This window comes from Enterococcus sp. AZ163 (genome assembly GCF_050498925.1).
Classification (GTDB): Bacteria; Bacillota; Bacilli; order Lactobacillales; family Enterococcaceae; genus Enterococcus_A; species Enterococcus_A ferrettii.
Genome location: NZ_JBIPAO010000002.1, coordinates 1 through 115,343 on the forward strand (window position 1 = coordinate 1; position 115,343 = coordinate 115,343).

120 protein-coding genes and 2 pseudogenes (1 of these 122 running past the window's edge) are annotated in these 115,343 nt (G+C 38.9%); 83 read left to right on the plus strand and 39 right to left on the minus strand.

Translation table 11 applies throughout. The features are described 5' to 3' along the window. Positions 1-2,130: pseudogene (locus tag IGI46_RS18380) on the plus strand (hypothetical protein); the annotation flags it as partial. 135 nt (positions 2,131-2,265) lie between these two features. Beyond that, positions 2,266-2,874 (plus strand): hypothetical protein, encoded by a 609-nt coding sequence (locus IGI46_RS18385; protein ID WP_429965282.1) that lies wholly within the window; start codon positions 2,266-2,268, stop codon positions 2,872-2,874. A gap of 227 nt (positions 2,875-3,101) precedes the next feature. Here IGI46_RS18385 and IGI46_RS18390 read toward each other — a convergent pair whose 3' ends face one another. Further along, positions 3,102-4,112: a hypothetical protein gene (locus IGI46_RS18390; RefSeq protein WP_429965281.1), complete on the minus strand. Its 1,011-nt coding sequence runs from the start codon at positions 4,110-4,112 to the stop codon at positions 3,102-3,104. Between the two features lie 1,238 nt (positions 4,113-5,350). Between IGI46_RS18390 and IGI46_RS18395 the strand changes: the two genes are divergently transcribed. The 14 genes from IGI46_RS18395 (at position 5,351) to IGI46_RS18460 (ending at position 20,441) form a co-directional block, all read left to right on the plus strand. Beyond that, complete coding sequence (locus IGI46_RS18395; protein WP_429965280.1) at positions 5,351-6,457, plus strand: tyrosine-type recombinase/integrase; 1,107 nt, start codon at positions 5,351-5,353, stop codon at positions 6,455-6,457. A 367-nt stretch (positions 6,458-6,824) separates the two neighbouring features. Continuing rightward, a complete protein-coding gene (locus tag IGI46_RS18400; RefSeq protein ID WP_429973982.1) occupies positions 6,825-7,718 on the plus strand; it encodes a hypothetical protein in 894 nt (297 codons plus the stop codon). An 18-nt stretch (positions 7,719-7,736) separates the two neighbouring features. After that, positions 7,737-8,891: a hypothetical protein gene (locus IGI46_RS18405; RefSeq protein ID WP_429965278.1), complete on the plus strand. Its 1,155-nt coding sequence runs from the start codon at positions 7,737-7,739 to the stop codon at positions 8,889-8,891. 45 nt (positions 8,892-8,936) lie between these two features. Beyond that, complete coding sequence (gene lepB / locus IGI46_RS18410; protein ID WP_429965277.1) at positions 8,937-9,407, plus strand: signal peptidase I; 471 nt, start codon at positions 8,937-8,939, stop codon at positions 9,405-9,407. Next, on the plus strand, positions 9,404-9,721 hold the full coding sequence (locus IGI46_RS18415; RefSeq protein ID WP_429965276.1) for a hypothetical protein: 318 nt from the start codon (positions 9,404-9,406) through the stop codon (positions 9,719-9,721). Before lepB ends, IGI46_RS18415 begins: the two co-directional genes overlap by 4 nt. Continuing rightward, positions 9,711-10,760 (plus strand): glucosaminidase domain-containing protein, encoded by a 1,050-nt coding sequence (locus IGI46_RS18420; protein WP_429973983.1) that lies wholly within the window; start codon positions 9,711-9,713, stop codon positions 10,758-10,760. The genes IGI46_RS18415 and IGI46_RS18420 overlap by 11 nt, the downstream gene beginning before the upstream one ends. Before the next feature lie 13 nt (positions 10,761-10,773). Further along, complete coding sequence (locus IGI46_RS18425; protein ID WP_429965274.1) at positions 10,774-11,733, plus strand: signal peptidase I; 960 nt, start codon at positions 10,774-10,776, stop codon at positions 11,731-11,733. A 53-nt stretch (positions 11,734-11,786) separates the two neighbouring features. Beyond that, positions 11,787-13,103 carry a hypothetical protein gene (locus IGI46_RS18430; RefSeq protein WP_429965273.1) on the plus strand — a complete coding sequence of 439 codons (1,317 nt, stop codon included), beginning with the start codon at positions 11,787-11,789 and terminating at the stop codon, positions 13,101-13,103. 30 nt (positions 13,104-13,133) lie between these two features. After that, entirely contained in the window at positions 13,134-13,844 is a 711-nt protein-coding gene (locus IGI46_RS18435) for an LPXTG cell wall anchor domain-containing protein (RefSeq protein ID WP_429965272.1), read from the plus strand. Then, positions 13,841-14,695 carry a BsaA family SipW-dependent biofilm matrix protein gene (locus IGI46_RS18440; protein ID WP_429973984.1) on the plus strand — a complete coding sequence of 285 codons (855 nt, stop codon included), beginning with the start codon at positions 13,841-13,843 and terminating at the stop codon, positions 14,693-14,695. The genes IGI46_RS18435 and IGI46_RS18440 overlap by 4 nt, the downstream gene beginning before the upstream one ends. A 21-nt stretch (positions 14,696-14,716) precedes the next feature. Next, positions 14,717-15,352 (plus strand): hypothetical protein, encoded by a 636-nt coding sequence (locus IGI46_RS18445; protein WP_429973985.1) that lies wholly within the window; start codon positions 14,717-14,719, stop codon positions 15,350-15,352. A 115-nt stretch (positions 15,353-15,467) separates the two neighbouring features. Further along, the gene (locus IGI46_RS18450; RefSeq protein ID WP_429973986.1) at positions 15,468-18,719 is read left to right on the plus strand and encodes a hypothetical protein; all 3,252 of its coding nucleotides are present in this window, start codon (positions 15,468-15,470) and stop codon (positions 18,717-18,719) included. Positions 18,720-18,916: 197 nt separating this feature from the next. Then, entirely contained in the window at positions 18,917-19,660 is a 744-nt protein-coding gene (locus IGI46_RS18455) for a recombinase family protein (RefSeq protein WP_429973987.1), read from the plus strand. Between the two features lie 16 nt (positions 19,661-19,676). Further along, entirely contained in the window at positions 19,677-20,441 is a 765-nt protein-coding gene (locus IGI46_RS18460; RefSeq protein WP_429965267.1) for a helix-turn-helix domain-containing protein, read from the plus strand. A 224-nt stretch (positions 20,442-20,665) separates the two neighbouring features. Here IGI46_RS18460 and IGI46_RS18465 read toward each other — a convergent pair whose 3' ends face one another. Continuing rightward, positions 20,666-21,883 carry an MFS transporter gene (locus tag IGI46_RS18465; RefSeq protein ID WP_429966071.1) on the minus strand — a complete coding sequence of 406 codons (1,218 nt, stop codon included), beginning with the start codon at positions 21,881-21,883 and terminating at the stop codon, positions 20,666-20,668. Positions 21,884-22,618: 735 nt separating this feature from the next. Here IGI46_RS18465 and IGI46_RS18470 point away from each other — a divergent pair. The 8 genes from IGI46_RS18470 (at position 22,619) to IGI46_RS18505 (ending at position 30,332) form a co-directional block, all read left to right on the plus strand. Further along, positions 22,619-23,413, plus strand: coding sequence for a DUF4931 domain-containing protein (locus tag IGI46_RS18470; protein WP_429973988.1), 795 nt, complete (start codon positions 22,619-22,621; stop codon positions 23,411-23,413). A 112-nt stretch (positions 23,414-23,525) separates the two neighbouring features. Beyond that, entirely contained in the window at positions 23,526-23,978 is a 453-nt protein-coding gene (locus IGI46_RS18475; protein WP_429965265.1) for a GNAT family N-acetyltransferase, read from the plus strand. A gap of 337 nt (positions 23,979-24,315) precedes the next feature. Beyond that, entirely contained in the window at positions 24,316-25,656 is a 1,341-nt protein-coding gene (locus IGI46_RS18480) for a dihydrolipoyl dehydrogenase family protein (RefSeq protein ID WP_429973989.1), read from the plus strand. A gap of 46 nt (positions 25,657-25,702) precedes the next feature. Next, positions 25,703-26,956 carry a cupin domain-containing protein gene (locus IGI46_RS18485; protein ID WP_429973990.1) on the plus strand — a complete coding sequence of 418 codons (1,254 nt, stop codon included), beginning with the start codon at positions 25,703-25,705 and terminating at the stop codon, positions 26,954-26,956. A gap of 85 nt (positions 26,957-27,041) precedes the next feature. Beyond that, complete coding sequence (locus IGI46_RS18490) at positions 27,042-27,713, plus strand: YoaK family protein (RefSeq protein WP_429973991.1); 672 nt, start codon at positions 27,042-27,044, stop codon at positions 27,711-27,713. Between the two features lie 359 nt (positions 27,714-28,072). Next, entirely contained in the window at positions 28,073-28,534 is a 462-nt protein-coding gene (locus tag IGI46_RS18495; protein WP_429973992.1) for a hypothetical protein, read from the plus strand. A 53-nt stretch (positions 28,535-28,587) separates the two neighbouring features. Continuing rightward, on the plus strand, positions 28,588-29,697 hold the full coding sequence (locus IGI46_RS18500; protein WP_429973993.1) for a hypothetical protein: 1,110 nt from the start codon (positions 28,588-28,590) through the stop codon (positions 29,695-29,697). A 404-nt stretch (positions 29,698-30,101) separates the two neighbouring features. Beyond that, positions 30,102-30,332, plus strand: coding sequence for a hypothetical protein (locus tag IGI46_RS18505; RefSeq protein WP_207702580.1), 231 nt, complete (start codon positions 30,102-30,104; stop codon positions 30,330-30,332). A gap of 81 nt (positions 30,333-30,413) precedes the next feature. On the opposite strand, the gene IGI46_RS18510 is transcribed toward IGI46_RS18505, so the two are convergent. Further along, positions 30,414-31,493 carry a DNA glycosylase AlkZ-like family protein gene (locus IGI46_RS18510; protein ID WP_429973994.1) on the minus strand — a complete coding sequence of 360 codons (1,080 nt, stop codon included), beginning with the start codon at positions 31,491-31,493 and terminating at the stop codon, positions 30,414-30,416. A gap of 86 nt (positions 31,494-31,579) precedes the next feature. Here IGI46_RS18510 and IGI46_RS18515 point away from each other — a divergent pair, with 86 nt between their 5' ends. From IGI46_RS18515 to IGI46_RS18535, 5 genes are all read left to right on the plus strand, one after another. After that, on the plus strand, positions 31,580-31,954 hold the full coding sequence (locus IGI46_RS18515; protein ID WP_429974224.1) for an ASCH domain-containing protein: 375 nt from the start codon (positions 31,580-31,582) through the stop codon (positions 31,952-31,954). Positions 31,955-32,229: 275 nt separating this feature from the next. Continuing rightward, positions 32,230-33,312, plus strand: coding sequence for a 3-phosphoserine/phosphohydroxythreonine transaminase (gene serC / locus IGI46_RS18520; RefSeq protein WP_429973995.1), 1,083 nt, complete (start codon positions 32,230-32,232; stop codon positions 33,310-33,312). After that, entirely contained in the window at positions 33,313-34,497 is a 1,185-nt protein-coding gene (locus IGI46_RS18525) for a phosphoglycerate dehydrogenase (protein WP_429965256.1), read from the plus strand. Further along, positions 34,497-35,723 carry a DUF1015 domain-containing protein gene (locus IGI46_RS18530; protein ID WP_429973996.1) on the plus strand — a complete coding sequence of 409 codons (1,227 nt, stop codon included), beginning with the start codon at positions 34,497-34,499 and terminating at the stop codon, positions 35,721-35,723. Before IGI46_RS18525 ends, IGI46_RS18530 begins: the two co-directional genes overlap by 1 nt. 117 nt (positions 35,724-35,840) lie before the next feature. Beyond that, complete coding sequence (locus IGI46_RS18535; protein ID WP_429973997.1) at positions 35,841-36,056, plus strand: hypothetical protein; 216 nt, start codon at positions 35,841-35,843, stop codon at positions 36,054-36,056. Positions 36,057-36,143: 87 nt separating this feature from the next. On the opposite strand, the gene IGI46_RS18540 is transcribed toward IGI46_RS18535, so the two are convergent. Beyond that, positions 36,144-36,653, minus strand: coding sequence for a DNA-3-methyladenine glycosylase I (locus tag IGI46_RS18540; protein ID WP_429973998.1), 510 nt, complete (start codon positions 36,651-36,653; stop codon positions 36,144-36,146). A 103-nt stretch (positions 36,654-36,756) separates the two neighbouring features. On the opposite strand from IGI46_RS18540, the gene IGI46_RS18545 reads away from it, so the two are divergent. The 8 genes from IGI46_RS18545 (at position 36,757) to IGI46_RS18580 (ending at position 44,854) form a co-directional block, all read left to right on the plus strand. Then, positions 36,757-37,149, plus strand: coding sequence for a PadR family transcriptional regulator (locus tag IGI46_RS18545; RefSeq protein ID WP_429973999.1), 393 nt, complete (start codon positions 36,757-36,759; stop codon positions 37,147-37,149). A 3-nt stretch (positions 37,150-37,152) separates the two neighbouring features. Next, positions 37,153-38,184, plus strand: coding sequence for an HAAS signaling domain-containing protein (locus IGI46_RS18550; protein WP_429974000.1), 1,032 nt, complete (start codon positions 37,153-37,155; stop codon positions 38,182-38,184). 167 nt (positions 38,185-38,351) lie between these two features. Next, a complete protein-coding gene (locus tag IGI46_RS18555; protein ID WP_429965250.1) occupies positions 38,352-38,741 on the plus strand; it encodes a MerR family transcriptional regulator in 390 nt (129 codons plus the stop codon). An 11-nt stretch (positions 38,742-38,752) separates the two neighbouring features. Continuing rightward, positions 38,753-39,646: a MurR/RpiR family transcriptional regulator gene (locus IGI46_RS18560; RefSeq protein ID WP_429974001.1), complete on the plus strand. Its 894-nt coding sequence runs from the start codon at positions 38,753-38,755 to the stop codon at positions 39,644-39,646. Positions 39,647-39,886: 240 nt separating this feature from the next. Next, the gene (locus IGI46_RS18565) at positions 39,887-41,731 is read left to right on the plus strand and encodes a beta-glucoside-specific PTS transporter subunit IIABC (protein WP_429974002.1); all 1,845 of its coding nucleotides are present in this window, start codon (positions 39,887-39,889) and stop codon (positions 41,729-41,731) included. 21 nt (positions 41,732-41,752) lie between these two features. Further along, positions 41,753-43,201 carry a 6-phospho-beta-glucosidase gene (locus tag IGI46_RS18570; RefSeq protein ID WP_429974003.1) on the plus strand — a complete coding sequence of 483 codons (1,449 nt, stop codon included), beginning with the start codon at positions 41,753-41,755 and terminating at the stop codon, positions 43,199-43,201. Between the two features lie 64 nt (positions 43,202-43,265). Next, on the plus strand, positions 43,266-43,868 hold the full coding sequence (locus tag IGI46_RS18575; RefSeq protein ID WP_429974004.1) for a histidine phosphatase family protein: 603 nt from the start codon (positions 43,266-43,268) through the stop codon (positions 43,866-43,868). A 5-nt stretch (positions 43,869-43,873) separates the two neighbouring features. Continuing rightward, the gene (locus IGI46_RS18580; RefSeq protein WP_207702597.1) at positions 43,874-44,854 is read left to right on the plus strand and encodes an aldo/keto reductase; all 981 of its coding nucleotides are present in this window, start codon (positions 43,874-43,876) and stop codon (positions 44,852-44,854) included. Between the two features lie 529 nt (positions 44,855-45,383). Here IGI46_RS18580 and IGI46_RS18585 read toward each other — a convergent pair. The 8 genes and pseudogenes from IGI46_RS18585 to IGI46_RS18620 all read right to left on the minus strand — a co-directional run bounded on the left by IGI46_RS18585 (position 45,384) and on the right by IGI46_RS18620 (position 51,415). Beyond that, positions 45,384-45,590, minus strand: coding sequence for a hypothetical protein (locus IGI46_RS18585; RefSeq protein WP_429974005.1), 207 nt, complete (start codon positions 45,588-45,590; stop codon positions 45,384-45,386). A 47-nt stretch (positions 45,591-45,637) separates the two neighbouring features. Continuing rightward, on the minus strand, positions 45,638-45,838 hold the full coding sequence (locus IGI46_RS18590) for a hypothetical protein (RefSeq protein ID WP_429974006.1): 201 nt from the start codon (positions 45,836-45,838) through the stop codon (positions 45,638-45,640). A 1,139-nt stretch (positions 45,839-46,977) separates the two neighbouring features. After that, on the minus strand, positions 46,978-47,217 hold the full coding sequence (locus tag IGI46_RS18595; RefSeq protein WP_429974007.1) for a hypothetical protein: 240 nt from the start codon (positions 47,215-47,217) through the stop codon (positions 46,978-46,980). A gap of 166 nt (positions 47,218-47,383) precedes the next feature. Beyond that, entirely contained in the window at positions 47,384-47,776 is a 393-nt protein-coding gene (locus tag IGI46_RS18600) for a hypothetical protein (protein WP_429974008.1), read from the minus strand. Positions 47,777-48,678: 902 nt separating this feature from the next. Beyond that, positions 48,679-49,827: pseudogene (locus tag IGI46_RS18605) on the minus strand (site-specific integrase). Between the two features lie 57 nt (positions 49,828-49,884). Further along, a complete protein-coding gene (locus IGI46_RS18610; RefSeq protein ID WP_429965230.1) occupies positions 49,885-50,256 on the minus strand; it encodes a zinc finger Ran-binding domain-containing protein in 372 nt (123 codons plus the stop codon). 89 nt (positions 50,257-50,345) lie between these two features. Next, positions 50,346-50,540 (minus strand): hypothetical protein, encoded by a 195-nt coding sequence (locus tag IGI46_RS18615; RefSeq protein ID WP_429974009.1) that lies wholly within the window; start codon positions 50,538-50,540, stop codon positions 50,346-50,348. A gap of 491 nt (positions 50,541-51,031) precedes the next feature. Then, positions 51,032-51,415 carry a helix-turn-helix domain-containing protein gene (locus IGI46_RS18620; protein WP_429965229.1) on the minus strand — a complete coding sequence of 128 codons (384 nt, stop codon included), beginning with the start codon at positions 51,413-51,415 and terminating at the stop codon, positions 51,032-51,034. A gap of 448 nt (positions 51,416-51,863) precedes the next feature. Between IGI46_RS18620 and IGI46_RS18625 the strand changes: the two genes are divergently transcribed. The 3 genes from IGI46_RS18625 to IGI46_RS18635 all read left to right on the plus strand — a co-directional run bounded on the left by IGI46_RS18625 (position 51,864) and on the right by IGI46_RS18635 (position 52,703). Next, positions 51,864-52,004 (plus strand): hypothetical protein, encoded by a 141-nt coding sequence (locus tag IGI46_RS18625; protein ID WP_429965228.1) that lies wholly within the window; start codon positions 51,864-51,866, stop codon positions 52,002-52,004. 241 nt (positions 52,005-52,245) lie between these two features. Beyond that, positions 52,246-52,506 (plus strand): hypothetical protein, encoded by a 261-nt coding sequence (locus IGI46_RS18630; protein WP_429965227.1) that lies wholly within the window; start codon positions 52,246-52,248, stop codon positions 52,504-52,506. Then, positions 52,503-52,703: a hypothetical protein gene (locus IGI46_RS18635; protein ID WP_429974010.1), complete on the plus strand. Its 201-nt coding sequence runs from the start codon at positions 52,503-52,505 to the stop codon at positions 52,701-52,703. Before IGI46_RS18630 ends, IGI46_RS18635 begins: the two co-directional genes overlap by 4 nt. Before the next feature lie 262 nt (positions 52,704-52,965). On the opposite strand, the gene IGI46_RS18640 is transcribed toward IGI46_RS18635, so the two are convergent. The 4 genes from IGI46_RS18640 to IGI46_RS18655 form a co-directional block, all read right to left on the minus strand. Beyond that, positions 52,966-53,649 (minus strand): class I SAM-dependent methyltransferase, encoded by a 684-nt coding sequence (locus IGI46_RS18640; protein ID WP_429974011.1) that lies wholly within the window; start codon positions 53,647-53,649, stop codon positions 52,966-52,968. Between the two features lie 150 nt (positions 53,650-53,799). Next, positions 53,800-54,612, minus strand: coding sequence for an ankyrin repeat domain-containing protein (locus IGI46_RS18645; protein WP_429974012.1), 813 nt, complete (start codon positions 54,610-54,612; stop codon positions 53,800-53,802). Between the two features lie 142 nt (positions 54,613-54,754). After that, entirely contained in the window at positions 54,755-55,135 is a 381-nt protein-coding gene (locus tag IGI46_RS18650) for a DUF1801 domain-containing protein (RefSeq protein ID WP_429974013.1), read from the minus strand. A 120-nt stretch (positions 55,136-55,255) separates the two neighbouring features. Continuing rightward, a complete protein-coding gene (locus IGI46_RS18655; protein ID WP_429974014.1) occupies positions 55,256-55,681 on the minus strand; it encodes a hypothetical protein in 426 nt (141 codons plus the stop codon). 263 nt (positions 55,682-55,944) lie between these two features. Between IGI46_RS18655 and IGI46_RS18660 the strand changes: the two genes are divergently transcribed. After that, positions 55,945-56,628, plus strand: a complete 684-nt coding sequence (locus IGI46_RS18660) for a hypothetical protein (protein WP_429974015.1) — start codon at positions 55,945-55,947, stop codon at positions 56,626-56,628. 509 nt (positions 56,629-57,137) lie between these two features. Here the strand turns inward: IGI46_RS18660 and IGI46_RS18665 are convergent. After that, on the minus strand, positions 57,138-57,341 hold the full coding sequence (locus IGI46_RS18665; RefSeq protein WP_207702608.1) for a DUF4177 domain-containing protein: 204 nt from the start codon (positions 57,339-57,341) through the stop codon (positions 57,138-57,140). Between the two features lie 447 nt (positions 57,342-57,788). Between IGI46_RS18665 and IGI46_RS18670 the strand changes: the two genes are divergently transcribed. Beyond that, positions 57,789-58,268, plus strand: a complete 480-nt coding sequence (locus IGI46_RS18670) for a hypothetical protein (protein ID WP_429974016.1) — start codon at positions 57,789-57,791, stop codon at positions 58,266-58,268. A gap of 35 nt (positions 58,269-58,303) precedes the next feature. Further along, positions 58,304-58,750, plus strand: coding sequence for a hypothetical protein (locus IGI46_RS18675; protein WP_207702610.1), 447 nt, complete (start codon positions 58,304-58,306; stop codon positions 58,748-58,750). Positions 58,751-58,819: 69 nt separating this feature from the next. Here the strand turns inward: IGI46_RS18675 and IGI46_RS18680 are convergent, their stop codons facing one another. From IGI46_RS18680 to IGI46_RS18690, 3 genes are read right to left on the minus strand one after another with little or no spacing between them, the layout of a single operon-like run. Further along, a complete protein-coding gene (locus IGI46_RS18680; protein ID WP_207702611.1) occupies positions 58,820-59,023 on the minus strand; it encodes a hypothetical protein in 204 nt (67 codons plus the stop codon). A 13-nt stretch (positions 59,024-59,036) separates the two neighbouring features. Continuing rightward, entirely contained in the window at positions 59,037-59,552 is a 516-nt protein-coding gene (locus IGI46_RS18685) for a cysteine hydrolase family protein (RefSeq protein WP_429974017.1), read from the minus strand. 54 nt (positions 59,553-59,606) lie between these two features. Next, on the minus strand, positions 59,607-60,095 hold the full coding sequence (locus IGI46_RS18690; protein ID WP_429974018.1) for an MGMT family protein: 489 nt from the start codon (positions 60,093-60,095) through the stop codon (positions 59,607-59,609). Positions 60,096-60,643: 548 nt separating this feature from the next. On the opposite strand from IGI46_RS18690, the gene IGI46_RS18695 reads away from it, so the two are divergent. The 12 genes from IGI46_RS18695 to IGI46_RS18750 all read left to right on the plus strand — a co-directional run bounded on the left by IGI46_RS18695 (position 60,644) and on the right by IGI46_RS18750 (position 68,817). Beyond that, positions 60,644-61,669 carry a Gfo/Idh/MocA family oxidoreductase gene (locus IGI46_RS18695; protein ID WP_429974019.1) on the plus strand — a complete coding sequence of 342 codons (1,026 nt, stop codon included), beginning with the start codon at positions 60,644-60,646 and terminating at the stop codon, positions 61,667-61,669. Further along, entirely contained in the window at positions 61,669-62,673 is a 1,005-nt protein-coding gene (locus IGI46_RS18700) for a Gfo/Idh/MocA family protein (RefSeq protein ID WP_429974020.1), read from the plus strand. The genes IGI46_RS18695 and IGI46_RS18700 overlap by 1 nt, the downstream gene beginning before the upstream one ends. A 90-nt stretch (positions 62,674-62,763) precedes the next feature. Beyond that, the gene (locus IGI46_RS18705) at positions 62,764-64,101 is read left to right on the plus strand and encodes a PTS sugar transporter subunit IIC (protein ID WP_429974021.1); all 1,338 of its coding nucleotides are present in this window, start codon (positions 62,764-62,766) and stop codon (positions 64,099-64,101) included. Positions 64,102-64,155: 54 nt separating this feature from the next. Beyond that, a complete protein-coding gene (locus IGI46_RS18710) occupies positions 64,156-65,040 on the plus strand; it encodes a MurR/RpiR family transcriptional regulator (protein WP_429974022.1) in 885 nt (294 codons plus the stop codon). Between the two features lie 49 nt (positions 65,041-65,089). Beyond that, positions 65,090-65,410: a PTS sugar transporter subunit IIB gene (locus IGI46_RS18715; protein ID WP_429974023.1), complete on the plus strand. Its 321-nt coding sequence runs from the start codon at positions 65,090-65,092 to the stop codon at positions 65,408-65,410. A 4-nt stretch (positions 65,411-65,414) separates the two neighbouring features. Further along, on the plus strand, positions 65,415-65,726 hold the full coding sequence (locus IGI46_RS18720; RefSeq protein ID WP_429974024.1) for a PTS lactose/cellobiose transporter subunit IIA: 312 nt from the start codon (positions 65,415-65,417) through the stop codon (positions 65,724-65,726). 468 nt (positions 65,727-66,194) lie between these two features. Further along, positions 66,195-66,344: a hypothetical protein gene (locus IGI46_RS18725; protein WP_429974025.1), complete on the plus strand. Its 150-nt coding sequence runs from the start codon at positions 66,195-66,197 to the stop codon at positions 66,342-66,344. Next, a complete protein-coding gene (locus IGI46_RS18730; RefSeq protein WP_429974026.1) occupies positions 66,322-66,894 on the plus strand; it encodes a TetR/AcrR family transcriptional regulator in 573 nt (190 codons plus the stop codon). The genes IGI46_RS18725 and IGI46_RS18730 overlap by 23 nt, the downstream gene beginning before the upstream one ends. 125 nt (positions 66,895-67,019) lie before the next feature. Next, entirely contained in the window at positions 67,020-67,337 is a 318-nt protein-coding gene (locus IGI46_RS18735) for a GNAT family N-acetyltransferase (protein ID WP_429974027.1), read from the plus strand. A 43-nt stretch (positions 67,338-67,380) separates the two neighbouring features. Beyond that, a complete protein-coding gene (locus tag IGI46_RS18740; protein ID WP_207702618.1) occupies positions 67,381-67,551 on the plus strand; it encodes a hypothetical protein in 171 nt (56 codons plus the stop codon). Between the two features lie 197 nt (positions 67,552-67,748). After that, positions 67,749-68,342 carry a hypothetical protein gene (locus IGI46_RS18745; protein ID WP_429974028.1) on the plus strand — a complete coding sequence of 198 codons (594 nt, stop codon included), beginning with the start codon at positions 67,749-67,751 and terminating at the stop codon, positions 68,340-68,342. 22 nt (positions 68,343-68,364) lie between these two features. Then, positions 68,365-68,817, plus strand: a complete 453-nt coding sequence (locus IGI46_RS18750) for a GNAT family N-acetyltransferase (protein WP_429974029.1) — start codon at positions 68,365-68,367, stop codon at positions 68,815-68,817. Between the two features lie 41 nt (positions 68,818-68,858). Here IGI46_RS18750 and IGI46_RS18755 read toward each other — a convergent pair whose 3' ends face one another. Beyond that, positions 68,859-69,170 carry a DUF1905 domain-containing protein gene (locus IGI46_RS18755; protein WP_429974030.1) on the minus strand — a complete coding sequence of 104 codons (312 nt, stop codon included), beginning with the start codon at positions 69,168-69,170 and terminating at the stop codon, positions 68,859-68,861. An 86-nt stretch (positions 69,171-69,256) separates the two neighbouring features. Continuing rightward, positions 69,257-69,451, minus strand: coding sequence for a hypothetical protein (locus IGI46_RS18760; RefSeq protein WP_429974031.1), 195 nt, complete (start codon positions 69,449-69,451; stop codon positions 69,257-69,259). A gap of 205 nt (positions 69,452-69,656) precedes the next feature. Between IGI46_RS18760 and IGI46_RS18765 the strand changes: the two genes are divergently transcribed. Continuing rightward, positions 69,657-70,814 carry a trans-sulfuration enzyme family protein gene (locus IGI46_RS18765; protein ID WP_429974032.1) on the plus strand — a complete coding sequence of 386 codons (1,158 nt, stop codon included), beginning with the start codon at positions 69,657-69,659 and terminating at the stop codon, positions 70,812-70,814. A gap of 75 nt (positions 70,815-70,889) precedes the next feature. Here IGI46_RS18765 and IGI46_RS18770 read toward each other — a convergent pair whose 3' ends face one another. The 5 genes from IGI46_RS18770 to IGI46_RS18790 form a co-directional block, all read right to left on the minus strand. Then, on the minus strand, positions 70,890-71,915 hold the full coding sequence (locus IGI46_RS18770; RefSeq protein WP_429974033.1) for a hypothetical protein: 1,026 nt from the start codon (positions 71,913-71,915) through the stop codon (positions 70,890-70,892). Between the two features lie 321 nt (positions 71,916-72,236). After that, a complete protein-coding gene (locus IGI46_RS18775) occupies positions 72,237-73,007 on the minus strand; it encodes an ABC transporter permease (protein ID WP_429965208.1) in 771 nt (256 codons plus the stop codon). Next, positions 73,000-73,935 (minus strand): ABC transporter ATP-binding protein, encoded by a 936-nt coding sequence (locus IGI46_RS18780; protein ID WP_429974034.1) that lies wholly within the window; start codon positions 73,933-73,935, stop codon positions 73,000-73,002. The genes IGI46_RS18775 and IGI46_RS18780 overlap by 8 nt, the downstream gene beginning before the upstream one ends. Positions 73,936-74,148: 213 nt before the next feature. Further along, on the minus strand, positions 74,149-74,490 hold the full coding sequence (locus tag IGI46_RS18785) for a hypothetical protein (protein ID WP_429974035.1): 342 nt from the start codon (positions 74,488-74,490) through the stop codon (positions 74,149-74,151). 115 nt (positions 74,491-74,605) lie between these two features. Continuing rightward, positions 74,606-75,970, minus strand: coding sequence for a sensor histidine kinase (locus IGI46_RS18790; RefSeq protein WP_429974036.1), 1,365 nt, complete (start codon positions 75,968-75,970; stop codon positions 74,606-74,608). A 172-nt stretch (positions 75,971-76,142) separates the two neighbouring features. Between IGI46_RS18790 and IGI46_RS18795 the strand changes: the two genes are divergently transcribed. The 6 genes from IGI46_RS18795 (at position 76,143) to IGI46_RS18820 (ending at position 78,202) form a co-directional block, all read left to right on the plus strand. Continuing rightward, positions 76,143-76,340 carry a hypothetical protein gene (locus IGI46_RS18795; protein ID WP_207705298.1) on the plus strand — a complete coding sequence of 66 codons (198 nt, stop codon included), beginning with the start codon at positions 76,143-76,145 and terminating at the stop codon, positions 76,338-76,340. A gap of 14 nt (positions 76,341-76,354) precedes the next feature. Continuing rightward, positions 76,355-76,507 carry a hypothetical protein gene (locus IGI46_RS18800; protein ID WP_207705297.1) on the plus strand — a complete coding sequence of 51 codons (153 nt, stop codon included), beginning with the start codon at positions 76,355-76,357 and terminating at the stop codon, positions 76,505-76,507. 24 nt (positions 76,508-76,531) lie between these two features. After that, the gene (locus IGI46_RS18805) at positions 76,532-76,681 is read left to right on the plus strand and encodes a hypothetical protein (RefSeq protein ID WP_429965204.1); all 150 of its coding nucleotides are present in this window, start codon (positions 76,532-76,534) and stop codon (positions 76,679-76,681) included. A gap of 249 nt (positions 76,682-76,930) precedes the next feature. After that, entirely contained in the window at positions 76,931-77,476 is a 546-nt protein-coding gene (locus tag IGI46_RS18810; protein ID WP_429974037.1) for a DUF3267 domain-containing protein, read from the plus strand. A 140-nt stretch (positions 77,477-77,616) separates the two neighbouring features. After that, positions 77,617-77,805 (plus strand): type II toxin-antitoxin system HicA family toxin, encoded by a 189-nt coding sequence (locus IGI46_RS18815; RefSeq protein ID WP_429974038.1) that lies wholly within the window; start codon positions 77,617-77,619, stop codon positions 77,803-77,805. 10 nt (positions 77,806-77,815) lie between these two features. Then, positions 77,816-78,202, plus strand: a complete 387-nt coding sequence (locus IGI46_RS18820) for a type II toxin-antitoxin system HicB family antitoxin (RefSeq protein WP_429965201.1) — start codon at positions 77,816-77,818, stop codon at positions 78,200-78,202. Positions 78,203-78,296: 94 nt separating this feature from the next. On the opposite strand, the gene IGI46_RS18825 is transcribed toward IGI46_RS18820, so the two are convergent. Beyond that, positions 78,297-79,148, minus strand: a complete 852-nt coding sequence (locus IGI46_RS18825) for an aldo/keto reductase (protein WP_429965200.1) — start codon at positions 79,146-79,148, stop codon at positions 78,297-78,299. A 30-nt stretch (positions 79,149-79,178) separates the two neighbouring features. Next, on the minus strand, positions 79,179-79,613 hold the full coding sequence (locus tag IGI46_RS18830; RefSeq protein WP_429974039.1) for a MerR family transcriptional regulator: 435 nt from the start codon (positions 79,611-79,613) through the stop codon (positions 79,179-79,181). Positions 79,614-79,748: 135 nt separating this feature from the next. Between IGI46_RS18830 and IGI46_RS18835 the strand changes: the two genes are divergently transcribed. Then, the gene (locus IGI46_RS18835) at positions 79,749-80,156 is read left to right on the plus strand and encodes a hypothetical protein (RefSeq protein WP_429974040.1); all 408 of its coding nucleotides are present in this window, start codon (positions 79,749-79,751) and stop codon (positions 80,154-80,156) included. A 42-nt stretch (positions 80,157-80,198) separates the two neighbouring features. On the opposite strand, the gene IGI46_RS18840 is transcribed toward IGI46_RS18835, so the two are convergent. Further along, positions 80,199-81,083 (minus strand): MurR/RpiR family transcriptional regulator, encoded by an 885-nt coding sequence (locus IGI46_RS18840; RefSeq protein WP_429974041.1) that lies wholly within the window; start codon positions 81,081-81,083, stop codon positions 80,199-80,201. A gap of 220 nt (positions 81,084-81,303) precedes the next feature. Here IGI46_RS18840 and IGI46_RS18845 point away from each other — a divergent pair, with 220 nt between their 5' ends. The 4 genes from IGI46_RS18845 (at position 81,304) to IGI46_RS18860 (ending at position 87,316) form a co-directional block, all read left to right on the plus strand. Next, positions 81,304-83,160, plus strand: coding sequence for a beta-glucoside-specific PTS transporter subunit IIABC (locus IGI46_RS18845; RefSeq protein ID WP_429974042.1), 1,857 nt, complete (start codon positions 81,304-81,306; stop codon positions 83,158-83,160). 18 nt (positions 83,161-83,178) lie between these two features. Next, a complete protein-coding gene (locus IGI46_RS18850) occupies positions 83,179-84,645 on the plus strand; it encodes a 6-phospho-beta-glucosidase (protein WP_429974043.1) in 1,467 nt (488 codons plus the stop codon). Between the two features lie 75 nt (positions 84,646-84,720). Next, positions 84,721-85,437: a dihydrofolate reductase family protein gene (locus IGI46_RS18855; RefSeq protein ID WP_429974044.1), complete on the plus strand. Its 717-nt coding sequence runs from the start codon at positions 84,721-84,723 to the stop codon at positions 85,435-85,437. 94 nt (positions 85,438-85,531) lie between these two features. Beyond that, on the plus strand, positions 85,532-87,316 hold the full coding sequence (locus tag IGI46_RS18860) for a penicillin-binding transpeptidase domain-containing protein (protein WP_429974045.1): 1,785 nt from the start codon (positions 85,532-85,534) through the stop codon (positions 87,314-87,316). A 46-nt stretch (positions 87,317-87,362) separates the two neighbouring features. Here the strand turns inward: IGI46_RS18860 and IGI46_RS18865 are convergent, their stop codons facing one another. After that, the gene (locus tag IGI46_RS18865; protein ID WP_429974046.1) at positions 87,363-87,848 is read right to left on the minus strand and encodes a GNAT family N-acetyltransferase; all 486 of its coding nucleotides are present in this window, start codon (positions 87,846-87,848) and stop codon (positions 87,363-87,365) included. A 468-nt stretch (positions 87,849-88,316) separates the two neighbouring features. Between IGI46_RS18865 and IGI46_RS18870 the strand changes: the two genes are divergently transcribed. From IGI46_RS18870 to IGI46_RS18895, 6 genes are all read left to right on the plus strand, one after another. Beyond that, positions 88,317-89,420, plus strand: a complete 1,104-nt coding sequence (locus tag IGI46_RS18870) for a tyrosine-type recombinase/integrase (RefSeq protein ID WP_429974047.1) — start codon at positions 88,317-88,319, stop codon at positions 89,418-89,420. Between the two features lie 404 nt (positions 89,421-89,824). Continuing rightward, a complete protein-coding gene (locus tag IGI46_RS18875) occupies positions 89,825-90,526 on the plus strand; it encodes a helix-turn-helix domain-containing protein (protein ID WP_429974048.1) in 702 nt (233 codons plus the stop codon). Positions 90,527-91,138: 612 nt separating this feature from the next. Further along, entirely contained in the window at positions 91,139-92,188 is a 1,050-nt protein-coding gene (locus IGI46_RS18880) for a YibE/F family protein (RefSeq protein ID WP_429974049.1), read from the plus strand. Further along, on the plus strand, positions 92,185-92,955 hold the full coding sequence (locus tag IGI46_RS18885; RefSeq protein WP_429974050.1) for a YibE/F family protein: 771 nt from the start codon (positions 92,185-92,187) through the stop codon (positions 92,953-92,955). Before IGI46_RS18880 ends, IGI46_RS18885 begins: the two co-directional genes overlap by 4 nt. A gap of 66 nt (positions 92,956-93,021) precedes the next feature. Further along, on the plus strand, positions 93,022-93,150 hold the full coding sequence (locus IGI46_RS18890; RefSeq protein WP_429974051.1) for a hypothetical protein: 129 nt from the start codon (positions 93,022-93,024) through the stop codon (positions 93,148-93,150). Between the two features lie 71 nt (positions 93,151-93,221). Next, a complete protein-coding gene (locus tag IGI46_RS18895) occupies positions 93,222-94,073 on the plus strand; it encodes an arginase family protein (protein WP_429974052.1) in 852 nt (283 codons plus the stop codon). Between the two features lie 210 nt (positions 94,074-94,283). On the opposite strand, the gene IGI46_RS18900 is transcribed toward IGI46_RS18895, so the two are convergent. Next, positions 94,284-94,952: a CPBP family intramembrane glutamic endopeptidase gene (locus IGI46_RS18900; protein WP_429965186.1), complete on the minus strand. Its 669-nt coding sequence runs from the start codon at positions 94,950-94,952 to the stop codon at positions 94,284-94,286. A gap of 169 nt (positions 94,953-95,121) precedes the next feature. Between IGI46_RS18900 and IGI46_RS18905 the strand changes: the two genes are divergently transcribed. From IGI46_RS18905 to IGI46_RS18915, 3 genes are read left to right on the plus strand one after another with little or no spacing between them, the layout of a single operon-like run. Further along, positions 95,122-96,024 (plus strand): ATP-binding cassette domain-containing protein, encoded by a 903-nt coding sequence (locus tag IGI46_RS18905; protein ID WP_429974053.1) that lies wholly within the window; start codon positions 95,122-95,124, stop codon positions 96,022-96,024. A gap of 2 nt (positions 96,025-96,026) precedes the next feature. After that, positions 96,027-97,634, plus strand: a complete 1,608-nt coding sequence (locus IGI46_RS18910; RefSeq protein WP_429974054.1) for an ABC transporter permease — start codon at positions 96,027-96,029, stop codon at positions 97,632-97,634. Beyond that, on the plus strand, positions 97,634-98,269 hold the full coding sequence (locus IGI46_RS18915; RefSeq protein WP_429974055.1) for a TetR/AcrR family transcriptional regulator: 636 nt from the start codon (positions 97,634-97,636) through the stop codon (positions 98,267-98,269). Before IGI46_RS18910 ends, IGI46_RS18915 begins: the two co-directional genes overlap by 1 nt. 239 nt (positions 98,270-98,508) lie before the next feature. Here IGI46_RS18915 and IGI46_RS18920 read toward each other — a convergent pair whose 3' ends face one another. Beyond that, positions 98,509-100,173 (minus strand): putative polysaccharide biosynthesis protein, encoded by a 1,665-nt coding sequence (locus IGI46_RS18920; protein ID WP_429974225.1) that lies wholly within the window; start codon positions 100,171-100,173, stop codon positions 98,509-98,511. A 250-nt stretch (positions 100,174-100,423) separates the two neighbouring features. Continuing rightward, the gene (locus tag IGI46_RS18925; RefSeq protein WP_429965183.1) at positions 100,424-101,119 is read right to left on the minus strand and encodes a TIGR00266 family protein; all 696 of its coding nucleotides are present in this window, start codon (positions 101,117-101,119) and stop codon (positions 100,424-100,426) included. 92 nt (positions 101,120-101,211) lie between these two features. On the opposite strand from IGI46_RS18925, the gene IGI46_RS18930 reads away from it, so the two are divergent. Continuing rightward, entirely contained in the window at positions 101,212-101,994 is a 783-nt protein-coding gene (locus IGI46_RS18930; RefSeq protein ID WP_429974056.1) for an ABC transporter ATP-binding protein, read from the plus strand. 208 nt (positions 101,995-102,202) lie between these two features. Here IGI46_RS18930 and IGI46_RS18935 read toward each other — a convergent pair whose 3' ends face one another. Beyond that, positions 102,203-103,906, minus strand: coding sequence for a M3 family oligoendopeptidase (locus IGI46_RS18935; RefSeq protein ID WP_429974057.1), 1,704 nt, complete (start codon positions 103,904-103,906; stop codon positions 102,203-102,205). Positions 103,907-104,019: 113 nt separating this feature from the next. Then, complete coding sequence (ald, locus tag IGI46_RS18940) at positions 104,020-105,153, minus strand: alanine dehydrogenase (protein ID WP_429974058.1); 1,134 nt, start codon at positions 105,151-105,153, stop codon at positions 104,020-104,022. Between the two features lie 249 nt (positions 105,154-105,402). Between ald and IGI46_RS18945 the strand changes: the two genes are divergently transcribed. Continuing rightward, the gene (locus IGI46_RS18945) at positions 105,403-105,801 is read left to right on the plus strand and encodes a hypothetical protein (RefSeq protein WP_429974059.1); all 399 of its coding nucleotides are present in this window, start codon (positions 105,403-105,405) and stop codon (positions 105,799-105,801) included. A gap of 57 nt (positions 105,802-105,858) precedes the next feature. Here the strand turns inward: IGI46_RS18945 and IGI46_RS18950 are convergent, their stop codons facing one another. Then, on the minus strand, positions 105,859-107,388 hold the full coding sequence (locus IGI46_RS18950; protein ID WP_429974060.1) for a helix-turn-helix domain-containing protein: 1,530 nt from the start codon (positions 107,386-107,388) through the stop codon (positions 105,859-105,861). After that, the gene (locus IGI46_RS18955) at positions 107,385-108,905 is read right to left on the minus strand and encodes a helix-turn-helix domain-containing protein (protein WP_429965177.1); all 1,521 of its coding nucleotides are present in this window, start codon (positions 108,903-108,905) and stop codon (positions 107,385-107,387) included. The genes IGI46_RS18950 and IGI46_RS18955 overlap by 4 nt, the downstream gene beginning before the upstream one ends. A 313-nt stretch (positions 108,906-109,218) precedes the next feature. Between IGI46_RS18955 and IGI46_RS18960 the strand changes: the two genes are divergently transcribed. The 3 genes from IGI46_RS18960 to IGI46_RS18970 all read left to right on the plus strand — a co-directional run bounded on the left by IGI46_RS18960 (position 109,219) and on the right by IGI46_RS18970 (position 111,449). Further along, entirely contained in the window at positions 109,219-109,494 is a 276-nt protein-coding gene (locus IGI46_RS18960) for an HU family DNA-binding protein (RefSeq protein ID WP_278253180.1), read from the plus strand. A 217-nt stretch (positions 109,495-109,711) separates the two neighbouring features. Beyond that, entirely contained in the window at positions 109,712-110,605 is an 894-nt protein-coding gene (locus IGI46_RS18965; RefSeq protein ID WP_429965176.1) for a permease, read from the plus strand. Positions 110,606-110,615: 10 nt separating this feature from the next. After that, the gene (locus IGI46_RS18970; RefSeq protein ID WP_429965175.1) at positions 110,616-111,449 is read left to right on the plus strand and encodes a TIGR03943 family putative permease subunit; all 834 of its coding nucleotides are present in this window, start codon (positions 110,616-110,618) and stop codon (positions 111,447-111,449) included. Between the two features lie 45 nt (positions 111,450-111,494). On the opposite strand, the gene IGI46_RS18975 is transcribed toward IGI46_RS18970, so the two are convergent. Then, positions 111,495-112,652 carry a cation diffusion facilitator family transporter gene (locus IGI46_RS18975; protein ID WP_429965174.1) on the minus strand — a complete coding sequence of 386 codons (1,158 nt, stop codon included), beginning with the start codon at positions 112,650-112,652 and terminating at the stop codon, positions 111,495-111,497. 251 nt (positions 112,653-112,903) lie between these two features. Here IGI46_RS18975 and IGI46_RS18980 point away from each other — a divergent pair, with 251 nt between their 5' ends. Then, entirely contained in the window at positions 112,904-113,251 is a 348-nt protein-coding gene (locus IGI46_RS18980) for a hypothetical protein (protein WP_207704496.1), read from the plus strand. Positions 113,252-114,066: 815 nt separating this feature from the next. Then, positions 114,067-115,343, plus strand: the 5' portion of a protein-coding gene (locus tag IGI46_RS18985) for a glucosaminidase domain-containing protein (protein ID WP_429965173.1). It continues 667 nt past the right edge of the window; only the first 1,277 of its 1,944 coding nucleotides appear in the window; it begins with the start codon at positions 114,067-114,069; its stop codon lies beyond the right edge, outside the window.

Consider the following 115,343-nt stretch of genomic DNA (forward strand, 5'->3'; position numbering starts at 1 on the left):
TCAATCAGTACAAGCATTAGTAACAGTGACAGTGCAAGTCTAAGCACATCGATCAGCGAATCAATCAGCACATCAATTTCCGACAGTGCAAGTGATTCAGCAAGTGAATCAGGCAGCTTTAGCGGAAGCACGTCGGTAAGTACAAGTGATAGCACAAGTACAAGCACATCGGTTAGCGATTCAAGATCAGAAAGCACCAGCAATAGTGATAGCGAGAGCACAAGTGTAAATACGTCGATCAGCGAATCAATCAGCACATCAATTTCCGACAGTGCGAGTGATTCAGCAAGCGAATCAGGCAGCTATAGTGGAAGCTCGTCAGTAAGTACAAGTGATAGTACAAGTACAAGCACATCGGTTAGCGATTCAAGATCAGAAAGCACCAGCAATAGTGATAGCGAGAGCACAAGTGTAAGTACGTCGATCAGCGAATCAATCAGCACATCAATTTCCGACAGTGCGAGTGATTCAGCAAGCGAATCAGGCAGCTACAGTGGAAGCTCGTCAGTAAGTACAAGTGATAGTACAAGTACAAGCACATCGGTTAGCGATTCAAGCTCAACAAGCACAAGTATCAGCAATAGTGACAGTGGAAGTTTGAGTAACTCGATTAGCGATTCAAGATCAGATAGTACAAGCAGTAGTGATAGCGAGAGCACAAGTGAAAGCACATCAGTAAGTGACTCAAGTTCAATCAGCACAAGCATTAGTAATAGCGAAAGTGCAAGTATCAGTACGTCGATCAGCACATCGACTTCAGACAGTGCGAGTGATTCAGCAAGCGAATCAGCGAGCTATAGTGGAAGTACGTCAGTAAGCACAAGTGACAGTACAAGTACCAGCACATCGGTTAACGATTCAAGATCAGAAAGCACCAGCAATAGTGATAGCGAAAGCACAAGCGAAAGCACATCGATCAGTGCAAGTGAACGTAGCGAATCAGTAAGCTATAGTGGAAGCACGTCACTAAGCATCAGTGAAAGTACCAGCACAAGTACTTCAGTGAGTGATTCAAGATCAGACAGTACAAGTGTAAGCAGTAGCGAAAGCACAAGTTTAAGCACGTCACTAAGCGATTCAAGCTCAAACAGCACGAGCGTTAGTAATAGTGACAGTGCAAGTGAATCAGCAAGCTACAGCGGAAGTACGTCAGCAAGCATCAGTGACAGTACAAGTACCAGCACATCACTAAGCGACTCAAGCTCGATCAGCACGAGTATTAGTAATAGTGACAGTGCAAGTGAATCAGCAAGCTATAGTGGAAGTACGTCAGTAAGCACTAGCGATAGTACAAGCACTAGCACATCGCTAAGTGATTCAAGCTCAAACAGCACGAGCATTAGTAATAGTGAGAGCACAAGTGAAAGCACATCGATCAGTGCAAGTGAACGCAGTGAGTCTGCAAGCTATAGCGGAAGCACGTCAGTAAGTACCAGTGACAGCACAAGTACAAGTACGTCAGTAAGTGATTCAAGATCCGACAGCACCAGCATTAGTAATAGTGATAGTGCAAGTGAGTCAGCAAGCTATAGCGGAAGCACATCGGTAAGTATCAGTGACAGTACAAGTACAAGTGCATCAGTAAGTGATTCAATCTCTGACAGCATCAGCATTAGTAGTAGTGAATCCGCAAGCTATAGTGGAAGCACGTCGGCAAGCATTAGTGATAGTACAAGCTTGAGCACATCGATCAGTGCAAGTGACCGAAGTGAATCAACTAGTTACAGTGGAAGTACTTCGATTAGTTCTAGTGAAAGTACAAGTATGAGTACGTCAGTAAGTGATTCACGATCAGACAGTGCAAGTACAAGTTCTTCAAGAAGTACGTCAGCGTCCAATAGCGCGAGCATGAGTGTATCTAGTTATGGAAGCACAGGACGTTCTGAACTTCCAAGCACCAAGGGATCTCAAACAACACCAAGCATCCAAACAGGAACAGCTAGACCAGCTGCATCTGGTGGAACGGGATCTTCTGGTACAAGTTCTTCAGCAAGCGGCAGTGGTAAAACTCTTCCACAAACTGGAGAAAATAATCTTCAAAGTAGAGGATTGACATTTGTTGGTTTGGCATCAGCCCTGGCAGCTATTGCTCTTCTGAAAAAGAAAAAGGATAGTCAACAGGAACAATAAGCTTCAATCAACGGTTCTTTTCAAACAACCAAAAACAATTGAATTGTTTATCCAAAGGAATTAATTTTCCTTTGGATTTTTTCTTATTCATTGAAATGTATTTTTTATTAGAGTAGAAAGCGGAGGAAGAAAAGATTGAGCAGAAGAGAGAAACACATGAGCAATTTTTTTATAGTAAGACTAGCAAAGGATTTCATAGATGACATAACAGAGGAGAGCTACACTCAGCTTAAGGAACGCATGGATGATAAAGAGACGGAATTTGTGCAATTGCAACAAACCTTGGAAAAACGTGAGGCAGAAATAATTGAGGCTTATAATAGAAAGGAAATAGATTTGTGCCAACAGTTAGTCGATTATCAATTAGAGATCGAAAGCTATAAAAATCAAATCAATTCACTCGAGGAGCAAAGCAAAAAGCAGCAGGTATTAAATAGTAGAACAGAACAATCCTTTAATCATAGCCTCAAACAATTTAACCAAGTCAGGGAGAAGCTTGAAACAGAACGGAAAATTCTAAAAGAGCAATACATAAGAATAACAAACAAATACAATCATGAGTTAAAGGAAAAAGAAGAGCTAATCGAAGAATTAGGAATCGGTAGTTCAAAAGACGGAAAGCTCAAAGCAAATGCAACGATGTCATTACGATATGGGTTATATGAACTGAAACAGACAAATGGAAAGTTGAAAAGTCGTGTAGAAGTTCTTAGAAATATGCTGGCAGAGGATAAACAAGTATGAGCAATTTTTACAATAAGCACTCATACTAGGTATTTGACGTGATTTTTATAAAAAACTAATACTTTTTGGATAAAACAGACATTGCAACTTTTCCCACCCTTAAGTTCTTACATCAAAGAATAGAAAATAGAATCACAATGACACATTTATTAATAAGTATTTGGAGCAACGACAATAATATGCAAAAAAACGACCAAACTGTTTTGTTTAGTCGCTTAACGAATATCTTATTTCAGGCTCTTCTTTTTTTCTAAATGATGGAAAAGAGTTGTTGCTGTTAGTACAGTTGCCATTCCTAGAAGTGACAGTTGAGAATTTAAGTGGCCCTCTTCTCCAGTTTTAGGTAATGTCTTAGCTGAACCTCCGGCCGCATTTGAACCTCCTGATCGTGTGGAACCACTGCGGGCTGCAGAGCTACCGGACCGGGTGTTGCCAGTTCCTTTCGTGGAAGTGTTATTGGAAGAACTGTTAGACACTGATAGTGCTAGCGATCTACTTTCACTTGCTGAGTTAGATGCTTTTCCGCTCATGCTAGTGCTATTTGAAGCAGAAGTGGAGTCTAAAGTGGAGGATGATGTGCTTTCACTCCAATAATCACTTAATATTTCCGAGTTCAAATTACTTGTGCTTTCGCTGCCAGATATTGAAGACATACTCGAATTGCTCTCACTGAAAGACATTGAGGTACTTTCAGAACCACTCTCACTGTTGTATTCACTCAATATTCCTGAGTTCACACTGCTTGTGCTCTCACTTGTTGAATTAGAGGTACTTAAGCTCATACTGAATGACTCAGTAGTAGATCCACTAGTGGATTCGGTTGTCGATGTACTAGTAGATCCAGTGTTTGATTGGCTTGGAGCTTCAGTAGTAGATTGACTTGCTGATTCAGTTAAGGATGCACTAGTTGAGTTTGTTGTTGACTCACTGGCCGACTCGGTGATAGAACCACTAGTAGACTGAATGGTTGAACTTGTTGATTGTGCAGTAGAACTAGCCGGAATTGTCGTTGTTTCTTTGTTGGCAAGTACTTTGGCAGTATCTACTTCCACTCCAGCCGTTGCTTGTGGAGTTGCTTCAGCTGCATGGACTCCTGAGGCAACACCAGTAACTCCCATCACTCCTCCCATAGCTGTTAAGGTAGCATACATCCAATTTTTACTATTATTTATTTGTTGCTGCTTCCTCATTTTTTTTTGCTCTGATTGCAGTTTTTTACGTAATTTTTTACGATTCATTTTTGTGAATTAGCTCCTTTCTTTTCCTGTAGAATAATGATTTGACACTCTGAAATCATTATCTCATAACCCAATTACCTAAGATTAGAATGTCTCAATATTGGGAATTTATTCGAAAAATTAAAGAATAGAAAGGAGAAATTGATTAGAAAAGGCAGTGATTTAAATAGAAGAAGAGTGTTAACATTGTGCTTTCTCTGAGAGAGTGACTTTCTAAGTATAGGACCTAAGTCCCTTTTCTATAAATTGTCGAGTAAAATTGAGAAACAATCTAGTAAGTGAAACGACATACGAAAATAAGTACGTTAAAGTGTTTGTATTTACTAATAGTCTTGAAGTTTTGTTGGTGTTTTAGTTAAGCAGTAGAATGAAGGTGAAATAGTCAAAAATGCAAAAAAGTAGTGAGCCTTTTTTAGATATACTCTTCTCTAATATATTAAACTACAAATAAAAAATAGATATATAGACTACAGGCTATCAGTATTTGAATGATGATCTGTAGTCTTTTTGATAAAAAAATATGGATCCATACACCGAATATGAAGAGGGAAAAGGTATATAGTGATTTAGCTCTTTGAAAGTATTTCACTTATTTATTTGAATGATTTTTTCTTCTGATCATTTATTTTGTGCGAGCTTTTTACTTCGTTTTTATTCGTTTCTGGATAAACAGAACAATAAAGAGTTATATAAAAAGCAAGGGAATCCAAAAGTAAAAGCACTGGAATTTGAGAAATATCTGAAGTGATGTAGTTAGAGGTGTGACTTCAGGTAGAAAAAGAAGAAACTATTTTTCAAGACATTGAAAGTATCAAAGAAATTACCTGTAGGTTTTAAAAAAAACGAGATTCCCAAAAAGGTCTATAAAATACCATGAAATCTACTGTATTTTTTTATATAAAAAAGTCGAATATTTATATTAATTTCAGGTAAAAAACATTAAAATGAAATGAGAATCAATTATCTGTGGGAGAGGAAGTTTATTTCTTGGTTTTAAGTAGACTAAGGCATACGCAGTACGTTAATTATGATTGTTTTTAATTTATAGAATCTTAACAGGCTTAATTATAGATTAGGAAGCAAGAATACGCAATATCTTTTAAAAAAATAATTAAAATAATTTCTTGGATAGATTTCTAGACCGCCTGAATTCCATATTTATCTAGGAAAAGACGAGAAAAAAGAGTGTTTTATTTGCCGTCAAAAAAACCGTCGTAGAATAGAAAGGAAAGTGTATCATGCGCAGAGGTGAAAATATTTATCGTCGCAAAGACAAACGTTGGGAAGGACGCTATCCCAAAGGTAAAAAAGCCAATGGTAAAACAAAATATGGTTCAGTTTATGGAAAAACTTTAAAGGAAGTACGTGAAAAGCTTTATCCTTTGAAGCTAAATTATCAGCTTATCCAAAACAATCAAGGTAAATCAGCAATTAGTTTCAATGAGTGGGCTTATCTGTGGTTGCAGGAGATACAATCCGAGGTTAAGCAGTCTACCTATGCTAATTATGAACATAAGTTAAATCATTATGTACTGAATGTGCTTGGGGAATATGGATTGAATGAACTGAACGAAGATGCAGCAGAAACCTTATTGAGAGACTTGGAGAAACGTTTGCTTAAACCTTCGACAATTCATGCTGTTTTTCGTATTACTAAACAGTGTATCAATCTGGCTATTCGAAAGAAAATGATAAAGGAGAACCCATTTGTTTTAGTACGATTGCCGAAACTAGTAAAAAGTAGGAATCAGGCGCTTACTAAGCAAGAACAAAAACGTCTAGAAACCGCTGCTTTATCAAGAAGAAAGGGACAAGGAATCCCAACTTTGCTAGCCCTTCATGCTGGGTTGAGGATTGGTGAAATTTCCGCACTAACCTGGGAAGATATTGATTTTGAGAATAACTTGATTCATGTTCACTCAACAGTTCAGCGAATTATTGGTCTGTTTAATGGGAAGAAGACTGAATTAATCTATACCAGTTCAAAAACCGCTTCATCAACTAGATCAATCCCTATGAGTCAGATACTGAAGCGTGTTTTATTAGAGCAAAAGCAGCAGGCGAAAGGTAGATTTGTTCTTACTAATAGCGAACAACCAGTAGAGCCGCGGCTGATAACTTATCATTTTCATCGGATCCGAGGAAAGTCTCAGTTAACAAAAATTCATTTTCATCAGCTGAGACACACATTTGCCACTCGTTGCCTCGAAAGCAAGGGAGATATTATGAGTGTCAGTGCTTTAATGGGGCATAGCTCGACTCAGATGACCTTGGATACTTATGCTGCTGCATTGATGGAACAACGCTTCATTGTTGTGAAACAAATGGAAAAAGCAATCAGATAAATCGTTTTCAAAAAAAGAGGTTTCTTTTTTGGAGTGGTTTTTTTTCATTTTTTCTAGGTAAGCGTTTCCTGTGAAAACGGCCAAAAAATTTTTGTTTTTTTATGTCTATAATCGTCGCTTGCTCAATTGATGAAAAAAGATAAGAAATCTGACTGTATGCGTATCCTCTTATTGATTTTTATGTCGTCAACTACCGTCAATGTCGCCTCTTTCTCGTTAATAAGCCAAGCTGTTCACTCACTTTTCTTGGTCTACTTAAGACTAAGAAAAGTGAGTGAATTTTTTGCATTCTTTCAGAGTATAGATGAAATTGAAAGAATTATCAAAAATTAGTATTTTGTGACCGGTGAACAGAGGAGGAAGTACCATGTTTGGTTTTGGTAAACAGAAAAAGGATAGTTTTGAGGAAACAAATCAAGATGACTATTTTTACGATGAGTATGATGAAGAGTATGAGGATAATTATAGGTATGAGCCTTATAGAGAGGAAGAATATGAGCGTCCAACACAAAACTATCGGGAGTACGATCAGGATGAGCAGCGTTCCAGACATAGAGCATTTTCTCCCAATCTAGAACAGCATGACGATAGATACAACGAAAAAGGAGCTTTTTTGGAACCGAAAGTAGAAGAAGCAACCGAGAATCAGAAAGTTCAGTTGCAGCAAGAGGTTGAGCGACTAGAGGGAACTGTCGCTCAGTTAAAACATCAGTTAGAAGTTAAACAGTCAGAAATGGCAACAATGGCAACAGCATTATCAGAGAAAGATCAAGTTTTGCAACAGCAAAAAGAAACATCCGCACAGCTGAAAGAAGAGCAGCAAGAAACAGAGAATCTGCAGACTAAAAAGGACAACCAGATTCAAGAACTATCGAGGCAAATCAAGCAACTAAAAACTGATGCAGATGATAGTAAGACTGATCAAATGGAGGCCTTAAGTCAAGCGCAGCAACAAATCGAAGAACTTAAGCAAATGAAAAAAGAAAATGAAGATATGAAAGCCGAATTGGCTACCATATTGATTGAAACCAAAAAACAAGAACGGGCGATTTTAGAACGAGCAGAATATGAGGCTAAAGGAATTCGAAGTCAGGCGGAGCAGGAAGCCCATCAAGTAATCCATGATGCATCCCTAGAATTACGAGTGATGAAACAAGAGATTAAAAACTATCGAAAACGTCTGCGTTCGGTTCAAGAAGAAACCACTCAATTTTTCGTACGTTTGTTGGCCAACAGCGATGCGTTATTGGAAGACGAATAGAAGAGAGGAGGTTTTTCAGTGAAGCAATCACAGAATCAACTCACTCTATACCCAACTCCTGCGCCAACTATGCAAGAGGAACTGATTACACAACCGTTGCTAGAAGAAATTGAACAAGCCTGTGAATATTTGTACGCTCCTCAAGGCACTTTGGCTGATAAGCAGAGACAAAAGATCTATCAGCATTTCGAGCAATTATTTCTGCTAATGAACGGCAGCTACCACATTGAATTATTATTAGTCTCTGAAACCTTGGATTGGCAACCTTTTTGGCACGCACTGCATCAGTTTTTTCCTCAGTTTGCTTGGATCAAAGCTCAAACTGAGGAATCAAAATATGGGCGACAGGTCTACCGATTTGATTTTGTTCCGTTGGTTCTCAGAGAAACTGGTTTTCCCTTCGCTATTCATTTAGAGGACAGCTTAAAACAGCAGTTTCCAGCAACTATTGAAAATGCCTTGGAACGAGCAGAAGAGCTGCTATTGGATTTAGCTGAACAGCACTTTTCAGAAAGAGTTATTCAAGAATCGCAAACCGAATATGCTGTTCCGATTGGGCAAACGGCCGAACAGCTTGACGATTCTCTGCTGTCAACTGATCGGGTACAAACTGAGGATAGACGCCAAGAAAGTCAAAGTAAAGCTCGTCTTCGAGCAGTCAATCAAAAACTGGAACTAGTGATCGAAAAATTGGAACTTTCCATGCTCTATAGTGGTATCCAATACTTTGATCAAAAGAGTACCGAAGAAAGCGATTGGGACAAACGAATCAAAATCAGTTTGCGCGAGTACACCTATCTATTGCAAAAGGCTCGCTTCCTAGAACAAATGTGGCATTTAAACGGAGAGCTGATTAACAAAACCGAAAAAATGACTGTTAGTGGAAACAAGTTAGTTTACGAACGGGATCAAGTAAAACAAATCAAAGCCAATCTTTCAGCTAGGGATATTCACTTTGTCTTATACGAGTGTCAGGTAATAGAATCTCGAGCAAAGGTTCACCCTCGACCTTGGTTTCGGAAGCCTTTTGTCAACCTGATGAAAATGGATTATGACAACTTATTAAGTAAAGCTGCTTACTTTGATCTTCTTCAAGGGGAGAGTACATTGCTGGAACGAATAGTTCGAGAGCAACAGGAAATACCAGGTAAAGCAGCACAGGAGGCTGGCTGAGGCTGGAAAATTCCAAACCTTCGTCAATGGATATTAGTGCTGAAAATGGCAGGAGCATTTGTTTTTTGTTACTTGATTTTTCTTAGTGCTTTTCGTGCCTATTACTGGCTATATCCTCAATATTTTGTCAGCGGGGAATCCATGAATCCAACTTTTTGGGAACAAGAGGTCGTCCAAGTGAAAGCTCACCATAAACCGGAGCGGTTTGACGTAGTAGTAATGCATCCGCCAGATGCACCAACTGAGCTGTATTTAAAACGAGTAATTGGTTTACCTGGAGAACGAATTGATTACCAAGATGGTGAGTTGTTAGTTAATCATGAAATAATAGCCGACATGTTCGCTTATCGGACAGAAGATTTCAACTGGAATGGTGTATCAAGCGGAACAATTCCTAAAGGCTATTATTTCGTCTTAGGAGACAATCGGGCTATCTCTAAAGACAGCCGGATTTTCGGTTTAGTTTCAGAAAAACAAATTTTAGGCATCGTTCAAGAGGGGAATAAGGGGAAATGAAAACATTGCAGGAAAAAATTGAATGGTACATCTTTTGGTACTGGGTCTATTGGCTCTTTTCATTAATAGTATTAGCGGGAGTTGCTGTTTTGGGAATCTTCTTTTACTTCACTGATTTTCAAGAGGTTGTAACCGTCAGCCAATTATTTCTTCTATTATTACTGATGATTCTGGCCCTTTATTTTCGAATGACGGCATTGTATTACCACAATGTACTTCTGAAACTGAAACAGATAGCCGCCAGACAAAAAAGGCCGCGAAGCTCTTCGCATAATTATCTTCCACAGGAAAGACGGAAGCCAAATGAAAGGTAAAGTCATACTATGCGGTGTAGGATTAAGTTTTTGTTTAGCTGCGGGTTATCAGACTCCTATAAAACAAGTTGTATCAACCGAAATAAAGGATTCCTCTGCTTCTCAAAAAAATTTAACCTCAAGTACTGGAAGTGATAATACCACTAGTAAGGTAGTAGAAGAATCTGTTGAATCTATGGTAACTGGAGAATCATCTATAGAAGAAATTCCAACTAGTGAAACGACAGAATTGATTGATTCACCAATATCTATAAATGAAGCAACGGCAGAATCGGATACTTATTTACTAGATGTTACTGAATCTAGCATTGAGAAACCAGCAATATTACCTGAAGAAGAAATAGAAGAAAACTATCAATTTTCATTCACAAGAAGTCAAACGACTGAATCATTTATCCAAGCTATTTCCAAAGATGCACAACAAATTGCCTGGAAGGAAGACCTTTATGCTTCTGTGATGATTGCACAGGCCATATTGGAGACTGGATCAGGTAACAGCCAATTAGCACGACCGCCTCATCATAATTTATTTGGAATTAAAGGAAGTTATCAAGGGAAGAACGTTACATTTAATACCCAGGAAGATCAAGGAAACGGCCAACTATATACGACCAAAGCAGCTTTTCGACAGTATCCCAGTTATAAAGAATCCTTAGAAGACTATGCGGCTTTGTTAAGAAAAGGTATCCCAGGAAATGCTGAATTTTATCAAGCAACTTGGAAAGAAAATGCGGCAACATTTCAAGAAGCAAGCAAAGCATTAACTGGCAAATATGCTACGGATACGTCTTATGATAAAAAGCTAAATGCATTGATTGAAACTTATCAATTGATGCAATTCGACCAAGAACAGAATCAAGAGGTAACAGAAGCTTCATCTGAGATAAGAGAACTACCACAAGTTGAGGAAGTACATGGACCAATTCAAGAAGAAACACGAACGCTTCAAATTAACGAAAAGAAGCAAAAAGTTTCTACAATCCCAGCAGCTGCACAACGACCAGCGAAACAATTGCCCGGATATCGAGCAGCAAAATGAATGGAGGTAAGCCATGACAAGAGCACGAGAGTACCGTCCACGAGACCGTAAGGAAAATCAACAGAGTCCAGATCATTCACCTTCTTCTATTAATCGAAGAACTTCAAGGAATGATGAATACTTGGATGATGCAAGACCGGTGCGTGATTATGATGGACCTCGTCCGCCTAATTATGATTCGTACCAGAGGAATAGATATTCTAAACAACGTTCACCAGAATATAGAAAAACTGTCTATAGGGAAGGCCCTTCAAGGCACTATCGTCCACCACATTCAGGAAGAACCGAACCAGTCTATTCCAGATCTGAAAAAGAGTGGCCAGCATCAAGACCGCGACCGAGTCCAAGACAACACGCACATGACTTGCAGAAGGCTAAGCAATCGACTCATCGGCAAATTTTCCTGTTTGTATACAATCTATTTTTCTATACCTTAACCATTGGTATTTTACTAAGCTCCTTGATGTTTGCGTTTAGTGAGAAGTCAGATGCTGCTATCTTAGGTCATCGCTTTTATCAGGTACTAACTGATTCCATGGCTCCGCAGCCAAATTCTCCTAAAGGTGGCTTCTACGCTGGAGACATCGTATTAGTAAAAATGACAGATGGCTCCCAAGTTGAGCCGGGAGATATCGTCACTTTTCAAGTAGGGGAAGGGGATCGTTACCTAACACATAGAATGGTGGAGCGTTTGGATCAATTAAATGGTCAAGCTGGAGATTATATTGTCACCAAAGGGGATGCCAATAAGAGTAATGATCCACCGATTTTAGCAGATCGTGTGCAAGGAAAAGTAGTGTTTGTCATTCCTAAAATGGGCAGTCTGTTGAATTTTATTCAGGAAAATCTATGGTTGTGTGTTGTGTGTGTATTATCCACATTCGGATTCTTTTTAGTATTAAAGGCCTATTTTTTACAGCCTGATTCTGTTAGAGAAAGTACCCAAAGAAAGAAATACCCAAGAGAGGTATAATCGCTTGTTGACTACAAGTGTTTATATAAAAAAGAACCTATAGGAGGAAAAAAATGAAGAAGAACAGCAAAAAGAAAAAGCTGATGGCTGCAGCAGCAGTTTTGGCATTAATCGCAGCCATCTCCGGGACATTTGCCTGGATTACGGCCCAAGATCAACGAATCAATCGGGCAGAGTCTGCCGCGGTTAATGATGACAGCGTGGTACTGAAAGAACAATGGGAGCCTATGCCATTAGTTGCCGGAACTGAAGCCAAGAAGGAAGTATCAGTTTCCAATACTGGGAACGCAAATGTATTTGTTCGGATTTCTTATGAAGAAGTGCTGAAGCATCTAGCAGAAAAAGGCAGCATTGAGTATGGTGCTGTAACAGAGGCCGGAGCAAAGTATGCTTATGTAGCCAATGATTCTGGCTTAGGGAAAAATATGCCTGTAAATGCCAACGCGGCGTCAATGTTCAATGATGGCTACCGGATTGTTCCAGCCAGCCAAGTGACCGGCTTAACTTCCCAAGACACGAATGTGAAATTACTGGCTAAGGGTGGAAAAGTAGTTGATCCATTGACTGGATCTGTCAGCAATAACCTTGAAACAAAGATTATCCATGAATACTACACCGATCCATCCAACACAGGAAAAAATCCTGGCGATGCTGGATACGATGCAACGAAAAATAAATATCAAGCCATGACTTATGATATTGCTGTAACCGATGAAAAAAGCAGTAATGATGGAACAGCTTGGGATTATACGCTATCAAATGTGAAATATGCTTATTACAAGAACGGGTATAAAAACACAGTAGCCAATTGGGCAAAATCAACTTTGCCAGATGAAAGTGGAACAACTACAGGCAATGCTTTGCTAGGAACAAAAGGCTTACGATACAGCGTGAACTACAACTACACAACTACTGCAGAAGGTTTGGGAGCGAGCGCTACAATCCCCGGACCAACACCAGCTACGACAGCTGATCAAAAACCAATTGCGTCCTCAACTAATTATGGGTTGGAGGCAGATACTAATGGACTAGGTAAAAGCCATATCCGTGTTGGCTATGGTACAGATATCACTGATGTTGCAACATTAGCAAGTAAAAATTGGGTTTACAATGCAGATGATGGCTGGTTCTATTACACTGTTCCGTTGAAATCTGGCGAAACAACGCCAGACTTACTGAAGAAATTGGTTTTCGAAAGTGCTTTAGGCGTAGAGTATACCAATGCTTCATTTGATCTTGTTGTAAAAATGGAAGCAGTACAAGCAACTGAAGCAGCACTAACGGATAGTGCTGGGTGGAACTTAGGGGGAGGTTCTAAACCAACTGGAGACACTCTTGCTATCGTAACAAAATTAGTCGCTGGCATTTAAATTGTACCGTGATTGGGCAAGGGGGAGCAGATGAATATACGTAAAATACTCATTGGGATATTCAGTCTTTTTGCCTTGTTCAGCAGTTGTCTGACTGTTGAGGCAGCAAAAACACTTCCTCCTGGCCTGGTAATTGGGGATTCTGATGGATTGTATGCTACTTCTGAGGGGGAATACTACATTGATCTAGTAGGTATTCTCCCAGGAGAGGCATACGAAAAGGAAATCACGATCCGCAGCTTGGATTTGGAGACCCCTTTTTCGTTAGGGCTGCTGGTAGAGGAAGTTAAATCCAGTGGTTCAGTAGATTGGAAAAACCATATTACGTTAAAACTAGTTTTAGATGGTAAAGAAATTTATCAGGGACCTTTGTTGGGGGATGGCAGTCGAGATTGGAGTAAAACACCGCTGGAATTAGGCATCTGTACCTATGGGACGGATAAAGTGTTGAAGGCCACTTTTACGATGGACCCCACTTTAACCAATGAGAATCTAAAAGCAAAAAGCACGTTAGAGTTTATGTGGACATTTGTGGGTACTAAAGATCAACCAACAAAATCCTCTACAACAACCGAGTCGTCCGTAGAAAGTTCCAGCAGCTTGCCGCAGGAAATGCCTTCCAATCGAAAGCTGCTGCCACAAACTGGTGAAGAACTGGTTTATCTGTTCTTGACTGGCTTGTTATTGATATTAATCGTCTTATTTTTATGGAAAAAACGCCGAGAGGAGGAACAGGAATGAATCAAAAGGAAAAACGTCAACACTTGCTTCGGACCTTTGTTCGAAGTAAGGGACTGTTTGCCTGTTTCTCTCTGGTGTTGAGTTTGTTGCTGATAGTGGGCAGTACTTATGCTTGGATTACTTCGGCAGATGAAAGAGTCAATCGAACGGATGCTAACCAACGAAGGCTATCCGCCATTGTGGAAGAAGACTTCGATCAAGTTTTTCACTGGTCACCTGGAACAACAAAGGAAAAAAATATTCGTGTGCGAAATACTGGAGAGATGCCAGCAATTGTTCGTATTTCTTTGAAAGAATTTTTTGTAGGTTTTGAGACGGATGTAACGGACAAGCATAGAACAACTGATAATGGTAACGGAAATTTGAAAGTATATGGAACGCCAAGTGCAACCACAATTGATGTGAAGAAAACTGAAACTTGGGCTGTGGGAAATACCTATGAAATCAGTGCCAATACTCATTATAAAGCAGCTATTGCCTTGTTGGATCAGACATATTCTTACAAAGGGACAAGAACAGGACCGTTACCTGTAATTGAGTTAAATTTTGAAGCGGGGAAGCTTTTTGATCAAGAAAACCCGCCTGCAGCAAGCGATAAGCAATATTGGTATTACGAGGAGGGCTATTTCTATTATTCAGAGGTCCTTCAACCAAAAGAAGTTACGCCCAATTTGTTAGATAGCGTTTCGTTAAGTTCAGCTTATGTCAATCAGTACAAAGGAGCTTTGTATAGATTGACATCAGAGATGGATGCACATGACTTAACCAAAGAATTGATTTCAGACTGGTCGCTTACTAATAGTGATTATGCGTATACCCTCTATCAATCGAAACTAGATCATGGGAACTGAACAGAGAGGAATGAGTAAAAGATGCAAAGAAAACAACGTCAGCATTTATTTTATTTCCTTGCTCTGACAGGCTGCGTTTTCTTGTTAATAAGCGGAAGCTATTTTGTTTATGCAGCAATTACAGCCACAGATAAAAAAGCCAATGATTTCCAGATAGGACAAGTAGAAACTAGTTTAGTAGAGATTTTCGATGACACTATCACTGAGATAGAAAAGAATCAGAGTGTAAAAAAAGAAGTGTCGGTTAAGAACACGGGAACGATTAATCAGTTTGTTCGTGTGATGATTCTGCCTGAAGTTCGAGCCCCTGTTGAGGGAGATACAAATGACCAAGTTTTGCCATTGGTAATTGGTAAGGATCTTGTATTAGAGAATATGTCAACATCAGATTGGCAGGACGGCGGTGATGGGTATTACTACTACGTCAAAGAAGCTGTAGCACCAAAGAAATCAACCAGTAATTTGTTTAAATCTATCAAATTATCAGACAGCTTAACTCAGCAATACCATCAAACTGAATTTTCTATCTATTTAAAGGTTGAAACAATAAATTGTGCAGAATTTACTTATCGAGAGGCTTGGTGGCAAGGAAATATCCCAACAAGCACATCATTAAAGGCAGTAGATGATGCATTAAAAACAAAGGTTGAAAAATAATGATAAGGACATAGGATGCTATGTCCTTTGTAACTAAAGCAACACTTATGAGGTGAATGCTTTATGTCTAAAGCATTGATTTGATGAGTTTTGTAAGGAGGAATCCAAACAGTCAATGAAAAAAAAGAGAGAGATATCCAAGCATTATAGTCATAGGAAAATAAAAAAAATTGCGGGAGTAATCTTGTTTGTTGCGTTAATCAGTATGGGTTCAGTGATTGGAATCAACAGCTTGCATAATAAAAGAGAAGAGGTTTCCGCACATCCAACGAATAAAATTAAATTAGACGAGGGAGGAGCAAATGAATTTGAGGTTCCTGTAGATGCTCTCAAACTCAAAGAGCAAGCACTGATTGATAATCCGAGCTATCAGAATTTTGTACAGGGAGAAAAAATTGCTGGAGCCTTAACTAGAGAAAACCTGGAAGGCTATTCAGAACAATCAGGATTGAGCTTTGACTCGGTCCAAAGAACAAGTGATGGGAATTGGATAATGGCAATCAATTTCAGAAATGATTGGTACAATCAAAATGGAAGACCAAGTGCTTTCCAAAAATATCTTGTTAAAACGACTGATGATGGGGAGATAATAAAGATATACAATGTTGCAAGCGGTGAAGGATTTTTTACAACAAGCAACAATACTAAGGCGGATTATCGATCAGCAGTAGATGGGGGAGCATTACTCGTAGAAAATGGTAAGGTATCCCTGTGGTTCCAAGGGTACTCTCCACAGGAAAAAAATGAAAAGCTAAGACGGGTAACACTAGATGAAAATCTTACGCCATCGTCAGCTTCATATATAGTAGGGAATTTTAGTACAAGTACGTATCCTATTCCGCCAAATTCCGTAAGACTTTTCTTTAGGAAGGACATTGTTAACAATGATACCTGGTATACAGGAAATTCGAATGTTCCATTAAGACAAGAAACTACTTATAAGCCTAAATATAGCTTATTACGTTTAAATAATCAGACAGGTGCAGTTTTAGAGAATATTAATTTAAGCTTCCCTACACTTAATCAGCTAAATAGTACTGTTACAAATATAACTAAAGGAAATGTGGGTATTCAAGGGACCAGGGTTACCAGAGCAGCTGACGGAGGTATTTTAATGCATGGCTGGATCTATCATCAGCTAACGGATGTTTCGCAAATAACGTCTTCTCAACACATTATAAAGTTTGACTCTTCAGGTGTTTTCCAATGGTCAAGAGATGTGCTAAACGGAACATATAAATTACAAGAGGATTTAAGTGACGAAAATAACCTCGTAGTTCTGAAAAAGAGTCCAACGAGCAATCAGCTAATTAGTATTGATACTGGTGATGGGACAGAAACTGTATTAAGAAATTTCCCATTAGGAACAGATATTTCCATATTAAGAAACCCAAATGCAGAGTATAATTCTGAATTTGATTTTTTTGGTAGTGTGCAAAAAATGGAAGATGATTTTTCAGGATATGTAAATGGACCAGGCGTTGTGATGGGAACTATGGACAAGAATTACATGGTAAGCAGTGCCAACTTTATCAATGCGGATGCTGAAGTGATTGTTGGAGGGTTAATTGCAATCGATGGAGCAAATCGTTATTTTATGTATGGATATACGAATAGTAAGACTTTCTCGAACATCCCTAAGGATGGCTGGAAGACACACTTGCCGCGCGTCGCAGATAAAGATCTATTTTTTGGTAGTGTAAGAAAAGATGATGATTACTCTCCAATAATTGATCCATCTGAAGCTATAACCGTTTCGATTGATGACCCAGAAATAAAGAAGACTGAAACGAATAGTTATGGCTGGAACACACTAGATAATTGGCTGATTACTGGATCTAAAACGGGCACGGTATTGGATGACTCGTCTATTCAGGTTTATGATAATTTGGATAGTCAAAATACTAATTTAGCAGCCACTCCTGAAGAAAGACAAGAGTGGCTAGAAAAAAGAATCAACCGAAATCCTAAGAATATTTCTGCAGGGATTGAATGGCAGAAACTAGGGTTTAATGTATCTACTACAGGGCCGCAATTGGTCACATATTTTGTTACTGACTCGCAAAATCAACCGAGCAGCACTTCTCGTTGGGTGAACAAAACCGGGGGAGAAACGATTATTGATAAAGAGAATAAGTATGCTTTGGATGCACAAAATTTTCACATTCCTTTAGCCGGAATCCATACAGCTATTCCTGATGAAAATAAATTTAAGGAACTGGCAAAAACAATGGCTTGGAGTTTAACCGATCATGAGAAGAGTACTGGTGATCAAGGGAATGGCTTAGATGAAGATGGAACTGACTCTAGCAAGTTTTCAACGAAAGTAACGGTGGATGCTGATCAATTGAAAGCATTGCAGGTTGCCACTGTTGCGAAACCTTATCCAGTGGATGTGATCTATAAACCAGAAAATGGCATTGAAATAAGAAATCGTGTGTGGGTTTTTGTTACTACGAAAAATACTGTGCCTAATAGTGAAAACAATCCAGCGGTTACTCCTGCAGATACTAATGGAGTAGTCTATTATGCAGAAGATTACTCCTTGCCATTTCGCCTAAGAACGATTCACACGGAAGATGATGTTTTAAATCGAAGCAATGTTCGTGTTTATGACTATTACGATAGTACGCACGAAACATCAGCTGAATTGCCTGTATTGGCAGATAAAACTACTAACTTTGACAAGCTTCAGGTAGTCAATCTGAATGAAATCACCTCGGCTGTTCACCCTGGACTGATTGATTCCAGTCCACCAGATGGACCAGCCATGATTCGTTATGAATGGGACGGACCAGTGGATGGCAAGCATCAGTCTGGAACGATAAAGCCTACTTTTGGCGGACTGGATGTTACTTTGACTGGCGATATTCTTCTGCATGTACGACAAGTTATTGTGGAAGCTTCAGATCAGTTGGTTGTTCCAGAAGAGGGCTACTTAAGAATGGCAACCAACGAGTATGACGGGGGATCAGGAACAAAAGAGAATCTTGAACAAATACGGCACGCACGTATTTCATCAGGGAAAAATACGGATAATCCAGATTTTGAAACGATTGCTGTGAACGTGGATCATATGGACAATCCTCTGGATGAATTAGAACTTAAAATAGTTATTCCTGAATACTATGAAGCGGTAGGGAGCTATTTGACATTAGGAAATGAGGATCCAAATGGTGCAAGTCATGAGGGAAAAACTGAAGCAGACAGCAATATCGCTTCACTAATCTTTCAGCGTGACACTCTCTATAATGACGAAGAATACTTTATTACTATTTATTTAAAACCTAAGTTTTCTCGTCCAGGACCACAACCGTACAGCTGGGATTACAAGAAAAACAATTTAGGGAAAATTAAAATACAATAGATGAAAGAGGCAGGACAGAACATGGTGTATCTATTATTACTGATATTAGGTCTTGTTGTATTGGTTCAAAGCTATTTACTGTTCTTGCTGATGCGAAGTCAAACAGACTTGCAGGCACAGTTCGCTAGGCTTTTGCGGAATAAAAAGCGATCGGATATTAGTAGGCAAAAAAATCCAATAGAAAGAGGAAGAACACGATGAATCTTGGCTATGCACGGGGGTATCAACTGACCCAACAATTGGATATGCTAGAAGATTATCCAGTGGATGAACTTTTTTCTGATGGAGCACAGGAAGTAGAAGCCTTTTACTCAACTACTAGTGAATTTCAGGCATTGTTGAATTTTGCTCAGTCAGGTGATCATCTAGTTATTACTTCCTGGGAGGCTATTTCCAGAGATTATCGGCAGTTATTAATCTGCTTAGATCAATTGGAATCTTTGGAAGTGACTTTGGACATATTAACGCTGCCTCAGTTATCCATTGAGGAATGGCGTCAGATTTTTCGTTGGTCCTTGCGTAATGATCGCTTGCTGCATCCAGTATTGGTTAAAGCAGGAAGAGAAAGAGCGCGCAGCAAAGAAGATTACTCCCTGTTTAGCAAAGAACCAGAAGCACGCAAACTTTATCGGGAGATCATCTGGCTGTTAATGGAAAAAAATTCAGTTCGCCAGGTCGCACAGCAAAAACGAGTTCCAATTGAAACGGCTTATCGTATCCATCAAGAACTAAAGCAGGTTCAATTAGCTATCATTTTAGTGGTCTGTTTTCTGTTGGCAATTTTCAGTATTAAAATGGTTGAATCCTATTTTGATCAGCTATGGATTCAAGTGGTTATTTGTGTGGTAGTCACGTTAGTCATTCTATGGAATGTTTTGATTGATACTGAAGAAAACGAGACAAAACCGCCTATGAAAAAGAAAAAAATACCAAAAATTTAACGAGAAGGTGAATCTCATGCAACATGTACTTATTCTAACGAAAAACCCCTTGGCGGAAGAACCGCTAATTCACAAATTGCAGCGCATGAATAATGAAATTTTCTGTTCTACGGATTTATTCAACCGCTTAAAAAAGGGTACGATTAGTCCTTTTCTTTCCTATTTTCAGTGGATCATTTTGAGTGAGAGTCTGTGTAATTCAGAAGTGGAGCAGATTTTACAGCTGTTAAGTAATCATCCGCTATTGATTTTACGTATGGTGGAAATTATTCCTGGTGAGGAAGAACAAAGCTATTGGCAAGAGAAAGGCTTAGTTGATTGGGTATCTAAAGATACTAGCTATGAAATTTTACGCGAAAAAATGAATGAAATCCAGCAGCAAGTAAACCAAGATACATGTACAGACACCCAGATTTTGACTTTCCCTGCTCAAGGGAAAGATACGGCATCAAATAACCTGAAATTATTAATTAAGAGTCTTTCAAAAACAGAAAAACGCGTTTTTGAATGCTTAATTCAGTCTTATTCAGCCAGTAAAGTTTTGTCTCGTCAAGAATTGTGTAACTATTTATGGCAGGATGGCAGTACTTCTTCAAATATGAGCCAATTGTCTTGTCTGATTAACAAGCTGAAGCACAAATTTGAACTACATGGAATTACAGGTGAAACGATCACTACTCTGTGGGGCAGAGGATACAAATTAAGTAGTGCTTTTTATGATTACTGGATGGAGGGATCCCAGCAACTAGAGGAATTGAACTATTATTCCGCGATCAACTAACCAATTGTGGTACTCACTCATGTAGACTTCACAGTTTTTATGATGCTAGTAATAAGAAATAGTTTGAATATTTTTTTGTGACAGAATATCAAAAGAAAAGAAGCACCTCCACAATAAACCAGCTTTATTGTGGAGGTGCTTCAATTTCTTATTCTCAATGAAGCGAAGCCCTCTTACATTACAATTATTGGTCAATAAGTGAAGCGAATGCTAAAATTTTAAGCTTACGGAAGTTTTTTCTCTTGTAGCTCCTTATCATAAATTCTGGCGGGGATAATCAGCCAATTGATAAGTGCGCAAAAGACAGTTCCAATCCCGGCAATTACAAATAGTTTTTCAACGCCAATATAATCAGCGAGAGGCCCCGCAAAGATTAGCCCCAATGGTCCGGGTAAACTTAGTAAGGACATCGTTACTCCCATAATTCTACCAAGCTGATCGGTTGGAAAGCTTTGCTGAATCATAGCCATTAACAAGGTGTCAAAAAAAGGAACCGCAAGTCCAGTTATTGCACTTAGTACCACAAACCAGAAAAAACCTTCTTTGTCTGGAGGCAATACGCCACTAATTGCTAACGTGACTCCAACCACCAGGTAGGAAAGCAGGAAAGGCTTCATCCGATCCTTCCATTTGCCAAATAAGCCAATAATAGTTCCGCCAGATAGCATACCAACTGAATAAACAATTTGAACCAAACCAGCATTTCCAACAGTTCCATCGAAATAACCCATAGTAATTAAAGGGTACATGCTGGCAGCTGGCATAATAAAGAGTGAAGATAGTGCGCCGATTAAGATAATAATCCATAATCCCTTTTTATTATGAAGTTCCCTAAAGCCCAGTTTTGTATCACTCAATAGCTGATGGTTTTCGTAATGGCTGCTAGTTCGAGGAATGGTAACAAATAGCAACAATAGCAAGCCCAGAAACGCACCTAAAACATCTATTAGTAATAGCAAATGCAACGGCATAGCTGCAAAAAGAAAAGCACCGATTGCAGGAGCGATGATTCGATTGGCAGATTGAACCATACCCAATTGTCCGTTTACCCTTGTTAATTCTTCAGTCGGAGCAATCGTCGGGATTATTGACTGCACAGTTGGCATCTGAAAAGTTTGTGTGACTGCTCGGATAAACAAGGAGACAAAAATAAGCCAAAAAGGAAAAATATCGGTTAATATTCCGGTAATTGAAAGAATAACTGCAAACAAAGCAGCGATCAAATCTGGAACAATCAGCAAAATCTTTTTATTGATCCGATCAACATAAGGACCAACAAAAGGGCTTAATAGAACCATTGGCAACATGCCTAATAATGTCGCAAAGCTTAAGACAGTTGCTGATTTCGTTTGTTCGGTCAAATACCAAATAATAGCGTATTGAACCGTCATACTAGTAATACCTGTTAAAAATTGACTCATTAAAAATAATTGGACATTCATGCGCCAAGGACGCTTTATTTTTTGTTTTTCCAAAGTGAGACCTCCTACGAAATAGAAACGCAGCCTTCAAACTTCGCATCAATCCCGGGATTGACGCATTATTTATCGGTGTCTAAACTAGTTCAGCAAAAAAAGCACGCAAAAAGCTAGGATTTCTCCTAGCTCCCAAATACATAATTAAACTGACCTCTGATACAAGCAAGTTCATGTGAATTAAGTTGAGAATGTAAGAATATCTATAGACACGCCAAATAAACGAATGTTTTAAGGCTATTAAATTCATCTAGATAGACATTGTTACGCTCACACATACACCTCGTTTGAAAATAAACTTTGCTTGAATTCTAAATTCTTCTTCATAAATATACTATAATTTTCTTGGTGAAGTCAATGATGTCCATAAAAGTATAGTACTTTTTATTCTGATTAAGATTGATTATAGTATCTAAATTCGATACAGAATTTTTAGTAAGTTTCGATGGATAAATAATAAAGTGTGATTCACTTGTTGTAACTAATAAATAGGAGATATTCTGAATAATTATTAGTTTTGTGCAATTCGATAATATAACAATTGTTAAAATCCTTTTGGCCTCAATAGCTCCGCTAATTCATGAATTGAGCTTAGTAGCTCCTACTTATTTATAAAAAGATACCTTCCAGCATAAACAACTTGAAGCGTTGATTAATCCAGTATATGATAATAAGAAGTAATGAGAAGGGATCTTTCATTAAATGGAAAATTTGAATCATCAACAACCATTAATTTTTTCCCATGTAGCCGCTCAAGGTAAGCCTCAGCATATGTCAGCTGAGAAAAATGGCTGTCCATTCTGCGACTATAAGGATAAGGAAAATATAGTAACTGAAACTGACGATTTTATGTGGGTGCTGAACAAATATGCAACCTTGGAGAATACACTGCAGACAATCATTATTGAAACCAGAGATCACGATGCGGATATGACCAACTATAGTCGACAATATAATCGTGAGTTGATGCGTTTCTCAATTAATTGCTGGCAACAAGTGAAGAATGATCCGAAGTATCGCTCGGTGTTGTTTTATAAAAACCATGGACCGCAATCAGGTGGCAGCCTGCAGCATGCCCATATGCAAGTGGTCGGTTTAGAAGAGCTGGATGGCGAAGAAAATTTGATTTCTGAAAATTTTGAGGGAATTGAAGTATTAACCAAGAATCAGCTGCTCATTAATTTTTCTACTGAGCCAGTGATGGGCTTTTTAGAGATTAATGTTTCTGTGCCAGCGAAGGTGGATGCGGAGTTGGATGTTTTGGCGGATGCAGTACAAGACACGGTTCAGTTTATTTTAAATGAGTATTATCGTGGACGTTGTGATAGCTTTAATCTTTTTTTCTATGAAAGAGCTGAGCGGTTAATCGCTAAAATTACTCCAAGATTTGTGACTTCACCTTATTTTGTTGGCTATAAGCTGTCACAAACCTTTACGAATAAGCATTTATACGGCATTCGGGACGAGTTTCGAGACTATTTGAGAACGAAGCATTGACATTAGAATCCATTCTGCTAAAATATGTACTATTAGTCGGAGGGCACTAACTGCTGGATAAGATAATTCTTATCCAGTTATTTTTTTGTCTAAAAATAGGAGGAAATGGAACATGACAATCAAAATGGCAGCATACCAGGTAAATAAAGATTTAACCATAAAGCAGTTGGATCAATATACTATTAAAAAAGTACCCACACTAACTCAATATGATTTTAAGGAAGTTAGCTTTATCTATGAAGAGGAGGGCAAGGTTCTAGGGCGCATCGTGGGTGAAATTCACTGGAATTATTTGCGTATTGAACTTTTTTATGTAGATGAAAATACTCGCGGCAAAGGTGTGGGCGGCAAATTGCTGAAACAAATTGAGGCTGTTGCACTAGAGAAAAATTGTACCCTAGTTTTATTGGAAACGATGAGCTTTAATGCGCCGGATTTTTACTTAAAGAACGGCTATGAAGTGAGTGGACGGATTGATAATCATCCGTTGGAAAGTGAAACGCACTATTTTATGAGTAAGCGATTAGTGAATAGAGCGATAAAAACCAATCAATCCTCTTGTTAAAAGAGGCCAGTGAGCGTGTAGCTAAATACTATACGCTTATTTTTTTATCTCCTTATGATAATCGAGCATGTTCATCGGATATTAGAATAGCTGTTCAGATCACTCTTACTTAAAAGTTTTTTCCATTAGTCGAAAACCTCCATTATTCTTTTTTTAAGAAGTTGCCAATAATTTCACAAAAATTTCAAATGGCAGCTAAAACACTGCTGAATAAGTAAAATCAGGTACTTTTTATTGCTAAGACTTGCAAAGCTAAAGTCGTTTCATTTAATAATTTTTTTAGGAGGGTTTATACTTACTTTATTCAATTAATAAAAATTCAGAAGGGAGGAAATTTATGCAAAGAGAATTTGATGTTTTGGTCGTCGGCAGTGGCATAGCTGGTCTAACGATAGCTAAACGATTGCAGGAGGAACACTTATCGATTGCGATTGTTGAATCGTTTGAATGGGGAGGTACGACACCCAATCATGGCAGTACTCCAAAGAAGTATTTATTGGCCGCTGTTGAAGCAAAGCAGGCGATCCAAAGTCATTTAGGCAAGGGGTTCGATGGGGTACCACAAATAAACTGGCAACAATTAATGAGCTACAAAAACAGTCAGATTGCCAATACCTCAAAAGTTATTCAGGAAAGTTTATCTGAAGTAAGCATCACTACTATCTATGGCAATGCACGATTTAAGAATGAAGCAACGATCACGGTTGATGGCGTTGATTATACGGGTAAAAAGATAATTTTGGCTACGGGTGCTCGACCAAGAGAGTTGGAGTTTGAGGGCAAAGAGCACGTTCATTATAGCTCGCATTTCTTGAACGCAGAGAGCCTTCCGCCGTCTATTACGATTATTGGTGCTGGAATTATCGCTTTTGCTATTACTAATATCGCCAGTGAGATTGGCGATCAGGTTCATGTTTTACAGCATAATCAACGAGCTTTAGGAGCCTTTGATCCTGAGTTGGTGGGTGATTTGATTACCTTGTTGAAACAACGAGGCGTTCAATACCATTTTGATCATAACGTGGAAAAAATCGTTCAGTTAAAAGATGACCTTTATCAGCTAACTACTAAAGAAGGATTGGTGTTTGAAACAAATGTGGTCTACTCCGTTGCTGGTCGAGTGCCCAATGTGGAAGATTTAGGTTTAGAAAAAGCGGACATTACTTTCAATGAACAGGGCGTTGCCGTAAACGAATTTTTACAAACAACGAATCCAAAGGTTTATGCAATTGGCGATTGTAATGATTCACCTGCACCAAAGTTAAGCAATTATGCAGAATTTCAAGCAAATTACTTGGCAGATGTATTATCTGGAGAAACGTTAAAACCAATTGCCTACCCAATTCCATCTATGTCGGTTTTTAGTAATCCGAAAATCGCTCAAACGGGTATTTTTGTTAACGAAGCGATTAGACAGCCAGAAACTTACGAAATTGAAGAAATTGATATGAAAAATTGGCTGAACTACCATCGCGGAAATGAACCAATCGCTCGGTCAAAAATAGTAATTCGTAAGTCTGACCAGCAAATTGTAGGAATTACCAGCATAAGTAATGAGGCCGATCTTTTAGTTAACTATTTTACACTGCTGCTTAAAATGAAAATGACGAAGCAGCAGCTAAGAGACACGATTCTAGCTTATCCATCGCTGGCAAGTGATTTTTCAAAATTTTATTAGTGGACTATTTAGGTTTAAAATTCAAATTACAAAGGAGATTTTTACGATGAATAATGAAGAGAAAGAACCACAACCAATCCGCGCATCCGATGGCAAAGGCTATTACAATCGAGGACCACATGATTCATTAAGAGATATTGAAGGACCGGATTTTTTGGTCCCACCTGCAACAGATCACGGCACCTTACCTAATATGCGTTTTAGCTACGATGATGTGCGCAATCGCTTAGAAGATGGTGGATGGGCTAGAGAAATTACTAATCGTGAAATTCCAGCTTCTGATCAGGTTGCTGGTGTTGATATGAACTTAGGGCCTGGTGTTTACCGTGAAATGCACTGGCATAAAGAAGCTGAGTGGGGATTGATGCTTTACGGAAATGCCCGCGTAACAGCAATTGATGAAAATGGTAAATCATTTATCGATGATGTGAAGGCGGGAGATATTTGGAACTTTGAAGCTGGTGTGGCTCATTCTATCCAAGGCTTAGATCAAGGTTGTGAGTTCTTATTGGTATTTAGTGAGCCTGATTTTTCAGAGAACAACACCATGTTAATTACTGATTGGTTGGCACATACTCCGAAAGAAATTGTTGCAGCAAACTTCAAGAAGAAAATTTCTGAACTGGAGAATTTACCAACGAAGGAAAAATATATTTTCAAAAAAGCTGTTCCCAAACCAATTGAAGACGTAAAACGACCAAACAACAATGGCGAAACCCCATTGCCATTAACTTTCCACATGGACTCGTTGAAACCAATTGAATCGGAAGCAGGTCGGGTTTGGATTGTTGATCAAAAGGAATTCCCAGCAGCCAAAACAATTTCGGCGGCAATTGTTGAAGTTGAACCAGGCGGAATGCGGGAATTACATTGGCATCCTAAAGGGGCTGAATGGCAGTACTACATCCAGGGGGAAGCTCGAATGACTGTCTTCAATTCCAATGGGTTAGCGAGAACCTTTGACTATCGTGCTGGTGATGTTGGTTATGTTCCAACTGTTGCGGGACATTATGTGCAAAACACTGGGAAAGAAAAACTTATTTTCGTGGAAGTATTCAAAAATCCTGATTACTCAGATATTTCCTTGAATAAATGGATGGCTACTACACCTTCCCAAATTGTTGCAGATCATTTGAATCTAACCAAAGAATTTGTTGAAAGCCTGCCACAAGAGGAAACACCGACTCCAGTTATTTGGTTTGATCAAGACAAAATTAATCAGGACATAAAGAAGCACACTAGCAGCAACCCCTTTGATCGAGAAGAAAGCAATGGCTTAAATGCAAAGGATGTCTTTTAAAATTAAATAAAAAATGCGGAGATGCAAAATTTAGGAGGTTACCTAAACTTTTGATCTCTGTTTTTTAATAGAAATGAGGATGAGAATGTTGCAGACAAAGCAAAAGATTAACTCATTAACCGTTCTGACCTTATTCGCTACTTTTCTAATGGGATTTATTGATGCCTATACCTTTATTGAAAAAGACGGCGTTTTTGTCAGTGCTCAGACAGGGAATATGGTAGCTTTCAGCAGCAAATTGTTCACTGGACATTTCGCTCAAGCCGCCGGGCATATTGCTGTGTTTGTCGGATTTGCCATTGGTGCTTTTTGTGGGGAATGGCTGGTGGAGAAAGTCAGTGGCGCTGTTCGCAGAAAGTATCAAATGAAGCTTTTGCTTCAAAGTGCCGTGCTGCTGGTTTTTGCGATCTTTCAGCAGCAGCTAAATGATTCTTTTATGGTCTTCCTATTGGGTGGATTAGCTGGATTTGAATTAACATTATTCAGAAAGGTCGGGGTTGCTACATTTAATGATGGTATCATGACGGGAAACACTAAAAATTTGATGAGCAATCTTTACAGATGGTTATTTGAGAAGGATAAAGCAGCAAGAAAAGAATTCTCTGATATTGGCTTTGCGATTTTAGTATTCATTTTTGGTGTAGGGTTTGGCAGCTTAATCGTTCTGCTTAATGCATCATTCGCATTATGGTGTGCGTTCATTTTAACCTTGCTCTTTTTTGGATGGGTCACAGTTACTAACGTCGAAATGGATTAAGCTTGGAATACAAGAAACCCTTGTGTAATGAATTAAGCAGCAAGGAAATAATTAAAGATCTCTTAGGTGAATTCTTTTCATTGAATTCGCCTATTTTTTATCTATTACTCAGAAAGCATTCCTTTCATCTGTCACTAGTGTATATATGCGGGGCATCAATCATCTAATTAAACCAAGCAAAGAGGACACGAGGAGAGGAAACATCTAATCTTAAGGTTGAGAAGAGTAATGACATTTACAATTATTAAGTTTTCGGTTAAAATCAATTGATATAAACAACAGATGGTATTAAGATATTTATGTGTTTATAATAAATAGTCATATTTGATATAGTTATAATTTATAAAAGGGATAAAACGATGTATAATAACGAAAAGTTGAAAAGTTCTTTTTTAAGAGTGCTTTATTTAGAATGTGTGACTATAATTATAATGTTAATCGCTCCGTTGGTCATAAGAAATACGAATGATGAGGTTAAGGATTCTCTGGGTGATCCATCTGGTATTGGTTTTGGATGGGGGATCATATTTGGAGGTTGGACTCTGTATCTACCCATTTTTTTAATTGGGTTAGGATTACTTGGTTTGTACATAGTGTCTATTGTTTTTAGAATTAACTATTCGAAAGCTTATTTAAACGTTCCAACAGACGAAAACAGATATATGTATTTGTTTGTATTTAGTTGGATGCTTTATGCTTTTACATCGATACTTTCGTTTGGTGGATTTTTTGATAAAACTATTTTTATAGCGAGTATCTTGCTGATAATTATAGACCTATGCATATTATATTTCTGTCAGTTGAAGTGTACTAGCAAATAGGACGTGTAAGTAAATAAAAACATATAGAATGGGGAAAATAAGATGGTGATGAAATGGTTCCAGCATTAGTGTGGGTTATTCCTATTCTTTTTATAGGTGTCTCTGTAATACAATGGGGCATTACTAGAGTGTTACACGGTATTATTATCAAAACGAATATGTACGATATGCTTTGGAGGATAAAAGAAAAGCTTTATCTCAAAAGAAGTACAAATATCATTGTTACAGTATGTACAGTTGCCATTCTTGTTCTGGGAACAGCTCAGACAGCCCAGTTTTATTTAGTGAATGGTGCATATTTTTGGTTTGCTATATTGTCATTTGGACTGTATTTGTTTCTATTTATAGTACCATGGTTAAATCTTGTATTACCTTACCGAAAAAAGTTCAAGTTGACATCTATATTACTTTTTAATATGAGTACTGGAACATTGCTATTATGGATTATTGCACTAATTAATTCCTCAAATGTCATCTACTTAGATGAGGGTGGTGTTAGTTCAAGACCAGCAAATATTCCTCTAAAGGTTGTTACTATCGGTTTATTAGTCGTATATTATGTTCTATCAGAGATTTTAATGGTTTTAGCTGACCATATATATCTTGTTAATAATGAGAAGACAATTACTAAACTAGTTATTAAACCAGTTAAATTACTTCGTTCAAACTTACATCGAATAGAAACAAACAAAAGTACGATAGCGGTGAAAAATTGGATTAAGGATAGATTGAATTCCAAGAATATGGTTGTACTTGTAGCGATGTTTCCAGCAATGTTTATACTAATCATTTTGTTAATAGAAAAAATAGCTAAGTATGACAGCATACCGTCTCTCAATACTATACTGTTGTCGGTTACAATCGTAACGATAGTTGATGGGTTAATCAGTCTCTTATTTTTAGCAAATCACCCAAAATGGACTAAACGAATTTCATTAGCTATCTATACGATGATTTCACTGATTAATTTGCTGATAACAGTTATGTTTACCAAATATGGTTTTGTTTTTTTATTTGAAATTATGGGAGAAGGTCTAAATTCTTTTGAATTGTATTTGTTATCAATAAAACAAATAGGTGTACTGTTATTAAATACGCTGGCTTGGATATTTCCGTATTTGTTACTTTATAGAAACAGAAAAAATCCGACAAGCTACCTATAATGAAAAGCTGTTTAGGTCATTTGTCTGTACTTGAAATGAATCATTTAATTGAAATAGGAGAGGCTTTAGTCGAAAAGCCTGTTCTCGCTTTTTCGTTTTGCCAATCTGATTCAATGGATCTACAGGATCATTTTTTATCGGGATAATTCCTTTTGAAGAGATAGCACGGTGTTTACACTAGTTTTCAGTAGTCTTAATCGAGCAAGTAGCAACGTAATATCTGTGGAAGATAGGCCATGGTGTAGATAAGACGAGGAGCATGAATTCATTTTTTTCAGAGAAAATACTCAATAGGCAGGTCAGTGGTTAGTCTCTTTTATATCTTTGTTGAGCTAAATCTTGCTCCAACTGCCGACATAGACTAAAATAAAAGATAGACCATATGACAAGAGGACAGATCACCTATGAGAAATTTCTTGCCTTATCAAGACAGTATTATTCTGATTACCTTAGCCGGTATCATCCTAACGCAGTTTATCTTTCTAATTTTGGCGTTAACATCCTACATCAAAGATCGAAATGCTGAAAATGGCCGTTTTTTTCTTTTGCTATTCTTGCTAATAGCCTTTATTCTTATTAGTTTATATTTAAATGCCACCTATCAGCAGTTGAATTTTCCGATTTTTGCTAACTAGGATAGGAATTGACTACTATCAACAAAAAAACAGTGCTTTGCTCCTCTCCCTTTAAGAGAAGTAAAGCACTGTTTTGTGTAGTTATTTGTATACTACATCAACTAGATCTTTTTGCCAGAAGAGAGCGATCTTGTTCATTTTTCCGTAGATACGTTTTTGTGTATCAAGAGAAATGGTGGTTAGCGGCTCTATTTGAATCATCAGCTTTTGTCCTTTTAAGACATGCCGCCAGGTTCCTAATAACTTACTGCCTTCTAAAATGACGGATTCTACATGTCCGGCACTGCGCCAGATAGCTTTTTGCTGCTCAGGTGTTGCAATCCAATCCTTGTGTCGATAGGCTACAAACAAGGGATCGAATTTTCCTAGTACCAATAGTTTGCGTGTATTTTTTTGTGTGTATTCTCCGAAGCTGTAATAGGTTCGATTTTGAATAATCTGCAGATTCAGATCGGATTTAATTAGGTTAAGTGTATCATTAAAGACCTTCATGGATAAACCCGACCAATGGCTGAAGTCCTGAGCGGTCGCGGGTCCATAGTAAGTAAAATAGCGAATCATCAATTTTTCTAAGGAAGCTTCATCGTGGTTGGTTTGCTGCTGCCACGGTTCTTTATTTAATGTGGCAAAGGTTGCAAATTGCTGCACACTTGGCTTTGCTGGAATACCAAAAAGCAATCCGTTGGCACAAAAGTAATTGAGCATCATATAAGTCAAGTGGTCATTGTCGCGCAGATTTTCAGGAGCAGATGCCTGAATAAATTGATCGATTTCCTTCCGAGTGACGATTTTTTTAGCGACACTCAGCTGATAGAGTTGATCTTCTAAAACTGAAAAAAACTCTTGATAAATAGACTTTTGTTTTTGAATATACATTTTATCGTGGTAAATAGAGCAAAACAAATCCCAGTCTTGGGCAGTATACATGTGCAAGGTGTTTCTTTGTCCCCAGAAATTAATGAAGGTATGATCTTGGTATAAATCGCTTAATTTTTGCGGGGTAAGTTTTTCGGCAGAGCGATTCAACAGGGCAATTTCGGCAAACTGCTGCACCTGTGCCTGAACGCCACCTAAATGGTGCACACTGCTCTTAGCTGTATCAAAAGGAGTGATCAGGCCGTTTCGATACAGTCGTTCTGCTAGTAATTGCTTATTTATCATAACGTTTAGTCCTTTCTTTCTAAAATGTGTTCAACTGTCTGATCGTGATAGTATAATAGAAGAAAATGGTTAAAAGGATGAGTCTCTTGAAGGTGTTATTGTCAATCAAGCCGGAATATGTATCTGAAATTGCTCTAGGTACAAAAACAATCGAATACCGAAAAAGGATTTTCAAACGAACAGACATTTCTACTGTGCTTATTTACGCAACAAAACCCTGTGGAAAAATTATTGGTGAATTTGAAATTGAGAAAATTATTCGTGATCACCCCACCAAGCTTTGGCAGAAAACCAAAAACTATTCAACCGAGACAAAGGAGTCTTTTGATGCCTATTTTCGGGGACAAGAAATCGGCTACGGAATTCAGATTAAAAATATTGTCCTTTACGACAAACCGCTGAGTTTAAAGGATTACAAAATCAAGGCAGCGCCACAATCTTTTTGCTATATTAAAGAGTAAGGTCCTCAAAAATATCCGTGTTTCTTCTATTATATATGAATCCGATTACAACGAACAGGTCTAGTCCTTAGATCCTGTTTTTTTGTCTGAATTGAAAAGGAATATGAAAATTTCTAGGATAAATTCAAATTATAAGCATCTTACTCTAAAATTAGACTTTTATCATTTTAAAGTATCTGTTATAATTGTCTTCACATCTTGCGATTGATGCCAGTTTTCACGACATCGAAATTTCGAAGATGAAAAGTTTAAAAAAGAAGAAGGAGCGAACAAGAATGACAATTTACAATTTTTCTGCTGGACCAGCCGTATTACCAAAAGCCGTGTTGGAGAAAGCACAATCCGAACTGCTGAATTATAAGGGCAGTGGCATGTCGGTGATGGAGTTGAGTCATCGTTCCTCCTGGTTTGAAGAAATCATTACCGATGCTGAGAGCTTATTACGTGAATTAATGGCTATCCCTGATAACTATAAGGTTCTCTTTTTACAAGGCGGAGCAAGCTTGCAATTTACTATGGTGCCATTGAATTTGGCTCAGGGTAAGAAAGCGTTGTACGTAAATACAGGTTCTTGGTCTAAAAAAGCAATCAGTGCTGCAAAAGCATTAGACAACGTAGAAGTCGAAGTTATTGCAACTTGTGAAAATGATAACTTTAATTATATTCCCGCCTTACCAAAAGAAATCGACCAATCTGCAGCCTATGTACACATCACAACTAATAACACGATTGAGGGAACAGCTTTCCAAACGATTCCTAATTGTGGTGATGTACCGATTGTGGCTGACATGTCATCAAATATTTTGGCTAATGACTACAAAGTAGAAGATTTTGGTGTCATCTATGCTGGGGCACAAAAAAATATTGGACCTGCGGGTTTAACCGTAGTAATTATTCGTGAAGATTTGATTGGCGATGCGAAAATTGCTGCACCAATGTTGGATTACAAAATTCAAGCGGATAACAATTCTCTTTACAATACACCACCAACCTTTGCGATTTACATGGCAAAATTGGTGTTCGAATGGATCAAAGAACAAGGCGGCGTTGCTGGGATAACACAACAGGATCAAGTAAAAGCCGGACGTTTGTACGATGCTATCGAAAGTTCTAATTTATTCCAAAGTCCAGTTGCCAAAGAAGCACGCTCTATTACAAACATTCCATTTGTGACTGGTGATGCAGAACTAGACAAGAAATTTAATGCAGAAGCTTTAGCGGCTGGATTTGAAAACTTAAAAGGTCACCGTTCCGTGGGTGGTATGCGGGCAAGTCTATATAATGCCTTTCCTGCGACTGGAGTGGACGCGTTGATTGACTTTATGGAAAAATTTGAACGAGAAAACGGAGGGAAATAAATGTTTCATATAAAAACTTTTAACGCGATTGCACCAGAAGGTATGCAGCGTTTTGATAAAGAAAACTACCGTATTAACGAAAGCGAAACACCGGACGGCATCATTTTGCGCAGTCAAAAACTGCACGACTATGAATTTCCAGATACTGTTCTAGCCGTTGCTCGTGCAGGTGCTGGAACCAACAATATTCCAGTCAAGGAATGCACCGAAAAAGGAATTGTCGTTTTTAACACTCCAGGTGCCAATGCGAATGCAGTGAAAGAATTAGTTATCGCCAGCTTGCTATTGTCAGTCCGTCCCATGATTCAAGGAATTCAATGGGTTCAAACGTTGAGCGGCGATGATGTAGAAGAACAAGCAGAAGCACAAAAGAAACAATTTGCTGGAACGGAATTAGAAGGCAAAAAACTTGGTGTGATCGGATTAGGAGCAATTGGTGCTATGATCGCCAACGATGCTTATCGCTTAGGAATGGAAGTGATCGGCTATGATCCATACGTATCAGTGGATACTGCTTGGAGCATTTCTCGTCGAGTACGTCGAGCGACCGATATTAAAGAAGTTCTGAATAACTGCGATTTTATTACTTTGCATGTTCCATTATTGGATACAACCGAACATTTAATCAGTACTGATGAATTGTCTCAAATGAAGAATACAGCAAAATTGTTCAACTTCTCTCGCGGAGAAATCGTGGATACTGATGCTGTTCTAAAAGCAGTAAATGAAGGTAAGATTGCTGGATTTACTACTGACTTTGCAGAAGAAAAACTGCTGAAAAATGACAAAATTACTGTTTTGCCGCATTTAGGTGCGTCTACTGAGGAAGCAGAAATTAACTGTGCAAAAATGGCTGCTCGCGGCTTGAAGCGTTTCTTGGAAACCGGAGTTATTAAGCGTTCTGTGAACTTTCCAACCGTGGAAATGGCTTTCCATGCGCCATATCGTATTACCATCATCAATAAAAATGTGCCCAATATGCTAGGTCAGATTGCTTCTGATATTGCATCTTTAGATATCAATATTGCCAATATGGTAAATCGCGGAAAAGACGATCATGCGTATACATTGGTGGATGTTGATGAAACGAATCCTGAGAAAATCCAAGCGATTGCTGATAAGCTTTCAGAAAATGAAGGGATTATTCGCGTTCGCGCTATTAAGAATCAGGAGGTGGGCTACTAATGGTTGAAGTTCATCCCTTTAAAGCTATTCGTCCCGCTGAAGATTTAGCAGACAAAGTAGCAGCGTTACCTTATGATGTAGTTAACTCAGCAGAAGCTAAAGATTTAGCTGAAGGCAATCCGTACAGCTTCTTTCATATTGACAAGGCAGAAATTGATTTACCAACGGATTTATCACCGTATGATCCAAAGGTTTATCAAAAGGCAGCAGACAATTTAGCCGCTTTCTTAAAAGAAGGCTGGCTGAAAAAAGAAGCGGATAATTTTTACTACCTATACGAATTAACTATGGACGGCCGCAGCCAAACTGGATTGGTGGCTTGTACCTCAATTGATGATTATGTATCTGGCAAGATTAAAAAGCACGAGTTTACTCGTCCGGAAAAAGAAATCGACCGGATCAATCATATTAAAGCTTGTGATGCGAACACAAGTCCGATCTTTTTGAGCTATCGTTCTGATGACACCATTCAAGGTTTATTGAAGAACTGGAAAGCTGACCATACGCCGGTTTACGATTTTAACAGCTATCATGAAGTGACTCATAAGGTTTGGGTGATCGATGAAGCAGCTGTTATTGAACAATTGGAGCAAGCTTTCAATAAAGTAAATGCATTGTATATTGCTGATGGTCATCACCGAACGGAGTCAGCTGTTAAAGTTGGTTTAGAAAAACGTGAAAATGGTCGGGAAAGCCCAGAAAGCAGCAACTTCTTATCGATTATTTTCCCTGATGATGAGTTAGCAATTTGGGAATACAATCGCGTGTTGAAGGTAGCTCCACCAGCTGATTTCTTTGATCAGTTAGCTGAAAACTTTACTGTCGAGAAAAGCGGCGTGAAGAAACCAGCCGCAGTTGGTCAGGTCCAAATGTATTTGGACAATGCTTGGTATACATTGACTGTTAAGCCTGAAAAAGTAACCAGTGATCCAGTCGAGCGTTTAGATGTCTCACTATTGCAAAATTATGTCTTCGATCAAATTTTTGATATCAAAGACGTCCGTACGGACAAACGAATTGATTTTATCGGCGGCATCCGTGGTACCGAAGAATTAGAGAATTTAGTGGATTCTGGTGATTGGCAATTAGCCTTCTCGATGTATCCAACAGCGATGTCTGATTTACTATCAGTTGCTGATGCCGGTAAAATCATGCCGCCAAAATCTACCTGGTTTGAACCAAAGCTTTTGAGCGGGTTGTTCATGCACGATTTAGAGACGAAATAGAGATTGATAGATAAAGTCCTACTTTTTGGAGTAGGTCTTTTTTTGCTGAAGATTTTTGTTGTAAGAGAGTAGAATGAAGGTAAACAGGTGATTTTCTGAAGGGCAGGTTGATGAAAAATGATACAAAAAGCTAAAGATCGACGTTCGACAGTTGCTTCCTTTGTTTTCGTGATTATTTTGGTTTTGGCAACGACTGATTTTTCTGCGATGCCGACTCAGTTTAACAGTGGAGCAGTAGTTTCTGGGTTAGGACTCATGCTGGGATCGTTGTTGAGATATTTTAGGCTGGAGGATAAGCGGGATGGAACGAAGGATGAGCAAGAAAGTTTTTAGGATAAGATCAGAAAATTCCTGTGAGGTGGTATCATCATCTCACAGGAATTTTTTTATAAAATATAGGATGAATTAATTTGTATTAATTCATTGATCCAGCACCTGATCCTGAATCACTCCGGCCGCCTTCAAAAACATGCAGGTAACTACTGGACCGACAAACGTAAATCCTCGCTTCTTCATATCTTTTGCAATCGTCGTAGCTTCAGGCAAAGTATTGGTGACTTGATCCTCGGTTTCGTATTGCTTAACGACAGGGACACCCCCGACAAAATCCCACAAATAATCAGCAAAGCTATCGTAGTCATCTAACAATCGGACAATTGCCCGTGCATTTTGGATAACGGCTCTTATCTTTCTAGGGTTGCGGATCATATCTGGATCTTTTGCAATCTGGTCCGCATCATCCGGAAAGAGTGCGGCTACTTTACGGAAATCCATTCCACAAAAGTTCCGCATAAAAATTTCCTTTTTGCCAGCTGCTACCTTCCAGCTTAGGCCCGTCTGAAAGACCCCGATTGTTAAAAGTAAAAAGAGCATGTCGTCGTCTTGGGTAGGCTCCCCCCATCGGTCACTATACCATTGATAATCCTTCAACCTGACAAACTCCCTTCAGTTGGCTTTTCTTGTATTGATTGTATCATAAAAGCGGCAAAATATTTTACTGACGGAATCAAATTAAATGATTCGAAACAATAATATGAGATTGACTATAGTGTGTGACGTACAGTATAATGATTATGAAGAGGTGATGAGCATGCCGGAAAAAGACCTTGTACAAAGTTACATCACTGAAATGAAGCGAGGTAGTTTAGTATTGGCAGTGTTAGGGAGTTTGAAGTCGCCTTATTATGGCTATGCGTTACTGCAGGAAATGCAGGATAAAGGGATTGAAATTGAAGCGAATACCTTATACCCTTTGCTGCGAAGACTGGAAAAACAAGGACTATTGACGAGTGATTGGGACACAACGGAAAGTCGGCCACGAAAGTATTACACGTTAAATCAACAAGGAGTAAAAATCAGTCGGGAGCTTTTGAAGGAATGGAAGAGGATGCAAGAAAGCATTGCTCAAATTTACTTGGGGGAATAAATTATGGAAAATTGGGTAGATCGGTATGTTGCTGCTGTAGTGGGGCGCTTGCCTGAGAAAGAGCGGGCCGAAGTTGAACGGGAATTAAAAAGTAATATTTATGATATGCTGTCGGAAAATCCGACTGAGGAAGAGATCAAACAGGTTCTAAAAGAAATGGGGTCGCCAGCAGATTTAGCAGTAGAGTATCGCCAGCATCCGCGCTATTTGATTTCACCCATGGTTTACGATAGCTATGTGCGTATGTTGAAGGTGTTAGTACCAATCATAACAATCATTGCGGTATTTATTGGGATTGTCAGCGCTGGTGTTGAAGTTTTTCAGACGAATGGGATTCAAATAAACGAAATTTTCCAACTGATTATTAGTCAAGGAATCAGCAGCGGTGTATCAGCGGCGATGCAAACATTGATTTGGGTAACAGTGGGTTATGCTATCGCTGAAAGAACCGGTATGATTGGTGACCAAAAGAAAGAAAAATGGAAACTGGAAGATTTGCCAAAGCCTCAAGAGGGGGAGCGAATCTCATTGTCTGAACCCATTGGTGAAATGATCGCGGCGTTTTTCTTTTGCGGCTGGTTGGCTTTAATAGCATTAGACTTTGCACCATTTGTTATTTTTAGCACGGATTCATCAATTGACGGAATTGCGTTGTTTAGTAACAGTTTTGCGATGAAGGTTGTTCCGATAATGGTAGTTATTATCATTCTTACTGTAATTTCAAGTGTTCAAAAGATTACCCAACGCTATTGGAATGGACGTGTTTGTACTTGGGTGATTATCGATCACCTTATCTCTGCTATCCTATGGATCTTTTTATTCCTGCAGCGGGATATTTTCAGCTCAGACCTGATCCATCTATTGCAGGAACAGACCTGGTCAACTGGTGACGTGCTGCATTATATTTCTACTGGAAATACATTGACCATCCAAATGGCAATTTGCGGCATCATTGTGATTGTAACTATGATCGAAATTGGTTCTGCAGTTTTCAAAACAGCAAAAAATAATTCGATTCAACCATCGATTGCGTAAACGTAGGAATCCTCATGATAAATGTTTGTGGGGATTTTTTTTGAATCATTCTTCTGTACACCTCATTCAATAATGGAAATTCTTTGCTGGAAATTTTTTCAGATTCACTTTGTCATTGTGTTTTTGGCTGTTACAATAAAGAAAACAATGATGAAGGAATGAGTATAATGAACATATCGGAGGTAGCAGCTAAATATGACATGACTCCAGCAACAATTCGTTACTACGAAAAGCAGGGCTTAATGCCGCCGGTAACCCGTAATGCGGCTGGAGTGCGTGATTTTCAAGAAGAAGATCTGAATTGGATTGAATTTATCAAATGTATGAAGGATTTTGGCTTATCAATTGATTCACTATCGAGGTATTCAGAATTATATCAGGTAGGCGATTCGACCTTGTTGGAGCGTCAAGAAATTTTGACGGATGAATACCAGAAATTAGTGAAGAAGCAGGAACAGATTAATCGAACGGTTGCCAAATTGGAATGGAAATTAGATTTTTATGATAAAAAAATTGCTTCGACAACGATGGAGTCTTCTGAAAAAAAGGTCATGTGAGGTGAGTCGTAATGTATCTATTTCAACGAATTGAAGAAGCAGCCTTTAAGCAAAGTGATGCCCGGCGCACGATCGGGGAGTTTATCTTAGAAAATCGTGATCAGTTACAGGAGCTTTCGATGGAGAAAATCGCAAAGTTAACCTTTACCTCCAAGCCGACGCTGGTTCGGTTTGCTAAATATTTCGGCTATTCTGGCTGGAAAGAATTCATGTATGCCTTCAACCATGAGGTGGCGTACCATGACGACACGGCTTATGCGGATGTCGACCCCAATGTTCCTTTTTCAGCTGAAGCAGATACCTTAGAGATTATTGAGAGCTTGGTCAATTTAAAGATGCAGAGTATGAAGGACACTGTCTCGCTGATTGCGACTGAGGATTTGAATAAGGCTGCCGAGCTGGTTTATCAGGCAGAGAACATTGTGGTCTATGGAACGAGTCCCAATTATTACTATGGGGAGCTGTTCAAAAGGAATTTGCTGACGATTCGCAAAAAAGCCTTTATGGCAAAATCTGGCGAGTGCGGAACGATTTCCCATTCCTTAACTCAGCGGGATTGTGCAATAATCATTTCTTATTCCGGGAACAATCCGGATGAGAATCCTACCAGTAACGTCAAGATCCTGATGAAAAATGGCGTACCGATCATCAGCATTACTAGCGGTGGCAAAAACTATTTGCGCGATTATTCGGATGTGGTTTTGAATATCTCTAGTAAAGAAAAGCTTTATTCCAAGATTTCCAACTTTGCTACTCAGGAATCAATTTTGATGATTTTGGATGCGTTGTATGCAAAAGTGTTTGCCCTGAATTATGAGGAAAACAAAGCTAACAAGATTGCCAGTGCCAAGCAATTGGAGTCGCGGAGACAGGCGACGTTTAAGGATTTAGAGGAGAGGTTTTAGGGAGAAAGTAGAATAATTGTTTTTTTCTTTTGCTGATTCATTGTCCTATTCCAATAAAAAATTAAAACGCATTCCACAAAACATCGTCTTTTTCCGAAGTTTTGTGAAATGCGTTTCGTCTTGTTCTAAAACTATTGGAAACGCTATCTGGACGTGATAAAGTTCACTTACAGACAAGCACTGAATACACCGGTGAGATTCACAAAACAATCTGCTTGTTTCAGTGAAAGGGGTAACATCATGAGTAAGAAATATCAATCGTTGGCTCGTGACATCGTAAAAAAATTGGGTGGTAAAGCGAATATTACGGAAGCCTATCATTGTCAAACGCGTCTGCGTTTTAAATTGGTCGATGAAACGAAGGTTGATGTCGAAGGGTTAGAAGACTTAGATGGCGTCACAAAATATATTTTTAATGCGGGTGTCCACCAAGTGGTTATCGGCACTCACGTGAAGGATGTCTTTGAAGAGGTTGAGAAAAATGTCGATACCGCTTCTTCAGTAGAACCTGGTGGAGAGAAAAAAGGCTTGATGACAACCATTATCGAGTTTGTAGCAGGTACCTTCCAGCCAGTTATTCCAGCGTTGTCTGGTGCTGGGATGGTGAAGGCAGTCTTAGCTTTATTGATGGTCTTTAATGTCATTTCAGCTGATTCACAAACTTACTATTTATTAAACATGTTTGCCGATGGTGTGTTCTACTTCTTGCCGATGATTTTAGCGTTTACTGTAGCACAAAAATTACGCAGCAATCCTATTTTGGCAGTATCTGTAGCGGCGATTATGCTGCATCCCAATTGGGGAGCATTGGTAACGGCGGGTGATCCTGTCCAATTTTTTGATATTATTCCATTTACCTTGGCAACTTATACAGGTTCAGTGATTCCGATTTTGCTGGTTATCTTTGTTCAATCCTATGTGGAAAAATTCTTGAATCGGATCATTCCGAAATCAGTCGAGCTGGTTTTTGTGCCGATGCTGACCTTCTTAGTGATGGGAACTCTAGCTTTAGCAGTTTTGGGTCCGATCGGTACAGTGCTTGGCGGATATCTGGCTTCGTTCTTTACTTTCTTGAGTGTGAATGCCAGCTGGGTTCCGGCAGTATTAATCGGCGGCTTCTTGCCGATCATGGTAATGTTTGGCTTGCATAATGGTGTAGCACCCCTTGGCGTTATGCAGATGGCCGAGCTTGGTTACGATAGTATTTTTGGTCCTGGGTGTGTTTGTTCCAATATTGCTCAGGCAACCGCTTCAGCAGTGGTAGCTTTTCGTACGAAGGACAAGAAGTTAAAACAATTGGCAACTTCTGGTTCGATCACCGCCTACATGGGTATTACCGAGCCGACCTTGTATGGGGTTAACTTGCCCAAAAAATACCCGTTAGTTGCGGCAATGATCGGTGGGGGAGCTGGCGGTTTGTTTGCTGGTTTGACCAACACGCACCGTTTTGCGACTGGTTCTTCAGGTATTCCGGCAATTCTGCTATATATTGGTGATGATACGATGCGTTTCTTCTGGAATATCGTGATTGCTTTGATTATTTCAATGGTAGTATCTGGTGGACTAACGTATATTTTAAGCTTCAAGTTTGAAAAGGAAGAGATTTCAGAAATAAAAGAATTAATCTTGGAAGATACTCGGGTAATTAGTCCTATGAAAGGAAAAATTATTCCTTTGAGTGAAGTGCACGATGAAGCATTCGCTTCTGAGGCCTTAGGAAAAGGCTTTGCCATTGAGCCGGTGGAGGGGCAGGTTGTAGCACCTTTTGATGGTAAAATTGCGGCAATTTTTCCCACTAAGCATGCGATTGGCTTGGTTTCAGATACTGGGGTAGAAATCCTGATTCATGTGGGCTTAAATACAGTGGAGTTAAAAGGTCAATATTTTGAAGTATTGGTAAATGCGGATGATACGGTTAAAAAAGGGCAGCCATTGTTGGATGTTGATCTTAAAAGTATTCAGGCCGCCGGTTACGAAACACAAGTACCCGTAGTAGTAACCAATAGTCCTCAGTATTCATCAATAGAAACGATTACTCAAGGACCTACCGACTGTCAGGAAGACATTTTGGCAGTAAAAGTTTAAAATAAGGGAGAGACAAAATAAATGGCTTTAGATAAAAACTTTTTGTGGGGCGGTGCCACTGCAGCGAATCAAGTAGAGGGAGGCGTTTTGGAAGGCGGACGCAAGCTTTCCAACATTGATCTCTTGCCATGTGGAGAAGATCGCAAAGCAGTGGGTCTAGGTGAACTGGAAATGCTGGAATGGCAGGAGGATCATTATTATCCTGCTAAGGAAGCGATTGATATGTATCATCATTATATTGAGGATATTCAGCTGTTTGCTGAAATGGGCTTCAAGGTGTACCGCATGTCGCTCTCATGGTCGCGGATTTTTCCGAACGGCGATGATTTGGAACCGAACGAGGAAGGTTTAGCTTTTTACGAGGGCATCTTCCAAGAGTTGAAAAAGCATGGCATCGAGCCGTTAGTAACGATTGCCCATTTTGATGTACCTGTGCACTTAATTAAAAAATACGGTGGCTGGCGCAGTCGCAAGCTGGTAGACTTTTATGGTCATTATGCTGAAACAGTGCTGAAGCGCTTCAAAGGACAAGTAAAGTATTGGCTGACTATCAATGAAATTAATATCTTATTGCACCAACCTTTTGTTGGAGGTGGAATTATTTTTCACGAAGGTGACAACAAGGAAGAAGTAAAGTATCAAGCTGCCCATCATCAATTAGTAGCTAGTGCGCTGGCAACTAAAACTGCACATGAAGTTGATCCTGAAAATCAGGTTGGCTGTATGTTGGCTGGCGGCAGTCATTATCCTTATACTTGTCGTCCTGAGGATTATCAAGAAGCGATTCGACGAGATCGTGAAGGCTATTTCTTCATTGATGTACAAGCGCGGGGGAAATATCCTAATTACGCATTGAAAAAATTTGAGCAGGAGGGGTTGACGATTCAGATGGAGGAGGGTGATGCAGAAATCCTAGCTTCGGCTCCGGTAGATTTCGTTTCCTTCTCTTACTATTGCTCTCGAACAGTGAGTGCTCATGCGGAAGATTACCAACAGGCTACGGGTAATATTTTTGCTTCTATTAAAAATGACAACTTACCGTCTACGGAATGGGGCTGGCAAATTGATCCACTTGGGTTGCGAAATTCTTTAAACCAGCTTTACGATCGCTATCAAAAGCCGTTGTTCATTGTGGAGAATGGTTTAGGTGCTGTTGATATGCCAGACGAAAATGGCTACGTGGAAGACGATTACCGCATCGACTATTTGAAGCAGCATATCGAAGTCTTCAAAGCAGCGGTTGAAATCGACGGGGTGGAGCTGTTGGGCTACACAACTTGGGGATGTATTGATTTAGTGGCAGCTAGCACAGGTCAGATGAGCAAACGTTATGGTTTTATCTATGTTGATCGCGACGATCAAGGTAACGGAACAATGAAGCGTACCAAGAAAAAATCTTTTGACTGGTACAAGCAGGTGATTGCCTCCAATGGCGAGAATTTGGCAGTGACCGAAGCAATGAAAGTTTAATGAATGAACCAAAAAGAATGGATGGCACCATTCTTTTTGGTGTTTATCAGAAAGGATTGTTTGCATGGAAAAAACGTTGTATCTAGTTCGTCATGGCGAAACGCTGTTTAATGCTCAACATAAAATCCAAGGCTGGTGTGATTCGCCCTTAACAGAACGGGGAGTCCACCAGGCGAAAATGGCGGGTGAGTATTTTAAATGGCAGGGTACCTCTTTTGATCAAGCCTTTAGTTCAACTTTGGAAAGGACTTCGGATACACTGGAGTTGATTACTTCTCAAGCTTATACTCGCTTAAAAGGTTTAAAGGAATGGAATTTTGGACAGTTAGAAGGAGAAAGTGAAAAGCTGAATCCCTCGCTGCCTTACCGCGATTTTTTTGTAGAATACGGTGGTGAGGAGGAAAAGGAATTTCAGAAGCGGACGGTAGACACCTGTAACGAGCTGATGCGGCAAAAGGGTGGTACAATTTTAGCGGTAACTCATGGTGCGTTTTGTGGGCAGTTCCGTAAATTTTGGGATGATTACAGTGAGCCTGAATACCGTATATATGGACAAAGTATCGGGATCGGTAATTGTTGTATTTTTAAATACGAATACCGTGAAAAGCGGTTTTCATTGTGTGAAATAATTAATCATGAGGAACAACTCAGACGGATGAAAGGATGATCAAGATGGATTATGTAAAATTAGGTAATACAGGGATGGATGTGTCACGTATCTGCTTAGGCAGTATGAGCTTTGGGGACCCTCAAAATTGGATCCACAAATGGGTTTTAGAAGAGGACGAAAGTCGACCGTTAATTCAACGCGCTTTGGATTTGGGAATTAACTTTTTTGACACGGCCAATGTTTATTCCTTAGGTCGCAGTGAAGAAATTCTTGGTAAAGCTCTGAGAGACTTTGCCAAACGGGATGAAATTGTTTTAGCTACCAAGGTTCACCAAAAAATGTTTGATGGTCCTAACGGTCAAGGGTTATCCCGCAAGGCCATCATGTCGCAAATTGATCAAAGTTTAAAACGTCTGCAGACTGATTACGTTGACTTATATATCATTCATCGCTGGGATCCATTTACTCCGATCGAAGAAACTATGGAGGCGCTGCATGATGTGATCAAAGCAGGGAAAGCTCGGTATATTGGTGCCTCTGCTATGTATACTTATCAGTTTCAAAAGGCTAACCATGTAGCGGAAATGAATGGTTGGACAAAATTTGTTTCGATGCAAGACCATTTGAACTTGATTTATCGAGAAGAAGAGCGGGAGATGATTCCTTATTGCCTTTCGGAAAATATTGCTTTAACACCGTACAGTCCAATGGCTTCCGGTCGTTTAGTTCGCGATCGTACGGCAACGACCTCCCGCAGTACGACTGATCAGGCGCAAAAAGCCAAATACGACGAAACGGCTGAGATGGATCAAGTCATTATCGATCGCGTAGCGGAATTAGCTGAAAGATATGAAACTAGTCGGGTAAATATCGCCTTAGGCTGGCTGCTGCAAAAGGAACCTGTGGCTGCTCCAGTTATTGGTGCTACAAAAATGAGCCACATTGAGAGTGCCGTTGCAGCTGTTGATTTCAAGCTTACACCGGAAGATGTTGCTTACTTGGAGGAACCATACATTCCACATAAGATTGTTGGACACTCATAGAATAGTGAATAAACCCCTTCGCATCAGTTGTTTACGATGTGAAGAGGTTATTCATTTTATAGCTTGTTTTACTATCATTTTTTGTTCAATAGCAAATTCACTTCATCGATATCTTTTGTCTTAAGCAATCGAGTGAATTCACTAATTACATTTTCTATTTGGAGTTTCAAAAAATGTAAATTTTTCATAGCCAAATCAAGGTATGCGGATCGTTCTTTCTCGTTTATAAAGATCGACTCGTAAGTTTTTATCTTATTCTATTCCTCATTTAGCCAAAAAAGTGAACTTAGTAAAGCTAAAACATAGTGGGGGGAACAACGATAAATGATTATAAGCTGTTTCCCAGTGAGTAGTTGCTAGCTGGGATAAGCTCAAAACTAATTTGTAAGAGGTTGAACAAAGCTATTATTAACTATTTTTTTGACTAGTTAGTCGAGTTAATAGCAAGATGAAAGCTGTTAACGGAAGAAAGTAAAAAAAAGCTATCTATATTCATAGATGGAACTACGGATAACTTGCTAAATTTAAGTCAAATTTTTTTCTGATGTTTTCGTTCATGCAACAAGATCGTAATCATTAAGACACCGCCTATCGCCAAAAGTGATACTCCAGCAAGAGCAACATAAAAACTAACTATACCAGACAAATCTAATAATTGTGCGAAGCTACAAAGAAATGACAATCCAATACCTGCATAAAAAATATAGTTTCTCAATTTTCCATACTTTTTTTCCATTTTTCTCCTCCTTTAGTCATGCATTTCGTTCTGTATTTTCAGTATAGTTAATAAATTAAAAAAGAATTGATTTCGTCACGAAAGGTTAAAATACTGTCCTGAATGACACAAATAGCAAATATATTTACGACCGAAAGAACAGAAAGAGAAAAGAAGTAGAGCATAAGGCTATTTTTGGAAGAGTTTTTATTTGAAGCAACGGCGCAAGAAATAGCTACAGCAACACAGATGATTAATATGAGTTTCATGGTTGAATGCTCCTATACAGTGTTTTTCATGAATATATCACAGAATACGATTAGAGCAGTAATCTAACCCAAGAAAAGCAAGGAGTGAGGCTATACAATCATTAGTTGATGGTCGTTTATGGTGACAAGGAACTTGAAGTGAGTACTTTTGATTCTAAAGAAGAAGTCGAAGAATACATTGATGCTACTGAAGGGATATTAAGGAAAATTAATTGACTACATGGAGCCAATCATTATGAAGATGTACAAGCAGAAAACAATTACTAAAATTACTGATATAGATGATATAAACATTAATAGTCTATTCTTTTTGATTATACCAACTAGTAGGAAAGAAATACTACTAACGAAAAAAATCAGTAATAAGGATGATATGCCCATAATATACCCTCATTTCATTTGATATAGGTAATGATAACAGGAAAGAAACTAAGGAAGTTTTGAGAGAAAAAAGCGAAATAAAAATTTAATAATGAAACCAATAGGTAGGGTTAAACATATGCTATTAACCACCAGAAGTATAGCCTATAGGAAATTTTTAATGTTCGCTTTTTATTGGAGTTAGTCCATATTTATTTAACAATAATAAATAAAGAAAACTAACCAATGTTCCTAAAATCCCATAATATGCGTCAATAATATCAGGAGTGTTCAAGAAGGTGATTAATGTCTCACATAGTAAATTTCCTATCACAAATACGATACCTAGAAATACGATGGAGCGGAATTTTATCCCTTGTATTAACCATATAAAACCAATTACAAGGTAAGACATTAAGCTCAATGAGAAGTTTGATATATGAGAAGTGACGCACGCGTTAATAATTACAAAATTAGTTGATTGACTATACCATCTTCCAACAGTAAGTCCAAGTCCTAGAAAGATTAGTACTAAATACACGACTAAAAAAGATTTACGAATCTGAAATTTGTTATTAGTTGTGGGCATAATTGCGTTATTCTCCTCAATTTTTAATATGTTGACATTATATAAGAGCCTATAAAAGATGGCAAGATGAGTACCAAAAGAATTAATCCAGTAACTCAGCAAATGGAAGATAGTATGGAAAAAGATCCAATGATTGGAACTATCAAATAGAAAAAAATGGAGTTCACTTAGGCAGTCTCCATTGTGAAAATTATTTTGTTTTCTTTTTCCAATCAAAACTAACACCAATTTTTTTAAAGTGACATATAGCGGAAATCCATCCGTAGACAGTAAGACAGGCTAATATGTAAAAACTAGATTCTCCAAAGCCAATAAAGGCGGAGACAATTAACGCTACAGTAATTGTCAATAATAAAGAGATAATATAAGTAGTTGTAGCACTTATCTTTTCTAGTAATTCGTTGACAGCACTCTTTTTTTCATCAATCATTTTTTCCTCCTCATATATAGAATTATTATAAGTATTTGAGCAGGGAATTGGAAGTTAAAAAATATAAAATGTTTTAATGGAATAAAAAAGATAGGTTACTTAACGACCGAGATAGCGGAAGGATAGTTGAAGTAAAGATCATGATTATTTGACCACAATCTGTCAGTTAAGTATACAACAGTCTATGATCAAAATTTAAACCTAGATGTAAATAAGAACGGTCACTGGCATGGATTAGTGATTCTTTGCTTAAATAAAGTGCAATGGCAGCACACAGATACTTGTAGTTTCTATTTCTACTAATTTTTTTATTGTAACCATAAATACCTTGAAGAAAATCGAAATGTAATTTTAGTTGATCTATTGTATCCAAATCTTCAATGCAATTAATGTCTCGCTGGTTCAGAACATTATCCGTGTGGAAAACCATTGATCCAATTACATTTCCGATTAAGAAGAAAAATCCTTCTCTGCTATCTGCTCGGAAATTTTGCGGGTTTGCTATCAACCTTGTTTGTAAATCTTTATAAAGACATATGGAATGCTCATTGGTATTCATAGTTGTCTCCTTTATTTTGATAAGTACTACTATAAAGGATTACGTAAAGTAAAGGTCAACAAAAATGAATAAGTATATTAACCAAGGAAAGTATGGAGGAGAGTTATTTATGGAATTCAAAGTAAACAAAGGGTTTTAACAGATGAATTTGTTCCAAAGAAGGGTGACATTTTAATATTTAATAATCAGCTATATTTACTAGGAGTCTCACAGTTCCACACTGGATAACGAAAAATTCAATACGGCTATGTGTACTCATGAATGGTGTTGCCACAGCGAGTGGCTGGAAGTACACGCTGTAAGAGGCCTATTCTGATTTACCTGAAGAAGCAAGAAAATTTGGACAGACATATTTTTCAGAAGAGAACGTGAATATCATCGTGGATTGGATTGACTAATTACAGCACGTTAACCACGCCAATTATGTAAGAAAAAATCAAAAAGATTGAACTTGTCAAATTTCAATAAATAAGTCGAAAAAAAGAATCTGCGTGCGCAGATTCTTACGGAATAGTCTTCTTTTGCAGATTCAACAAGGGAGTGAACATCGTCAATGTTCAATAAAATTCCTGCATCAAGAAAACTATCTGCGAAATGTCGGAATTCTATATCACTCCATTGATGGCTATGGTTGGTTCTAACATTATTCAAAACTTAGCGATTATAGACTTTAAATCTATGAATTAGAGATGTAAATTCTGATCTTTCGTCCAAAATTTCAATATTGTCTTTTAGAAATACCTCAGCGTCACAATAAAGCCTATGAGCTTCAGTTAGATAGGCCAATGCACAATTAAGGTCAGATGATTTTCTTATCAAATCGTCATCAATTTCAGTTAGGAAGTGGCAACATGCTTATATATCAGCACTTCGAGCTATATTTACCACAAATTTACCACAGTTTATAAATTATTAATCAATTTCCCCATAATATCAGCAGTTCCTTTTTCTTCTTCTTTTAGTACGTCGCTATACACATCCAAAGTAATATTGATATTTTTGTGTCCCAAGCGATTAGATACATATTTGATGTTTGATCCAGCTTCGATTAGAAAAGTAGCATAAGTGTGTCTTAACCCATGGATGCTTATGTTAGGTACTCCAGCTTCCTCACATAGCAGCCGAAACATATAAGTGATCTTGGATTGCTGTATTGGTAAATCTCAGGAATTTAAGATAAAATAATCTTCGTCTTTAAGTATACGACCTTTTCTAAGTTGATTTTCTTTTTCGTAAGACTTCTAATTTTTAATAAAAAAAAACAGCGAATCATCAAAATAAAATTTACGTATACTTGTTTTTGTTTTCGTTTTATTATCCCTGTAATCTCTTCTTGTAGAATTGATATTAAACTATTTTTCAGTTAGATCAATATCTTTCCACCGAAGCCCCATTAGTTCGCCTTTCCTCATTCCAGATTTTAATAATGCTAAAAATATAGATTGAGTTCGGATTTCTTTTCTTCTATAACCATTGTAAATTGTTGTAGTTGTTCTTTTGTAAATGAACGAGTGTTATTGCTAGAATCAAATTTGAAGCCATTGAGAGAATTACCAGGCAGTATCTGATTATTTACAGCAGCGTTGATCATTCTCATTACAATTTTATGCCATGCTTGAATAGTGGATTCTTTATATCTATTTTCCTGTCTCAATTTATCAATGAATTCTCGTTTATATGTGATCTTGTTTAACGAAGATAGTTTCTGATTTCCAATTAGTGGAGAAATATGAAACTCAATAGCGAATTCAATTTTTTGTTTTGTTGATATGCTCCAGTTGTCTTGTACGTAAGGTATCCATATCTTTATCCATTCGTCAATGGTGACTTCCTTGTTTTCAATAAAAGAAGTGTTTTGCTTTTCCAACTCATATTGAATTTTCAAAAGGGCTTTATAAGCAGCTCGTTCAGTTTCAAACCTACGCTTACTAGCTTCTTTCCGATGTTTTAATGAGTTATAAAAAGGGATACCGATATCCCAAAAACTCGCTTTTTTTATTATAGTAAGAAAAAACATGTTTGTATTTTTTTGACCAATTCAGATTTGCCATATTTCTACGTCCTTACGAATATATGTTCTTAAATAGAGAAAAAGAAAAGCCTAAAGACTAATCTTTTTTAGCACCGCAACTAGAACACTCATTCCGTTCTGGCGAATTTGTGTTCATACAAAAAGAGCATTTCCATTCAGTTTTGTTTAATGTTGTGCGCGAATCCTGTATTTCTCTCTGTTGATTTTCAACCATCAGTTTTCTCTTTTCAAGTTCAAGTCTGCGTTCTTCCGCTGCAATATTTTTTTCCTCCTGAATTTCTTGCTCTTTTTGTATTTTTAAAGCACGTTTTTCAGGGTAAATTTTGAAATACCAATATGCAGCTGCTATTAATATTACAGGAATTCCTATATACCAGTATTCAATTACTAATCCAATTGCTAAAAAAACAATGAAAATAGTTCCGCAACCGATTTTTTTCTTTTTCATTTTAAAAATTCTCCTTTTTGATATAATGTGCTTTTTAAGGTCTCGAAAAAAGGGGCATTAGTACAAAGCCGTGTTCGTAGCGTGGCTTTTTAAATCGCGTTTTCAAAATCGTGAATGATCTGCTTTGCATAAATTGAGTGTGCACCAGTTAATACCATTCGGAATTGAGAACGGTCTCCAGTATTCTGAAATGTTTTCACTGCCTTCATCGTTGTTAAAGAACTCGTATTACAACTGTATTTAGCAAAGTCCATTAAGCGATTGTGCAAAGATGATTTACTCATTAATCATTCGTCAGCAATCAAATGAAAAGATTTATTGATAGCCATGTAATTGACTAACATGATGTCAGGCAGCATTAGGACACCTGCTGAACCATTCGCTAACTTTTCTATTTTCAATTGGTGTTCATTGTAAAAAGAAGGCTTATTATCCACATTGAAAAATTGCTGACTTTTTTTTGCATGTTCGTATCAAAGATGCAATGTGCTATTTCATGGCAAGAGCTGAAATGTATTCGTCTTTTGTAAACGTGTGGGTTTAGGAAGAAGCATATACTTTTTTTACTCCTAACTGTGCCCCCTAAGAAAAATTCTTCGTCAATCGTAGGAATACCCGATACTACTTTGATTCTATTCTCTTTTACATAAGAAGATACAAAACTTCGAAAAAATACTGTTTAGGTTCTATATTATTTTTCCTCAAAAATTGATTTACCAATAAATTTGTTAACACTAAGCGATCCCGCTTTTGGTTTTCCAACTAACAACACTTCCTACTTATCATGATCCTCATCTAATTCTTTCAATGTCTTTGAAACGAAGCTCATTAGGTCCTTAACTTGTTTTCTATAAAGATCACGCTTCTCAGGAGTGACTTCCTTTTCACCTTTGCGGAACATCATTAAAAGTTCTTGCTCATATTCATCTTCAGAGTCGACTTTTGCATTATTAAGCGTATTAGGATTGTTGGTACGTCCCAGTAAATAGTCGACAGAAACGTCAAAATAATTAGCTACTTTCTCCAACGATTCAGCTTTTGGACTGCTAGTCTTCCATGAATAAAACGCGTGTCGACTAAGTCCTAATTCCTCAGCAATAACTTTTAGACTTTTACCTTGTTTTTTTGAAAGTGTAGAAACTCTCTCGAATAAAGTCATAAAGGCTCCTCCTAGTTACGCTTTCAAAAATATTACAAAAAAATCAACACAAATGCTTTTTGTGTAGAAAGTTTCGTAATAAACTGAGTGTGTAAGTTAGTTTGACAGAAAAAAATCAAGTTAAAAAGTCCCTTAAATAGCACTAGTTTGGCGACCGGATGCAATAAAATGGAGTGTTGTAAGCTTATTTCAGTATGCCTAAATAGTATAAAACTTTCTACATAATGTCAACAGGAATTTAAATTTTCTGTCGAATTACCTTACTAATTATAAAAAAAGAAGGTTGAGAGATTATACCAGATGTTAATCCAGACAGGAGAAAAGTAAAGGAGTATATAAAGAATAACGATATTTCCATTAAAGATAAAAGGTACTGGCAAGCAGATAAGGAAATAAAAATTTGTAACGACATCATGGATCATTGGGATTAAGTAAAAAAGGAACTAGAATGAAACGAAGAATAAACATTGCTGGAGCATTTGTATTAATCGTAATAGCAATCGGGTTGACCTATCTAAACTTAATGTACGGTTTTATCTACTTAGGTACCTTAGGGTTGGATCAGATCGTAAATGTGATGCTCATATAAAGGCGTGAAGGGCGAGTCATTGAAAATTGAACGAAAAGAAATATTGAGAATCGGAAGAATCTGTACTGACCGCTGGTGGAAATATAATAAGGCCACAATCTTATCTAAGCAGCATATAGCAGTAATGAAAAAAACGACTTCCACCGCCAAGTAGTAAGTCGCAAATAAAATAGAATTTTCTAAACTATAGTACAGGAGGGATAAAATGTCAGACACAATCGAGAACCCCTAAAAGAATCTGATGACTAAGCTTGTCGATATTACGTCAACAATTGATCGGATTCCAAAGAATGGACACAATGATTTTCACCATTATGATTACGCACTAGAAAGCGATATTAAGGATGTAGCGAAAAAAGAAATGACTGAGAGAGGTCTTCAAATGATCCCAAACGAATTGAGTAGAACTATTACCCAAATTTCAGCGAAAAACGAGAGCCAGCAATTAGTAAGTTTAGAAGTTGAATATACAATTTTTGATGCTAAAGCGGCGAATCAGTGAAAATGAAAGGTTACGGTGACGGACAAGACTCAGGGGATAAAGCAGTCTATGAGGCTAAAACAGGAGCTTTAAAGTGCGCATTGACGAGTTTATTCATGAGTGATGATACCGAAAGACCATTACAGCCTCCTACATCAATTGATAAGGACCAATATAAAGTTATCGTTAATACCCTTCAAAATATCCCCACCTTTTGATTTCACTATAGAACAAACGATTTCAAAAAGATAGGTCATTTTCTATAAATAAGAGATTGAAAGAGAAACGAACGGGGAAAATTAGTAAGGTCACTTTGATAGTTTATAAAGAAAATCAAAGGGAGGCTCGGCGGATGCCAATTAGGTAGCTGATTGACACAGAGTGTACTATTGAACGATCATTAGGAACCCCTTAAAAAGCTGCGTGCTAGTTGATCGAACGATAAAAAAGAGCGATTGGCTCAATCGCTCTGCATTGAAACTATTTTGCGGCCATATAAACGCCATAATTATAACTTTTGTACAAACAATCAATCTCAGTAAATCCGGCATCATTTAATAAGATAAAGTGATCAAACAAAGAAGCAGGTCGATCTTCTGAATGATAATTTTTTAACCACGTTTCTTCGACTTCTTCTTTTGAGGCACTTTTAAGCATAAAGTTTTTCCAGTTGTTAAGGTACTTTTGTTGAATGAAATCATTTGCACCTAGCAAAACATCAATGTTGAGAAAGGTACCCGTAGGAGACAGAGCATTAAAAATCTTTTTATAAAAGTCGGATTTTTCCTCATTAGATTCAATATGATGCAAGGCCAAAGAGCTAACAATTAGATCGTAAGACTTATCGAACGCAAAGGAGTAAAAATCGCTCTGAATAAATTCAGCAGTACTCCCTAGTTTTTGTTCAGCAATTGTTAACATGTTGCTGGAAATATCGACACAGGTCGCTGAAGAATTGGGAAATTTATCCTTAATTCGTTTTGCTAAAGTTCCCGTTCCAGTGCCCAGATCAATAAAGGAGAAGGTATCTTCTGACGTGTATGGAATAAATTCTAGTAAGATAGTGCACATTTGATTATAGTCTGGAATTAATTTTGTAATAATCGAATCAAACTCTGACGCTTCACTTTCAAAGTGATTTAGTACATCCTTCATTCTGCTCATAGAAAAACTCCCTTTGTAGTATTCTTCAATAAAAATATGCTGCTGCTTGAGGAGTATTATACATGAAATTTTGAGCCTATAGTACAATACCAACGATTTAAATGACTGCGAACGCCTGAGATAACCACAAAAAATAATTTTTCTAATAGACTACTTGATTGCTTCTTGAAGCATTCTAGCCATATTGCCATAACCTAATTGATTGGCATAATCAAGGGCGGATTTCCCATAGTTGTCTACGAGGGTTGGATCGGCACCGTTTCTCAATAATTCTGCTACAATATCTTGGTAAACCTGTGATCCATCACGTAATGCTACAGCCTCAATCAAGGCAGTATAGCCATAATTATTTTGGTGATTGATAGCTGCTCGTTTGTCGGCTAAAAGAATTTTTACGTTTTCTAGATGGCCTTTTTCCGCAGCTGGAATCAGTGCATTTCCGCCGAATCGGTTAGTGATGGATTGGTTAGGCGTTGCATGAGCAAGCATATAAGCTAGAATTTCTGTTCTTCCTTCTGCTCCAGCATAGAGATAAGGGCTGTCCTGGATTCCATCCTGTTTATTAATGTCGGCACCTGAATCAATTAAGGCTTTGGCAATAGCCACTTGATTATTGTGAACAGCGATCAATAAGGGGGTCTCAGATTTTTCATTCACCTCATCAATTGGATAATTGGAAGAGCTGAGAATGTCATTTGTTTGATCAAGATTGTTAGCCGAAACAGCTTCAATCAGGCTTCCTGAAGGGTAGTTCATCGCTGTATCCTCCTTTGATTGGGTGGTAGAAACCGTGTCTTCTTTCTGCTGGGTCGAAGCTTCAACAGTAGTCATTTCCGCTGTAGACACAGTAGTGGTGTCAGTTGATTTACTCTTCTGAGAGTGGGACTGGCAGCCGCTTAAAAAAAGAAGCAGGGCGAATATTGTAAGAATTAATTTCCAAGTAGCTAGCTGCAAGTATTTCATCGCATGTTCTCCTCTCTGTTTTTTACGTATTATAGCATTGATGAGAGGATTCAACTGCTGAAATGACTTTTGTTAGATGGGAAAGATCAGTGCCAAATTCTGTCCGATTCCAGCTTTATAAAGAGCTGAATAATACTAAAAATTAGAGACGCTTGTTACGAGCATGGTAGTTTAACGCCATATCAATGCAAACTTGCAATTCTGAAGCGGGAAGTGGAGAGTCAACAGAGACTATTACTGCTCGATTCCCCGAAAAAGAAAGGCGATCGGGAAACAAATTTTTCCAGGTCTCGATTAAGGTAGTTTGACAGTGAACAAATAGAGCAATCTCATTGTCCGAAAATTTAGCTATACGGATTGGCGTGCCATCTTCAGAAACGATTGAAAGCTGTCCCCATTTAGAGCTTTCACTTATCGTTTTTTTCTGTTCCTTTGCAATAGTCCAAATCAAATTTTGCAGTTCTTCAAGCTTGCTGATCATCTCTTCAGAGTAGGTTGGGTAAAATTCTTGAATGGTTATCATGGTTCGCCTCCTGGATATTTTTATTATTTGAGATTTTAAGCGTTAGTATTTTCTAATTCCATTGATGAAATGATTCATCTGTTTGATTCGATATCAACAGTGAGTAGAAAGACACACTGTTTATCTGATAATGAGATTTAGAAAGGGCATGACTAGAAAGATTGGCAGAACCCCCTTCAATAGGAAATCAATGACAAGAGGTAGTTGATCAGAATCAATTTGAGCTCTTACAGTGCCTAATCCTTTCGTCGTATTAATATCAAATATCTTTTCTTGATTGGAATAGCTTCCACATTGAGGACACCTGAATTGGTAAAAAGTAGTTCTGCTTCGTGGTGTGGATTTTTTTATTACAACAGCACCTTTGACCAGCTTCTTTGTTTCTGGGCCTGTCAGGGTATAGGACTGATTGCAGGTACTGCATTTGAATGTGTGTGTAGTATCTTGTGAATAAGCTTGTCTGTTTATTTTTATAAATAGATTAATTACTCGGTAAAAAAAGTTGACAGCTAAGAGCAAGAATACAAAAATTCCAATATAAAACATGATAATCTCCTTTAAATCTGATGGATAAATTTTAACACAGTAAAGGAGAATAAGGAGCAGAAAAACAAAAAATTTCTATGACAAAAAGGAAGTAGGCAGATGATAAAGCAATTTTAGAGGGTTCGCAGGGTAAGTAGGAAAATTCACGAGCTGACAAAATTAATGTCCAGGCCGCCAAGATTGCTATTTTCATAGGATTGATAGCGTTTTTTCAAAATGGTAAAATAGATCTAGCTAAACGTACACAATAAAGAGGTGATAGCATGATGCCAAATCGCAGAAGACCCACAAAGCGAAATCGAAATGCCGGAACTAAAAAATCAGGATTCAAGCGGCAGAGTCCGTTTAATATACCTGCTGAAAACCAGCTGCCTTTTTATGAAAACCTCAACCTTCAAGCAACTGTTCAGAAAAAAATAAATGGTAAGAGAGTTACATTTTTGGTGGAAAAATTAACTAGTGGTTACAGCTATGCCTGCACGATTGATGACCTTTGCAGAGTGTTAACTTATTGTCCTGTCGAGGATTTGACAGGGCTTAGTTTGTTTATTTTACGTCAGCCTAAGAAAAAGGAAACGATTTTGTCTCCTTGTTGGGGAAGATTTGTTTATGAATTTAACTATCAGGGGATAGTGCAACCAGCAATCATTATTGAAGCGGTGAATACTGCGAAAGAAATAGTTTTAAAAGTAAGTAATGTTTCACTGTTTTTCCAAAGGGAGTTGGATCAGCTGGGCAAGGAAGGACACGAGATTCGGCGGATAGGCAAAAAGGTTATGGTAAAAAGCAGCTTGCAGTCCGTGAGAAGCACACAATTGTATCGGACGGTGTTGCATGAAGTAGGGCATCATGTTCAAACTAAGCGAGCAGTGGGTAGTTATTTGGAAAAAGAAGTATTTGCCGACAATTATGCGAAGCAGATAAGAGTATTAATTCCTGATGAGTGAAGAAACAATTAAGAATAGCAGATGTTCATTATTTGTAAAAAGTGGCTTGCAAGCAAAGTCTATTCAGGATGAGTTTTTTTTCAGTCAAAGCTTTTTAACCAGTCGTATCTTTCCTAGGAGTCTTAAATAGTTAACTTTAGTTCGAAAGTCTCTTTCAGACTTTTTTATGAGCATGGATGACAATTTATTTATCGGAAAAACAATTGCTTTTTTGTCTATTCTTTCTCAAAAGGAAGAATACGATTGTGATAGGCAATTCGATCAAAGCAATTGGAAGAAAGGCTAAATAATTTGTTGAATTCATTATAAAAAAGACAAACGTTAGTGCAAGTAAACCAAAATACTCTTTGAAGAAATTGAATGAGGTCATACTTTTCACGCTCCTTTTATAAAAATCATACATGATGGGCTAAGTGTTGTAAATATTTTTCGAAAGGATTACCGATTTAAAACCAGTTGATTACTTGCAAAAGTACTCGTCAGACATTTTCTATCTGACGAGTGTTTCATTATTCAATCAACTTTTTGAAGGTGATCAAGGTAGCACCCTTCACTTGTAATGACGTTGACATGTAAGAGTAAGTGGCAAGCTCCCAGCCCTCTTTTGCCCGCTGATTAATAAGTTGATCTAATTCATATAGATCATCTTCATTGGCTTTGTCGGACAACCATTTCATCTTTGCGATTAGAATTTCTGATCGGTACTCGTACATTTTAATTGCTCCCTTCTTTCTTCTTTTTCAATTATAGTACTGTAATTAGAAGAAGAGCTTAGTTTGTCCTAAACAACCTTTTTTGTGCCATAAACAACCGAGAATTCTATTCTGATAAAACTTGGATAGAAGAGTCTCCCACAAAGCAGCAGCCTCATGAGGGAGATTGGTATGTAAATTTCATCATTTAAAGTTGAGTGGGTAAAGATCAAGGTCCATAATTTCAGTGGAATTAATAGTTTTTTACTCAAACACAAGGGTGAGGACTATTTTAAATGCTTAGAAAAAATAAAAGTAAAAAAAATCAAAAATTACATGACAGCTAGGCAACTTTTTTGTATCATTACAAAGTAAGCACTCACAAAATGACTACTAACAAAGAATAATGAGAAATTAGCAAGGGGTTTAGTCCCATTGAAAAAATAAAGTACGAAGGGAAAGAAGGCTATGCACAAAATTTTTACTTTGGTACGATCAGAAACCGTCGGGGTTGGTGAAACGTTTGAGCACGAGGGACGATTGTTTGTTGTGACAAATATTATAGATATCAAAAAATACCAAGGCAATGGCGAGATTAAGGTGGACGTACTCGCCCAAGAGTTTGGCACAAAATCAATTCTGCATGCGTTTGGAATGGTGGATGACTATTGGGAGGGCTATGAAAGACGCTATTATGGAGGGAAAGAAACTGAAGGCAATCCTTTTCTTAAGGTAGGAGACGTAGTCCAATTGGGTTTGGAGAAGGATGGACTGTATGGATACATAGCAAATATTGTCGATTTAAGGTATGAAGGAAATGATTTTGTCATGAAGTGCAGCGTGGAAATCTACATGCCATGGAGTGATGAAGCAATGAGACAGGCAGTTAAGCAAAAGCGTTTGGCTACCTTTAATGTGGTTAGCGGAAAAGGAAACGACAAACCCTAACAAAAAAATAGTCCCAAGCGAAAGTGGTGAGAGTTTTGCAGGAAATTAGAACGATTTATTTTTCAGGACGTGTTGACATTGGTTCTTATCTTGATGAATCCGAGAATGGGTTCGTCATTACGCATATTTTATCTGTCAAAGAAAGCACTCATGAAGACTATGAAATGGAAATCCAAGCGATTGTCCAACATATTGGAAAAACCTCCGATTATGATGATTATGAACCGGTGTTTGAATTTGATGATATACATAGGAACTGCGATAAGGAGACCGAATACGAGTTAGAAAAGCTTGGTCATGTGGATGATTTGGATAGTGTTTGCCTGCTTACGACAGATATTCTATCGGTAACTTACCAAGAGGGGGATCTGATCGCTGAATACGAAGGAAAGCTCTTTGTACCGTGGAATGAAGATGAACTGAAAAGTGCTAAGAAGAACTACCTGTCCCGACGATTTAATGTGGTGGATGGGCGAAAATAAGCTGCCAAAACCTCGCTTCAACGGGGTTATTCAGCTGCTAATGATAAAAAAACCAAGGCTGATTCAGTTTCAGCCTTGGTTTTTTGCAGAAGACTTTTCATCTTTTGCTTTTTTGGAAGCTAAGTTCATGTTCAGAACAAAGATAAGGAAAAATACAAAGCTGATCACTCTGAAAAAAATTCCAGAGCCAAACAAGGCTAATAACATGGCGCAAATGAAGTTAATAATGGCGATATAGAAAAAACGATTATTTAGGTCTTTAAATGAATTCATCCAATCTCCTCCTTTACATATATTCCTCGAGCAAAGTCAAGAAACGCTTATCCCAAATTTTTTCGTAAAAACGGATCATATCGGCTGCTGAAATCAGCGCATCATCATAAGTAGAAGAAGCTGATTTCATCAAGGAAAGCTGATAACCTAACCCATGAGCAAACTTGATTGTCGTATCCATACAATATTGTGTTTGAGCGCCGCAAAATTCAATTGAGTTCACCTTCAGGTCAGTCAGCAGCTTCTGCAGAGAAGTTTGGTAGAAGGAATTGGCATGAGTTTTACCTAGAAAATAGTTATCAGGGCTTTGTATCAATTCAGGGATAATTTCCCACGAATAAGTATCTATTATTAGATCTTCATCCGAATGCTGGATAAAAATAATCGGCCGTTTTTCTTTTTGGTAAGAGGCAATTCGGCTATTAACCAGTTCTACCAGATTTTCAAAATTATGAATCGCGGTTGCTCCATTGTGACAGACACCGTTTTGTAAGTCTATTACAATCAGCACATCGGATAAGGCACTCATTTGCAAAACTCCTTTAAATTGTCCATTGCTTTTTTTGGTTTCTAGGTAAAAAGGCTAGAATAAAGTGTATAAATCTACTAAAGCAGCTTCGTAGTTTTCAACATAATACCGAATATTTTTGCGGCCTTTTTGGACAATCTGATGTCCTTCCGCCTGTAATAGTTCTTTTTGGACTTCGATACCACCGGGATATTTTGGGTTCAATTCACCCTTGGTTTTTAGTGTACGCCAATAAGGTGTTTTGTCAGTGTCTCTTTGATGACTGGCCCAGGCACTGATAGAGACAAAAATTCCGGCAGTCATTGGCTCGGTAAAATCTGCTTGATTTTCTTTGGCCAGGTACTCACGAATATCCACAACGGTAGTCAGCTTGCCTTCGGGAATTTTCTTCATGATTGCAACATAGGTTGGGGCAGGGGCAAAAAACATTCGCTCACCGCCATAACGTTCAACCGTTTTTTGATCGGTTACACGTTGTATTTTCGGCATATCCGTTTCTTTGTGCAGCATGGCATTGAAATCTTTTTTGTCTTCGTTAGCCAATGGAATCCCTCCTGATAAACTCTTTAATTTTAAGATAAACGTTTTCGAATACCAATGCAATTACTAAAGAAATTTTTACTCAGCCAGCCATTGAAAGAAGATTATTATCGTGAACTGGCATAGTGATACCAGAGGGAACGCCTATCCGAACTAAATGAGTCGTTATTAAGTAGTATTCCAGGGATACTTAATCAACAATCACAAACATTGCAAGTTGGTATAGATGTAAAATCAATGGTATCCACCTAGCCAACTCTGTTTAGATTGCGGATACGAAATCACTCTTTATCCGAAAAATGGCTTGTCAGGGGGCGTTGTGCTCGAGGTATCAATGCAAAACTCAATATGCGAAGTGAAGATTTAGCTAAGTGGCGAGTAGTTCACAGTGATAGTGAAAGGAGCTTTCAAAAATACCCGACATTTTTGAAAACGCTACCCTTTTTATCTGGATTCTATCGAAATGTATAAGTTTGGCTGATAAGGTTGAACTGTACCAATCAGCTGATGGTCATAGTCAATTTTTTTAATTCGAAACTGGAGGGAAGTTTATGTTAGTTATTGCCTATATTGGTTTTGGCAACAGTGTTTGCCAATATCACTTGCCATATGTAGCAGCACGTCACGGAAAAATGAAAGCCAAATATATTTATCGCAGAGAAGAAGATCGCGTAGGGGATTTGGAGCGGGAAAGCTGGTATCCAGAAATCTCATTTACTTCCTCAATAGAAGAAGTCATGCAAGATCCAGAAGTTAATTTGATTGTGGTTAATACACCAGATCAGTTTCACGTTGCCTATACCAAAATGGCTCTAGAAAATGGAAAGAATGTCCTGACCGAAAAACCTTTTGCGATGACTGCCGCGGAGGCTAAGGAAGTATTCGCACTAGCAAAGAAAAAGGGTCTTCTGACAATGGCGAATCAAAATCGCCGGTTCGATGCAGACATGCGGACAGTTCGTAAAGTAATTGAATCAGGTGTATTAGGAGATCTGATTGAGGTTGAGTCGCATTATGATTATTATCGTCCGGAAATGGTTAATAACAAGAGGATGGGTGTCCTTTACGGATTAGCAGTTCATCCAATCGATCAAATAGTCGGTGAGTTTGGTGTTCCAAAGCGAACGGTTTACGACGTGCGCAGTATCGATAACCCGGGGATTTCGGATGATTATTACGATATTGATCTTTTCTATCCTAACGGGCTAAAAGCCATCGTGAAAACTAGCTATTATGTAAAACTCGACTATCCTAGTTTTACAGTGCATGGTAAAAAGGGAAGCTTCCTAATGCCGTCACTTGGACATAATTCTTCTAAAGAAAAACCAAAGGGACCCTATCCTTTACCGACAGAAGAATATTCTGAAGAGTTTTGGGGAACCCTGTCTTACACTGATCAAGAGGGGCAAGAAGTGAATATGGCGGTTCCGGTTGAAAAAGGCGATTACGGAATCATTTATGACAATATTTTTAATGTTTTAGGCGGGAATGCCGAAAAAATCGTCAAGGACGAAGAAGTCGTTGCAGTTTTAGAAATTATTGAAGCTGCGATGAAAGTAGCGAAGGAGGCGAAATAATGAAGCTAGGTCTATTAGGAGCAGGGATGATCGTACACGATTTATTGAGCTTCGCCAATGAAATCAGCGAGATGAAACTGGAAGCGATTTGTGCCACACTTGCGGAAGAATCAGTGATTCAGGAATTGGCTGAGAAAAACGGGATCAAAAAACAATATACTGATTTTGACCAAATGCTTCAAAATCCTGAGATTGATACGATTTATATTGGAGTACCTAACCATTTGCATTACGTATTCACTAAAAAAGCGTTATTGGCGAATAAACATGTGATTTGTGAAAAGCCATTTACTTCGAATGATCAAGAGGCAGTTGAATTGGCCAATTTAGCAAATGAACGAAGCCTGATCCTGTTGGAGGCGGTCTCTACTCGTTTCTTACCGAATGTTTTGAAAATCAAAGAACTTCTACCAACCTTAGGGGAAATCAAGATCGTCTCAGCGAACTACTCACAATATTCTTCTCGCTACGATGCATTCAAGCAGGGCATTGTTCAGCCGGCCTTTGATCCGGAGAAGGCCGGGGGAGCATTGATGGATTTAAATATTTACAATATCAACTTGATGGTTACGTTGTTTGGATCAACCGATCAAGTCAGCTATCAAGCGAATAGTCAAAAAGGTATCGATACTTCAGGCATTCTAAACTTGGACTATGGAGAGTTTAAAGCAGTTTGTATCGCGGCTAAAGATTGTAAAGCGCCGATCATTACATCGATTCAAGGGGATAGGGGCTGTATCATCATTGAAGATTCGGCTAATATCGTCGCAAAATTCAAGCTATTAATGAATGACTCAACCAGCGAAACTGTTTATGAACTAAATCAGGGCAAGCATCGGATGTATCATGAATTTGTGGCCTTTTGCGACATCATCGACAATCAAAAAGTAGTCGAAGCCAAGAAGCTAATGGAAGTCACGCTGGAAACAATGAAAATTCAGACACAGGCCAGAAGAACAGGCGGGATCGTTTTCCCAGCTGATGTCAGTACGAGTAGAACGTAAATTACCAAAATGGATGTAGTGAATTAGGGGTTGTGAAGAAACCGGCGCGATCCCTGAGAGAAACTACCCATTAAACAGGAGGACTTCCGAATGGATAAACAAAAGAGAAGTATGATGGATAGATTAACCGATTTTACCACTAAAATTTCCGGACCACTAGGCCGATTTGCGAATACTGATATCATTTCTTCCGTTGTAGCTGGGCTGGTCGCGGTGACTCCGATTATTATGATCGGTTCAATTTTTTTAATTTTGTATGTTTTGGGTTCGCCAGATGTGGGGACCAGCGGCAAACCGTTAATCGGCTTTTTAGCTCCCTGGGCGGGGAAATTTGCTTGGATGAACAGCCTGACGATGAATATGATGTCCCTGTATTGTTCAATAGCGATTCCATACCATTATGCGCAAAAGAAAAAGTTAAATACGTTGACGTGTAGTTTGTTAGGATTGGGAACATTCTTGATCTTTACGATTAATGGCTATGATGAAGTAGGTGGTATTTTGGTGAATTCATTTAGCGCAAGTGGGTTATTCGTTTGTATTATCACGAGTATTGTGGGTGTTCAAATATTTAAATTCTTCTTAGACAAAAATATTACGATCAAAATGCCTGCTTCCGTACCACCAAATATTGGGAATGCTTTTGGCGCCTTATTACCATTCGCAACGATTTTTGCTTTAGCTTGGCTGGTTCGAACAATTTTAAATTTCGATATGGTCGCTTGGCTGAATACCTTGCTGGAACCGATTATTACCTCTTCCGATAGTCTTTGGATGGCTATGCTGGTTACGTTTGTCTGTTTGTTGCTTTGGAGTGTCGGACTTCATGGCGACAATATGTTTTTAGCTCTATTCACGCCATTTGGGTTGACGTGGGTTAATCAGAATGCAAGTGCTTTAGCCAGTGGTGTTTCAAAATATGATCTACCGAATGTTCTTGCAGGACTTGGCAATACAGGACTTATTCGTTTGACTGTTTGGACCGCTGCAGTGTGGCCGCTTTTGTTCTTAATGATTACTTCAAAAAGAAAACAATTTAAAACGATTGGCTTGACCGCTTTGGCACCAGGAATCTTTACGATTGTTGAACCGGTGATTTATGGTCTGCCGATTGCACTAAATCCGTACTTAATGGTTCCTTTCATTTTAAGTGGGACGATTTCGACAGGAGTGGGCTATCTATTAATGTCCACCAGCTTTTTGGGGAAATTCTATGCGGTCGTTCCATGGGCGACTCCGCCGTTTCTCTTAGGACCTTTAGGAACCGGAGATGTGAAGACAGCGCTCATTCCGCTCCTCTCTTTTGCGATCGGATTTGTGATTTATCTGCCTTTCTGGAAGGTTTATAATCAGAGTCTGGATGTCATCGAACAACAAGAGATGGAAGAAGCGGACGCTATCGAGATGATCCAGGCGAACGAAGCATAAGTCAGCTAGATGATAAATTAACTAAAATTTTCTCGAACTAGGATGCTATAATAAATGAAAGTGAATCCGGTTACAATGATCGGTTTTCGACTAACGACGACACTTGAACCAGCGAGTGTGACAGAACATCCTAAACTGAGGAGTGAGGAAATGATTATTCAGCAGCTGCAAAAGGGTAAGACATTTACCCATCAGGAAAAAGCGATTGTTCAATTCATTTTAGAAAATCAAGCACGTGTTGCGGATAAAACTGCAAAGGAGTTGGCGACACTAACACTGACCAGCCCAGCTACCATCAATCGTTTATGTAAGAAGCTGGGCTTCGCCAGTTATCATGAGTTTCAGCTGCAATACGTTAGTGAGCATGCGCAATGTAAGAAAAATGAGTGGACAAAACTGGATGTGAAGGCCTCAAATATCGCGTTATCTACGACCGTTGAGGGCTTGTATCAAGAAACGGTTCGTTATACGCAGGAAATGATAAAAAAAGATTCCCTGAACCGAATCATCAATCGCTTAGTTCATTCAAAAAGAGTTGATTTTTATGCAAGTGACGTGAATTATACACGAGCACATGGACTTTGTTTGAAACTGAGCAGCTTGGGGATCAACACTCAAGTATTCAACACCTATAACGATTTTTATATTGATACCTTGGAAGGCAACGATAGCGTGGCTGTCATCATAAGCCATACAGGTAAAAATCCAGTCATGATCAGTGCAGCTACAGAATTGCGACGGAAAAATATTTATACGATAGCCATAACTGGTAATGTGAATCGGAATTTGGACCTGTTATGTAATGAGAGCCTCTATATTTATACTGGCACGTACGAACTGACCTCATTGCAGTATGGTGTCTCTGTCGATTATTTATTGGATGTCCTATTCACCTGTTTAGTTGCTCGAAAACGAAAAAATATCTTTGATTTTGAATAAATATAGAGACAGTATCGATTCATTTTTGTCAGAGAAAGCGAGGAAAAAAATGAAAACAATCATGTTAGTCTGTGCAGCAGGAATGAGTACTAGTCTGTTGGTTACAAAAATGGAAAAAGCAGCGCAAGCTCAAGGGGCGGAAGCCAAAATTTTTGCACTGTCAGCTTCAGAAGCTGATCCTGAAATTGAGAAGGGTAAGGTTGATGTGATTCTATTGGGTCCTCAAGTCCGTTTTATGCTTAAACAGTTTGAAGAAAAAGCAGCTCGGATCAATGTCCCAGTAGCCGTTATCAATATGCAGGATTACGGTATGATGGACGGAGAGAAAGTTTTTGCTGCAGCAGTTCAATTGATGGAAAAAGGAGTTTAATCAAATGGAGAATCAAAACTTAGAAGTGATCATGGGCTTGATTGTACATGGCGGCAATGCTAAAAGTTATGCGATGGAAGCGATCCAAGCAGCGAAAGAACAACAATTTGAAGTAGCAGATAAAAGTATTGGGTTGGCCAAGGAATCTTTGGTAGAAGCCCATCATACTCAGACGGGCTTACTGACCGCGGAAGCCTCTGGTAAAAATACGGAAGTCTCCTTACTTATGGTTCATAGCCAAGATCATCTAATGACATCAATTGCATTTACGGATTTAGCGGAAGAATTGATTGCTATTTATAAGAAGATTGCTTGAGTTTCAAGGTATATAGTACTTCGAAAGCATTGATAAAAGGAACGGACACTTATGTTAGTTTCATTTACTCCGTTGTAATGGCGGAAGTTGCAAATAAATCTAGAGGAGCAGCTAAGGGTGTATTGATTAATTTTATTAAAAATCCTTATTTAGAAGTCAGTGATGAGACTAGTTCAACCTCACCCTTGGTCCAGTGACTGTGTGTGAATAACGGATAATGAAAAAATACAAACCCTAATGATGAATCATAAGATCATTAGGGATTCTTTGTTTTGATTGAAACCGAATGCTTAAAATGTTGGGTTGACGGAATCAAAGAAACACATCAATTGTTTGATCATTTAAGCTTTTTCGTTCTAACGGTTTTGTTGAGAAATTGATCCGAAAGGGGAAAAAGAACTTGCCATCCGATTTTGCACAATAATTGATGTTTTATTGTCATCATTGCCCATATCATAGGAGATTGATATGGGCAATGCAAAATTTCTATTTCCTTTTCTAATTTTTGAGACGACAGAAGGGTCATTTCCAATCAAACGAATAGATAAAGAACAAGTAATTGACAATAAACGAATGATCGTTTATTATAGAAAACATGAGAAAGAAAGATTTTACTAAACGCGATAACATCATCCATGCAGCGATGGATTTAATTAATGAACGAGGGTTTTCCGACACTCCAATGTCGCAAATAGCAAAAAAGGCCAATGTTTCGGCTGCGACCATTTACGTTTATTTCGACAACAAAGAAGATTTAATTAATAAGCTGTATTACCATGCCAAGAAAAAAATGCGTGATTATGTGTTGTCCGACTATGACGAAAATGCGCCAATTGAAGAGCGCTACAGACAGTATTTGAAGAAATTTATTCAGTTCTTGATGAACAATCCGCAGGAATTTCTGTTCATTGAACAATTCCAGAGCTCTCCTTTGTTAAACGAAGAAATGAGTGAAAGTATTTCTAAGCTGTTTCAGCAATTTCACTCGATTTATGACGAGGGAAAACAAGACAAAATCTTCAAAGATGTTAATACGGCAGTCATAGCTGGCTTTACCATTAATCCAGCCATGCAATTTGTGAAGGACTATTACAGCGGAACACTAGCTTTAAACGAGTCCATGATTGAAGAAATCATTCAAATGAGCTGGGATGCAGTGAAATACTAGCAGGCAAGAGCGTCTCTTGCTGGCAGCTGATAAATGAATGTACGTTTAATATAGAAGACAAAACTTGTCTTTTGGTCTATAATAAACGAATAAGCATTTAATAACCAAAAGATGGGAGGAATTCTATGGTCGCGATTCACATTAGTACACCCTACAGCAAGGAATTCTTTGATGCGATTAATCTAAGAAAACAATTGCTGGATCGAAAAATCAATTACCGCAAAGAACGTCGCTACGTTACACTCGTTGCGTTTCATGACAACACCATGATTGGAACCGCATCGGTACAACTCTTTACTCCCTCAGTAGGCAGAATTAAGGAAATTGCAGTGATACCAGAATTCGCCGAAAAAAATGTCGAAACCCGTCTGATCCATTTTGCTGAAAAATACCTCAACAATCGCAGTAAATCGAAACCTATTCTCTTTGGCAAAAAAACTTAAAAACCAAGCACAGTTGCTTAAACCAAAATCAGGAGGAATGTTTATGAACAAAAATGCCGACAGAACAATTCAAGAGCTAGAACAAATTAAGATTGAACTAGAAATGAAACGCAACTACTTCGGTGAATTCACCATCAACGTTTTACCTAACCACTTAAAAGAACACTACGAAAATCTTGAGGAAGACCTCAACGATGAATGCATACCGGCCTAAGACCTTACATGTATCAATACCAAAATTTCATAGCTAACATAAGAGCCTGAAATATGGGCTCTTATTTTTCGTGGAAATGATTTAGGAAGATGAACGGAAAACAACTAAAATCACCATTCCATAAAATTTTTTATAAATAGTAATCGACTTTCTAAGAGCATCTCAATGGGGTACACTTAGAATTAGGAGGAATTATTATGGCAAAGAAATATTATGTTCAACGCAATGGTTCGTGGCATACGTGGGAGTTCCTAAGGCTCAGACAGAATGATCCGAAATGGCGTGAGGCGTATCTGGCTGCTAAAAGGCAGCGGCTTAAGGATGCTATGATTGCGACTGTTGTTGGTGTGCTGGTTTTAGCTTTGACAGCTACTGGTATTTATTTTGTAGTTGAAATTTACGGTAATAATCAAGAAGAAATCGAAAGGTCTTTGTCGATTACTTCTAGCTCCTCAATTAATAAAGAAAACAACGCTGTTAATTCTAGTATCGAATCTTCAAGTAGTGAGGCTCCTCGCAAAGAACCATTGACTCTTAACTGGGCAGAGGAACGGGTTACACAACTTTTCCAAGCTCGGGCTCAAAATGACCCTGAATGGGCATTTCTAAATAAATCTCCGTATGGACCTCTTGCTTATTATAATGAAGATGGAAAAATTGCGGTCGAGGTACGGCAGGCTTCAGAAGACAATTCTCATGATTCTTGGATTGCCAACTTTAAAGAGGATGAAAATGGAGAATTAATTGAGGTAAATAATATTTACACGATGGAGAGCTTATATCAAGAATAGGTGGAATAAAGGGGACAACCAAATGGAAATCAAGCAAATCAAAACCAATAAAAAAGATTTTCTGGATTTATTGCTTTTAGCTGATGAACAAGAAGATATGATCGACAACTATTTAGAACGGGGCGACATGTTTGCCCTGTATGATGAGGACCTAAAAAGCATTTGTGTGGTGACCGATGAAGGGAAAGGGACCTATGAGCTGCAAAGCTTAGCTACTTACGAACAATTTCAAGGAAAAGGGTATGGCAAGAAATTGGTGAGTTATGTGGCGGATTATTATAAAGAGAAAGGCTCTACCATGCTAGTTGGTACTGGGGATGTTCCCTGGATTTTGAGATTTTACGAAAGCTGCGGCTTTGTACGGGCTTATCGTTTGGAAAATTTCTTTATTGAACAGTATGATCATCCGATTTATGACGAGGGGATTCAATTGAAGGATAAGGTCTTTTTAACGATGGAATTGAGAGCAGAATAAAAGTGACAGTTTGCAGAATGAACCTGCAAGCTGTCACTTTTTTAAATCCAAATAGCGACATTTATTATTTGATTCTCGATGATTTTTTCTTTCTTTCGAATAGCAGCTTTTAAAGGAAGCAGGTAAGTATCCTGCTTAGTGTCAAACCAAATAGCTGTTTGCCACAGGCTATTGCCAATTTCAGCGGTAATTTTCATGCGACCCCAGCCTTCTTCTCGGTCTTTGAAATCATTTCTGATCGCTTCTGCTAAGTCCTTTGGCAGTGAAACCATTGTCCAGCCGGTCATTTCCGGTGACGATGAATAATGATAAACAGCGGCTGAAAACTCATATTTTAACCCAATAGGCGCCATGCTCATTCTCCTTACCTCGTTTTCTTAAATTCTAGCATGGTCCCATTGGAAAAAAAGGACAGAATGATTCAGAATTTACTAATTTTTCATTTGCCAAAGACTTTGTACAGATGTTCCAGCTGGGAGATGACATCCACTTGGTTATGGTATTCGAATTCTAAAAAAGCTTCTTTCTCATCAATATGCGGTTTAGGCGTAATACGTTGGACGGCGTGAGTGGTTTCTACAATAACAGCTTCTTTAGTGATATAAACTTTACCAACTGCGTTTTTAAAATACATAATTATTTCCTCCTTGTACATAAAGATACGCAAAGGAATCCTTTTTGTTTTTTATTATACTTTTTTTCCCTCTGAGAAATGTTTAAGCAAGTTATGAGATTCTGCTAAAATATTATCCACAATGGCGGAAAGCGTTTTCTGTAATGGTAGAATAAAGTCGTAGATTTACGAGTTTGTTCGAGTAAAAGCACAGGAGGCAGAGACAATGAAAGACAATACAAAACTAATTCACGGCTATTCAGTATTTGATGACGAAACCGGGGCATCCTCGATTCCTCTTTATCAATGCTCCACCTTTAAGCAAGCATCTATCAAGGATAGTCAACCATATACTTATTCACGCTTCGGCAATCCGACTCGCCATGCATTGGAAGAGGGGATTGCTGCGGTTGAGGGCGGCAAATTTGCCACTGCTTTTTCTTCAGGAATGGGAGCTATTTCGGCAGTATTGTTAAGCTTCAACCAAGGCGATCATTTGGTAATGTGCAAGAGTATTTACGGTGGGACCTTCCAGCTGGTGAATGAAGTAATGAATCGCTTTGGGATTGAGGTAACCTTCGTAGATGAAACCAATCTGAACGAATGGAGTCAGGCTATTCGTCCGAATACACGAGCTCTTTATTTAGAAACACCATCGAATCCTTTGTTAAGTATCACTGATATTGCTGGGGTGGTGACCATCGCCAAGGAGAATAAGCTGCAAACGATTATCGACAATACGTTTATGACGCCGCTGTTCCAGCATCCTTTGGAAATGGGCGTGGATGTGGTCATTCATAGTGCGACTAAGTTCATCAACGGACATAGTGACGTGGTGGCCGGTCTGGTCATTACCAATGACGAAAAATGGGCAAAACAAATAGTGCTGCAGCAAAAGGTTCTCGGCAGTGTTTTAAGCGTTGAGGACTGCTGGTTGATCATGCGAGGGATGAAAACCATGGGCCTAAGAATGGAACAAAGTGTTAAAAGTGCTGAAAAAGTAAGCTGGCTGTTAGCGGAACATCCTGCAGTCAAGAAGGTTTACTACCCTGGTTTGCCTAGTCATCCCGGTTATGCGGTGCATCGTAAACAAGCCAGCAGTGGCGGAGCAGTTCTATCCTTTGAGCTGGAAAATCAGGCAGCCGTGTACACCTTTGCCGAAGCCTTAAAAATTCCAATTGCAGCCGTTAGTCTCGGCGGAGTGGAATCTATTCTGTCTTATCCAGTAACCATGAGTCATGCCTGTGTTCCCAAGGAAGAACGGGAAAAGCAAGGCGTTACCGAGGGACTGCTGCGGCTGTCAGTCGGCATTGAAGATACCGAAGATTTGCTGGTCGACCTAAAACAGGCTCTGGGAAAAGTAATTAGCATCATGGATGTGTAAAAGGTAGCGGGAGCTGAAGGGTTCCTGCTATTTTTATTTCCCTCGTTTATTCAGTTTTTCATGAGGTACAGCGAATTATCGCCGTTTCCCTCGTCTATTTATCTGACTTAGCAGGCTTGATTTATTTTGCTTGCTTCGGTTTTTTTGAGCTAGAACTTGTTGAAAGCGTTCCTTGTTGCTGAGGGTTTTACCGACAGGAACAGCTTGTGAATCAAAGGCTTGTTCTTCTTTTCGCCGGTCAATCGCCTGTTGAACTTCATCGATGGGTTTGCCTTCCAGAATTAATTTCATTGCTAGGTCAGGCAATTCTTTTTCTAGTTCAGTTAAGTCGTCGTACAGGTCGTCCTCTTCGTTTTCTATTTCATCATCTATTGAATCGATTAGTTGTTCTTGAAGAGCGGCTGTCTGGTCAAATGAAGGAACAGCCTCTGGAATTTCCTTCGTGGTGATAGGCAGCAAGCTGCCCATCATTTTCTGCAGTTCCGCAGCTTCCTCTTCATTTCGGCGATCAAAGCCAGGCTCAAAGACTCTAAAATCGGCATAAATAGGTTCTACAAACCGACGGACGCCATCCTTTTCAAAAATGGTTAAGGTCCCTAAAATTGAGAGAAGTGCATAGTGTTCTTCTTTGGTAATGTCGGGGTTGATGTTACTTAAAGTCCAGCTGTGTCTTTTGCCAGCGGCATCCTTGAAGTAAGAAATCATGCTGTTTTTCTTATCTGTCGGCTGTTCACCAGAAGTGAATCGCGGGCGCAGTTTTTCTATGTAAATGGAGGATTCTCCCGTTATTTGTTCGAACTCCTCAGGACTGGAAAATAAGCGGTTGATAACGGTTTGCCACTCGTCATCAGAAAAGTAATCGCGAAAATAAACGCAGGAAAGAGGAATAGAACGAACCGCATCATCGGTTAGAAATAATGAACGAATTAAGTCCTGTGCTAAAAAAGAGAAGTCAGAGGTGCTAAAACTGTTACGAATAGCAGCCGCAATCGCGCATTGTATGACTAATACACTGTCCTTGGTCTTGGTATAATAATCATTGAAACGTTTTTCTAAACTAACTTTCTTCATGCTCGTAACCTGTTTCATCCCTAATTTCATTATGCTAACTCCTTCTGGTTTCATCTAATGTGGAATACGTTTTCATAATATAACATATGTTTTTGAAGGTCAAGCATTTTTTGGAATAACAAACGTTATTAAATGAAATATTTCAAAATCAAGGTTTTTTCTAGCGAATTATAGGGTTCAGATATCAGAATATTTCTTGCTAAAATTTTCAATACAATAGATTTTCTATTCTTTTAAAAGGATTGCGTGTTTTTTATAAATGATTAAGTGGGCAAAACCAATGAACAAGAAAAGGAATTTTCGACACAATTAGCTACAAAAAAACCATCCTGAAATCAGGATGGTTGGGCATTAACTTCTTAAGCCGCGTCCTCGTTCAATCAAACGCCAGCAGATGGCATAGAGTACAACAATAAATAGAATTAAAATCGAGACTGAAATCACGATTGGGACATCCATTACACCTAAAAATCCGTAGCGGAATCCCGAGATCATGTACACGATTGGATTCACCTTGGACACGGCTTGCCAAATCGGCGGCAGCATTGAAATGGCATAGAATACACCACCTAAATAGGTTAGTGGCTGCAACACAAAGGTTGGTACAATTGAGACATCATCAAAGGATTGAGCAAAAATTCCGTTTAACAAACCAGCTAATGAAAATAAGATAGCGGTCATTAACAGCGTCATAATGATAATCAGCCAAGAGTGGACATGTAATGGAACAAAGAATAATGAGATTACTGTCACAAGAGCACTAACCATAACACTGCGGCCCAAGCCCCCAATTACGAAGCCCCAAATAATAATATGAGTAGGTACAGGCGCCACTAATAATTCCTCAATGTTTTTCTGGAACTTCTGTGAGAAAAAGGAAGAGGAAACATTGGAATAAGAGCTGGTAATGGCTGACATCATAATTAGACCGGGTACGATAAATTCCATGTAAGAAAAGCCGGCCATATCCCCGATTCTTCCACCAATCAAATTGCCGAAAATGATGAAATACAAGGACGTGGTAATCACTGGCGGTACCAGCGTTTGAACCCAGATCCGCAGGTAGCGGTTGGTCTCCTTTACCGCTAGGCTTTTTAAAGCAGTAAGATATAAACTAAACATTGATCTCCTCCGTGTAACGTTTTTCTTCAGTAACCTTCAAGAAAAGTTCTTCCAGACGATTGGACTTATTACGCATGGACAGGACTTTAACCCCTTGATTGCTAAGCTGCTGGAACACTTCGTTGATTCCTTGGTTTCGTTCCACTTCTACCTCTAACGTTTGTTCATCGTCCATTTGGTAGTTGTAGCCGCTGATAATAGGAGCCTGTTCCAACGGCTCTAAATCAAAAATAAAGGTTTCAAATTGTAGTTTTGCCAACAAATTCTTCATACTGGTATTTTCGATGAGTTCTCCTGATTGAATAATGCCAATGTTGCGGCATAGCATCTCGGCTTCTTCCAAATAGTGGGTAGTCAAGATGATGGTGGTTCCGCTATTGTTCAAATTTCGCAAAAACTCCCACATTTCCCGGCGCAGCTCAATATCCACTCCAGCAGTTGGCTCATCCAAAATTAATAATTTCGGTTCATGCATCAGAGCACGAGCAATCATCAAACGACGTTTCATCCCACCAGAAAGCATCCGAGCGCGAACATTGCGTTTTTCCCACAGGTTCGATTGCTTCAAGTATTTTTCACTGCGTTTTAACGCTTCTTTTCGGGAAACACCGTAATAGCCTGCCTGATTCACAACGATTTGTTGAACAGTTTCAAAGGGATTGAAATTGAATTCCTGCGGCACCAAGCCAATTTGCTGTTTAGCGACAACCAGATCTTTGTCAATATCGTAGCCGAAGACCTTCACCTGACCAGAGGTTTTATTGACTAAAGAGGTGATGATGCCAATCGTCGTGGATTTTCCCGCGCCATTAGGTCCCAGCAAGGCATAAAAGTCGCCTTCCTCAACTGCTAAGTCAATTCCCCGCAGTGCTGTAACACCTGAGCCATAGACCTTTTTCAGTTGGTTTATTTCTAGTGCATAAGTCATGTATATATAAACTCCTTCATAAGATATGATTCTTTATTCTATCATTAATTCTCGCTGGTACAAGCCTGAAGAGTCTGGAAATGAAAATTATGCTATAAAAAAAGAAAAAGCAAAGCGTAGTCCCATTTATTTAAGCATATTTGCAAATAAAAGATAGGTATCGTTGGAGAAAATGAACCAACGATACCTACCTGTATTTTTCTAATTTAGTAGCTAAGTTGATGCTGATTTCAAGAAGGGCATCAGGTATTCCTTGATCTCCTGAACTTTTCCCATGTAAAGATCTTGGAAGGGGATTGCCAGACCCTTGTCAGTAATTTCATCACTCAAGCGCTTTGCGTCTAGACTATTGAATAGAACTAAATCAGCATCCGGAATGTCATTACTGGCGGGATTGTAACTAATAAACTCCAACTCAATCTCCGGCTGCAAGGCTGCTTTCATTTCGGACTGAAATTTGTTTCCGTGCCATGCCCTTACCCCGGGGGTGCCGAAACCAAAAGGTGCGCTGGTATCATAAACATTGATGGAATAAATCCAAACGACTTTTTGCATAATGTCCTCCTTCTAACGCAGAATTTACTTATTTAACTATAGCATAAAAATCTTAAGAAAAAGCTGAAAGAGCCCCTTTTTTACTCTTAGAGACAAGCTTACTTAGTGTGAGAACTTAAGTCGGTATCACAATCGTCTGGACAAACTGATCCTGTGAAATTTTGGTCTCACGCAACACCTGTGAGTAAGAATTTAAAATTTCCTGATAAGTGGCTAATCCAATTCCCCGATTTTGCCCTTTCGTCGAATAGCCCAGTTCCCAAATACGTTCTAGGTTGACCGTTTCGAAGCACGGGTTTTTGATTACAATTTCAACACAGCCAGTGCTTTGAAGCATCAGTACATCTACCACTGCGCGAGTATTTAACTTGCTGGCAGCCTCAATAGCATTGTCTAAGGTGATTCCAAAAACCCGCAGAAAATCATTCATCTCCATCCCAATGGACGCAATCGGTAAAATGACCTCCACATTTAGAGTAACCTTGAGTTCCTTAGCCAGCATAATTTTGGTTAACAATAAGCTTTTTACTTCAAGCATCTTTACATTGTTCAGCTGTGTTTGCTGACGAATCGTTTCCTGCAGCTGTTCATCTGTGGTGAGAAGTTTTTCAGACAGGTAGGTTTTTACCTCATCGATTTTCCCTTCGCTGACTTGAAAATACATGCCAGAAAGCAGGTTTTTGTGATCGTGATGAAGCTTTCTCAGGTCATTATACAGAGCCTCTACATGTTCAATGTACTGCTGCTGCTGGTCCAGCATTTTTTTTGAGTAGGAGAGTCGATAGTTGCGATCGACTTCCCGAACCAGCACCATGAATAGCAATAAAAAGAGCAGAAAGACGCCTGAAATGTAAAGATTTTTGACATTTGTTCCCAATTTTCGCATATCCTCTAAATTGCTATTGAATATAACCAGCTCTAAAAGTACATAAATAATGCCACTTGAATAGATCAGCTTTGGAAATTTTAACAACTGATCAAACCACATCCGATAAGAAAAAAGTTTAATCAGTGATAAGTTGATCACGAAACCCAGTAAAGAATAAATGAGGTGAGTAAGATGCGCATAGGGATACGGAATCGTCAGAAAAAAGGCTTCATGTGCAATAAAAAAATACTGTAAAGTGGTGGAAAAGATGGTATCAGTAAAAGTGATAAAAGTAACTAAAATAAGTGGTATACAGTAAGCGTGCAAATGCATCGAATGTTTCAACCAAAGCAGCAAGCCGACATATTGAATAATTGATAGAACAGTCGATGTAGTGGGCGTAATATATCGTTGGTCCCAAAGATCGATAAAGCTGATTGCAGTAACAATTATTGCGAGAAAAAAGGCAAAACAAAAACAGTTCTTTAGAATAGGAGCGTTCTTTTTTCTTACTGGTGTACGGAATAAGTGCTTCAAAGCATAGAGCAAAGTAATCAAATGCAGAAATATATTTAAGTAATTAAACCCCAAATAAAAAACGAACTTAACCATTTAAACGCTCCTCGAAAAATTGTTTAGTAGCTTCATTCTATAGAAGATGTGAATACCAAGCAAGGTGATTATGACCAATTAAGGCGCGAAATGAACCATTTAGGAAAAATCGTCAGATTCTTCTGACAAATCGGTATACTAGATTTAACAAGAAGAAAAGGAGAAGACGAGCATGACCTTAGAAAAAAGAAGAAACATGATTACCGCAGTTTGGTTGTTCTGCGCTTTTGCTTCTGCAACCGTTTCAATCATCTTTGATAATGCGGGAATGATTAGTTTTGCTTTAGCAGTTATTGGACTATTTTTTTTACTGATTAGTTTGCTGCAGGAATTGATTGTCTATAAAATGAGAAACCGAGACAAACAATAGAGGAGGGAAGAAGCATGAAATTTACCTATATCGTTATTTACTCAATTCGGGACTTCAATAAAAACAAGGAAAGAGATGGTCATTTTCCACATGATGGTGTGGTGATTAACGCGATGATCAATGCCAACACAGCTTTGAATTGTGTGGCTGTAGGATTTGAAAAGTAAGCGATAAGCAGAGTGTAGCAAAAGATGGATCAGCCAGTTAAAACAGGAATCGGCATTGGGAATATCTTGGCTTTCATTCTTTCTTATCGCAAATGGCACAGTATTTTATGGGCACTTTTTCATGGTATGCTAGGCTGGTGGTATGTGATTTATTATGCATTTGTTTATGCTTAATTGGTAGCCTCATGGTTTAAATTGATGTTAAAGCACCAATAACTGAAAGCTTATCTTTCGTAATTTTTTCATCATGAATTTTTCAAATAAAGCTGGCTAATCGATTCAGATTTTGTCTGACTTTAGTCCAGTTTTTTTTACGGAATTCCATTGTGATCCTTGATAAATAGACTATTTCCAGCTGAAAGCGGCTTGACTTTTCTTAAATCAAACACTTATTCTACTATAAGAGAAGAAGGGGGAAGTGTGATGAAGCTGATTCGATCGGTTGATATCTTAAATGATAAGAAAAGTATTTTACGTTTGAACATCGTATCTATTTTTCTGCTGGTTCTTTTTTTCTTATTATTTCTAGCGGTGACTGCCATCATTCCAGTGAAAGAGTCCTCTATAACTTTTTCAGTAATGCAGCTTTTATTAGTAACAGCAGGGACATTTCTGTTGATTGTCATTCACGAATTGATTCACGGAGTGTTCTTCCGAGTCTTTTCCCCAAAAGGTAAAGTGAAGTTTGGCATCAATATCAAAAAAGGGATCGCCTATGCTGCTTCACCAGGATCAAAATACTCACGTGGACAGTTCGCCTGGATATCGCTGGCTCCATTTGTATTGATTACGTTGAGCCTGACGATTGCCTATTTAAGCGGTATTTTATTCGTAGGCAGTTATCTATTTTTGGCGACGTTTCATGCGGCTGCATGTGCAGGAGATTTTTATTGGATTTGTTTAGTGCTGCAGGCGCCTAAGGGAAGCTTAGTGGAGGATACGGAAGTCGGAATTAATTTTTATCACTAAATAGGCAAGCGGATAACTTCGTTTGTTTTTTTTTGCGTATATTATGGAGAACAAATGAAGAAAAGTGGTACTAGTAGTCATTTTTGACAATACGCCTAGTGCGCATTATAATATACGGAAGAAGGTGCAGCAGAATGCCTATGACTATCAAAGAGGCTGAAAAACTGCTTAGAAGAGCAGGCTTTATTGAAGTTAAGGGAGGCAAGGGATCTCACAGAAAATTTGTTCGAAAAGGGTATCCAAGGCCAGTGATTTTAACAAAGCATGGAAAAGAGTTGTCTAGAGTTGTAGAAGCTTCTGTACTCAAAGCTACCAATACAAAAAGATGAGGTGTATCCAGTGAACAAAGTCTATCCAGCAATTTTTGAACAAGATACGGTGGGTTTCGGAATTTATTTTCCAGATGTGGAGGGAGCAGTTACCCAGGCCGACTCGATACCAGAAGGATTAGTGATAGCGGCGGATGCTTTAGGAATAATGCTAGGAGATTTAATTGAAAAAGATTGTTCTTTGCCTGATCCAACACCGATTAATGAAATAGCCTTTGACAAAAAAAAGCAATTTGTGACCTTAGTTTCCGTCAATTTAACAGATTATTTAAAAGAAGGTCAGTTGGATAAGAAAAACGTCAGTATCCCTCACTGGCTGAATGTGCGCGCTGAAAAAGCCGGTGTCAATTTTTCTAAAACCTTGACCGAAGCATTAATGGATAAGCTAGAAGTTTAGGCTGGAACGAAAGCTGTCATGCGCAGCACTAATTGAATAAGTAGCATACAAAAACTCCTCTAAGCTTAAGCTTTAAGGAGTTTTTGCATGTCGGTTACACATCTATTTTACGACTAGCCATCCATTTAATCATTTGCGGATCCGCATGAGAAAAGAACTGGCTTTCACCGACGTTCAAGGTGGCAATTTTTGCTTTGTCTTCATCGGTTAAGGCAAAATCGAACACATCAATATTTTGTGCCATCCGTTCAGGATTCACCGATTTGGTTAGAACAACTATTTCTTGTTCCATTAGCCAGCGGACAATGACTTGAGCAACTGATTTGTCATATTGGTTGCCGATTTCGGTCAGAATTTTATTTTGGAAGATATTGTTTTTTCCTTCCGCAAAGGGTGCCCAAGCTTCCACCGCAATGCCTTCTTCTTTGAGTGCGGCAATATTTCCAGTTTGCTGCTGGAAGGGATTAATTTCAATTTGGTTGATTTGTGGTGTCACTTGATTAAATTCAGCCAAATCCACTGCTCGATCGACAGCAAAATTAGAAATGCCGATGGCGCGAACTTTGCCTTCCTGTTGTAATTCTTCCAATGCTCGCCATGCACCATAAACATCATTGTATGGTTGATGCAGCAGCAATAAATCAAGATAATCTAAACCCAGCCGGTCCAGAGAGCGTTGTACGGAAGCTTTTGCTCTGTCATAGGATACATTTTCTACCCAAACTTTGGTTGTGATGAACAGCTCCTGTCGTGGAATTCCCGCTTTGGCAATACCACGACCAACGGCCTCTTCATTCATGTAGGATTGAGCAGTATCAATATGACGATATCCTGCTTGAATAGCATCATAAACCGCTTGTTCTGCTTGCTCTGGGTCAGTAATTTGATACGTGCCAAAGCCCAAAATTGGAATTTCGACTCCGTTGTTTAATTTAATAGATTGCATAACTAATTTCCTCCCATTAGTATCCTTAGATTATCGATTGATATAACGTTTGAAGTGCTTCATTTTCCACAATTCTTCGACTTCGTCATCAGACAGTTTACCATTGTTGAACTTAGCGATATGGTCATCGTAAGTTTCGATTTTATAAGCCAATAAATCCCGAGTTTTATGAAGGTCACTGAGTTTTTGCTCCAATTCGATTAATTGCGCCTTCAAAATTTCTTTTTGAGCCAGTCGTTCATCACCACTAACCTGCGATAAGGCTGCGAACTCTATCAGCGACTCAATTGATACTCCTGCATTACGTAGACTCTTAGCTAAGAAAATCCAATTCAGATCTCGCTTAGTAAATACCCGATACCCTCTTTTGTCTCTAGTGATCGGTGGAATCACTCCAATTTTTTCATAATAGCGAATAGTGTCCACTGTCAGATCAAACATATCGGCCGCTTCTTTAATAGTCAATATTTTCGCCTCCTTTTTTTATAGTATAAGGCATGGAGTCAACTCCAAGGCAAGAGAAAAGTTTAAAAAAATACTTGCTTTGGAGTTCACTTTAAGTATTAAACTGGAAGTGAGCAATCCGAGGAGGAAAAAAGGATGACAAAGCATTTCTGGCAGGTAGAAAATGATCGACTATATTTTCAAATAGGAGATACCTTGAATGAGGTAATGCTTGTTCCTAATTTTTTTGAGGAAAAACTGATTTCTGGTAGTTTGAAGCAACCTTTTTTATGTAAACAGGATAGGTCTAAAAGCTATTACTTTTCAGATTTCTTCGAGTTAACCATTATTGGTGAACAGTGTTGTCATTCTGCTACAGGTGATATTTGCTACTTTCCTGATTGGGGGTACTTGGGAATTAATCTGGCAGAAGAAGAATATACGCTCGGAATCCCGCGGTATAAAATTGGAAAACTAGCCGGTGACTTGTCCCAAATTCAGTCATTGACGACTACAGAGGAAGCGAAACTGTATTGGCAGATTGATTTAAAGTTGAAGGAATAATGCAAGAAGCTGCAAGACATAAACGAATGTCTTGCAGTTTTGCTATTCTTTCAAATCGGTTTGTCGAATAATCCTAGTTTCTTCAAGATTCATAGAATTTGTTACTTTAAATTGATAGTTTTTAATGTACTCTTTTGAGAAAAGTCCGGCATATAAGATATTTAACAAAAAAAGGATCGATTCTTCGGTGGTAAAGTTGCTGATTTTTTTATAAAGTCTTTCTCGAGAAGAAATGCTGAGAATTGTTTCGATTTCGCGTCGAATGTAATTTCCACCATCACTGGTTATCCCAATCAGCTGTACTCCTTGTTTCTTCATTTGTGGAATAAAACGCATGGGTTCGCGAGAAACATCGTTACCAGAATAGGAAATAATAATAGCGGTGTCTGCTTTGGTCAAGCCGCTTGATGCCAAACCAATTTCTCCACTTTGAATCACTTCAACTGATCGTCCGATGGTAGCCATTTTTCTACGGAAGATATCTCCCAGCAGGTTGTTAGGGCTCACTCCTAGAATGACGATTCTGCGAGAGTTGTTTAGCATGGCAACCGCTTTTTCCAAACTGGAGACATCCATGCGATCAGCAGTATCCTGAATGCTTTCAATTTGGACAGTAGCAATATTTTTGATAATTTCCTGGTAGCTGTGCTCCGTCGTAAAAGGGATGTTGGGATCAATCTCAGAATAATGAGTTTGTTCATAACGTAGATCCTCAATCAGTTTGTTTAGAAAATCTTTCCAGCCACTAAAGCCCAGTGCTTTGCCAAAGCGAACTAGGGCTGACTTGGAAGAATAGGTTTTTTCAGCGACTTGATTGATGGAATATTTGTGAATTTCAAACTTATTTTCCAGAATAAATTCGGCGATTTCCCGTTTGGTATTGTTTTGACTGACGGTAAACTCTTCAATGCGTTGTAGTAATTCCATAGGATGAGGTCCTTTCATGTTGTATCAATAGTATAACTGGAAGATTCAGAAATTCAACCTGAGGTGCCAGAAGTTTCAGTTAGTTTCGCAAAAGCAGCTGCTTTATCAGAAAAAGTGAAACTAAGTGCCAAATCATCGGCAAAAGATTGAAAGCGTGTGCACCTGCCGATATAGTAAGTCTATCAAAGCGCGCTGAGAAATTGAAAGGGGAAAAGAGAGAATGAGTAAAAAATATACTAAGCTTGCCAGCAGCATTGTCCAGCTGGTAGGGGGAAAAGAGAACATACGAAACTTGATTCATTGTCAGACTCGTCTGCGGTTTGACTTAACAGATGAATCAAAGGTGGATACAAAAGCTTTACAGCAATTGGATGGTGTTGCAGGAGTGATAAGCAGCGGTGGTCAATTTCAAGTAGTGATAGGCACCCATGTAGCTGAAGTTTATGAAGAGGTAGTACCATTATTAGATACTATTGATCAGACCGCCGACCACAGTGAAGGGAAAAATAAAAACTTTGTGACCTTAGCAATTGAATTTATTTCGACTTCTTTTAGTCCAATTATTCCTGCTATGAGCGGAGCCGGAATGATTAAAGCGTTATTAGCCCTACTTGTATTATTTAATGTTGTCTCGAATGAAAGTCAAACCTATTACATTGTTAATTTTATGGCTGATGCTGTCTTTTATTTTCTGCCCTTTTTCTTAGCCAATACGGCAGCTAGAAAGCTTAAATGTAATCCCTATCTAGCGATGGCTTTAGCAGGTGTCCTCTTGCATCCAAATTTTACAGCACTTGTTGCGGAGGGAAATGCGGTTCAGCTGTTTGCAATGCCGGTTCGTTTGGTGGGGTATGGAGCCAGTGTAATTCCAATAATGTTGATCGTTATCGTTCAATCCTTTATTGAGAAGTTTTTCAATCGAATCATTCCTAATGCTGTGAAAATCGTGTTTGTACCGATGCTGACAATCTTGATTACTGGTGTCATCGCACTGGTAGCAATCGGACCATTAGGATCCTACGTAGGTGAGTTCATCGCAGCTGGTTTCAACGGAATTCGTGCGGTAGCACCTTGGGCACCAGCAGTTATTGTGGGGACCCTGCTGCCAATTATGGTGATGTTTGGAATTCATACCAGTATTGGGCCATTGGATGTATTGCAGCTAACCTCTGTTGGTTATGCCAATATTTTTGGTCCAGGAGCGATGGTTTCAAATATTGCTACAGGTGTTGCAGCGTTAGTTGCCAGCACAAGAACCAAGGATCAAAAAGAAAAGCAGGTGGCTACTTCTGGTGGGATTACTGCTTTGATGGGAATTACTGAGCCAGCACTATACGGTGTAGCTTTACCTAAAAAATATCCATTAATTGCGACAATGATTGGTGGTGGTTTAGGTGGATTATATGCTGGATTAAGTGGGGCCTCACGTTTTGCTACTGGGTCTTCAGGATTGCCAGCTATTCCGCTATATATCGGTGAGGATATTTCCAATCTGATAAATATTCTTATCGCAATCGCAATTACAACTATTACTACAGCTGTTGCTACCTATTTCTTGAGTTTACGTTTCGAAAAGCAGGAGAGCAAAGCTGAAAAGACGTCTGAATCAGTGATTGCAGTAGATTCAATTGCTATTAACAGTCCAATCAATGGTGAAATGCTGGAGCTGTCTCAGGTTCAGGATGAAGCCTTTGCTTCAGGTATGTTGGGACAGGGTGTTGCCTTTGAACCGAGTGAAGGAAAAATAGTTGCGCCTTTTAACGGAGAAGTAGTCACTCTATTTCCAACTAAGCACGCGATTGGTTTAGTGAGTGAGAATGGCGTTGAGCTTTTGATTCATGTTGGTTTAAACACTGTCGAGCTGAATGGAAAATATTTTGAGGCTCATGTTAATCAAGGGGACAAGGTAATTCAAGGACAAACACTGCTTACCTTTGATTTAGGTAAACTAAAAGAAGCGGGTTATGTGACTCAAACACCGGTTATCGTAACGAATACGGCGAATTACAAAGAAGTCAAACACGATTCTTTCGGCATCAAAAATAATCAAAATACGATGTTAACGATTCAAGTATAAGTGAGGAGAATACAACCAATGGCATTACCAGATAATTTTTTATGGGGCGGCGCAACAGCCGCCAATCAAACGGAAGGCGGTGCTTTAGCTGGTGGGAGAGGTCTGGCCAACATTGACATGATGCCTTGTGGACCGGACCGAAAAAAGATCGCAGATGGTACAATGGAGATGCTTGAATGGCAAGACAGTTATTATTATCCGGCTAAAGAAGCGATTGATATGTACAACCATTACATGGAAGATATTCAATTATTTGCAGAAATGGGCTTTAAAGTCTATCGTATGTCGCTGTCTTGGTCGCGTATTTTTCCTGATGGAGATGATGAGCAGCCGAATGAAGCAGGCTTGGCTTTTTATGAAGCTATTTTTAAGGAGCTGCATAAGCATGGGATTGAACCGCTGGTAACTATTGCTCATTTTGATGTTCCGTTAAACTTGATTAAGAATTACGGTTCTTGGCGGAATCGTCAGCTGATTGATCTTTATGCTCGTTATGCGCGAACCGTTTTAACGCGCTACAAAGGCTTAGTTAACTATTGGCTAACGATCAATGAAATTAATATCCTGCTGCACCAGCCATTTGTTGGTGGTGGAATTGTATTTCAAGAAGGAGAAAATCACGAAGAGGTCAAATATCAAGTGGCGCATCATCAATTAGTAGCCAGTGCATTGGCTACCCAAATTGCTCACGAAATCGATCCCAAAAATCAGGTAGGCTGCATGCTGGCTGGCGGCAATAATTATCCTTATACCTGCCGCCCTGAAGATTATCAAGAGGCAATCAACCGAGATCGCGAAGGGTACTTCTTTATCGATGTGCAAGCCAGAGGGAAATACCCGAATTATGCGTTGAAAAAGTTTGAACGGGAAAACTTGAATATTGTGATGACGGACGAAGATTTAACTATTTTGGCATCCGCACCAGTTGACTTTGTCTCTTTTTCTTATTATTCTTCTCGAACCGTCAGTGCTCATCCCGAGGATTATGAACATACCACCGGCAATATTTTTGGCACAATTAAAAATCCTAATTTACCTTCAACGGAATGGGGCTGGCAAATTGATCCCTTGGGTTTACGAAATTCCTTGAATCAAATGTACGATCGGTATCAAAAACCATTGTTCATTGTGGAAAACGGACTAGGTGCGGTAGACATTCCAGATAGCGAAGGTTTTATTGACGACGAGTACCGAATTGATTATATTCGACAGCACATTCAAGCTTTTAAAGATGCTGTCGAAATTGATGGAATTGAATTGTTGGGCTACACTAGCTGGGGGTGTGTCGATTTAATTGCAGCTAGTACTGGACAAATGAGTAAACGCTACGGCTTTATCTATGTTGATCGTGATGATGAGGGCAACGGTACATTAGCACGAACCAAGAAAAAATCTTTCTACTGGTACCAGCAGGTGATTGCATCTAATGGTGAGAACTTAAGCAGTCGTAACCTGCCGATTCCAGTTAAAACAGCTGTAGAATAATTGTAAGAACATCTCTATTGATCTTGATAGAGGTGCTCTTCTAGTAATTTAGTGTAAAAGAAAGTAGGGATTTAAATGGATAGACCTTATATTGTGTGTCACATGCTAACGTCGTTGAATGGAAAAATCAGCGGTCCGTTTATGAATACTGCGGGTGCTGAAGTTGCCAGCGATGTATATGAGACCACTAATACACGGTATCATAGCCAAGCTTGGCTATGTGGCCGAGTCACGATGGAAGAAAATTTTACGAACTACCAGAAACCAGTTTTAAAACCAGTTGATCACCCAGTATCAAAGGAAGACTTTATTGCAGAGAAACAAGCAACAATGTACATTGTTTCGGCTGATCCATCTGGCAAAGTAGGTTGGGATAAGAACTACATTGATTATGCCAAGCGACCGAGAGCACATATTATTGAAGTTTTGACAGAAAGAGTCAGTGATGCTTACATTGCTTTTCTTCGTGAGAAAAAAATTTCTTACATTTTTGCTGGTAAAGAAACGATTGATTTCCGTTTAGCGGCTGAGAAATTGCTCAAGCTGTTTCGGATTGAAACCTTGATGGTATCAGGTGGGGGAGTTGTTAATTGGTCTTTTTTGCAAGAAGGGATAGTTGATGAAGTAAGCGTAGTAGTAGCACCGGTTACAGACGGCCAAAGGGAGACCCATACTATTTTTGAACGTGGAACGAATCTAGCGACAATTACATCAGTTGACTTTAAGTTAAAAGCCGTTGAGGTATTGAAGAATGAGGTCCTTTGGCTGAGATACCATCCCAAGACTTTCTAAAGCAATTACTAACGTTTCGTTAAGAGAAACTTCACACACTCCTTGCAATTAGAGATTATAATAAGTCCACAATGCTTTTAATGAGGGGACTTGTATGCGCAGATTTAAACGATTTGTTAAACGACAAAATCAACCGAACACGATTGGAAATCGGAAGCGAGTCGGTTTCTTGCTGATTGTGTTTTCCTTTCTTCTGTTTCTGATTTGTGCATTTCGGATATCTTATGTGGTCATAAGCGGGCAGGTGGCTGGTGTTTCTTTGGCTGAACGTACCGAGGCGCTTTATAACGGAACTGAGACTACTTTTGCTAATCGGGGACAAATTTTGGACCGAAGTGGCAATCCATTAGTAGTGAACAGCCAACAGTTTGATATGTACGCAATTCTATCACCGAATTATAAAGAAGGAGATCAGCCGTTATATTTAGCAAAAGAAAACTTCCAGGCAGCTGCTGAAATTATCAGCCAATTTATTGATAGTTCAACGGAAGAAGTTCTGGCAATGTTGGAAAAGGGCATCACAGAAGACGGTGAAATTCTTTTCCAAGTCGAACTAGGAAGTGCAGCCAAAGGCTTGAGTTTAGAGCAAAAAACGTCGATTGAGCAAGCATTAACTGCTAAAAATATTTCAGGTATTTATTTCACAGCTGCGAACAGCCGCAGTTATGTCAATGGTTCCTTTGCAGCACATTTATTGGGCTACACCACCAATGAGGATGGAAAAATTGTTGGCAGTTCAGGGTTAGAAAAGACCTACGAACAGGTTCTAGCAGGAACCGATGGGAAAATTGAGTACAACAAAAATGCTCAAGGGAGTCCATTACCAGGAACGGTAAAAGAAACGCAAAAAGTAGCAGATGGTACAGATGTCACAACTACGCTTTCTGAACCATTGCAGATGCAATTAGAACAATTATTGACCACGGCAGATGCTTCCGCGCAGTCTGAAAGCTTAACTGGTGTGCTAATGAATGCTAAAACGGGCGATATTTTAGCGATGGCACAGCGGCCAACCTTCAATCCGGAAACCATGGAAGGCACTGAGGAAAAGAATTTTGTTTGGCGGAATTTATTTACGGAAGAGCAATACGAACCTGGTTCAACTATCAAGGTGGGAACCTTAGCAACGGCGATTGATGCAGGTGTTTTTAATCCTAATGAAGTGATTCAAGCGGGGCAAATTGAGGTTGAAGACACGACGATCAATGATCATGACTTAGGTCAAAAAGGACCATTGACTATGCGACAAGCGTTCTCCTGGTCAAGTAACGTTGGTATGGTGGAACTGTTTAACAAAATGGGGGCGACAAAATGGCAGGAGGCCATGAAGCAGATGGGCTTTGGGAAGGCTACCCAATCTGGTTTAGATGAGGCGGCGGGTTCCCTGCCAAGTGATAATATTGTCGATTTAGCGATGAGCGCCTATGGCCAAGCAATTAGTGTGAATCAAATGCAGATGTTACGTGTATACAGTGCAATTGCCAATCAGGGTGTGCCTGTTCAGCCGCATGTTGTAACTGATAATAGCAGCAATCAAAGTAACGAGCAAATGTTCTCAGCGGAAGCCAGCCAACAGGTCTTGAACTATATGCGAGATGTGGTAGAAGATCAAAACTACGGAACAGCTTATGGTCTGTATAACTTGGAAGGTCAAGCAGTCTCTGCTAAGACTGGAACTGCGCAGATTCCCGCAGAAGATGGCAGCGGGTATGGTGTAGGTACTAATGAATATTTGTATTCTGTGGGCTTAGTTTATCCAACGGAAGACCCCCAATACATTTTGTATCTGACCATGAAACGGCCGCAAAATTACTCGGCAGATATTTTACCGAATATTGCGAATCCATTGATGGCTAGCTCGATGCAGCTAGGAGAATAAAAAAGTGCACGACTTATCAGAAGATAGGTGGTGCACTTTTGGCGTTTCAATTCTTTTGTTTAACATACCGGCTCCGGTTACTATCCCATAAAGTAAAACCACAAGCCAACAAAACCTGTTCAGAAGCTTTGTTTTCTGGATCGATATCAGCCGTTACCCGCTCGGCATCAGTAAAACGAAATATCTGTTCTACTAACAACCCAATCATCCTTTTACCCAAGCTCTTTCCAACAAAGGAATCTTCTCCGATCAAATAATCAATTCCATACGTACCCTTCAACGGCAGTGTGCCAAAATCTTCATCACTGTCACTGCATTTATAATACTGGCATAAACCAATCGGCTGGCCTTGCCAGCTAACAATCAGATAGGTTAGCCATGTGAACGCGTCATGGCGTTGATTTATTTCTGCCAGCCAGTCATCAATTGTAATGCCCATGTCAGGTATTTCATACCAACGTCGGACATGTTCAGCGTTCAACCATCCCTCCACCAAAGAGAGATCTGAATCTTCTAATAAACGTAATTCCATTCGATTTGACCTCCGTATAGTTGTGTTGTTTTAATTTTAAAGGATTTAGAAGGAAAGCGAAAGGTAAGGCTGGAGTAATTATTTTGTTAGATTTATAAATTGTTGTTCAAACGAGACATTTCGTTTATTAGAGGAAAATAAAAAAACATACATTATTTATCGAGAAACTTGTAGGTTTGAAGTAAATTGACTATTTTGATAGAGAGCTGTCTTTTCTTGTTTTACAAAAGAACAGGATAAAAGATGTGAAATAAATGACAAATCAGTTGAATAACTATATAAAAACCGCTTTTCAACAAAATTATAAGATAAATGACTGTTGAAAGCAACAGTTTACTATAGTTTAGAATGAGTAAATTCATTATTTTGAGGAACAAGTGATCTTTCGGTTTAAATTGGAGGGTTAAAAATCTCGTTTTTTCCCCGTCAAAATAAGCCGTCATTTAAATTAGAGGAGAGAGTTATTTTATGGGACGAAAAGGTGAGAATATTTATTTCCGTAAAGATGAACGTTGGGAAGGGCGCTATCATAAGGGGCGTAAAGCTAACGGTCGGATTAAGTACGGATATGTCTATGGAAAAACCTATGAAGAGGTACAGAAAAAGTTAACACCTTTAAAGAAAAATGCTGAGATCATGCTTCGCTTGTACGGTAAAAGCATCATGGAATTCCATGAATGGAGCGGACAGCTATTGGAAGACTGGCAGGCCAATTTGAAGGTATCGACCTATTCCAGCTATCGCCACAAATTAAAAAACTATTTGTGGGAACAGTTGGGAGATTTGTCATTGTACCAATTAGACGAACAAAATATTGGTAAAGCAGTAGAAGCTTGGCGGTTACAAGGACTTTCCTTAAGCAGCATCAAGAGCATTTTTCGCGTGTTGAATAAAACACTGAATCAAGCAGTAAAACAAGGCATACTTGAAAAAAATCCGTGTACCTTAGTTCAGCTGCCGAAAGCCATGAAAAGCAAGGTCCAAGCGCTTTCCCGCAACCAGCAAAAAAAACTGAAAAAAGTGGCGGAGGCCGATCATGATAATCGTTCTGCAGCGGTAATTTTAGCTATGGAAACGGGTATGCGGATCGGTGAGATTGCGGCTTTAACCTGGGATGAGGTTGATTTTGAACAATCTATGATTTACGTCAATCATACGTATCAACGTGTGACAGACAATCAGGGAACAAAACTTCATCTTGGAAGTGCAAAAACTGAGGCTGCCCAACGCTCAGTTCCCATGAGCGGGACTGTACGGGATATTTTGCTGCGGCTGAAAATCCAGGCTTCAGAAGAAACCTTTGTTTTTACTACAAATGGAAAACCCTGCGAACCGCGTTTGTTAACCTACCATTTTCATCGAATTCGCAAAAAAGCCCGGTTGGAAAAGGTGCACTTTCATCAGTTGCGGCACACTTTTGCCACTCGCTGCCTAGAGGCGACAGCTGATGTTTTGGCTGTCAGTCGTATTTTAGGGCACTCTTCTATTAAAATGACGTTGGATACTTACGGTCATTCTATTCAAGAGCAGCAGGTTGCAGCAGTTCAAGCAATGACAAGAGCAATCGCCTAAAAATTTTTTTGAGGTTTGTCAATTTGGCCCACTTTCTTTTTTTATTTTTTAGGAAACCGGTTTCTATCATTGTGATACTTATCACTTTCAAAAAGATCTATTTAACTCTACTTTCTTTCATTATAATTATATAATTTTGTTATTTAAAATAGTTCGAATTTTTTTAATCGCCGTCAGTTTGAGTCGTAGGGGACTAAAAGTTCTTTTAGTACCGGTCTATTTTGAGTATGTCCTGTTCTTTTGTAGAACAGGATACGAAGGAAGCAACGACGTTCTATTATACCACGTTTGTTTTCTGGTGTTTATCTAATTGGTTGCATTTTTTAGGACATGAACCATTTAGAAATCGCCAGAAATTTTAGCGAGCGTAGAATGTACACAATTAAAGAAAGGAATGGTCCATCGTGCGCCCAATTTTAGTTTTGACTAAGAATTTACTAACTGAGCAAACCCTGCAAGAACAGCTACAGCATTTGAATTATGAAGTTTTTTGTTCGGTTGCAATGCTGGAACAAATTAAGCAAAGTCCGAATCGTAAGCAGATGATTGAAAGCTATCAAGCCATTATTTTTAGTGAAACCTTGACTGATCAGGAAATTCGCGAGCTCTTAATTTATGTAAATGATGAAAATAATCTGCTGGTTCGCAAACTGATACACCAGCCTAGTGAACAGGAGACCGAGAAACTGCACCAGATGGGGATTGATCTATGGATTTTTGAAGGAGAATCGCTGGATCTAATGAGAGAGCAGCTAGCAATTCAGCTGGTCAGCTGTCAAAATAAAGAGAGCAGTGATGTTGTTTTTCTTTATCAAAAAGAACATTCGCCAAGATCGTTGGAGGATTTTAAGGAATGCTTGAGTAAAAATGAACGGTTAACCTTTGACTGTCTGATCCAAGAAAATGGTCGTCTGGTTTCCCGTGAAGCCCTGTGTTACCATTTATGGGAAGGGCCGCCCAATAATTCTCGCTTGACTCAAATCTCAGTAATTGTAAAACGTTTAAAATTAAAGCTGCGGAATGTAGGGTTTCATGAAGATCTCATTGACACTGTTTGGGGACAGGGATATCGGTTATCTCCAAAGCTGTTGCAGTTTTATGATTAAAGGGATAGTACAAATGAGAAGCTGCAAAAAACTTTCTCAGTAATTCGCAATAATATAGAGTGATTGGCAGCATCATGGATATCTGTTTCAGTCTCTAAGATGGAACCAAAAACGGTCTGGGGAAAAATAGCTTTAGAACTTATTTTAATTCAACTTTTCAAAGGGAGTCAATTTTGTGAGGGCTTCCAATAATGCTTATTTTTTTAATTTCTAATTGAACTCAATTTGTTACAGCTTCGATTTTTCAATCGAGACTTTAGGAGTGGCGGTTAATTTTCAGCAATAGTTGTCATTGTGTCCTTGACTAAACGATAAACAATAGAGTAAAAAGCCTTTTCAAAACTCAAGACACTTTTGCTTATTACTATTTGGGGAAAGTTAACTAGTTCGTACAATAATAAAAGTTAAAGAGAAGTATCCTTGAAGCTCAACTGCTTCTCGAGGGTACTTCTTTTTAGGCTGTCTAATTTTGGAAGATCATACGAATGAACATGCTCCTGTAACTTTGATTGTTAGGCCAATAGTAGTTTATTATTTTTTTATCTAATCTTTTTATATCGAAGATCCTATGAAACCAGCAATGGTAAAATAAAAGTTGGATTGGAGGAATTTATGAATAAAAAGATAATACGATCCCTGCTGATTTTGGCTATGATCCTAGTGACTGGTTTGTTCATTCAAGCTAAGAGCAGTTTTCTTTATTCAGACCCGGTTATGAAAGTTGAAGAGGCAAATATTAAGGTTGCTGAAAATATACAAGAAGTCAAAGGTCGGCTATTGAATGCAGCAGGGGAAGTAACGATTAATGAAACTTATTATGAAAACGAAGGCTTGTCGCCAGCCTATCAAAAAGGTGAGCAACTCATTTTGCAAAAGCATGGAGGCAAATGGCAGGTTTTGTCCTTAAAGCGTGATGGTTATGTCTTTATTCTTGTGGGAATTTTTATTTGGATTGTGCTGCTGATTAGCGGGAGAAAGGGAATTTATGCGTTGATTGGATTAGGAATGAACAGTCTTTTGCTAGTACTTTTTCTCTGGATCAATCTGAATAATCGCAGTCTCCCGTTGTTGTTTCTGATGTCTGTCTATACTTTATTGGCAGTATTGATTGCTATGGGAACCTCCTATGGTTTTAAAAATTTGGATTTACGTAAAATAATCGGAACCTTGCTTAGTGTTTTTCTGGCATTCATCATCTGTCTGATTGCCATGAATCAATTAAGGGATAATGGAATATGGTTTGAGGAAATGCAATTTGTTACTCGACCATATCGGTCCGTCTTCCTGGCGGGCTTACTAATTGGAGCTATTGGTGCCAGTATGGATAATATCGTTACGATTATTTCAAGCTTAGATGAAATACAAGCCAAAAATCATCAGCTTTCGGTGAAAGAGTTGGTGCGTTCTGGTCAGGAAATTGCCCAAGATACGGCTTCTTCTATGATCAATGTTCTGATGTTTGCCTATTTGAGCGGAGCAATTCCTTCCTTTGTTTTCAATCTGGCGAACGGATGGAATTTCAGCGATACCTTTGGATTGCATCTATCATTAGAAATTTTGCGAGCGATTAGCGGTGGATTTGCGATCGTTTTGTCCGTTCCCATTGCGTTGACCGCATTTATTGTTGCTGAAAATCTGAAACAAAGGAGGAAAGCACAGTGAATGTATTGCTTATTCTTACCGTAATTTTGATCGGATTAATGATTTTAGTTTTCAAAAGGAGCTCTGTATATATGATTACAGGGACGTTTATCAATTTTTTTCTATTTGTTCTGCTGCTATTTTTACTTAGTCGCGACTTCCCGGTATTTTTAGTGACCTTTATTATTTTTCTGGGAGTCACTGCGGTTACTTTATTTTATATTAATGACGTGAATGCCAAAACTAAGGTGGCTTTTCTTTGTGTAATTCTTTTTCTAGCAGTGTTTATTTTAGTGATGCTGCCGGCAATTCAAGTCTTTAAGGTTCATGGTTTTGCACTGGAAGAATTAGAAGAGCTGCAGATGTTGGATTTTTCAGTCGCGGTTCCTTTTTCAGCCTTGAATACCTCGATTATTTTGATGAGCTTTTCCGGAGCAATTATTGACAGCAGCATGGCGGTGAGCAGCTCGACCTATGAGATTTATCGACGGGGAAATAAGAGCAGTTTTCAAGAACTAATGCGTTCAAGCATGAAAATCGTTCATGAAATTCTCAGTTCTACCATTAATACATTGCTTTTTGCTTTTATGGGCTCAAGCTTGGCACTGATTATTTGGATACAGGATTTAAACTATTCTTTTTTTGATATAATCAACTCAAAGGCCTTTGTTGGAGAGCTATTGATCAGTATTTTAACTGGAGCAGCAGCGGTAGTTATTTTGCCCATGACCTCTGCCATTGCTAGTTATTTGTTTTATCATCGTCGTTTTGAAGAGGTGGGAAAATGACTAAAGCGAGTAGTGGCTTCCAGATACACAGCTTCTTGATAACTGCTAGGACGATTCTCTCGCTATTTGGCTGTTGGAGTTGCGCTAAAGGGGGTCAATCAATCACTTTTGACGTTGACTGTACCAGCAGGAATGGCAGGGAAAATGCGCCAGATAGGCTATGATACAGTCACCGTCGATTTAATCTGTCTGTAAGTTTTACATTATTGAGGTCATTTCAGAAATCTTGAAAAAATACATTTTCAACTAAAAAAGGAGTGTTGCAGGTGAGTAAAACGATTCGTTTAAAAATTCCTCAATGGCAGGGAGGCAATAATCCCACCTATTCTTTAGGTTCGGAGCTATTGTCTTGGCTGGCACCCGAAAATGAGAATCAAAAGGAGATCACTGTTCCGATCCCCAGCTATGACAAACCCTTGGATCAGGAAAATGGTGTGACGGGTCAAAGTATTGTCTTAGAGAGTGTCAGGAGTACTGCGGAAATCATTAATCAGGAGCAGCCGGATAAAATTATTACTCTCGGAGGAGATTGTTTGGTTTCGCAAGCTCCTTTCGATTATTTGCATGGTCAGTACGGTGATCGGCTGGGAATCATTTGGATTGATGCTCATCCAGATATTTCTACGCCAGATGTTTTTATGAATGAACACGCAATGGTTTTAGGAAACTTACTAGGGCAGGGCGATCCGGTTCTGGCTCAACAGGTTCAGCATCCTTTTACTGCCCAGTCCGTTTTGTATGTAGGGTTGCAGGAACCGACAGCTGATGAAAAGATTTTACTTGAAGAATTGAGTCTTGATTATAAGGTTCAAACGGATCATCGAATCAGTCCAGAGGAAATTCAGGAATGGTTGAAGTGCCAGCAGTTCGATAAGGTGGTCGTTCATTTTGACTTGGATGTTTTAGATCCTAATGAATTTCGTTCCTTGTATTTTTCCGAGCCGGGCAGAGCATCGTTCCCGTCAGAGGCAGGGAAAATGACCTTGACTGAAGTGAAAGATACAATGGCCGCTATTGCTGAGCAAAGCGAAATTGTTGGTTTGACGATTGCAGAGCTTTTGCCGTGGGATGTACAGAACCTGCAAAAGCTGTTTCAGGATTTCTCAATCTTTTTCTAAAAAAAACGAGGCTGGGACAAAAGTCATTTTTTTCGCACTAGAGGCGAACGAAAGAATGCTAATAAGCCCAATCATTCGCTTGATATTCTTATGAAGTAATATGAAACGTTGAAAAGCAGATAATTTGTAATTAGAAAAAAGATGACCTCAGATTCTCTGTTCGGAATTTGAAGTCATTTTTTACTTATGTCCCAGTCCCTTTTTCATGTACTAGCTAAAGAAAGCTAGTACAAGTGCAGGAAGCAAATTATTGATTGCGTGCGTCAGCATCGACATTTCGATCCGGTTGGTCTTGTAATAAACAAAGCCCATAACCAATGCCAAGCTGCCATAAGTAACAAAGCTGATTAAGTCAGTTGGTACGTGAATCAAGGTGAACAGTAAAGAGGATAGCAAGTAGGCAAACAGCCGATTTTCCCGGAAAAAGAATTTAAAGACAAATCCCCGGAAAACGAGTTCTTCCAAAACTGGCGCCATAACAACCATTGAGAAGAACAAGAGAATACTCGAGGTTTGACCACCAGCAAGACCTTGCAGCGCTTGGTCATTTGCGGTATTAATGGGAATGATCATGTTCAACACAACTACCCATACTCGTAGAAATAAACCAGCTCCTATCGCTAAACCAATTGAAGGGCCTAACTTCATGGCTTTTCCCATGAAGGAACGTCCATTTTTTGTCCAGATATCACTTTTAGCAGCCACAAAAACAGCAAGAGCCAGCATAGCCAGCAAAATTACAGCACCGACTATAACGCCAGTTATTCCTTTGATTGAACCTGTCATCATCACGACAGTTGTTGGCAAGGTTGCTACACACATCATGAGGAACCACAGAATAATTCGTAAGACAATATTCATTTGATTTTTTCTTTCCAATTCCTTCAACACTCCTATCTTTTTGACTAGTATACCAAAAATTGAAGGTTAAAACCTTTTTTTCATAAACGGTTCGTTTTTCGTCTTAAATGGTCTAATTCTTGTTGACCGGAGAGTCAATGAAGGCCTATAATTAAATTGACCCACAAGTCAACGGAAGGTGATGAAAATGAAGCAACCAGTAATGAAGCTTAATCAGGTAAAGAAGCATTTTGGAAAATTTGAAGCCTTAAGGAATGTTAGTTTTACTTTAAATCAAGGAGAGGTTCTTGGTTTTATTGGTCCTAATGGTGCGGGGAAATCGACGACCATTCGCATTTTACTAGGGATGTTGAAGGCAAGTGACGGACAAGCACAGCTATTTGAGCAAGATGTTTGGCATGATGCGGTCGCAATCCATCGACAGGTGGCATACGTACCGGGAGATGTTAGCTTGTGGCCCAATTTGACTGGCGGGGAAATTATTGATTTACTGCTGGAATTGAATCAGCAGACTCGTAATCAGGAGACGGAACGCCTAATTGAAGTTTTCCAACTGGATACAAGCAAGAAGGCTCGTAATTATTCTAAGGGAAATCGCCAAAAGGTAGCCTTAATTGCGGCTTTGTCACAATCAGCTGAGTTGTATATTTTTGATGAGCCCACTTCTGGTTTAGATCCTCTAAACGAACAAACTTTTCAAAGAGAAGTACTGCGCTTAAAACAAGAAGGCAAAAGCGTATTGCTTTCTAGTCATATTTTGTCAGAAGTGGAAAAGATGTGTGATCAGATTGCTATCATTCGAGAAGGAGAGATCATTGAACAGGGCAGCTTAAAAGAGCTGCGGCATTTAACTCGTTTGGAGCTCACTTTAGAAACGAAAGAACCACTGGGTGAACTGGCAAAGCAACCGGCTGTCTACGATCTCAAGTTTACCAATGAATCACAAACTAAGGCAGAGTTTACCTTGGATCAAGAGCAGCTGCCAGAATTAATGGTTTGGCTGAGTCAACAAGGCATCGTTTCAATCGTTAGTACGCCGCCCACTTTGGAAGATTTATTCTTGCATTATTATGGCGAAGGAGGCAGCTGATCATGAAAGCAGTAAGCTTTCTTTTTGTGACAAATTTAAAGCAAAATCGGTATTTGTTACTGGTTTGGGTAATTGTATTGGCAGGTCTTTTTGGAGCGATGGCTTTTTACTTTAACAGTTTGTTTGGTACTCAAGCGGAAATTGATTCTATCGGTGAGACGATGCGATCCCCTGCGATGGTCAGCATGTTTGGCGCGTTTCCTGCGGAACAATTCAAAACAACTGCTGGCTTGTTATCGGGCATGTTAACAGTTTTTATGGGGATTTTTATGATTATTTTGAATATTCAACTGGCAGTGAATGGTACTCGGAAGCAGGAAGACAGTGGTTTGCTGGAACTGGTACGTTCACGAGCTGTTGCCCGTCGCGCACCAACGTCGGCTGCCATTTTGCTACTAATCGTAACGAATGGGTTGTTGGGCTTTCTTTATTTCGGACTACTGCAGCTGGCAAACCTTCAGGACGCTAATCTTGGCGGGAATAGTTTGTTTGCCGCTTTACTAGCCAGTGCGGGTTTGATGTTTGGTCTACTGACCGTATTGCTGGCTCAAATTGCCAACGATACGAGACAAACCTATTTGTTGAGCTATTTGATTTTTGGTGTATGCTATTTGATTCGAATGCTGACGGATGTAACTGACCCTAATTTGTCCTGGTTTTCTCCACTAGGTTGGCTGACTAAAGCAGAAATCTATGTGGGCAATCGCTGGCTGCCAGTACTTCTTTTGCTCGTTGTGACGATTATTTGTGGAAGTTTGGCACTGGTTCTAGTTGGTCATCGCGATTTAGATCGGGGCCTGTTGCCTGAAAGACGCGGCCGGAAGCATGGCGGTATTTTGTTGAAGAATCCTTTGGGTTTGATTTTGCAAATGGAACGAAACATGATCATTGGCTGGGGGATCGGCATGCTGGTGTTAGGGGCTGCATATGGTTCTGTTTTCAACAGCATCGGTGACATTCTAAAAATCAATCCTACTTACGAGCAGGTATTAGGTGTTGACGCACTGCATACTGCCAATGAAATGATAATTTTGAATTACGTGAATCTTTTGGCGATTATTTTTTGTTTACTTGCGGTTGTTTGTGGTGGTATGATTTTATACAACTTAAAAAAACATGAGGAAAAAGGCTATTTGGAAATTATTCATGCTAAAGCTGTTTCCCGCAGCAAGCTTTTTTTCAGTTATTACAGTGTCGCAGTATTGGCAGGATTGATTTGTTTGGCCGCGGCTGTTTTGGGGATGGCGCTAGCTGGGCGGTTCACCTTGGATCAGGCGATTGATCAGGGCTATTTCTGGCAAACATTGGGTGTAAATAGTTTGGTTGTGATAACGTTCCTTTCTTTGGCTGCCTTCCTGGTAGGTATTCTGCCGAAATTGATTTCTTTATTGTGGGGCTATTTAATGATGGGCTTCATAGGCTGTTACTTTTTACCTTTGCTGGACTTTTCTGACAACTGGCGTAAAATTTCTCCTTTAGGCTGGACGGATAAAGTACCGGTGGGTTCATTGTCCAGACACTGGTTTATTCTTATGATTTTATTGACAGTGAGCCTAACAATTGTAGGAATGATTGGCTATAATAAACGGGATATACAGGGAGGAATTTGATGAAAGAGGTTGTCAAAGATCCGGAAAAAAAGCAGGCAATGATTGAGGCCAGTCTGAAATTGTTTGGCAATAAAGGCTTTGCTGCAACCAAAATGGAGGAAATTGCTCTGGAAGCAGGAGTATCCAAGGGTTTGCTGTTTCACTATTTTGGTAATAAAACCAATTTGTATTTAGAGACCTACGAGTATGCTCGCCAATTCTTTTATCAGCAGATCAATCCAGCGGTTTGGGCTTCGTCCAATGATTTTTCGGAAATGGTGGAGCAGTCAATGCGGTATAAGCTTGGGTTGCAAATCAAGTACCCGTTAGAGTTTAATTTTCTTTTCTATTGCATGGGAGAGATCCAACAGCTGCCTGAGAAAATCAAGAGTCAGTTGTCTGAAAAAATGCAGGAGGAGTATCAGGTGACAATCCAGTTAATTACTCCAGTCTTGGATCGTATAAAAATTAAGGCACCTTATACAAGAGACGATGTTCTGCGGGTGCTTTACTTTGTTGTACAAGGAGAAACCGAGGCGATTCAAAAGGAAATGAATAGGCATCCAGAATGGGTAAGCTTAGAGCAATTGGAACCGATGGTAAAACGCATGAAAACTTCCTTGACCCTTGTTCAAAATGGTTTTTTAAAGGAATGATAGATCGGGAAACACTGGGCAAACGATTGCATAAGCAGCAAAAATGATTTTCATCCGAACACAAATAGTATTATTAGAAGCAGTTAAGATAGTCCTACCACATATAGAAGAATCACGAGCGAGAGATGAGTTTTAATCTCTCGTTTTTTCTGTTTTAGTCCTGTCTGATCTGTGAGAGATGGTCGCTATATAAAAAATACTCTGATCACCTTAGGGCAATCAGAGTATTACAAGCCTAATTAGCGCATTCTCAAACGACGACGAATCCCTTCCACTCGAGCACCTAACAATTTGTCAGCGACACGTGTTTTCAAAGCTAAAACCATATAAGTAAAACCACCAGCAGCAGCAACAATCAAGATAATGAGTAATGATTGCGTCTTGGAAGCTGGACTAAGGAAAATTTGACAGCCCCATTTGACGATCGTAGCAACTATTCCCATGATGACTGCCATTCCGGCCATTTTCAGAATAGATTGCACAGTTGCTCGCATTGGAAAACCGGTAATCGAGTGAATTCGATCCAAAATGAATAAGTTTGCGACAAGCAGTCCAATGAAGGTCGCTAACAAAGGTCCGTAAGGTTTGAATAAGAAGGTCAGCGGCAACTGAGCAATCACCTTGACCGCAATACCGATAAGCAAGAAGCTGACTGCTTGCTTGTTGCCATCTAGGCCTTGCAGCATGGTAGAACAAACCATAAATAGACCCATAATGATTCCTACAAAGCAAGAAGCCGCCAGTAATTGCGAACCTAGTGCATTTGGTTGATAGAATAAGGTATTTAGTGGGTAAGACAGGACCATCATTCCTACCGTAGCCGGCATCATTGCAAAGAAAAACAATTGGAAATTGTTAGAAGCCAAGCTGGCCAATCCGGTAAAATCCTTTTTGGTGTAGCGTTCGGTAATTAATGGTAGACCAGCAGTTGCCATTGCGGTCCCTAAGGCAATAACTACCATCGTCAATTTATCCGGGTTGGGTGAAATGTAAGCAAACAATTCAGCGTTTCTTTCGGCGGTGTTGCTGGTTACCCACTGCATGATTTTTTCAAAAGAGTATTGGTCAATCAGCTTGAAAATACTGATGCCACTACCAACAATGATAAAGGGAACAGCCTGCATGACCATTTGAGTCACTAATTCCCGGCCTGAAAAGTTGATCTCATCTTTGCTTTCGCGTTCCATTTCACGATAAGTCGTTCGCTGCTTAAATAGTGAGAACAATAGCACGGACATAGCAGCTACTACCCCAATAAATGCTGCAAAAGTCGAATGAACTACCGCTGTTTTGTAGCTGCCATGATTAATCTGCATAATCAAATACGCTGAGGCCAGCATATAAAAGACACGAGCAATTTGTTCAATAATTTGCGAAAGAGCATAAGGCTTCATATCGCTGTTTCCTTGGAAGAAGCCGCGAATAACACTCATCATTGGGAAAATAAGCAGAACAACACTTAGCGATCGCATGACTGGGATCAAGTCTGGATTTCCTTGGGATAACAGCGGCGCTCCAAAGAACATCACACCCGCAAAAATAATTCCGCCAATCAGCATGATACGCAGGGTATAGAATAACAGCCGCTTGCTTGTCTTAAATTCGTTCATAGAATTATAACGAGCGGTTTGTTTTGCCACGGCCGCAGGAATTCCTGCGGTGGAAATCATCAAGAATAGGGCGTATACATTGTAGCCCTTCCCATAAAGGACATTCGCGGCGTCCCCATGAGGCTGCATCCACATATACCAGGGAATAACATATACGGCCCCTAATAATCGTGAAAAAATATTTCCAATGGTCAGCCAAACAGTACTTTGTACCATTTTTTCTTGAGTAGTCGCTTGTTTTTTTGATGGTGAAGCAGATTGCGGCGGCGGGGCCGTTTGAGCTGGCTGCTCCATCTCTTCTTTATGAAAACGAGACATACGGGAAACCAGCGGCTTGCCCTGATAAATCTTAGTCTCTAAATCGTTATAATCATTTTTTTCAGTCATACTAACCAGCTTTCTCCAAAAAGATTCTTTCATATTTTACCTGTTATTTCTCATAGATACAATGGTGAAAAGAAATCTTAACGGAATTCGCAAGAAATCGGTTACTTTGTATAAAAAACTCGATAGACTACTTCATCTACCGAGATTTAACCATTAGTTAGCTGCTTGTAGAAAAACCATTGATTTGACCAGCAAAATTTTCAACGTTGCGGGTTTGAATATAAATGTCCCCCACACCATGGAACTCGTTGACGATTCCTTCGCCAGTTTTAAAGCCAAAAATACCGGAAGCCACTTTAATGTCGTAATCTAAAGAGCTTGTCCAAGCAATAACATGCTGATTATCTACAATCACAGGCTCTGTACCATCCAAATGGATCTTTTCCACATCACCAAAAGCAGAAACCAATAAATGGCCGGTGCCAGAAGTTTCCATGACGAACAATCCACCAGTTCCTCCCAGCAAGGCACCTGAAAGCTTTTGCCGCTTCATTTCGTAGGTAACGCTTTGATCACTAGCTAGAAAAGCGCCAGTATTTAATCTCCAGTGCTCTTGTCCTACGTCCAATTTGAAAATAATCCCTGGTGAGGGAGGTGCAACAGCAATCACTGAACCGTTCGATAATCCGGTTGCTGTACTAATAAAGAATCCTTCCCCGCTGGAAACCGATCGGCCCAAGGCGCTTAAGGCACCACCGATGCCGCGTTTCCCATTAGCATTCATATGTCCTTCTAATTCAATCTTCCCAAGTTCATAAACCATTGCACCAGGCTCAATTCGAATCTGTTCATTCTGCTGCAACTGTATTTTTGCAATTGGCGCAAATACGCTGTCTGTAATTTCAACCTTCATAAATCACCCTTCTTTCTTTAAAAATTATACCATTGGAATGATTCAAGCGGAAAAATTTTTGGTATGATAAGTAAAAGGTAGGAGGATGAAGTATGGCAATTTTGACATTTGAAGATATTTCATTAATCCGGCAAAAAAAAGTTTTGCTGGATACAATTAATTGGCAAATTGAAGAGGGAGAAGATTGGGCGCTGTTAGGCTTAAACGGAGCAGGCAAGACGTTGCTGCTGCAAATGATTTCTGGCAATATGTGGCCGAGCAAAGGAAAACTTACCGTTTTAGGTGAAGTGTTTGGTAAGACATCCATTCCTGATTTGACTAAACGAATTGGCTGGGTGAGCAATATTCTGCAATACCGTTTTCAGCAAAATGAAACGGCCGAACGGATTGTACTTTCAGGAAAATTTGCCAGTATCGGGATTTATCAAGAGTTCACTGAGGAAGAGATGCAGGAAGCCAAAGCCATTTTAACCTCGTTGAGCGGTAAAAATTTAGTAGGAAAACCTTACCAAGTATTGTCTCAAGGTGAACGGCAAGTTGTACTAATTGCACGTGCCTTAATGGCGCATCCTGAACTATTGATTTTAGACGAACCCTGTACGGGGCTGGATTTATTTGCTCGCGAAGATTTACTGGACCGCATCCAGCAAATCAAACAAAGTGAAGATGCACCAAGCTTGCTTTATGTAACCCATCATACGGAAGAAATTTTACCGCTGATCAGTCACGTATTGATGGTTAAAGATGGTAAAATTTTCAAAAAGGGTTCAAGAGAGCAACTGATTACTGAAGAAACCCTAACACAATTCTATACACGCCCGATTGATATCCATGAATTAACGGCCGATCGTCTGATGGTTATGCCGCGAAAATAGAACTTCACTAGTTTACTTCTAACCGATTGTATCGTTAAAGTAATTAGACCTTCAAAAAGCACAAACCTTCATTAAGGACACTGGAGGTTTGTGCTTTTTTATTTTCAAAATATTAATATCGCATTTAAAATATTTGGATAAAAACTATCAAGATCTAAAAGCAAACAAAAAGCAAAAGCGTAAAAAGTACACGCTTTTGCTTTTTAACCTAATTACGTAATGTTTCCTCGGGAATTGCGGATAAATAATCCACAACACTTTGGATGACGCTCTTCATTGCTGACGAATCGAAAGGTGAAGCCAGATTGCCTGCTGCGACTGTTTCAAGAAAGGTCTTGGTTCCGCCAATTTTACAAATAGCCAAGTAATCTTCCCAAACCTGCGGACTTTTCTCGATAATTGCCCGCTGCCAGAATTGAAAAGCACAGACCTGAGCTAAAGTGTAATCGATATAATAGAATGGTACTTCAAAAATATGTCCCTGACGGTACCAATAAGTGCCACGATCCAAATCAGCGGATTGTCGGTAATCCCGTTCAGGACAATATTGCTGCTCGAGCCTTCGCCAGCAGGCTTTTCGTTGAGCTGGGGTCCATTCCGGATGAGTATAAACCTCTTCTTGAAAATGATCGACTAAAGCGCCATAAGGTAAAAACTGCAAAGCACTGCTAAGGTGGGCAAAACGGTATTTATCGCTGGCTGAACCAAAGAATTCCTCCATCCATGGCCAGGTAAGAAATTCCATGCTCATAGAATGAATTTCTGCGGTGTCCGAGGTAGGGAAGACCAGCTCGGGTTCTTCAATCCAACGTGAAAGATAGCTTTGAAAAGCATGTCCAGTCTCATGAGTCAACACGTCTACGTCATCAGAGGTACCGTTAAAGTTAGCAAAAATGAACGGCATATGATAGGCATCGATAAATTCACAGTAACCACCGCTTTGCTTACCGGCTCGACTAGTTAAATCCATCAGCTGCTGCTGGATCAACAAATCAAAAAAGTCACCGGTTTCTGTTGAAAGCTGATGATACATAGTTCGTGCTTTTTCCACCAGCTCACATTCCGTACCCTGTGGTTTAGCGTTCCCATCAGGAAAAACTAGCGGTAAATCGTAGTAAGCTAATTCCGGAAGTTTCAGTCGATCCGCTTGCCGTTGATACAGCTCTTGGTTTTTTGGCACGATTTCTTCCAAAATAAAGCGGCGGAAGGCATGAATTTGACTGCGATCATAGCTCCAGCGATTCATAGCGATATCACCATAGGCAACATAATTATCAAAACCTAATTGCTGAGCAATAGCTGTTCGAAGTTTGACAAGCTGATCAAAAATCTCATCGAATCGAGCCTCATTTTTAGTGAAAAAGCTTTGATAAATCTTTTGGGCTTTCCGACGAGTAAAGCGATCCTTAGCGGTAAAGCAGGCTGAAATTTCTGACAATGTGTATTTTTTGCCGTCAAAAAGCAGTTGAGCAGAAGCAATCAATTGCGTGTAGTGACTTATCCATTCGTTTTCCTGTTGTTTTAGCTGGACTACCTGATCGTCCAGCAGGCGAACTTGATCGTTGGCGAGTAAAAATAAAGTTTCTGGAAAAATCTGTTTTAGCTCTGTTTGAAAAGGCGAGGCAAGCAAAGCCTGATAGAATTCATGATGAACCTGATCAAACAAAGGCTGATGCTCATCCCAATAGTCATTTTCTTGGGCATAAAACCGGTCATTCGTATTCATAGAATGGCGAATATAGGCTAATTTTGCCATCGTATCTATCTCTGTCCTCAGTCTATTCAATTCCTTAAGCGCTAATTTAGCCGTATCAAAGCCTGACGCTTGAGTAAAGAGAGTTAACTGTTCTTTAAAGGTATTCCTGTAAACATCAAAATTCGGACGTTCGTAAGCAAATTGCTCAAACTGCATAGTGATTCCTCCCAACACTTTTCTTTAGTATAACCTATCAAATAAAAAAACAGCAGAGGAAAAAAGAGCCAGATGGGAATAACTTCCGATCTGACTCTAGAAAAGACAACTATTTAATGAGCTGCGCCTTCTGTGCTTAACACCTCATCTAATGGCGTATAAGTCATTGATAAGTCCTTGGCCACAGCCTCCAAGGTTAATCTTCCACCATAAGTGTTGACACCACGATGCAAAGCAAGGTTGTTTTGCAGCAGTTCTTCTAGTGGGTTGTTCGCTAATAAGTTTGCATAATTTAAGGTACTATTGCTCAATGCGTAGGTTGCAGTTTGTGGTACGGCTCCGGGCATATTGGCTACAGCGTAATGTACGACGCCTTCTTTCATATAAGTTGGATCATCGTGAGTGGTTACATGATCCACGGTTTCAAAAATTCCTCCTTGGTCAATCGCCACATCAACAATAACTGAATAATCAGGCATGCCTGCAACCATATCTGTTGTAACTAAGGTAGGGGCTTTATGTCCAGGAATCAGTACAGCTCCGATGACTAAATCCGCTGTTTTTAATGCTTCCTGGATGTTGTAACGGTTAGATAATAACGTTTGAACCTGATTGTCAAAAATCGTATCTAGTTCTTTCAAACGAGGAACACTAACGTCTAAAATGGTTACGTTTGCTCCCATGCCCAGGGCAATTTTAGCAGCATTGGCTCCAACTGTTCCTCCACCAATTACCACAACATTTCCACGGCGAACGCCAGGAACGCCAGCTAACAGAATTCCTTTTCCGCCGTTCACACGCTCTAAATAATTGGCGCCAATTTGTGAGGCCATGCGTCCAGCAATTTCACTCATGGGTGCTAGTAATGGCAAAGAGTTGTCAGCCGGCTGCACGTTTTCATAGGCAATTGCCGTAACGCCGCTTTCAATCAATGCTTCTGTTAGTTCTCGATTTGCTGCTAAATGAAGGTAAGTGAACAATAGTAAATCATCACGGAAGTATTGATACTCTTCTTTTAGTGGTTCCTTTACTTTCATAACCATTTCTGCAGACCAGGCTTCTTTGGCAGTTTGAACGATAACAGCACCAGCTTCTGCATATTCTTCATCCGCAATTGCAGAGCCTTGTCCGGCGTTGGTTTCTACCAAGACTTGATGCCCGCGACTGGTTAGATCAAAAACACCAGATGGCGGCAAAGCCACACGATTCTCATTATTTTTAATTTCCTTTGGAATACCGATTTTCATAGTATCACTCCTTTTTATGTTTGTAAGCGATTACTAGTATATTGTATCGAAGATCTTGCGAAAATCAATTAAAATGTGTTAAGAAAGTGAAAATTCTTTTATTATCTTGCTGATCTTGTGAAGGAAAGAGCATAGACGGAATGGAATATTTTGAAAATAAAAAGATAAGATTCTCTTTCAATGAAAAGTTTTTCATTGCGAAATCCCTTTAAACTAGTGATAATAAAAGTAGAGCAAAGGAGTTTTTATATGTCAAAAAAAACCCAGACGGATATTATAAAAGAACAAATCAGTTTTATTGAAGCTAGAATCACGCGTTATGAAGAGCTAAGAGACGGCTCAATGATGCGACGCATTCTTTTTGGCGGGGGCCGTCAGTCAAAATTAGGCTTTCTAGGTTTGGTGATTGGCTTGGTCTTGCTTTTATATGCGGTTCTACATTATTCTGCAGGCTTGGAAATTGGATTAATTGGGCTATTATCGGTTCTACTATTAAGCTATTCACTGGTTCAATTAAACGTAATTCGTAAAAAGAATCAACCAGAACGGTTTGAACGTATGGTAACGAGTCTAACCCAAGAGAAAGGCTCCATGGAAAAGGAATTGCAGCGTTTATCTGCTGTTCATCGTGAAATTAAAAAGCAATAAGAAGAATGAAAATGGCGCATTTATGTGAACTTTTCACAATAAAAGCAGTGGAGGATTTTACAAGACTCCGCTGCTTTTATTCATTCTTATGTTTTTTTTCTGATAAATTTTTTCCACCATGTGCTGAAGTTTGTGCAATTTGAAAATGCTGGGGCATGATTCAATAGCCAAAATGGGGGTAGAACAGGGCGGCAGGTCAATTTCCGAAGTACGGAGAATCAAGTCATGGTTGTTAAGTTCTTCCAGATAGTTAGTTTGGTCTAGATAATTGAAGGTGCTGTGGGAAATTGTATAATTACCGCGTGCGGATGATTGAATTAATTGAGCTAACAGACCCTCTCGAGTTGTAGGATCGGAGGCTGCAATTAGTAAGCGAACAGGTTCATCATATTGCTTCATACCGGTTAGGCATTCCGGTACAGCAGCAATAAGCTGATAAACATAGCCAGTTATAAATTCCTCTGATTGAAAACAATGATATTTTGTTGTGAATCGCGTGACCAACTGGCGAATCTTATGTACACAATGTGCATGAAAATTTTCCAACAAATTAATATAATCCTGTTTCCCGTCACGCAATAGACTGATGTATTCCTTGGTATCAATATGATACAGATTTTGGTTGATTAGCAGATCAGTCAATTGACTTTTCTTTTCACTGGTCAAGGGCTCCAGCAGCAAATCATCAAACTCTTCAACTAGCTGGTAATGATTGGCGTATTGCTGAGATAAAAAGTAATTGGTGAACAAGGCATGCCGTTTTTGCTGCTCACCCAATAAAACTAAGTCACAATATAAAAGCCAAAAAGACTCTTTCATTACTTCGTGTGTATAGCCGATCCCCAATTCTTTCACTAATTCTTTATCAAATTCCCTGCAGATCTTTTGGTCTGGCGGTGTAACGTGTAAAGAACTCAAAAAATATTGCGGGAAAAAATGGTGGTGCTTGACGCGTTCCAGGCTAATAAAGAACATCATCCGCAAGCGACGATACTGTGCATACGAGCAATTCAACTGATTATTTTCTATTAATGAGCGTAACACAGCGTCGCCTTTTTCAAACAATTCATTGGAATAGCACAACTCATTTTTTTGGGTCTTTTTTTCGAAAAAAACCAAATAGAAAAGGTGACGAATCGCTTTTTCATTTCCTACAATACGATAAGGCTTGCGTTCTATTGTCAAATTCCAACGAGCAATTACGTTCTCTAATTCTGTAAGATGAGCTTGCAAAGTAGCAATACTGCAATGAAGTGCTTTAGCTAACTTTTGCAATGTAAAAAATTCTTCAAAAAGTGTTATTTCCAAAATTTTGAAAGAAAGCGATTGGCGAATTAACGAAGAAATAAGGGCATCAATCGTTGCATTTTCGGCTACCATTAAGGAGTATAAACCGTTTTCCCGATGAATATAATAAGGATCTTCATTCTGATTAACCGCCCGGATATAACGTGACAAAGCAGGAGGTGTACAATCTAGAAGTTGTATCAGCTGATCGCTTGTTTTAGGATGTTTAGAATAGTATAAGGTTTCGATCAACAGCAGCTTACGCTGACTTTCACGTTTGAGCAAGCAGCGCAGGTTCATACAACTTTCCCTTCCTTTGTTAAAAATGACTGATCATAATTGTCAATAAACTGTTGAATCGACCGAAAATCTTTTAAGGTCGGATAGGAATTAATTAAGATTATTGGGCACTTGCTTTCCAGCTCAGGCATCGTAACATCAGTGATAAGCAGATCATAGTTCTTAGTTAGACGAGTTAACTCCTGTTGCGTAATAAAAGGATAGCTGTGATAATGATAATCCAAAGACTTGCCAATCCAATTTTTCAAAATGTTTCGCCAAAAGCGTTCTTGATTTGGTGAAGTATCCGACAACAGCAGAACGGTTAAAGGTTTTTCTTGAATGGAAAGCCGATCCAATAAATTATCAATTGACACAATCAAGCTGTACAAATAAACGTCCATCGTCTCTTCAAACACGGGCAGTCGATGCCTGCTTAAAAACTTCCCAATTATCGTAGTTAAATGATTCATAGGACGGGCATAGATTTTCTTTAGCTGCAGGAGGCTGTACTTCTTTTGTTGAGACAAGATTTGTATTGGTCTTTTTTTAGGGTAATAGATGAATAACTCATTTCCTAAATGACGCAGAGCTTCTTGAATTTCATTTTCTGACAAGAGATTCCCTGAGGCCTCATTAATTGATTTTAGCAACCTGATATGTTGAGAATAAAAACGTGCCAAATTTTTATTGTTTTCTTGCAAACTATCTTGCTGCTGAGCAGTTAAGACAAGATTGCCGGAGAAGAGCGGCCAAAGAGCCTCCACAGACAAATTATCATTAAAGATTAAGCGACATTCCATTTTTATCCGAAGAATCAATTCAGAATGTTCCGACTTTTCTGGTAGTTGTAAACACGACGTATCGGCCTGATCAATATTCAGCTTATATCTCCTCCGCCGCCGATGCAGGCAAATTAGGAAATTGTGCATTAGATAGAAGTGAACGTTCATCGTATTTTTCACCTGGTTATTAACCAACAAAACGCGAATATATTGATCAACTAGGTGGACCAAGGTCGATGAAAATCCATAATCCTGAAAAGAAAAACGATGCTCTTTAAAGAACAGGTAATAAAAATGACGAAGAAGTTCCTCGTTGCCTGCAATTCTTAAAGGGCGGTTACGTAGTCTAATTTTCCATTGTTCAAGAAGTGTGTTCAGTGGGTTCAACTTAGAATAGAAGCTTGAAAAACTGCAATTTAAATAGTTAGCATTCTCTTGAATAGTATCAAAGCGTTGAAAAAATAATCGTTTTAATACTTGGAAGTCCAGTGAAGTTTTTAATGTTTCCGCATACAATGAATCAATAGAAGCATACGAGTGAAATTGTACGATATACCCGCCCTTGGTTTTAAAAATATTTAAAGGAAATTTTTCATTGTTTAACGCGTAAACGTCTTTGTGCAAAGCTGGTAATGAGCAGCCTAATACATTCGTTAAGTGATCGGCAGATAAAGGGTAATCTGCATAATAGAGCAATTCAACTAAGTGAAGTCTTCGTTTGGTTTCTAGTTTCAACATTTCCCGTACGTTCATTTTCCCATTCCTTTTTAAGCTAATCTAATTTTGAAAAGTGACAAAACAATCACTATTTTGGTGAAAAACATCACCTTTAGTTATTTATCTAAATATAGTCGATAATCATTATAAGGAAAAAGTTGTGATAATAAGCGAAAAGTGTAAGGCTTAAAAAAATCTTAGTAATAATTATTTTATTTTTGATTTCCAATTAAATAAAAAAGAAATTTAGCGGAAAAATTCGCGAAACTGAGAGATAACAGTTGCCTTTCTGTTGAAGAACGAATAGAATTATCTTTGGAATAATTAAAAGAATGATGGAGGCTATATCATGATGAATAAGCAAAGCTTAGTAGAAAAAGTAGCAGAAAAAACTGGTTTGACGAAGAAAGACGCAACAGCAGCTGTAGATTCTTTATTCGACAGCATCCAAGACGCTTTAAAAGACGGCGAAAAAGTTCAAGTTATCGGCTTTGGTAACTTTGAAGTACGTGAACGTGCAGCTCGTAAAGGCCGCAACCCTCAAACAGGTGAAGAAATCACTATTGCAGCAAGCAAATCACCAGCTTTCAAAGCCGGCAAACAATTAAAAGATTCAGTAAAATAGTGTGATAGGCTGCCTAAAAAGGGCAGCTTTTTCTTTTGAGCCTGATTGTTTTTTTGTTTTTTCAAGCGGTCCATGGGGAAGAGATTATAAAATAATATTCGTTATTTAAATGTAGACAAATAAGAGAATCTTAAGACACAGGTCAAACCTTAAAAAAGGACTTGTGTCTTTTTTTGCGTAGGCGTATAGTAATGAGCGATAAAGAGGAGGTAGTGGAATGCTGACATTTATTCCCCATTCAATCCTGCAAATGAGCACCATTTTTCTTTCCATTGTAGTGGAGGCTGTTCCTTTTGTAATGCTGGGCTGCATTATTTCAGGTGCTCTGCAAGTATTTTTAACGGCTGAAAGAGTTCAGCGTCTGGTGCCCAAAAATAAATTTTTAGCTATTTTAGTCGGTTCCGCTTTAGGCTTTTTCTTTCCATCCTGCGAATGTGGGATTGTGCCAATTGTCACACAGTTCATGAAGAAGGGCGTTCCTGAATATACGGCTTTTGCTTTTATGGTTACGGCACCTATTATTAATCCAATTGTTCTGTTTGCTACTTTCATCGCTTTAGGCAATAGTACCCGTTTTGCCTTGCTACGAGTGGGGGGAAGCTTGCTGGTTGCTTTAGTGATTGGGTCGTGGATCGCTTACTTTAATAAGTTGCCAATAATGAAGGAAGAGCTGCTGAGTGATACCCATCACCATGGGCATGCGCATTCATCAAAAAAAGGTAGTCGTGTGTTTTCAGTCTTAGCCCATGCGATCGATGAGTTTTTCGATACAGGCCGCTACTTAATTATCGGTGGATTAATTGCTGCAAGTATGCAGGTTTATTTGCCGACGCAAGTGCTGCTGCAGTTGACTTCTTCAAAGCTAATTTCTATTTTGGTGATGCTGATCTTAGCCTTTACTATGTCTTTATGCTCTGAGGCAGATGCTTTTGTAGGCTCTTCCTTATTGTCCCTGTTCGGAGTTAATTCAGTGGTGGCATTTTTAGTATTTGGACCAATGGTAGATATTAAGAACTTAATGATGATGAAACGAGTCTTTCATGGCAAATTCATCGTACAGTTGCTGGCTTTGATCACACTAGTGGTGACAGTTTATGCTTACTTAATATAGGAGGAAAAGGATGCTTCGTTTTTTGATCTTATCAGGCTATTTCGAATGGATGATGTACCTGCAAGTATCAGGTAAGCTGAATCAGTACATCAATATCCACTATATTTATTTAGTTTACTTAACCATGGGTCTTTCCTTGCTGTTGGCCCTGGTTCAATTGAAGATTTGGGTTGGAAAAAGTGAAGGAAAAGAGCTCAGCAATGACCATGGACATGATCACGGATTAACCAAGCCTTCTCAAAAAATAATTGCTTATTTATTATTGAGTCTGCCATTAATTGCAGGAACACTATTCCCAACAATCAGCTTGGACACGACAATTGTCGAAGCGAAAGGATTTAGTTTTCCGATAAGCAAGGAATCTGTAGGTGACCCGGAGATGAACACACAATACCTAAAACCGGATACTAGTATCTACTATAATAAGGACGATTACGATCAGCAAATGGATGATTTATTAAATAAATATCGAGAAAATGATGTATTAAGAGTTACGGATGAGAATTATCTCGAGGTGATGGAGCTGATTTATAATTACCCGAATACGTTTGTGGGGAAGAAGCTCTCTTACGATGGCTTTGATTACCAAACTACGAAAGAACAAACCTACAACTTCCTATTCCGGTTTGGAATTATCCATTGTGTCGCTGATTCTGGTGTATTTGGTTTGATGATGCGTCTACCAGAAAATACACAGGTGGACAATAATCAGTGGTTGCATGTGGAAGGAACGATTGAGCTGGATTACTTTGAACCCTTCAAACGTCAATTACCTGCTCTGGCTGTGGAACAAGTACAACCCATTGCTGCCCCCAAGAATCAATATGTTTACCGCTCTTTTTAGAATACAGCAAAGCCGCCGAGGAGAAAATTCTTCGGCGGCTTTTTTCTATAATAGATAGGTTCGATCAAACGTAATAGACATGGTAGCGGCTTTATTATCTTTGAGATAGTTTTCTGTAATTAATGCCTGCAGTTCTTCATTTTTCAGGCGCAGCTCTTCAGGGACTACCAAATCAAAGTAGATGACCTCTGGGACTGTATGCGTATCAATTCGCAAATCATGCAGGCGCAGCTGAGGATGAATTTCCCGTAATGTCTGCTTCAATTTAGGAGCCACACGTTTGAAATTTTGATCATCTAAAGGATAAGGATCTACATGACAGACGAGATCTACTTCAAGGTTTGATTTGACTTCCTGCTCGATTGTATCAATTACTTCGTGTGCATGAGCCAAGCTCCAATCCTGATTCACTTCAATATGAACCGAAGCAAACACACTATTTGGACCATAGCTGTGAATTAGTAAATCGTGGTAACCAATAATATCAGGAAATTTATCTAAATGCGCGCGAATCGCACCAATTTCATCGTCTGGAGCCCGAACGCCCATCAACTCATCAATAAATTCCTTAATCATCTTAACTCCAGTATAAATAATGTATAAAGCAATTAGAAATCCAACATAGCCGTCAATTCGCCAGCCAGTCAACCACTCGATAATAGCCGAGAATAAGACGGCAATTGTTGTATACACGTCATTCAAGCTATCCTGCGCAGTAGCCTTCAGCGTATTGGACTGAATGGCCCCGCCAAGCTTGCGATACATCAACCCTTGCCAAATTTTCGTTATAATCGACAAAATCAGTACAATATAAACAATCGAAGAAAGCTGGACACTGGATGGATCAAGAATTTTTACAAAAGAACTGTCCAGAAAACGTATTCCGACATAAGTAACTAAAATGGAAATCACAAAGCCGCTGACGTATTCAAAGCGTTCGTGACCATAAGGATGGTCCTTGTCAGCAGGTTTACCAGCTACTTTAAAGCCGGCTAAGGTAATGATGGAAGAGGCTGTGTCTGATAAGTTGTTCATCGCATCAGCTGTAATCGAGACACTGCCAGAGAGGGTACCAATGAAAAGCTTAGCTAGAAAGAGTGCTAAGTTTGTCAATAAGCCCATAATACCAGCTACGATCCCAACTGCAGTTCGTTCACTGGTTTTGAAAGTTCGTTTTACTTTTGTAATGATAGTTGTTAGCATAATGTTCACCCTTTATTTGGCATTAAATGATAGTATAGCGCAAATAAAAGTCAGAAAAAAGCTTTAAGGCAAGCCTAAATGATAAAAAATACTATTAAAGGTAAACTTTAAATATTTGAAGTTTACCTTTAATAGCGAGGATCACCTATTTCTGAGGTTTCAATAAATTTTTGGTGTTGTTATAAGACATTAGGCTTTTCTTTCTTTATAATAGAATGAAAAGGTAAACAAATGTCGAGGAGGAACTAGTTATGGATAAGCAATCAACAGATATCTTATTATGGGACGTTGAAAATGAGGATGTGTTAATTGCCTTAAAAGATTTCAGTGAAGACTGGAAGGTTTCACAAAACAGCGACTTAAATGAATATTTGCGTAGCTACCCTGGCTATTTTAAAAGTGACAAGTCAACGAGAGAAGCTATGCGATTAGTTTTAGGCTATGCCAAAGAACTAATGGATGGAAGCCGCAGCTCGGTTGGTTTTTATGAAAATAAAATTTGGACATTGGATAATGGCGATCAAGTCCGATTTGCCCACTACTACGAACGGGAGATTGCCAAATTGATGCAGGGAATCACTTCTGCTAAAAAGGACTAAACGTCACAGTTTAAGGAATACTTTAGTCAGTTAGAACGGTGTATTCATGAGTTTTTTGCTTACTTATGCTTTGCGGTTGGATATTTCCGTATCATAAAAAAATCTATAGTAATAGTAAAAGAGTTGATCAGTAGAGTACTGGTCAATTTTTTTATCAAAATTAGACGAGGACTCAATGCATCATTACCTGAAAAGAACTTTAGCTTCTAGTTATAATGAAGCAACTGAATATCCAGTTGCTGATGAAAAACAACATTTGTAAAAAAATAAGGGGAGAGGGAAGTGATTGATCCAGCAGGTTGTCCTCTCAATTCCGTATTATACTAAGCAAGAATTTAGTAGGGTTCTGCAGTTTGTCGATTAAAAATAAGGTGCGTAAAATGAAAGATCTAACGAACGTATTTTTGTTCGTTTTGCTCATTCAATTTTTTGTTCAGCTAATTCGTAATGAGGACTCTTCATAAAATCAGAAAAAAATAGAATGTAACGGAGCCTTTTTCTTTCTTTTAGTGGTGATTTTGTGGTTTTATATAGATGAACAGGTCAAGGGATTTGATTATTCTATTTGTATCGAGAAGTTAAATCAGCGTTGTAATAAGAAGTAGAAGTGGTTCTATTTTTAGACCGATAAAATGGTGAAAACAGAAAAATTATTTCCGGGAATAAAGTAATAAAAAATAGTGAAATTGATAGTAAATGAAGTGAATTTAATGAGGATTTTTTTAGACAAGCACACGAAAGCATGTTATCATATTAATATCATTTAGAATTGTTTGAATTCTAAAATTTTCTAACTAGAAATGAGGAACAAAACCTTGCAATATAAGAAGTTAGCCAGTTTATTAACATTGGGGGTGTTGATTGCCCCAACTGTTCTTTCAACGCAACAAGCGATGGCGATGGAAACACAAGATTCAACTGTTCAATCTAGCGAACAGACTACGGAGTCTACCGTGGAATCTACTACACCAGAGCCAACTCCAGAACCACAGCCTGAGCCTCAACCTCAGCCGGTTCCTGACCCAGAACCAGAGCCAACTCCAGAACCTGAACCAGAGCCGGAAGTGAAAACATTTGGCTTGTTTGCGGAAGGTCATGCTCTGACAGGGCACGATTACACGGATAGTGCTGGTAACGTTGTTCAGTTTGATTATTTTGCGGACATCCAAAAAGATGGCGTTGTTCAATACGCTGTGACATTGAAAGATCCAAATAAAACAGTGTTGAAAGAAGTAAAAATAATTAATCGGACGACTGGCACTCCTATCAAGAGCAGTGCTGATGCAGCTGATTCTTTCGTAATGCCTGAATCTGATGTTGAGATTCAACTGGTGATTGGAGCTAAAGAACAGCCAAAACCAGAAAAACCAGCTGAAAATACCAATAATGACAAAAAGCCAAGCGAACCAGTAAAAGAAGAAAAACCAGCGAATAATACCGGCAACAATACGGCAACACCAGCTCCAGCACCTGCGGAAGAAGCTAGACAACCCGAAGCAGGAGCAAGCGATATTCGAGTGCCTTCTGATCAACCAGTACCAACAATCGGAAATGATATACAAAATGCTATCGTTCAAGAAGCGTATCGTCATTTGGGCAAACCTTATGTATGGGGAGCAAAAGGTCCGAACGCTTTTGACTGTTCTGGTTTAGCTTATGCAGTTTATGCTGCAGCAACCGGTCACTACATCGGCGGATGGACAGGTGACCAGCAGTACTCAGGTACTCAAATACCAGTGAGCGATGCTCAACCAGGAGATTTATTGTTCTGGGGAGCACCAACAAGTGTAACGACACACGTAGCAATTTATATTGGCAATGGTCAATATATCCACGCTCCTCAGCCAGGGGATGTCGTAAAAATTGGCAGCTTAAGTGGGTTTATGCCAACCTTTGCGGTGCGCGTAAATGTTGCTGGACTACCAAAAGCAAGCAGTTCATTAGCGAATGCCTTTGGTCAGTACAGCTCTGATCAACCATTTGTTTTCAATAAGAATCAAACGACTGATCAGTTTATCGAAAAAATTGGTGAGTGGTCTCGTGAAATTGGCCAAAAGAACGGAATCTATTCTTCTGTCATGTTAGCTCAAGC

Bases quoted from the DNA above. Each gene is read 5' to 3' on its own strand.
- IGI46_RS18470 (WP_429973988.1), top strand. From the start codon at position 22,619: ATGGAAAATTTGAATCATCAACAACCATTAATTTTTTCCCATGTAGCC.
- IGI46_RS18980 (WP_207704496.1), top strand. From the start codon at position 112,904: ATGGATAAGCAATCAACAGATATCTTATTATGGGACGTTGAAAATGAG.
- IGI46_RS18905 (WP_429974053.1), top strand. From the start codon at position 95,122: ATGAAGCAACCAGTAATGAAGCTTAATCAGGTAAAGAAGCATTTTGGA.
- IGI46_RS18795 (WP_207705298.1), top strand. From the start codon at position 76,143: ATGACCTTAGAAAAAAGAAGAAACATGATTACCGCAGTTTGGTTGTTC.
- IGI46_RS18955 (WP_429965177.1), bottom strand. From the start codon at position 108,905: ATGAACGTACGGGAAATGTTGAAACTAGAAACCAAACGAAGACTTCAC.
- IGI46_RS18745 (WP_429974028.1), top strand. From the start codon at position 67,749: ATGGCAAAGAAATATTATGTTCAACGCAATGGTTCGTGGCATACGTGG.
- IGI46_RS18850 (WP_429974043.1), top strand. From the start codon at position 83,179: ATGGCATTACCAGATAATTTTTTATGGGGCGGCGCAACAGCCGCCAAT.
- IGI46_RS18430 (WP_429965273.1), top strand. From the start codon at position 11,787: ATGAAGAAGAACAGCAAAAAGAAAAAGCTGATGGCTGCAGCAGCAGTT.
- IGI46_RS18445 (WP_429973985.1), top strand. From the start codon at position 14,717: ATGCAAAGAAAACAACGTCAGCATTTATTTTATTTCCTTGCTCTGACA.
- IGI46_RS18655 (WP_429974014.1), bottom strand. From the start codon at position 55,681: ATGTTTTATATTGGAATTTTTGTATTCTTGCTCTTAGCTGTCAACTTT.
- IGI46_RS18720 (WP_429974024.1), top strand. From the start codon at position 65,415: ATGGAGAATCAAAACTTAGAAGTGATCATGGGCTTGATTGTACATGGC.
- IGI46_RS18645 (WP_429974012.1), bottom strand. From the start codon at position 54,612: ATGAAATACTTGCAGCTAGCTACTTGGAAATTAATTCTTACAATATTC.
- IGI46_RS18825 (WP_429965200.1), bottom strand. From the start codon at position 79,148: ATGCAATCTATTAAATTAAACAACGGAGTCGAAATTCCAATTTTGGGC.
- IGI46_RS18535 (WP_429973997.1), top strand. From the start codon at position 35,841: ATGATACAAAAAGCTAAAGATCGACGTTCGACAGTTGCTTCCTTTGTT.
- IGI46_RS18435 (WP_429965272.1), top strand. From the start codon at position 13,134: ATGAATATACGTAAAATACTCATTGGGATATTCAGTCTTTTTGCCTTG.
- IGI46_RS18495 (WP_429973992.1), top strand. From the start codon at position 28,073: ATGTATAATAACGAAAAGTTGAAAAGTTCTTTTTTAAGAGTGCTTTAT.
- IGI46_RS18815 (WP_429974038.1), top strand. From the start codon at position 77,617: ATGACTATCAAAGAGGCTGAAAAACTGCTTAGAAGAGCAGGCTTTATT.
- IGI46_RS18490 (WP_429973991.1), top strand. From the start codon at position 27,042: ATGTTGCAGACAAAGCAAAAGATTAACTCATTAACCGTTCTGACCTTA.
- IGI46_RS18765 (WP_429974032.1), top strand. From the start codon at position 69,657: ATGAAAGACAATACAAAACTAATTCACGGCTATTCAGTATTTGATGAC.
- IGI46_RS18665 (WP_207702608.1), bottom strand. From the start codon at position 57,341: ATGTACGAGTACCGATCAGAAATTCTAATCGCAAAGATGAAATGGTTG.
- IGI46_RS18975 (WP_429965174.1), bottom strand. From the start codon at position 112,652: ATGCTAACAACTATCATTACAAAAGTAAAACGAACTTTCAAAACCAGT.
- IGI46_RS18440 (WP_429973984.1), top strand. From the start codon at position 13,841: ATGAATCAAAAGGAAAAACGTCAACACTTGCTTCGGACCTTTGTTCGA.
- IGI46_RS18525 (WP_429965256.1), top strand. From the start codon at position 33,313: ATGTTTCATATAAAAACTTTTAACGCGATTGCACCAGAAGGTATGCAG.
- IGI46_RS18790 (WP_429974036.1), bottom strand. From the start codon at position 75,970: ATGGTTAAGTTCGTTTTTTATTTGGGGTTTAATTACTTAAATATATTT.
- IGI46_RS18420 (WP_429973983.1), top strand. From the start codon at position 9,711: ATGAAAGGTAAAGTCATACTATGCGGTGTAGGATTAAGTTTTTGTTTA.
- IGI46_RS18950 (WP_429974060.1), bottom strand. From the start codon at position 107,388: ATGAACCTGCGCTGCTTGCTCAAACGTGAAAGTCAGCGTAAGCTGCTG.
- IGI46_RS18855 (WP_429974044.1), top strand. From the start codon at position 84,721: ATGGATAGACCTTATATTGTGTGTCACATGCTAACGTCGTTGAATGGA.
- IGI46_RS18785 (WP_429974035.1), bottom strand. From the start codon at position 74,490: ATGCAAAAAGTCGTTTGGATTTATTCCATCAATGTTTATGATACCAGC.
- IGI46_RS18400 (WP_429973982.1), top strand. From the start codon at position 6,825: ATGTTTGGTTTTGGTAAACAGAAAAAGGATAGTTTTGAGGAAACAAAT.
- IGI46_RS18545 (WP_429973999.1), top strand. From the start codon at position 36,757: ATGAGATTGACTATAGTGTGTGACGTACAGTATAATGATTATGAAGAG.
- IGI46_RS18620 (WP_429965229.1), bottom strand. From the start codon at position 51,415: ATGACTTTATTCGAGAGAGTTTCTACACTTTCAAAAAAACAAGGTAAA.
- IGI46_RS18710 (WP_429974022.1), top strand. From the start codon at position 64,156: ATGAAAGTGAATCCGGTTACAATGATCGGTTTTCGACTAACGACGACA.
- IGI46_RS18565 (WP_429974002.1), top strand. From the start codon at position 39,887: ATGAGTAAGAAATATCAATCGTTGGCTCGTGACATCGTAAAAAAATTG.
- IGI46_RS18580 (WP_207702597.1), top strand. From the start codon at position 43,874: ATGGATTATGTAAAATTAGGTAATACAGGGATGGATGTGTCACGTATC.
- IGI46_RS18860 (WP_429974045.1), top strand. From the start codon at position 85,532: ATGCGCAGATTTAAACGATTTGTTAAACGACAAAATCAACCGAACACG.
- IGI46_RS18755 (WP_429974030.1), bottom strand. From the start codon at position 69,170: ATGGCGCCTATTGGGTTAAAATATGAGTTTTCAGCCGCTGTTTATCAT.
- IGI46_RS18510 (WP_429973994.1), bottom strand. From the start codon at position 31,493: ATGATAAATAAGCAATTACTAGCAGAACGACTGTATCGAAACGGCCTG.
- IGI46_RS18570 (WP_429974003.1), top strand. From the start codon at position 41,753: ATGGCTTTAGATAAAAACTTTTTGTGGGGCGGTGCCACTGCAGCGAAT.
- IGI46_RS18615 (WP_429974009.1), bottom strand. From the start codon at position 50,540: ATGAGTAAATCATCTTTGCACAATCGCTTAATGGACTTTGCTAAATAC.
- IGI46_RS18730 (WP_429974026.1), top strand. From the start codon at position 66,322: ATGAGAAAGAAAGATTTTACTAAACGCGATAACATCATCCATGCAGCG.
- IGI46_RS18810 (WP_429974037.1), top strand. From the start codon at position 76,931: ATGAAGCTGATTCGATCGGTTGATATCTTAAATGATAAGAAAAGTATT.
- IGI46_RS18455 (WP_429973987.1), top strand. From the start codon at position 18,917: ATGAATCTTGGCTATGCACGGGGGTATCAACTGACCCAACAATTGGAT.
- IGI46_RS18680 (WP_207702611.1), bottom strand. From the start codon at position 59,023: ATGAATTCATTTAAAGACCTAAATAATCGTTTTTTCTATATCGCCATT.
- IGI46_RS18915 (WP_429974055.1), top strand. From the start codon at position 97,634: ATGAAAGAGGTTGTCAAAGATCCGGAAAAAAAGCAGGCAATGATTGAG.
- ald (WP_429974058.1), bottom strand. From the start codon at position 105,153: ATGAAAATCGGTATTCCAAAGGAAATTAAAAATAATGAGAATCGTGTG.
- IGI46_RS18920 (WP_429974225.1), bottom strand. From the start codon at position 100,173: ATGGAGCAGCCAGCTCAAACGGCCCCGCCGCCGCAATCTGCTTCACCA.
- IGI46_RS18475 (WP_429965265.1), top strand. From the start codon at position 23,526: ATGACAATCAAAATGGCAGCATACCAGGTAAATAAAGATTTAACCATA.
- IGI46_RS18465 (WP_429966071.1), bottom strand. From the start codon at position 21,883: ATGAATGTCCAATTATTTTTAATGAGTCAATTTTTAACAGGTATTACT.
- IGI46_RS18805 (WP_429965204.1), top strand. From the start codon at position 76,532: ATGGATCAGCCAGTTAAAACAGGAATCGGCATTGGGAATATCTTGGCT.
- IGI46_RS18845 (WP_429974042.1), top strand. From the start codon at position 81,304: ATGAGTAAAAAATATACTAAGCTTGCCAGCAGCATTGTCCAGCTGGTA.
- IGI46_RS18670 (WP_429974016.1), top strand. From the start codon at position 57,789: ATGCACAAAATTTTTACTTTGGTACGATCAGAAACCGTCGGGGTTGGT.
- IGI46_RS18610 (WP_429965230.1), bottom strand. From the start codon at position 50,256: ATGAAAAAGAAAAAAATCGGTTGCGGAACTATTTTCATTGTTTTTTTA.
- IGI46_RS18550 (WP_429974000.1), top strand. From the start codon at position 37,153: ATGGAAAATTGGGTAGATCGGTATGTTGCTGCTGTAGTGGGGCGCTTG.
- lepB (WP_429965277.1), top strand. From the start codon at position 8,937: ATGGCAGGAGCATTTGTTTTTTGTTACTTGATTTTTCTTAGTGCTTTT.
- IGI46_RS18575 (WP_429974004.1), top strand. From the start codon at position 43,266: ATGGAAAAAACGTTGTATCTAGTTCGTCATGGCGAAACGCTGTTTAAT.
- IGI46_RS18500 (WP_429973993.1), top strand. From the start codon at position 28,588: ATGGTTCCAGCATTAGTGTGGGTTATTCCTATTCTTTTTATAGGTGTC.
- IGI46_RS18685 (WP_429974017.1), bottom strand. From the start codon at position 59,552: ATGAGTGCCTTATCCGATGTGCTGATTGTAATAGACTTACAAAACGGT.
- IGI46_RS18870 (WP_429974047.1), top strand. From the start codon at position 88,317: ATGGGACGAAAAGGTGAGAATATTTATTTCCGTAAAGATGAACGTTGG.
- IGI46_RS18965 (WP_429965176.1), top strand. From the start codon at position 109,712: ATGCTGACATTTATTCCCCATTCAATCCTGCAAATGAGCACCATTTTT.
- IGI46_RS18560 (WP_429974001.1), top strand. From the start codon at position 38,753: ATGTATCTATTTCAACGAATTGAAGAAGCAGCCTTTAAGCAAAGTGAT.
- IGI46_RS18555 (WP_429965250.1), top strand. From the start codon at position 38,352: ATGAACATATCGGAGGTAGCAGCTAAATATGACATGACTCCAGCAACA.
- IGI46_RS18590 (WP_429974006.1), bottom strand. From the start codon at position 45,838: ATGAAACTCATATTAATCATCTGTGTTGCTGTAGCTATTTCTTGCGCC.
- IGI46_RS18395 (WP_429965280.1), top strand. From the start codon at position 5,351: ATGCGCAGAGGTGAAAATATTTATCGTCGCAAAGACAAACGTTGGGAA.
- IGI46_RS18715 (WP_429974023.1), top strand. From the start codon at position 65,090: ATGAAAACAATCATGTTAGTCTGTGCAGCAGGAATGAGTACTAGTCTG.
- IGI46_RS18485 (WP_429973990.1), top strand. From the start codon at position 25,703: ATGAATAATGAAGAGAAAGAACCACAACCAATCCGCGCATCCGATGGC.
- IGI46_RS18840 (WP_429974041.1), bottom strand. From the start codon at position 81,083: ATGGAATTACTACAACGCATTGAAGAGTTTACCGTCAGTCAAAACAAT.
- IGI46_RS18630 (WP_429965227.1), top strand. From the start codon at position 52,246: ATGACTAAGCTTGTCGATATTACGTCAACAATTGATCGGATTCCAAAG.
- IGI46_RS18725 (WP_429974025.1), top strand. From the start codon at position 66,195: ATGGGCAATGCAAAATTTCTATTTCCTTTTCTAATTTTTGAGACGACA.
- IGI46_RS18480 (WP_429973989.1), top strand. From the start codon at position 24,316: ATGCAAAGAGAATTTGATGTTTTGGTCGTCGGCAGTGGCATAGCTGGT.
- IGI46_RS18695 (WP_429974019.1), top strand. From the start codon at position 60,644: ATGTTAGTTATTGCCTATATTGGTTTTGGCAACAGTGTTTGCCAATAT.
- IGI46_RS18650 (WP_429974013.1), bottom strand. From the start codon at position 55,135: ATGATAACCATTCAAGAATTTTACCCAACCTACTCTGAAGAGATGATC.
- IGI46_RS18835 (WP_429974040.1), top strand. From the start codon at position 79,749: ATGACAAAGCATTTCTGGCAGGTAGAAAATGATCGACTATATTTTCAA.
- IGI46_RS18970 (WP_429965175.1), top strand. From the start codon at position 110,616: ATGCTTCGTTTTTTGATCTTATCAGGCTATTTCGAATGGATGATGTAC.
- IGI46_RS18700 (WP_429974020.1), top strand. From the start codon at position 61,669: ATGAAGCTAGGTCTATTAGGAGCAGGGATGATCGTACACGATTTATTG.
- IGI46_RS18800 (WP_207705297.1), top strand. From the start codon at position 76,355: ATGAAATTTACCTATATCGTTATTTACTCAATTCGGGACTTCAATAAA.
- IGI46_RS18660 (WP_429974015.1), top strand. From the start codon at position 55,945: ATGATGCCAAATCGCAGAAGACCCACAAAGCGAAATCGAAATGCCGGA.
- IGI46_RS18595 (WP_429974007.1), bottom strand. From the start codon at position 47,217: ATGATTGATGAAAAAAAGAGTGCTGTCAACGAATTACTAGAAAAGATA.
- IGI46_RS18390 (WP_429965281.1), bottom strand. From the start codon at position 4,112: ATGAATCGTAAAAAATTACGTAAAAAACTGCAATCAGAGCAAAAAAAA.
- IGI46_RS18760 (WP_429974031.1), bottom strand. From the start codon at position 69,451: ATGTATTTTAAAAACGCAGTTGGTAAAGTTTATATCACTAAAGAAGCT.
- IGI46_RS18625 (WP_429965228.1), top strand. From the start codon at position 51,864: ATGAAACGAAGAATAAACATTGCTGGAGCATTTGTATTAATCGTAATA.
- IGI46_RS18910 (WP_429974054.1), top strand. From the start codon at position 96,027: ATGAAAGCAGTAAGCTTTCTTTTTGTGACAAATTTAAAGCAAAATCGG.
- IGI46_RS18780 (WP_429974034.1), bottom strand. From the start codon at position 73,935: ATGACTTATGCACTAGAAATAAACCAACTGAAAAAGGTCTATGGCTCA.
- IGI46_RS18450 (WP_429973986.1), top strand. From the start codon at position 15,468: ATGAAAAAAAAGAGAGAGATATCCAAGCATTATAGTCATAGGAAAATA.
- IGI46_RS18930 (WP_429974056.1), top strand. From the start codon at position 101,212: ATGGCAATTTTGACATTTGAAGATATTTCATTAATCCGGCAAAAAAAA.
- IGI46_RS18735 (WP_429974027.1), top strand. From the start codon at position 67,020: ATGGTCGCGATTCACATTAGTACACCCTACAGCAAGGAATTCTTTGAT.
- IGI46_RS18880 (WP_429974049.1), top strand. From the start codon at position 91,139: ATGAATAAAAAGATAATACGATCCCTGCTGATTTTGGCTATGATCCTA.
- IGI46_RS18600 (WP_429974008.1), bottom strand. From the start codon at position 47,776: ATGAATACCAATGAGCATTCCATATGTCTTTATAAAGATTTACAAACA.
- IGI46_RS18865 (WP_429974046.1), bottom strand. From the start codon at position 87,848: ATGGAATTACGTTTATTAGAAGATTCAGATCTCTCTTTGGTGGAGGGA.
- IGI46_RS18460 (WP_429965267.1), top strand. From the start codon at position 19,677: ATGCAACATGTACTTATTCTAACGAAAAACCCCTTGGCGGAAGAACCG.
- IGI46_RS18935 (WP_429974057.1), bottom strand. From the start codon at position 103,906: ATGCAGTTTGAGCAATTTGCTTACGAACGTCCGAATTTTGATGTTTAC.
- IGI46_RS18770 (WP_429974033.1), bottom strand. From the start codon at position 71,915: ATGAAATTAGGGATGAAACAGGTTACGAGCATGAAGAAAGTTAGTTTA.
- IGI46_RS18925 (WP_429965183.1), bottom strand. From the start codon at position 101,119: ATGAAGGTTGAAATTACAGACAGCGTATTTGCGCCAATTGCAAAAATA.
- IGI46_RS18740 (WP_207702618.1), top strand. From the start codon at position 67,381: ATGAACAAAAATGCCGACAGAACAATTCAAGAGCTAGAACAAATTAAG.
- IGI46_RS18585 (WP_429974005.1), bottom strand. From the start codon at position 45,590: ATGGAAAAAAAGTATGGAAAATTGAGAAACTATATTTTTTATGCAGGT.
- IGI46_RS18530 (WP_429973996.1), top strand. From the start codon at position 34,497: ATGGTTGAAGTTCATCCCTTTAAAGCTATTCGTCCCGCTGAAGATTTA.
- IGI46_RS18415 (WP_429965276.1), top strand. From the start codon at position 9,404: ATGAAAACATTGCAGGAAAAAATTGAATGGTACATCTTTTGGTACTGG.
- IGI46_RS18640 (WP_429974011.1), bottom strand. From the start codon at position 53,649: ATGAGCAGAATGAAGGATGTACTAAATCACTTTGAAAGTGAAGCGTCA.
- IGI46_RS18945 (WP_429974059.1), top strand. From the start codon at position 105,403: ATGTCAAAAAAAACCCAGACGGATATTATAAAAGAACAAATCAGTTTT.
- IGI46_RS18505 (WP_207702580.1), top strand. From the start codon at position 30,102: ATGAGAAATTTCTTGCCTTATCAAGACAGTATTATTCTGATTACCTTA.
- serC (WP_429973995.1), top strand. From the start codon at position 32,230: ATGACAATTTACAATTTTTCTGCTGGACCAGCCGTATTACCAAAAGCC.
- IGI46_RS18775 (WP_429965208.1), bottom strand. From the start codon at position 73,007: ATGTTTAGTTTATATCTTACTGCTTTAAAAAGCCTAGCGGTAAAGGAG.
- IGI46_RS18425 (WP_429965274.1), top strand. From the start codon at position 10,774: ATGACAAGAGCACGAGAGTACCGTCCACGAGACCGTAAGGAAAATCAA.
- IGI46_RS18750 (WP_429974029.1), top strand. From the start codon at position 68,365: ATGGAAATCAAGCAAATCAAAACCAATAAAAAAGATTTTCTGGATTTA.
- IGI46_RS18705 (WP_429974021.1), top strand. From the start codon at position 62,764: ATGGATAAACAAAAGAGAAGTATGATGGATAGATTAACCGATTTTACC.
- IGI46_RS18960 (WP_278253180.1), top strand. From the start codon at position 109,219: ATGATGAATAAGCAAAGCTTAGTAGAAAAAGTAGCAGAAAAAACTGGT.